Source organism: Bradyrhizobium sp. UNPF46 (assembly GCF_006658625.1).
GTDB lineage: Bacteria > Pseudomonadota > Alphaproteobacteria > Rhizobiales > Xanthobacteraceae > Bradyrhizobium > Bradyrhizobium nitroreducens.
The window spans coordinates 57,672-140,507 of the sequence record NZ_LFJB01000031.1 but is presented as its reverse complement, the minus strand read 5'-3'; the positions used below and the strand labels follow the sequence as shown (position 1 = coordinate 140,507).

The window sequence follows — 82,836 nt, the reverse complement described above, 5'->3', positions numbered from 1 at the left end:
GAGAGGCGGGCGAAAGGCCCGCCTCTCTTTGCTTGTCCGGATGGCTGTGCCGGCGCCGCGTTCGGCGTCGCACAACAACTGCCGCAAAATAGCACTTGGCTACCGGTGCCTCTTCACGCGATTCTCAAAAGAAAAATTGGACGGGAATTGATTCGCGGGGACGTGGGACATGCTGGATGCCATCCAGATCAGCTTGGCGCTTTGGGCTATGATTGTTTGTGGGGGGATCAAGATGGGGCAGGTGATGCACTGCCTGCTTTAGCTCACGATCCCGGCGGCAAGCCTTGCTCGGGAAAGCGCCTTGCTCGTGACCAGGCCAGTTGCCTTGCGTCAAGCCACGAGCCAGTTGAAGAACGCCAGCGCGCCCCAGACCAGGCCGGTAAGCCAGGCCAGCATCACGATGCCGATGGTCCCGAGATAGGCAATTCCCAGCAGATCGATTCTCAGAATGATCCTTGGCCGTCGCGTCGGGACGTTTGCTGAGGCTGCTGCTTGTTGTGCCATGACGGAAACCAACCATCGATGCGATCGCGCTCCCTGACGCGTCGAGACATGGTCTAACCGAGATGCCAGGCCAACACTGTGACGCCATTCACAGATTGGCTGAATGCGGCCAGCCTCACGGCTTCGTCATTGTTGCATGCTTGTAGTGAGGGTGGTGCCGCGGGGGGCAGGCGTCACCCCGCAATCATACGGACGAAATTGCCATTCCCTTGTCCAGATGGCGGGCTAGGGTCCGCCGCATGTGTACCAAGTACGATCCACAGCGTGAGGCCGAGGCCGCAATGAAGCAGGCCGCGGCATCGGAAGGCGCCGACCGGCAGCGCCTGATCCAGCTCGCTTTGGCCTGGCACGAACTGGCTCGCGACCGGCGCAATGAGCAGACGGACTGAAAACCTTCTCCAAGACAATTGGCGGCACGGCTTAGCCCGGCCTGCATGAGAAGAAAGCCCCGTGCTCGGGGGACAAGCACGGGGCCTTTCAAAGCCGATCGGGGCTGGCTGATCGGCACCACTCGATTTCATGCCAACAACGCACCGGTCGCGATCCCGTTCCGCTCGGATGAGCGGGCGTTGCGCGGGGCGGCGCGCTTCGATCGCGCTGACATAGGAACCTCCGTTCCCTTCGGGGCGTTGGTCGGCCATGACCGACCCCGAGTTACGCGCACAGTCTTTCGAGATTGCCTGGAAATATCTCGACCGCTCGGGTCTGCTGACGGGCGAGCCCAGGGAGTCAGCCCGCTTCATCCTGAACAGGATAGATCGCATGATGCTGCGAGGAGAGCGGCGCAGACTGCTGCTGTCGAACGCTGCGATCGACGCGTACCGGTTACGGCCGGTGCTCGTGACGGTCAGCGCCTGAACAAATTGGATGGATGAAACGCGACATTAAGAAAAGCGTCGTGCTGATTTCTCCGGTTGCGATTCGTGCTGTGCGAACGAAGCGGAGTCGGACCGTGAACAAACGAAAGGCCCCCAAGGGGCCTCGCTTGTCAGATAGCCCGGAAGGACGACTTGATCAGTCGACCGCCAGGCAATGCTCCACAACGGGCTTTTCGTGGGTTTCGTTGTTGGCGTGGCTGGGACGCGCCCACTCCTGAACGGCGAAGGCAAGATGATGCTGGCCCATGGCCGCACCGACGATGGAGGCTTGAGCCACCTTGATCGGCTTGGTGACCACACTGGTGTTCACCACGCCCGCGTCGATTGCCAGATACGACATCGCACCGATCGCCACCACGGAGGCGATCGCCATTCTCGTCAATTCGGATTGCTGCATCAAGAAACCTGTCGGGCGCAATTCGCCCGCCGCATAGATAGGGCTGATCGGCGCCGGTCAAAGGCCGGCGTATGGTTACCCACGCGTTCGTGAAGGCGGTTGATCGGCGAATGCGACTGGCGATCCCGGCAGGAATCGAACCTGCAACCCTCAGAGTAGAAATCTGATGCTCTATCCAGTTGAGCTACGGGACCGTCTTTTGCCGCCCGGTTTGGGGGCCGGCTGGTCATCTATCATGCCAATAGGAAAAATATCGTCTTTCGCCAAGCCTGAACCGAACCGTTTTGCTTAATGCAGCGACAAAGCGAGACGGTGGCATGTCAGGGTGCCGGGTTGAGCGGCAGCGGACTGGACGATGGATCACATCGCCGGGAACGCTGGCCAGCTTCCGGGATGTGGCCGCCGGTCGACGGGTCGGGTATTGCTGCGCCATCAGGACGGCGTGCGCGGCGGTATCTTGATCGGTCTCCTCTGGGCTTGCCTTTCCATGGCGAATGCGACGATTTGCACCTTTGGTTCCATCGCCTTGAGTCCGTCACCTTTCCGCGCATTTCATGCTGCCTGCGGGCGGCTGTCCGCGATTTCCGGGAGTCCATCATGATCGGTCTTGTTCGCGCCGTCACAATCTGCGCCGCGCTGGCGCTCGGCCTCAGCTCAGCGCAAGCTGCCGACAAGGCGTTCAAGCGCGACGATCTCGCCGATTCCGCGATCAAGCTGGAAGCGCAGATCAAGAGCGAGGCGGGGCCGGTCGCCAAGACCAACGCGACCCTGAAGACGGACGCCGACGCCGCGTTCCGGCGCAATGATTTCCGCACCGGCCTGTCGGTGCTCGGCCAGATCGCGGCGACCACGCCGGAGGATACCGGCAACTGGCTGCGGCTGGCGAAGGTCATCTTCCAGATCTCGCCGAAGAGCTCGAGCGAGCAAACCTTCCTGCTGGAGCGCGCCTCGACCGCGGCCTACATCGCCTACCAGCGTGCCGGCAATCCGGGCGAGGAGGCCGAGGCGCTCGCCGTGCTCGGCAAGTCGCTGGCCGAACGCAAGCTGTGGCGGCCGGCGCTGGATGCGCTGCGGCTGTCGCTCGACATGCGCGAGGTCGCCGACGTCCGCGGCCAATACGAGAAGATGCGCGATGAGCACGGCTTCCGGCTGCTCGATTACACCGTGGACTCGGATTCGGCGAGCCCGCGGGCCTGCTTCCAGTTCTCGGAGGAATTGGCCAAACGCACCGACTTTGCGCCATTCCTGGCGCTGGCGGGCCAGGACAAGCCGGCGCTCTCGGCCGAGGGCAAGCAGCTCTGCGTCGACGGGCTGAAGCATGGCGAGCGCTACAACATCAATTTGCGCGCCGGCCTGCCGTCCACAGTAAAGGAGGGGCTGCCGAAATCGGCCGAGTTCAACATCTATGTGCGCGACCGCAAGCCGTTCGTGCGCTTCACCAGCCGCGCCTATGTGCTGCCCCGGACCGGCCAGCGCGGCATTCCCGTGGTCAGCGTCAACACGCCCGCGGTCAACATCAACGTGTTCCGGATCGGCGACCGCAACCTGATCAACACGGTGGTCGACAGCGACTTCCAGAAGACGCTGTCGAAATACCAGCTCAGCGATCTCGGCGACGAGCGCGGCGTCAAGGTCTGGACCGGCGAGCTCGCCACCGCGATGACGCTGAATCAGGACGTCACCACGGCATTCCCGGTCGACCAGGCGCTCGGCGAGCTTCAGCCCGGCGTCTACGTGATGACGGCTGCCGCCAAGGGCCCGGGCTCGGACGACGAGTACCAGCTCGCGACGCAATGGTTCATCGTCTCCGATCTCGGCGTCACCGCCTATTCCGGCAATGACGGCATCCACGTGTTCGTCAATTCGCTGGCCTCGACCGATCCGGTCGGCAAGGCCGAGGTGCGGCTGGTTGCCCGCAACAACGAGATTCTGGCAACCCGCAAGACCGATGATTCCGGCCATGTGCTGTTCGAGGCGGGCCTTGCGCGCGGCGAGGGCGGCCTGTCGCCGGCGATGCTGACGGTCACCGGCGAGAAGGCCGATTATGCCTTCCTCAGCCTGAAGACCTCCGCCTTCGACCTGTCCGACCGCGGCGTCTCCGGCCGCGCAGTGCCTGCGGGCGCCGATGCCTTCGTCTATGCCGAGCGCGGCGTCTATCGCTCCAGCGAGACCGTCTACCTCACCGCCCTCCTGCGCGACGGGCAGGGCAACGCCGTGACCGGCGGCCCGATGACCCTGGTGATCGAGCGCCCCGACGGCGTCGAATTCCGCCGCGCCGTGCTGTCCGACCAGGGCGCCGGCGGTCGCACGCTGGCCGTGCCGCTCAATTCGGCCGTGCCGACGGGGACGTGGCGGGTACGTGCCTTCACCGACCCGAAGGGCGCTTCGGTCGGCGAGACCACCTTCATGGTCGAGGATTACGTCCCTGACAGGATCGAATTCGACTTGTCCGCCAAGGACAAGCTGATCAAAGCTAACGCTCCTGTGGAGCTTAAGGCGGACGGCCATTTCCTCTATGGCGCGCCGGCCTCGGGTCTTGCACTCGAAGGCGACATGCTGATCGCGCCCGCGACTGAGCGTCCCGGCTTTGCCGGCTACCAGTTCGGCGTCGCCGACGAGGAGACCAACTCGAACGAGCGCACGCCGCTGGAAAACTTGCCCGAGGCCGACGCCAATGGCGTCGCGACCTTCCCGGTGACGCTGGACAAGCAGCCGACCTCGACCCGTCCGCAGGAGGCGCAGATCTTCGTCCGCATGGTCGAGACCGGCGGCCGCGCCGTCGAGCGCAAGATCGTGCTGCCGGTCGCGCCCAGCGTGGCGCAGATCGGCATCAAGCCGCTGTTCGGCGACAAGAACGTCGCCGAGGGCGACAAGGCCGAGTTCGACGTCGTGTTCGTCTCGCCCGAGGGCGAGAAGCTGCGCCGCGACGGCCTGCGCTACGAGCTCCTGAAGATGGAGTCGCGCTATCAATGGTATCGTCAGAACAATTACTGGGAGTACGAGCCGGTCAAGTCGACCTCGCGCGTCGCCGACGGTGACGTGACCATTGCCGCCGACAAGCCGGCGCGGATTTCGCTGAGCCCCCAACCCGGCCGCTACCGGCTCGATGTGAAGTCGAACGACGCCGATGGCCCCGTGACCTCGGTGCAGTTCGACGTCGGCTGGTATTCCGACGGCAGCGCCGACACGCCGGACCTGCTGGAGACCTCGATCGACAAGCCGCAATATGCTTCCGGCGACACCATGACGGTGTCGGTCAACGTCCGCAGTGCCGGCAAGCTCACCATCAACGTGCTCGGCGACCGCTTGCTGACGACGCAGACCATCGACGTCAAGGAAGGCACCGCGCAGGTGAAGCTCCCGGTCGGCAAGGACTGGGGCACCGGCGCTTACGTGGTGGCGACGCTGCGCCGGCCGCTCGATGCGGCGGCCCAGCGCATGCCGGGCCGCGCGATCGGCCTGAAATGGTTCGGCATCGACAAGCAGACCCGCACCTTGCAGGTGAAGCTGTCCCCGCCGCCGCTGGTCCGTCCGAATTCGACGCTGAAGATCCCGGTCAAGCTCGAAGGGCTCAATCCGGGCGAGGACGCCAAGATCGTCATTGCCGCGGTCGACGTCGGCATTCTCAATCTCACCAACTACAAGCCGCCGGCGCCGGACGATTATTATCTTGGCCAGCGCCGCCTGAGCGCGGAGATCCGCGACCTCTATGGGCAATTGATCGACGGCATGTCCGGCACGCGCGGCCAGATCAAGTCCGGCGGCGACGCCGGGGCCGCCGAGCTGCAGGGCTCGCCGCCCACGCAAAAGCCGCTCGCGCTCTACTCGGGCATCGTCACGGTCGGCGCCGACGGCACAGCCGAGGTGGACTTCGACATGCCGGAGTTCGCCGGCACGGCGCGGGTGATGGCGGTGGCGTGGACCGCGACCAAGCTCGGCCGCGCCAACACGGATGTCGTGATCCGCGACCCCGTGGTGCTGACCACGACCCTGCCGCGCTTCCTGCTCAATGGCGACCACGGCACGGTCAACCTCGAGATCGACAATGTCGAAGGCCAGGCCGGCGATTACGTCATCAACGTGAAGACGGGCGGGCCGGTGAAGATGACCGGCAACCCCGCGACCACGGTCAAGCTCGCCGCCAAGCAGCGCAACTCGTTCTCGCTTGCGGTCGATGCGACCGCAGCGGGGCAGGCGACGCTCGACGTCGACATCAAGGGGCCGAACGGCCTGACGCTGGCGCGGCACTACGCGTTCGACGTCAAGGCGGCGACGCAGGTGCTGGCGCGGCGCTCGATCCGGACGCTGGCGAAGGGCGAGAGCCTGACGCTGACCTCGGACATGTTCTCCGACCTCGTAGCGGGCACCGGCAGCGTTTCGGTCTCGGCGAGCCTGTCGACTGCGCTCGATGCCGCGACCATCCTCAAAGCGCTCGACCGCTACCCCTATGGCTGCTCTGAGCAGATCACGAGCCGCGCGATGCCGCTGCTCTATGTCAACGAGCTCGCGGCGGGCGCGCATCTGGCCATGGACACCGAGGTCGACCAGCGCATCCGCGACGCGATCGAGCGGCTCCTGGCGCGTCAGGGCTCGAACGGGTCGTTCGGCCTGTGGTCGGCGGGCGGCGACGACGCCTGGCTCGATGCCTATGTGACGGACTTCCTCACCCGCGCCCGCGAAAAGGGCTTTGCGGTGCCGGACGTGCTGTTCAAGAACGCACTCGACCGCGTCAGAAACTCCGTCGTCAACGGCAACGAGCCGGAGAAGGACGGCGGGCGCGATCTCGCCTACGGCCTCTACGTGCTCGCCCGCAACGGCGCGGCGCCGATCGGCGATCTCCGCTATCTCGCCGACACCAAGCTGAACAACCTCGCGACCCCGATCGCGAAGTCGCAGCTTGCCGCGGCGCTCGCTCTGGTCGGCGACCGCAACCGTGCCGAGCGGGTCTACGGCGCCGCGCTCGACAGCCTCGCGCCAAAGCCGATGCTGGAGTTCGGCCGCACCGACTACGGCTCGCAGCTCCGCGATGCCGCGGCTCTGGTCTCGCTCGCCAGCGAGGGCAACGCGCCGAAGGCGACGCTGACGCAAGCGGTGAGCCGGGTCGAGACCGCGCGTGGGCTCACCCCCTACACCTCCACGCAGGAGAATGCGTGGCTGGTGCTGGCGGCGCGGGCGCTGGCCAAGGAGAACCTCTCCATGGAAGTGGACGGCCAACCGGTCAAGACTGCGCTCTATCGCAGCTACAAGGCCGCGACGCTGGATGGCAAGCCGCTGAAGATCACCAACACCGGCGATGCGCCGGTGCAGGCGGTGGTCTCGGTGTCGGGCTCGCCGGTGACGCCGGAGCCGGCGGCATCGAACGGCTTCAAGATCGAGCGCAACTACTTCACGCTCGACGGCAAGCCCGCCGACATCAGCAAGGTCAAGCAGAACCAGCGCTTTGCGGTGGTGCTGAAGATCACCGAGGCCAAGCCCGAGTACGGCCACATCATGGTGTCCGACTATCTGCCGGCCGGCCTCGAGATCGACAACCCGAAGCTGGTTTCGTCCGGCGACAGCGGCACGCTGGACTGGATCGAGGATGGCGAGGAGCCTGAAAACACCGAGTTCCGCGACGACCGCTTCACCGCGGCCGTCGACCGCGCCTCGGATTCCAAGGCGGTCTTCACCGTCGCCTATGTCGTGCGCGTGGTCTCGCCCGGCAAATACGTGCTGCCGCAGGCCTATGTCGAGGACATGTACAATCCCTCGCGGTACGGACGGACGGGTACGGGAACGATCGAGGTGCGGGCGGCGAAGTGAGTGACATGAGCGAGATCGCGCCCCAAACTCCGTCGTCATGCCCGGGCTCGTCCCGGGCATCCACGGACTTTGCTGCCGCGACGAAGAACGTCGATGGCCGGGACGAGCCCGGCCATGACGGAGCAAGGGGTGGGGGCCTTCGCGTCCTCTCAGCCGCCGCCTTCATCCTCATCCTCGCCATCATCGGCTTCGTCGGCTGGGTCTACTCGCTCGGTCCGCTCCCGCTCGACGAAGCCCGCCAGGTCTCCACCACCATCGTCGACCGCAACGGCAAGCTGCTGCGGGCCTATGCGATGGCCGACGGCCGTTGGCGGCTGCCGGTCGACGCCAAAGCCAACGTCGACCCGACCTATCTGAAGCTGCTGCTCGCTTATGAAGACCAGCGCTTCTATGCCCATGACGGCATCGACCCGCTGGCGCTGGGGCGGGCCGCCTTGCAGCTCGCAACGCGCGGCCACATCGTGTCGGGCGGCTCGACCATCAGCATGCAGCTCGCGCGGTTGATGGAGCCGCGGCGGCAGCGCTCGCTGTACGCAAAACTGCGGCAGATGGTGCGCGCCATCGAGATCGAGCGGACCCTGAGCAAGGAGCAGATCCTCGATCTCTATCTCGCGCTGGCGCCTTACGGCGGCAATCTCGAAGGCATCCGCTCCGCCTCGATCGGCTACCTCGGCAAGGAACCGAAGCGCCTGTCGTTGGCCGAAGCCGCGCTCCTGGTGGCGCTGCCGCAATCGCCGGAGACGCGCCGGCTCGACCGCCATCCCGAGGCCGCGCGCAAGGCGCGCGACCGCGTGCTCGACCGCATGGTCGAGGAGCAAGTGGTCAGCGCAGACGACGCAAAGCTGGCCAAGGCCGTGCCCGTGCCAAAGCTGCGCAAGCCGATGCCGATCCTGGCGCCACATGCGTCCGACACCGCGCTGTCGACGGTGAAGGATAAGCCGGTCATCAAGCTCACGCTCGATGCGAATTTGCAGAAGGTGCTGGAGCCGCTGGCGCGCGACCGCGCCATTGCGCTCGGACCCAACATTTCGGTCGGCATCATCGTGGTCGATAACGAGAGCGGGGATGTGCTCGCCCGCGTCGGTTCAGCCGATTATTTCGACGAGAGCCGGGCAGGGCAGGTCGACATGACCCGCGCGATCCGCTCGCCGGGCTCGACGCTGAAACCTTTCATCTACGGGCTCGCCTTCGAGGACGGCTTTGTTCATCCGGAAAGCCTGATCGACGATCGTCCCGTTCGCTTCGGCTCCTACGCGCCGGAAAATTTCGACATGACCTTCCAGGGCACGGTGCCGGTGAGGAAGGCGCTGCAATTATCCTTGAACGTGCCGGCGATCGTGCTGCTCGACCGCGTCGGCTCGAGCCGGCTGGCCTCGCGGCTGCGCCAGGCCGGCGGCAATCTGGTTCTGCCCAAGGACGAAGCGCCGGGGCTCGCCATGGGTCTCGGCGGCGTCGGCGTGACGCTGCAGGATCTCGCCCAGCTCTACACCGGCTTCGCCCGCCTCGGCACCACCAAGCCTTTGCGCGAGGTCATGGCGGACAAGGACGACCGCGAGCCGCTTCGGCTGCTGGATCAGGTTGCGGCCTGGCAGGTCGGCAACGTGCTTTTGGGCACGCCGCCGCCGGAGAACGCCGCTCACAACCGCATCGCCTTCAAGACCGGCACCTCCTACGGCTATCGTGACGCTTGGTCGGTCGGGTTCGACGGCCGGATGACGATCGGCGTCTGGGTCGGCCGGCCCGACGGCGCGCCGGTTCCCGGCCTGATCGGGCGCGTCGCCGCCGCACCGATCCTGTTCGATGCCTTCGCCCGCACCGGCAAGACGCTGGCTCCCTTGCCGAAGCCGCCGAGGGGAACCCTGGTCGCCAGCAACGCCAAGCTGCCGTTGCCGCTGAAGCGGTTCCGCCCCGTCGGGGAGCTGGTGCGGACCGGCCGCGAGCAGGCGCTGCATATCCAGTTTCCGCTGAACGGCTCGCGGATCGATGTCGATCGCTCCGGGGGGCAGGAGAGTGCAGCGATGCCGGTCAAGGTCGCCGGCGGCGTGCTGCCCATGACCGTCATGGTTAACGGCATCGCGCTTGGCGAGATCGACGGCCGCCGCCAGCGCCTGATCGATCCACCTGGTCCCGGCTTTGCGCGGCTCACCGTGATCGACGCTACGGGCGCCGCGGACACAGTCGTCATTCGAATTCAATGACCTCAGCCTTAACCGGTTGTCGGAATGGCGGTTTCAGCGTAAGCGGAACCGATGGCCGAGACCTATCCCAGCCCCCGTTTTGGAGCGCCCCGCGAGCCGAAATCGCCCGTAAATCCGGGCAGCCGGCTCGTGACCATGCTCGACATCGCCACGGCCAGCCATGCCCGCGCCGTTGCCTTCCTGCTGCTGTGCGCGCTGCTGTTGTTCCTGCCGGGCTTCTTCACGATCCCGCCTGTTGATCGCGACGAGGCGCGGTTCGCCCAGGCCACCAAGCAGATGGTCGAGAGCGGCGACTATGTCGATATCCGCTTCCAGGAGGACGTCCGCTACAAGAAGCCTGTCGGCATCTACTGGTTGCAATCGGTTGCGGTTGAAGCTGCCTCGGCGCTGAAGCTGCCGAAGGCTGAATTGCGCATCTGGGTTTACCGGCTGCCGTCGCTGATCGGGGCGATCGGCGCGGTGCTCATGACCTATTGGGCCGCGCTCGGCTTCGTCACGCGGCGCGCCGCGGTGCTGTCCGCACTCCTGATGTGCGCCTCCGTGCTGCTCGGCGTCGAGGCGCGGCTCGCCAAGACCGACGCCATGCTGCTGTTCTGCGTGACAGCCGCCATGGGCGCGATGGCGCGGGCTTACCTCTCCTGGCAGCGCGCCGAGGACGAGACGCATCCGCCCTGGAGCTGGCCCGCGATCTTCTGGACGGCGCTTGCGGTCGGCATCCTGATCAAGGGGCCGCTGATCCTGATGTTCGCAGGGCTGACCATCGTTGCGCTCGCGATCCAGGACCGCGATGCCTCCTGGCTGTGGAAGCTGCGCCCGGTCTGGGGCCTGATGTGGATGCTGGTGCTGGTGCTGCCCTGGTTCGTCGCGATCTTCTGGCGCGCGGGCGATGCCTTCTTTGCGGACTCCGTCGGCGGCGACATGCTGAGCAAGTTAGGCGCCCAGGAATCCCACGGCGCGCCGCCCGGCATGTATCTGGCGCTGTTCTGGATCACGTTCTGGCCGGGCGCGCCGCTCGCGGCGATGGCGGCGCCCGCGGTGTGGCGGGCGCGGCGCGAGCCCGGTGCACAGTTCCTGCTCGCCTGGCTGATCCCGTCATGGATCGTGTTCGAGGCGGTGCTGACCAAGCTGCCGCATTACGTGCTGCCGCTCTATCCGGCCATCGCCATTCTCACCGCCGGCGCGGTGGAGCGGCGCGTGCTGTCGCGCTCCTGGCTGATGCGCGGTTCGGCCTGGTGGTTCGCAATTCCGGCGGCCGCCTCGATCATCGCGGTGGTCGGCGCGGTGATGTTGACGCGGCAGCCGGCCTTCGTGGCCTGGCCGTTCATCGCGGCCTCGCTGATCTTCGGCCTGTTCGCGTGGTGGCTCTACGACAACAACCGCGCCGAGCGCTCGCTGCTCAACGCGCTGGTCGCCGCGCTGATGCTGGCGGTGACGGTGTACGGCATCGTGCTGCCGTCGCTGACGCCGCTATTCCCAAGCATCGAGGTCGCACGCGCGCTTCGCAACGTCACCTGCGTCGGGCCGAAGGCGGCTGCTGCCGGCTATCACGAGCCGAGCCTCGTGTTCCTGACGGGCACGCAGACGCTGCTCACCGACGGCTCGGGCGCGGCGGATTTCCTGCGGCAGGGAAGCTGCCGCTTCGCACTGGTCGAGCAGCGCTCGGAGCGCAGCTTCGTGCAGCGCGCCGAGGCGATCGGGCTGCGCTACAAGGTCGGCACCCGCATCGAGGGCTACAATTTCTCGCAGGGACGCGCGATCTCGATCTCGATCTTCCGGTCGGAAGGCACCGAGTAGAATGTCGGCCTTGAGCAGACCCGCCCCGCGTCCGGGCTATCCTGCGCAATTGCTCGCCGTGTCGCGCCGCGCGCTGGCGCAGCTGCTTCGCACGCCCTCGCATTCGCGCCGCGCCGAGGCCGCCCGAAAGCTGGCGCGGCATTCACTGTGGCTCAGCGCGGCGGGTGCGGCCCTCGTCATCGTGCTGATGGTCGCCTTCGACCAGACCGAGATCCAGCTGATGCCGGCGCGCGGCACGCCGAGCCTGTGGCCGATCCGCATCCTCACCGATTTCGGCAAGGACGAGTATCTGCTCATCGCGCTGGGAGCTGCGCTTGTGGTGCTGGCGCTCGTTGCGGCAGGGCTGCACGGCACACGGCGCGCGCTGCTGCTCGGGCTCGGCACGCGGCTGCAGTTCGTGTTTCTGTCGATTGCCGTATCGGCATTCGTTGCCGAGATCTTGAAATATGTCATCGGCCGCGGACGTCCGTTCGTCGGTGGCAAGCCCAATCCGTTCAACTTCGTACCGTTCGAGGGATCCGGGGCCTATGCCAGTCTGCCGTCGGGCCATGCCGTGGCAGCGTTCGCCCTGGCGTTTGCGGTATCGGCATTGTGGCCGCGCCTGCGCGTGTTCATGTTCACTTACGCAATCGTGATCTTGCTGACGCGGCTGGTGCTGGTTGCGCATCACCCGAGCGACGTCGTGGCCGGCGCCCTGGTCGGCATGGTCGGCGCCATGGCGGTCCGCTACTGGTTCGCGGCTAGGCGGCTCGGCTTTGCCATCCGTGCCGACGGCACCATCGTGCCGCTTCCGGGCGCGGTCTCGGGCCGCCTCAAAAGGGTTGCCCACGGGGCATCCGCCCCATAAAAGCGGCTGCCTGCCGGGGCCCTTGGTTCCCCAGGGGCAGGCCAATGCCAACCACGAGCCTTGATTTGTCGACGTCCCAGCCGGTTTCCCCGCCTTCGGTTTCCATCGTCGTTCCCGTGCGCAACGAAGCCGACAACATCGCGCCGCTGATCGCGGAGATCGACGCGGCACTCGATGGGCGCTGGGCTTATGAGATCATCTACGTCAACGACGGCTCGACCGATGCAACCGGCGAACGGCTTGCGGCCATCATGGCGCAGCGGAGCAATCTGCGTCAGCTCCGCCATGCCCGATCGGGCGGCCAATCCGCGGCCGTGCGCAGCGGCGTGCGCGCCGCGCGCGGGGTGATCGTGGCGACCCTCGACGGCGACGGCCAGAACAATCCGGCCTTTCTGCCCGACCTGATCTCCGCGGTCGAGAAGGGAGCAGGGCGCGTCGGCCTCGCAGCGGGGCAGCGTGTGGGACGCAAGGACACCGGCTTCAAGAAATTCCAGTCGCGCGTGGCGAACGGCGTCCGTAACGCCATCCTGAAGGACGGCACGCGGGATACCGGCTGCGGGCTGAAGGCATTCCGGCGCGAGGTCTTCCTGATGATGCCCTATTTCGACGGGCTGCATCGCTTCCTGCCGGCGCTGGTCCGCCGCGAAGGCTACGACATCGCCTATGTCGACGTGATCGACCGGCCGCGCCATTCCGGCGTCTCGAACTACGGCTTCTTCGACCGGCTGTGGATCGGAATCATGGATCTTGTCGGCGTGTGGTGGCTGATCCGCCGCAAGAAGCCGACGCCAGAAGTGACCGAGGTGAACGCATGATCATCCAATACGGTCAGGCGCTGAGCAACTATCTCTACGACGTCTTCGTCGCCAAGTTCGATTTCTGGCTGGCATTCGGCCTCGTCGCGCAGCTGTTCTTCACGGCGCGCTTCCTGGTGCAGTGGATCGCGAGCGAGCGCGCCGGCAACAGCGTGGTGCCGATGGCTTTCTGGTTCTGCTCGATGGGCGGCGGCCTGATGACGCTGGTCTACGGCGTCGTGAAGCGCGAGCCGGTCATCATCCTCGGACAATCGCTGGCGACGGTGATCTACATCCGCAACATCATGCTGATCCTCAAGAACCGCGGCAAGGCCTCGAAGACGCTGGATCGTTGAGCCGCGGTAGCAAAACGCAGGCCTCCCAAGATCCTCTCGAACCTGCTCCAAGAATGATGCTTGCCATTTAAAGACCGATCGGTTCATATATAGGCATGCACCAGCAATCCCGAGTGCAATTGCCCCGCGGGCGGCCCCGAGCTTTCGACGTGGAGGCTGCGGTCGAGCGTGCGATGGATGTGTTCTGGTCGCGCGGCTATCACGGCACGGCGCTGCCGGACCTGCTTCGGGCGACGAAACTCTCGCGCGGCAGCCTTTATGCGGCATTCGGCGACAAGCATTCGCTCTTCCTGCGTGCGCTTGATCGCTACATTGCCGATGCCCTGGCGCGGATTGACTTCGAGTTCGACCCGCGCAAAGACCCGGTCGACGGCCTCAGGACTCATCTTGCCGGCTATGTCGAGCGTACCAGCGGGGCCAATGGCCGGCGCGGCTGCCTGTTGGTGGCCACCGCCATGGAACTGGCCGGCAAGGATGCGGAAGTCTGCCGTCGCGTCGCGAGCTTCTTCAAGGCGATGGAGGGCAGGGTGGCGGATGCGCTCTCCCGCGCGAAGGCAGCGGGGAAGCTGGCCGATGGTGTCGAGCCCGCGAGCGCCGCGCGCATTCTCGTTTGCTTCGTCGAAGGGCTGCGAGTGACCGGCAAGACGGCGCCGGCACGGGCCGCGTCGCAAGCGACTGCCGATGCGCTTCTCGATTGCTTCATCAGATGAGCAATTTCATGGACGCGTCCGTTCCTTGGCGCGTCTATATCTGGACTGTTTGGTCTTGAAGGGAGCTGAAAGCGATGTCTGCCATCCAGATCGTCTGCGCCGTCGCCGTTCCCTTGCTCTGGGGCTACCAGTTCGTCGCGATCAAGGTCGGCGTGAGCGAGTTTCCGCCGCTGTTCTTTCTCGCGCTGCGCTTCCTGGTCATCGCCCTGCTGCTGGTACCGTTCGTCGCAAGGCCCACGCGTCAGCAGCTTGGGCCGATCACGGCGATTTCGCTGTTCCTGGGCGGGCTGAACTTCGGACTGTTCTATGTCGGTCTTGGGCTCGGCTCGGGCAGCATGTCGGCCGTTGCCTATCAACTCGCCACGCCCTTCACCGTGCTGCTGGCCTGGCCGCTGCTCGCGGAGAGGCCGTCTCTCGTCACGTCGGGCGGCGTGGTGCTGGCCTTCGTCGGCGTCGTCGTGCTGGCGGCAGGGCCCGGGCTTTCGGGAGATGCGTTGCCGTTGCTGCTCGTGGTCGGGGCAGCATTCGCGTTCGCGGTGTCCAATGTCCTGACGAAGCGTTATGGGCCGTTCGATCCCCTGATGTTGATGGGCTGGTCGTCGTTACTCACCGTCCCGCAAGTCTTGGTGATGTCGTTGCTGCTCGAATACGGGCAGATGGCGAGCCTCGTCACCGCAGACGGACGTGGCTGGCTGGCGCTCGCCTACACGATCTTCATCGGCGGTATCGTCGGGTTCAGCCTGTGGTTCTGGCTGATCGCTCGCTGCTCGATGGGGCGCGTCGCCCCCTTCGGCCTGCTGCTCCCGGTGTTTGCGCTGATGTCGAGCGTGTTGTTCCTGGGCGAGCGCATGACGCCGAAGCTGATCGTCGGCGGGCTGCTTGCGATCTCCGGTGTCGCGCTCACGCAGATCAAGCCGCGCACGCGGCCGGCTTGATTGCCTCAGCGCGGCATTGCCGAGGCCGTGCCAGATGCGGGCACGGCGGCCGTCTCCGCCTCGGTCCGGCGATAAGGCACGCCGGCCGCATCCAGCACGGGGTAGGCGACCGAGCAGATGTGCGAATGGATGCGCCTGAGGTCACGCAGCACGTCGAGATGCAGTGAGGTGGTTTCGATGGTTTCGGGACGGCCCTCGCGCAGGCGATCGAGATGCCGCTCCACCGCGGCGAGCTCGGTGTTGCGCAGCGCCGTCTTCTCCACCAGCAGCTTGCGCGCCTCGTTGGCATCGCCCGACATGAACACGCCGAACGCGATCCGCAGCGAGTCCATCGTGCGCTTGTGGAAGGCAGCGAGCTCGTCGGCCCCTTCCGCCGAGAACTGGAAGCGCCGCTTGATCTTCTTGGTGGCGAGCTCGCTCAGGCTCTTGTCGATGATGTCGCCGATATGCTCGAGGTTGATGGCGAAGGAGATGATCTCCATCGCGCGCCGTCCTTCGCTCTCGTCGAGGCTGCCCCGCATCAGCTGGGTCACGTAAAGCTTGATGGCCTCGTCGAGACCGTCGACGAGATTGTCCATCTTCGAGACCTGGTCGACCAGCGCACGGTCGCCCGTCATCATCGCGGCCATCACCTTGCGCAGCATGACCTCGACGAGATCGCCCATGCGCAGCGTCTCGCGGGCGGCGTCGGCGAGCGCCAGCGACGGTGTTTCCAGCGCGGTCTCGTCGAGATAGCGCGGCCGGGCCGGGTCGGCCTCCTGCACGATCCGGCAAGAGGCGGGTGAGCAGGCGCGACATGGTGTCGAGCAGGCCGATGAAGACGACGGCGGTGCCGACATTGAAGGCGATGTGGAAAGCTGCCGTCATCCTGGCGAGATCGGGCTGCCAGGCATGCATGTGCTCGGCGATGGTGCTCAGGAAGGGCAGGACGAGCGCAATCCCGACGACGCGGTTGACGAGATTGCCGACCGGCAGGCGATAGCTCGCGGGATCGTCGCGCTTGGCGCCCTCGAACACCGGATTGATGGCGCTGCCGAGATTGGCCCCGAGCACCAGCGCCAGCGCCGCGTAGGGCGTGATGAACTGCGAATAGGCCAGCGACATGATCAAGAGCACGCTGGCGACGCTCGAATGCACGGCCCAGGTGACGAGGGCGGCGATGACGATGCACAGGACCGGATCGCCCGTGATGGCCGACATCACGACGCGCACGCCAGGCGCGTTCTCGGCCGGCGCCAGCGTGTCGAGCAGGATGTGCAGCGAGAGCAGCATCAGGCCGAGGCCGATGCAGACGCGGCCGATGTCCTTGATCCGCGAGCGCGGGCCGGAGCGGAACGCGACGAGGCCGAGCACGAAGAGGACCGGCGCAACGGCCGCGATGTTGAACGACAGCACCTGCACGATCAGCGTCGTGCCGACATTGGCCCCGAGCATGATGGCGAGCGCGGCGGCGAGGCTGACAAGACCCTCTGCCGCGAACGAGCTGGTGATCAGGGCGGTCGCCGTGCTGCTCTGGAGCAGGGCGGTGAGCCCGAGGCCGGCGGCGAAGGCGCTGACGCGGTTGCTCAGCGCCTTGCCGAGCAGCCGCCTGAGGTCGGGACCGAAGGCGCGCAGAATCCCGCTGTGGACCATGTGCAGGCCCCACAGCAACAGCGCCACGCCGCCCATCAGATCGAGCAGTACCAACGTTCCCATGCTCCGTGTCCGGACGAGAGTCGATTGGTGAGGCTAGCGCCAAATGCTTGAGGATCAAACCTTTTGTTGGCGCGTCGGCGTTAACGTCTACAGGTGGCTCACGTTCCCCCGGCGCACACGCGCGTCCCCGGGCGCGCGGTGGCGCGTGCGCAGGCGCAATGCCCTGTGAGCAGGCTCACATTGCCGCTTTGAGGGCAGCAAAGCCGCGATCGAGGTCGGCCTTGAGGTCGTCGGTGCTCTCGAGCCCGATGTGCAGGCGCAGGGTCGGGCCACCCGGCGACCACTTGGTCGCCGTGCGATAGGCGTCGCAATCGAAGGGAATCGCAAGGCTCTCGAAGCCGCCCCAGGAGAAGCCCATGCCGAACAGCTTGAGCGTGTTGAGCATGGTGTCGACGGCCTTCTGCGGCGCCGGCTTCAGCACGATGCTGAACAGGCCGGATGCGCCGGTGAAGTCGCGCTTCCAGATGGCGTGACCGGGATCGGTCTCCAGGCCCGGATGCAGCACGCGTGCGACCTCGGGTCTAGCAGCGAGCCAGCGCGCCATGTCGAGGCCGGAGCGATGATGCTGCGCCAGCCGTACCGACAGCGTGCGCAGGCCGCGGAGCGCGAGAAAGACGTCGTCGGGACCGGCGCAGACGCCGAGCAGACGGATGCCTTCGGCGACTGTCGGCCAGGTCTTGGCATTGGCGGAGATGGTGCCGAACATGATGTCGGAATGGCCGCCGATATATTTAGTGGCGGCCTGCATGCTGATGTCGACGCCCTGTTCAAGCGAGCGGTGATAGAGCGGCGTCGCCCAGGTGTTGTCGTCGATGACGAGCGCGCCGCGCGCATGCGCGACGGCGGCGATGGCGCGAATGTCCGGCATCTCGAATGACTGTGAGCCCGGCGCCTCCACCAGCACCGCGCGGGTGTTCGGTTTGAACAGCTTGTCGATGCCGGCGCCGATCAGCGGGTCGAAATAGGTGGTCTCGACGCCGTAGCGGGCGAGCATGCCGTTGCAGAAATTGCGCGAGGGCCGGTAGATGTTGTCGACGACCAGAATGTGGTCGCCCGTCTTCAGGACGGAGAGCAGGGTGGTGGAGATGGCCGACAGCCCCGAGGGGACGATGCCGACGCCGGCGCATTGCGGCCCCTCCAGCGCCATCAGCGTCTCCTGGAACGCCTTGGTGGTGGGGGAACCGTGGCGGCCGTAGGTGAACTCGCCGCGATGGGCGTGCAGGTCCTCGGCGGTCGGATAGAGTACGGTCGAGCCATGGAACACCGGCGGATTGACGAACCCCTTCTGCGCCTTGGTGTCGCGGCCCGAGGTGACCAGGCGGGTTTCGGCGTGCTGCTCTTGGGGGTGCGAGGAATCCATGCGTCTGCTTTCAAAACCGCGTTTGCGCCGGACGCGGAAGGCGCCCTGCAGGCCGGCCGATGGCCGTTGTCGTTAATAACAGAACACAGAAGAGTCCCGTCAACCCCTTGACCCGGCACGCCAGTCGTTCTGTGATGCGCAGGTGCTATTCAGTCGCCGCATGTTGAGGGGCCTGCCGCGACCTTCGATCCATCGTCTGACCGAACCTTGCGCCACAGCCAAAACAAGAGGGCGGGCGCCAGCGGCGGGGATTAAGGTATGGCCTCTCGGGATCGGCGAGTGTTCGGCAAGGTTTTTCAGCATGACTCTTGCAGGGCTGGCGCCCATACGCCTGGCCCGGCAGGGATGATCCTGAGACAACGTTCCTTGAGATGACTTTGAAAGGCCCAAAGCCCATGAAACGCGTAACCCTGGCTCTCACCCTTGCTATCGCCGCCGGCCTCTCCGCCCAAGCCGCCGATGCGCAAACGCTCAAGACCGTCAAGGACCGGGGCATGCTGTCCTGCGGCGTCAGCCAGGGCCTGCCGGGCTTCTCCTCGCCCGACGACAAGGGCAACTGGACCGGCCTCGACGTCGACGTCTGCAAGGCAATCGCCGGCGCGATCTTCAACGATCCGAGCAAGGTCAAGTACGTGCCGCTGTCCGCCAAGGACCGCTTCACCGCGCTGCAATCCGGCGAGATCGACGTGCTCTCGCGCAACACCACCTGGACCATCTCGCGCGATACCTCGCTCGGCGCCAACTTCACCGGCGTGACCTATTATGACGGGCAGGGCTTCATGGTGAAGAAGTCGCTCAAGGTGAATTCGGCGCTCGAGCTCAACAGCGCCTCGGTCTGCGTGCAGACCGGCACCACTACCGAGCAGAATCTCGCCGACTACTTCAAGGCCAACAACATGAAGTACGAGGTGATCGCGTTCGGCACCAACGACGAGACCGTCAAGGCCTATGAAGCCGGGCGCTGCGACGTCTTCACCACCGACCAGTCCGGCCTCTACGCCAACCGCCTGAAGCTCGCCAATCCCAACGACCACATGGTGCTGCCCGAGATCATCTCGAAGGAGCCGCTTGGCCCGATGGTGCGCCATGGCGACGACCAGTGGTTCGACATCGTGAAATGGACGCTGTTCGCGATGCTCACCGCCGAAGAGCTCGGCGTGACCTCGAAGAACGTCGACGAGAAGGCGAAGCTGGAAAATCCCGAATTGAAGCGCGTCCTCGGCACCGACGGCAATTTCGGCGAACAGCTCGGCCTGACCAAGGACTGGGTGGTGCGGATCGTGAAGGCGGTCGGCAATTACGGCGAAGTGTTCGATCGCAATGTCGGCGCGGGCTCGCCGCTCGGCATCAACCGCGGTCTCAACAATCTCTGGAACAAGGGCGGTCTCCAGTACGCGCCGCCGATCCGCTGATCGCCCTGATCCGCTGGCGGCGGCATGAGCACCGAGGCCCGAAAACCGCCGCCCCAGATCGCGCTGAAGATCAGGCGCATTCTGGGCGGCAAGGCAGGCTGGAACGGCGTCGCCGTCCAGCTTGCCTTCGCGGCGATCCTGGGCTGGATCGGCTATGAGATCGTCTCCAATGCCCGCGCCAACCTCGAAAACCAGCATATCGCGGCCGGCTTCGGCTTCCTCAGGAACAATGCCGGCTTCGACGTCAACCAGACCCTGATCTCCTATACCGGGTCGGACACGTTCCTGCGCGTGTTCGTGGTGGGGCTGCTGAACACGCTCGTGGTCTCGGTGGTGGGCATCGTCTTCGCCACGCTGATCGGCTTCATCGTCGCGCTGTGCCGGCTGTCGCCAAACTGGCTGTTGTCGCGTGTCGGCGAGATCTATGTCGAGATCATCCGTAACCTGCCGGTGCTGTTCCAGATCTTGTTCTGGTACCTCGCGGTTCTCGCGGCCTTGCCCAATCCGCGCCAGAGCATCTCACTGCTCGGGATCGCCTTCATCAGCAATCGCGGCCTCGTCATTCCAAGCCCGATCGGCGGCAGCGGCCTGGCGCCATTCCTGGTGGTGCTGGCGTTCGGCATCGTCGCTGCGCTGGTCCTGCGCTTTCATGCCCGGCGCGCGTTGTTTCAGCGGGGGCAGGTGATCCGGATCTGGCCCTATGTGCTGGGTCTGCTCGTTGGCCTGCCGCTCGCCACCATGCTGGTGTTCGGCTTGCCGTTCACCTTCGAGCTTCCCCAGCTCAAGGGTTTCAACTTCGCCGGCGGCTCCCGGATCATCCCGGAATTCGTGGCGCTGACGCTGGCGCTGTCGACCTATACCGCTGCCTTCATCGCCGAGATCGTGCGCGCCGGAATCCTGTCGGTCCACAAGGGGCAGATGGAGGCAGGGGCCTCGCTCGGTCTCAGCCGCGGTGCCACGCTCCGGCTGGTCGTCGTGCCGCAGGCCATGCGCGTCATCGTGCCGCCGTTGACCAACCAGTACCTCAATCTCACCAAGAACTCGTCGCTGGCGGTCGCGATCGGCTATCCCGACCTCGTCTCGGTGTTCGCCGGCACGTCGCTGAGCCAGACCGGGCAGGCGATCGAGATCATCGCCATGACGATGGGCATCTATCTCCTGATCTCGCTGCTCACCAGCGCGATCATGAGCGTCTACGGTTGGCGCGTCAGCCGGAGTCTGGGCGCATGAGCGATATCGCCTCGAGCAGCTTCGTCCGCCGGGACCTTCTCGCCGAGCGTCCCGCGCCGGTGAAGACCACGGGCTTCGTCGGGCTGATGCGCACGCGACTGTTCAACTCGCCGACCAACATCCTGCTCACCGTCCTGGGCGCCCTGCTGCTGTGGTTCACCATCGTTCCCTCGGTCAGGTTCCTGATGGTCGATGCGGTCTGGAGCGGCAAGGACCGCGCGGCATGCCTCACGGAGAATGCCGGCTTTGCGGTCGGCGCCTGCTGGCCCTACATCCAGGCCAAGCTGCCGCAATTGATCTACGGCTTCTATCCCGAGGCCGAGCGCTGGCGGGTCAACCTCACATTCGTCCTCGCGGTGGTCCTGCTGGTGCCGCTGCTCGTGCCGCGTCTGCCGGCGAAGGGACTGAACGCCAGCCTGTTCTTCGTCGCCTTTCCTGTGGTCGCGTTCTTCCTGCTGCACGGCGGCGGCATCAAGGGCTTTGGCCTCAGCTGGACGGCCGGTCTGCTGGAATTGTTCGACGACAGCATCATCGGTGCCGGGCAGGCCCTGCTCGATCTCAGCAAGACGTCGGCCGTCGGACCGCTGTTGTGGGTGGTCGGGAATTTCGTCGTGCTGATCGGCACGGCGATCCATTGGCTGATCCTGCCGCTGACCTGGCTGCGCGATCAGATCCAGGCAGCGGGTCAATCGGTCTGGGCCGATTTCGCCGTCACGGCCGTGATCGTCTCCCTGATCGCCTTCGGCCTCGGCGGCGGCTTGCGCACAGGTTGGCGCGCTCTTGCCTCCAGCATCGTTGCCTTCGTCGCCATCGCCGCCGTGATCAAGCTGATGGGGCTCGATAGCGGCGGCCTGCCGGTCGTGGCGACGAATTTGTGGGGCGGCCTGCTGGTGACGCTGGTGGTCTCCGTCACCGGCATCGTCACCTCGCTGCCGATCGGCATTGCGCTGGCGCTCGGCCGCCGCTCCACCATTCCCCTGATCCGGATCTTCTCGATCGCCTTCATCGAGTTCTGGCGCGGCGTGCCGCTGATCACCGTGCTGTTCTTCGCCACCTACATGCTGCCGCTGTTCCTGCCGGGCAATTTCACCGTCGACGGCCTCGTCCGCGCGCTGATCGGCATCGCGCTGTTCACGGGCGCCTACCAGGCCGAGAACGTCCGCGGCGGGCTTGCTGCGATCCAGCGCGGGCAGGGCGAGGCGGCGGCGGCCCTGGGGCTGTCCTGGTGGAAGACGACCTCGCTGATCGTGCTGCCGCAGGCCCTGCGCCACGTCATTCCGAATCTCGTCAACAGCTTCATCTCGCTGTTCAAGGACACGTCGCTGGTCTCGATCGTGGCGCTGTTCGATCTGCTGGGCTCGCTCAGGGCATCGTTCTCGGACCCGAAATGGTCGACGCCCTCGACCGCGTTCACCGGCTTCGCCTTTGCCGGGATTATCTACTTCATCTTCTGCTTTGGAATGTCGCGCTACTCGCTGTTCGTCGAGCACCGCCTCAACGCCCATCGTCGCAACTGATCGAGGTCCCCATGTCCGACCCCATCGTCAAGATTTCCGGACTCAACAAATGGTACGGCGACTTTCACGTGTTGCGCGACATCGACCTCGATGTCCGCAAGGGCGAGCGCATCGTCATCTGCGGGCCCTCCGGCTCCGGCAAGTCGACGCTGATCCGCTGCATCAACGCGCTCGAGGAATTCCAGGAGGGCGAGATCGTCGTCGACGGCATCGAGCTCGGGCCCAACCTCAAGCATGTCGACGCAGTCCGCCGCGAGGTCGGCATGGTGTTCCAGAGCTTCAACCTGTTTCCGCATCTCACCGTGCTCGACAATTGCACGCTGGCGCCGATCTGGGTGCGCAACATCCCGAAGAAGGATGCCGAGGCGGCGGCGATGAAATTCCTGGAGCGGGTCAAGATCCCGCACCAGGCCAACAAGTTTCCGGGGCAGATGTCCGGCGGCCAGCAGCAGCGCGTCGCGATCGCGCGGGCCCTGACGATGAACCCGAAGGTCATGCTGTTCGACGAGCCGACCTCGGCGCTCGATCCCGAGATGGTCAAGGAGGTGCTGGACACCATGGTGGACCTCGCCGAGGAGGGCATGACCATGCTGGTCGTCACCCACGAGATGGGCTTTGCCCGCGAGGTCGCCAACCGCGTCGTGTTCATGGACGCCGGCCAGATCATCGAGGCCAACACTCCGAACGAATTCTTTGCGGCGCCCCAGCATGCCCGCACGAAACTGTTCCTGAGCCAGATCCTGCGCTGAGCAGCTGCAATCCGGGGGCTACGCCGGCCTGACCGAGCCGCCAGCCTGGCACCAGCGAATCAGCTTTGCCTCTTTTCGGGCGATTCCCCGGAGAGAGACCTTGCAGAGCAGTGTCGGCGCGCGCGCGTACCAGAATGCGCGATTGCAGAAGAAGTTGAGGAAGCAGGCGGACGCCGTCATGTCCTTCGCGATCGAGGCGCTCGGGCAGGGCAGAGTTGCCGAGGCCGAGACGCTCTGCCGCGAGATCCTGAAGGAGGTTCCGGATCATTTCCACGCCACGCACCTGCTCGGCCTGCGCGCCTATGAGTGCGGGCGGCTGGAGGAGGCGCAGCAGCTGTTCGAACGCGCGATCGCGCTCGATCCGCGTTCGCCCGATGCCCATGGCAATCTCGGCGCCGTGTATTTCGATCTCCAGAAATTCCAGGACGCCCGCGCAAGCCAGGAGAAGGCCATTGCGCTGAAGCCGAATTGTCCGATCACCCTGACCAATCTCGGCAATACGCTGCTCAACATCGGCCTCGGCGAGCAGGCGATCGGAGTTCACGAACGCGCCATCCGGCTGCGGCCGGACTATGCCGATGCATTCTGCAACCGCGGCATGGCGGAGCTGATGATCGGCCGGCCCGAGCCAGCCAAGGAGAGTTTCGACCGCGCCCTCGCATTCCAGCCGCGGCACGCCGAGGCGCTCGCCGGCAAGGGCATGGTATGCATCGAGCTCCGGCACTACGAGGAGGCGGAAGCTGCCCTCGCAGCAGGGCTCGCGATCAAGCCGGGCTCTCCGCGGATTCTGGCGCAGCGCGGACGGCTCAACTTCGATCTCTACCGGCTGGAGCAGGCGGCGGCGGACTTCGACGCGGCGCTGGCGCAATCGCCGCGGCTCGAGCTCGCGCTCCGCGGGAAAGCGCAAGTCAACCTTCTGTTGGGCAACACGACGCAGGCGATCGCGGCCGTCACGACCCTGCTCGAGGACCATCCGCGATCCGACTACGCCATCGTGCTTCTCGGCGCCTGCTATGCCAACCAGGGAGATGTCGCGACGGCGCTCGAGCATCTCGACGCGGCGCTCGAGATCTCGCCGGATTATGCGGATGCCATCGCACGCAAGATCTTCATCCTGGATTATTGGCCGGAGGCTGATTTCGCGGTCCAGCAGGCGGCCCGAAAATCCTGGTGGGAGGCGATCGGCGCCAGACTGCCGCAACGGACATTGCCGCCCCGGCAGCTCGACCCGGACCGGCGGATCGTCGTCGGCTATGTCGCGTCGGAATTCAGGAACCATTCGGCAGCGTTCGCGCTGTTGCCGGTGCTGCGTCACCACGATCATTCGAGGTTCGAGATCGTCTGTTATTCCTGTTGGCCGTTGCAGGACGAGGTCACGGAGCGGTTCAAGCCTCTGGCGGACGTCTGGGTGGAGGCCGCACAGCTTTCGGACGACGAGCTGGCCGATCGCATCCAGGCCGACAGGATCGATATTCTGATCGACGTATCCGGGCATACAGCCGGCAACAGGCTTGGCGTATTCGCCCGCAAGCCGGCCCCGATCCAGGTCACGGGCTTCGGACATGCCACGGGCACGGGCCTTCAGACCATGGACTACGTGCTCGCAGATCCCATCTTCATTCCGCCTTCGGCGCGTCCCTTGCTGGCCGAGAAGGTCCATGATCTGCCGTGCCTGATCACGATCGATCCCATCCGGGATGTTCCGCCCTCGGAGCTCCCCATGCTCCGCAACGGTCACGTGACCTTCGGCGTCTTCAACCGCATCTACAAGATCTCCGATGAGGCGATCCGGGTGTGGTCGAAGGTGATGTGCGAGGTGGCTGGCTCGAAGATCATCATCAAGCACGGGCTGCTCGACGATCCCCTTCTGCGTGATGGCCTGATCGCGCGGTTTGTGGCCCATGGCGTCGCCGAAGATAATATCACCTGCCTGGGCTTGACCTCGCGCCATGACCATCTGTTGGCGTTTGCCAAGGTCGATATTTCCCTCGACCCGTTCCCGCAGAATGGCGGCATCAGCACCTGGGAATCCCTCTATGCGGGCGTTCCGGTCGTCGCCAAGCTCGGCCTCGGCGCCTCCTCGCGCGCCGGCGGCTCGATCGTGGCGGCGGTGGGCCTGGACGACTGGGTCGCCGAGGATGACGACGGCTATGCCGCGATCGCGAGCAGATACGCGGCGCAGCCCGCGCATCTGGCGAGGTTGCGCGCGGAGCTGCCGGCCCGGATCGCGGCCTCGCCCGCCGGCAATGTCGAACGGTACACCCGAGAGGTCGAGGCGGCCTATCGCCGGTTCTGGCACGACCATTGTGCCGACGCTTCGGGCATGGAGCCGTAGCCGGATGTTGCGCCGAGCCCCGGAAAACCCCGGGGCCGGTGGCGGTCGGCGAGGCTCGCGAATCAGTTAGACTCTTGCGAGGGCATCCTCCGGAGAGATCACCTTGCAGAAGAGCGGCGGCGGCGCGCGTGCATTCCAGAACGCGCGATTGCAGAAGAAATTGATGAAGCAGGCCGACGCCGTGATGGCCGCTGCGGCGAACGCCTATGGCCAGGGCCGATACACCGAGACCGAGGCGCTGTGCCGGGAGATCCTGAAAGCCCTTCCGGATCATGTCGACGCCCTGCACCTGCTTGGCATGTGCGCCCATGATGGCCGGCGCCTTGAGGAGGCGAAAGAGCTGATCGAGCGCGTGATTGCACTCGATCCGCGCCTGCACGATGCCCATAACAACCTCGCGACCGTGTACTTCGACCTCGGCAACTACGAAGAGGCACGGCGCTGCCAGGAGAGGGCGATCGCGCTGAAGCCGAATTTCGCCGTTGCGCTGACGAATCTCGGCAACACGCTGATGCATATGGGGCTGTACGAGCAGGCGCTCGAGATGCACGAACGTGCCATCAAGATCAAACCGGATTATGCCGACGCGCTCTGCAATCGGGGCATGGTCGAGATCGTGCTCGGGCAGATCACGCGCGCCAAGGAGAGTTTCGATCGCGCCTTGCTGTTTCAGCCGCGTCACGCCGAGGCCATCGTCGGCAGCGGCATGGTCAGCATGGAGCTGCGGCACCACGAGGAGGCCGCAGCCAAGTTCGCCCAGGCGCTCGCGATCAAGCCGGGCGCGCCGCGCATCCTGGCGCAGCGCGGGCGGCTCAGCTACGAGCTGCAGCGCCTGCACGAGGCCCTTGCGGATTTCGATGCGGCGCTTGCGATTTCGCCCAAGCTCGAACTGGCGCTGCGGGGCAAGGCGCAAGTCTGCCTCGTCATGGGAAAGACCGCGCAGGCGATGGCGGCCGCGACGACCTTGATCGAGCGCAACCCGCGCTCCGAGATCGGGTTGGCGCTGCTGGGCTTCGCTTATTCGAACCAGGGAGAGATGGAATCTGCGATCGAATATCTCGATCGTGCGCTGGCGCTCCGACCGGACTATGGCGACGCGATCAGAGGCAAGATCTTCCTGCTGGACTACCTTGCGGAGGCGGATTTCGCGGTCCAGCAGGCTGTACGAAAGTCCTGGTGGGATGCGATCGGCTCTAGGATTCCGCAAAGGACGCTGCCGAAGCGGCCGCTGGATCCGGAAAAGCAAATCGTGGTCGGATATGTCGCCGCGGAATTCCGGCAGCACTCGGCGGGACTCACCTTGCTGCCCGTGTTGCGCCATCATGATCACGCCAAGTTCAAGATCATCTGCTATTACTCTTGGCCGGGGGCGGACGAGTACACCGCCATGTTCAAGCAGATGGCGGACGTCTGGGTCGACGCTTGGCAGATGTCGGACGACGAACTCGCCGATCGTATTCAGGCCGACAATGTCGACATCCTGATCGACGTTTCCGGCCATACGACGGGCAACCGGCTGCAATGCTTCGCTCGGAAGCCGGCTCCGATCCAGGCCACCGGCTTCGGACACGCGACGGGCACGGGCATGCCGACCATGGATTACGTGCTCGCAGATCCCATCTTCATTCCGCCATCGGCGCGGCATTTGTTTCCGGAAAAGATCCACGATCTGCCGTGCCTGATCACGATGGAGCCGGTGACCAATCTGCAGCCTTCCGAGCTGCCGATGCTCCGCAACGGCTACGTCACCTTCGGCGTGTTCAACCGCATCTACAAGATCTCGGACGACGCGATCCGCGTGTGGTCGCGCATCATGGGGGAGGTGCCGGGATCGAAGATCGTCCTCAAGCATGGTTTGCTCGATGATCCCTTGCTGCGCGACAGCCTGGTCGCACGCCTCATCGCGCAGGGCATTGCGGAGGAGCGCATCACGTGCCTCGGCACCACCTCGCGCGAGGATCATCTGAAGGCCTTTGATCAGATCGACATTTCCCTCGACACGTTCCCGCAAAACGGGGGCATCAGCACCTGGGAGTCGCTCTACAAGGGCGTTCCCGTCGTTGCCAAGCTCGGCATTGGAGCCTCTTCGCGTGCCGGCGCCTCCATCGTGGGCGCCGTCGGTCTTGGCGACTGGGTCGCAGAGGATGACGACGGCTATGTCGAGATCGCCCGCAAATTTGCGTCGCAGCCCGAGTATCTGGCGAAATTGCGCGCGGGTTTGCCGGCCCAGATCGCAGCCTCGCCCGCCGGCAATGTCGAGATCTACACGCGCGAGCTCGAAGCGGGTTACCGCCAATTCTGGCGCGACTATTGTGCGGCGGCTTCGGAGCGCGGCGAAGCGACGTAATCCGGACCAGCCGGGCCGCGGATGCGAATTCGCGACCCGAGGGGACCCGTGACAATCACACGAACGGCGGCTTGATGTTGCTGCGTTTCTCCAGCCATTCCGGCACCGGCAGGTTCTTGGCGCGCATGAAGTCCGCGTTGAACAGTTTCGACTGATAGCGGCTGCCGGAATCGCACAGCACCGTGACGATCGTCTTGCCAGGCCCGAGTTGCTTGGCGAGACGCATCGCACCGACGATGTTGATGCCCGTCGAGCCGCCAAGGCAGAGACCTTCATGCTGGAGCAGCTCGTAGATCACGCTGACAGCTTCAGCGTCGGGAATGAGATAGGCGTCATCCACCTTCGCGGTCTCGACGATGGCGGTCGCACGGTTGAGGCCGATGCCTTCGGTGATCGAGCCGCCGGGCGTCGCCTTGGCATCGCCGGTCCTGAAATATTCGTACATGCCGGCGCCGTGCGGGTCGGCACAGGCGATCCGCACGTTCTTGTTCTTCTCCTTCAGGTAGCGGCTGGTACCGGCGAGCGTGCCGCCGCTGCCGACCGAGCAGACGAAGCCGTCGATCTTGCCGCCGGTCTGCTCCCAGATCTCCGGCCCCGTGGATTCGTAATGCGCCTTGGCATTGTCGAGGTTGTTCCACTGGTCGGCGAACAGCACGCCGTTCGGCTCGGTCTTGCGCAGCTCGTCCGCAAGACGGCGGCCGACATGCTGGTAGTTGTTGGGATTGGCGTAAGGAAGGGCCGGCACCTCGATCAGCTCGGCGCCACACAGCTTCAGGAAGTCCTTCTTCTCCTGGCTCTGCGTCTCCGGGATCACGATCAGGGTGCGGTAGCCGCGCGCGCTGGCGACGACGGCGAGGCCGATGCCGGTGTTGCCGGCGGTCGCTTCCACCACGAGGCCGCCCGGCTTGAGCTCGCCGCGCTTCTCGGCCTCCAGGATCATCCATTTGCCGGCGCGGTCCTTGACCGACTGGCCGGGGTTCATGAACTCGGCCTTGCCGAGAATGGTGCAGCCGGTCAGTTCCGAGGCGCGCTTGAGCTTGATCAGCGGGGTGTTGCCGATGGCTTCGACAACGTCGTTTCGAATGGTCATGTCGGGGAAATCGCTTACCAAGGGGGTTGATCCGGTTGGCCAGAACCTAGTGCTTGGGACGCTAAAGGGGAAGGCTTTTGCGCTGCGGCGAAACCGACTGAAGCGCCTGTCCGACCAGCGATATTCTTGGAAAGCGCGACCGGCGATGATGCGCTCGGCCGCGAGGCGGGGTATCAGTAGGAGGAAATGACTGAACTCCGTCGGAGCACGGAAGATGATGGTCGTCGCCAGCCACTTCGCGACCGCTTTTTTCCAAGGACCGGTCGAGACGAGATCCGGAACGTGGATGGCTTCCTTTCGGCCATTGACGGTTTTGTGAGACGGCTCGGCCATCGGGAGCCGAAGCCGCGCCGAGCGTAATGTGGCGGGATGGAAGGCCCAGGTGCCGGTGTGGCAGCAATATCACATGAAATCTTGGTAAGCTTGCTTACGTCTCCCGGCGTTTTCAGAATGAGAGAAATATCTGCGAGACAAGCACCTTTTGAATTCTCGACCAACCGTTTCAGGTTCGCTGGCTTGGCCATCTCGCAACTGCGGCACTGTCCGGCAGTTCGGCACCCGGCTAGTATCAATGTCGAAGTTCCGCAGAAAGCATCACCACGGTGAACGCGTTGTCCAAAGCCCCCCGATCGTCCCGCCGCGAATCGGTTAATCCGGCTGCGCGGCGGCGGCTGGATCTGCCCGGCGGGGGGTGGATGTGACACAGCATGTTCCGGCGATCGCCATGCGGCGGTCTGTGGGGTCTGCATCCCGGACGCTGCGCGCGGCGCGCTGGCTTGCGGTGTTGTGCCTCGCCGCCGGGTCGGGTGCCTGCGTGCTGACCCAGGATCTTCCCGATCCCGCGCTCGACGTTCCCACGCAGTACAAATACGCCGGCAAGGGCGATGCGCCGCCGTCGCTGGATTGGTGGCGCGGCTTCCGGTCCAGGGAGCTGACGCAGCTGATGGAAGAGGCCCAGACCGTCAACCTCGACATCGCCGCCGCCGTCGCGCGCATCGTCCAGGCCGACGCGCAGGCGCGGCAGGCGGGCGCGGCGCTGCTGCCGACCTTGTCCGGCACCGGGCAGGAGACCTATTCGCGCACCTCCGGCTCCTCCGCTTCAGGGCTCACCAATGGTGGCCGCGAGGTCGTCAACTACCAGGCATCGCTGAGCGCGAGCTACCAGCTCGACTTCTGGGGTCAGAACCGCGATGCGCTGCAGACGGCCGAGGAGACTGCGAACGCCAACCGCTTCGATCGCGACACCGTCGCGCTGACGACGCTCGCCAGCGTCGCCAACGCCTATTTCCAGGTGCTGGCCGCGCAGGACCGCATCCGGACCTCACAGCGCAACATCGCGAGCGCGCAGCGCATCCTCGATGCCGTGAGGGAACGCCGCAAGGCCGGCACCGGCACCGATCTCGACGTTGCCCAGCAGGAGAGCGTGCTTGCCAATCAGAAGGCCCTGGTGCCGCCGCTGCGCCAGACGCTCGACCAGAACAGGAATGCGCTCGCCGTGCTGGTGTCGCGGCCGCCGGAAAGCGTGCGCATCGACGGCGGCTCGCTGAACAACGTGGCCATCCCGCGCGTCACGCCCGGCCTGCCGTCGGAGATCCTGACACAGCGGCCCGACATCCGCCGGCAGGAAGCGCAGCTCGCCTCGGCGACCGCGAACATCGGCAATGCCCGCGCACAGTTCTTTCCGACCATTCAGCTCACCGGCAACGGCGGCTACCAGAGTTCGGCGCTGGTGTCGCTGTTCCAGCCGCATGCTGCGTTCTTCCAACTCGTCGGCAGCGCGACGCAGCCGATCTTCGACGGCGGCAAGATCCTCGGCAATTTCGAGTTCGCCAAGGCGCGGCAGGACGAGTTGCTCCAGACCTACCGCAAGACCATCGTCCAGGCGTTCACCGACGTCGACAATGCGCTGTTCTCGATCAGGCAGACCACGATCAAGCTGCAATTGCAGCACGATGTGCTCAACGCCTCGAGGCGCGCCTTCGATCTGTCCGAGCAGCAATTGCGGGCCGGCACCGCCGACATCGTGACCGTGCTTAACACCCAGCTCACCCTGTTCACGGCGGAAGATGCGCTGTCGCAGGCCCAACTCGCACGGCTTCTCGCCATCGTCAGCCTGTATCAGGCGCTCGGCGGCGGCTGGGAGCCGCGTATGGAGAAACCGGTCAATGCTCTTTAAGCCGGATAGCAAGCAAGGCGTGACGGAGGGGACGGCGAGAAAGTCGCGCGGCCGCGGCTTCATCATGACCGTGATCACGCTGGCGATCCTCGGCGGCCTGTTCTATCTCGGCTGGACAGTCACGCATCAGCAGCAGGCAATCAACCGCAACAACCAGCGGCTCGATCTGCCGGTGCCCGTGCTGGCGGCAAGCCCGCGGGTGCAGGACGTTCCGGTCTATCTCGACGGCGTCGGCGCGATCCGCGCGCTCAATACCGTGACCGTCCGCTCGCAGGTCGACGGCAAGCTGATCGCCGTGAACTTCACGGAAGGCCAGGACGTCAAGAAGGGCGACGTGCTCGGCGAGATCGATCCGGCACTCTACCAAGCCACTTATGATCAGGCCGTCGCCAAGAAGGCGCAGGATCAGGCCCAGCTCGCCAACCAGCGCATCGACCTGACGCGCTACGAGCAGCTCGCTGCCTCCAACGCCGGCTCCAAGCAGCAGGCCGATACCCAGCGCGCGCTGGTCGCGCAGACCGAGGCGCTGGTCAAGGCCGATCAGGCTGCCATCGACAACGCGGCGGCGACGCTGAGCTACACCAAGATCGTTGCGCCGATCTCGGGGCGCGCCGGCCTGCGCCAGGTCGACCAGGGCAACATCATCCACGCCTCCGACACCACGGGGCTCGTGGTGATCACGCAATTGCAGCCGATCGCGGTGTGGTTCAGCCTGCCGCAGCAGCAGATCATGCGGGTCAATGCCGCCGCGGCGAAGGGTGCGCTCGCGGTCGACGTGTTCGGCAATGACGGCCTCACCGTGATCGACACCGGCAAGCTCACCGGCATCGACAATCAGGTCGACCAGACCACCGGCACGCTCAAGCTCAAGGCCGAATTCCCCAACGCCAATTACCAGCTCTGGCCGGGCCAGTTCGTCAATGTCCGCCTCAAGGTCGAGACCCTGACGCAGGCGCTGGTGGTGCCGACATCGGCCGTGCAGCGCGGTCCGATCGGGACCTTCAGCTATGTCATCGGCGAGGACAATATCGTCTCGGCCAAGCCCGTGACGGTGACCCAGCAGAACGAGCATGACGCCGTCATCGCCAGCGGCCTGTCGGCGAGCGACAGGGTCGTCACCACGGGCTTTGCCAATCTGTCCGACGGCTCCAAGGTCATCATCGGCCGCGACGACCAGACCCCGTCGGCCGATCTTGCCCCGCGCAAGCGCTCCCGCGGGCCGGACGCCCAGAAGAAGGATGGCGCCAAGGACGGTCAGAAGGACGGCCAGAAAGACGGGCAGGGCGGGGCTGGCGAGTTCCGCGCCAAGCGGAGCGGCAGCGAGGGCGACCAGAAGGGACAGACCGGGCCGGCTCCGGGACCTTCCCCAGCACCGGCCGCGGGCAGTGGAGCCAAGCAGCCATGATCCCGACAACAGCCGCTTGATGCGGCAGGCATAACCCATGGGTGTCTCCGAACCCTTCATCCGCCGCCCGATCGCGACCTCGCTGCTCGGGATCGCGCTTCTGATCGGCGGCCTGCTGGGCTATTTCGCGCTGCCGGTCTCGGCGCTGCCGCAGGTCGATTTCCCGACCGTGCAGGTGACGACGCAGCTTCCGGGCGCGAGCCCCGACGTGATCGCTTCGCTGATCACCGCGCCCCTGGAGCGGCAGCTCGGCCAGATCCCGTCGCTGTCGGCCATGAACTCGACGAGCTCGTTCGGCGTCAGCCAGATATCGCTGCAGTTCGATCTCAACCGCGACATCGACGGCGCGACGCAGGACGTGCAAGCCGCGATCAATGCCGCGGCGGGCGTGCTGCCCAAGACGCTGCCTTATCCGCCGACCTACGCCAAGGTGAACCCGGCCGATGCGCCGGTCATGACGCTGGCGCTGCGCTCCGACACCATCTCGCTGCGGGTGATGAGCGACATCGCAGACACCATCCTGGCGCAACGCCTCAGCCAGATTTCCGGCGTCGGGCGCGTCGCGGTGCTCGGCGGCCTGAAGCCGGCCGTACGCATCCAGGCCGATCTGGCGCGGCTCGCCGCCTACGGCATCGCCATGGAGGATTTGCGCACCGCGATCGCCAACGCCAACGTCTCGGGTCCGAAGGGCTCGCTCGATGGCGCGCAGCAATCCTACATCATCGCGGCCAACGACCAGATCGCTGCGGCCGAGGCCTACAAGCCCGTCATCATCGCCTATCGCAACGGCTCGCCCGTCACTATCGCCGACGTCGCCCAGATCGTCGATGGCCTGGAGAACGACCGCACCGGCGGCTGGTACCAGGGCACGCCGGCCGTCATCATCGACATCCAGCGCCAGCCCGGCGCCAATGTGATCGACGTCGTCAGTCAGATCCGTACCGAAATCCCCAAGCTGCAGCGCGCGATTCCGGCCGGCGTGAACCTCACCATCGTCTCCGACCGCACCGTGACGATCCGTGCCTCGGTTCACGACGTGCAGTTCACGCTGGTCCTTGCCGTCGTGCTGGTCACTCTCGTAGTGCTGCTTTTCCTGCGCTCGATCCGCGCCACCATAATCGCGGGCGTGGCGCTGCCGCTGTCGCTGATCACCAGCTTCGGCATCATGTATTTCGCCGGCTTCAGCCTCGACAATCTGTCGCTGATGGCGCTGACGATCGGCACCGGCTTCGTCGTCGACGACGCCATCGTCATGATCGAGAACATCGTGCGCCATATGGAGAACGGCGACGGCCCGATGGAAGCTTCGCTGAAGGGCGCCAGCGAGATCGGCTTCACCGTGATCTCGCTCACGGTGTCGCTGATCGCGGTCTTCATCCCGCTGCTGTTCATGTCGGGACTCGTGGGGCGCATGTTCCGCGAGTTCGCGCTCACACTGACGATTGCGGTCGTGACCTCGGCCGTGGTCTCGCTGACGCTGACGCCGATGATGTGCTCGCGCCTGCTCAAGCACGCCCATGAGGAGCTGGCGGTGCCGGGACTGGCTGCGATCAGCCGCTTCATCGACCGCACTGTCGAAGCGTACCACCGCACGCTGCTGGTGGTTTTGCAGCACCAGCGCACCACGCTGGTCGTGACCTTCGCGACGCTGATCGCGACGCTCGTTCTCTACGTCGTCGCGCCAAAGGGCTTCCTGCCGCTGCAGGACACCGCCTCGATCACGGCGGTGACGGAGGCGGGGCCGGACGTGTCGTTCGCGGAGATGCAGAAACGACAGGCCGAGGCGGCGGGCGCCATCAAGGCCGATCCCGACGTGGTCGGCGTGGTCTCGGTGATCGGTGCAGGCTCGGTCAATCCGACCACCAATGTCGGCCGGCTCGTCATGACCTTGAAACCGCGCGGCGAGCGGCGTGACGATGTCGCGGCCGTCATTGTCAGGCTGAAGGAGCGGGTCTCGGGCATCCCCGGCATGACCGTCTATTTCCAGCCGGTGCAGGACGTGCAGATCTCGACCCAGTCGAGCCGCTCGCAATACCAGTACACGCTGACCGGCACCGATGCGGCGCTGGTGTCGGAGTGGGCCCGCAAGCTGGTTGCGGAGATGCGACGCGATCCCCTGTTCCGCGACGTCTCCTCGGAGGCGCAGGAGGGCGGATTGCGGGCGCAGCTCGACGTCGACCGCACCCGCGCCGGCCAGCTCGGTGTGAGCCTGCAAGCCATCACCGACACGCTCAACGACGCCTTTGCGCAGCGCCAGATTTCGACCATCTACGGCCAGGCCAACCAGTACCGCGTGGTGCTGGAGGCGCTGCCGATGTATCAGCGCGATCCCTCGATCCTGTCGAAGCTGTATTTGCCGGGGGCGGCGAGCGCGACCGCCGGCGCACCCAACGCACAGGTGCCATTGTCGGCCGTGGCGACGCTCAAGCGCACCACGGCGCCGCTCGCGATCTCGCACCAGGCGCAATTCCCGTCGGTGTCGCTCAGCTTCAATCTCGCGCCGGGCGCCGCGCTCGGCGATGCCGTCGACGCCGTGAAGACGATCGAGACGCGGATCGGCATGCCCAACAACATCGTCGGCGTCTATGCTGGCGACGCCGCCGAATTCGCCAAGGCGTTGGCCGGCCAGCCCTGGCTTCTGCTCGCAGCCGTGATCACGATCTACATCGTGCTCGGGGTGCTCTACGAGAGCTACATCCACCCGATCACCATCCTGTCGACGCTGCCCTCGGCCGGCGTCGGCGCCATCCTGGCGCTGGTGCTGTGCGGGCAGGACCTCTCGGTCATCGGCCTGATCGGCATCATCCTGCTCATGGGCATCGTCAAGAAGAACGCGATCATGATGATCGACTTCGCGCTGGAGGCCGAGCGCCGGCAGGGCATGTCGCCCAACGATGCCATCGTACAGGCCTGCCTGCTGCGCTTCCGCCCGATCATGATGACGACGCTGGCGGCGCTGTTCGGCGCGCTGCCGCTCGCGATCGAGAGCGGCACCGGCGCCGAGCTGCGCTTTCCGCTCGGCATCTCCATCATCGGCGGCCTGCTGCTGAGTCAGCTGCTGACGCTCTACACCACGCCTGTGATCTATCTCGCGCTCGACCGCATCAACCGCCGGCTCGAGCAGGCGCTGCCGCCGGCCGTATCCGGTGGCCCGCCGGTCGCCGGCGCGACCGAGGGGATGCAGTGATGGCATCGATCTCGGAGCCCTTCATCCGCCGCCCGGTCGCAACCACGCTGCTGTCGATCGGGTTGTTCCTGCTGGGTGTGGTCGCCTACGAGTTCCTGCCCGTCGCTTCGGTCCCGAACGTCGACTTCCCCGCCATCTTCGTCTCGGCCAGCCGGCCCGGCGCCGACCCCTCGGTGATGGCGGCGACGGTGGCGTCCCCGCTGGAGCGGCGTCTCGGCGAGATATCAGGCATCAACCAGATCACCTCGACCTCGACGCTCGGCAACACCAGCATCCAGCTCCAGTTCGACATCGGTCGCAACATCGACAAGGCCGCGCGCGACGTGCAGGCGGCGATCAATGCCGCGATGGTCGACCTGCCGAGCGACCTGCCGACGCTGCCGCGCTTCCGCAAGGCCAATACGGCCGGCGCGCCGATCTACGTGCTGGCGTTGACCTCCAAGACGATCTCTTCGGCCGCGATCTACGACGTCGCCGACAGCGTGCTGGCGCAACGCATCTCGCAGGTGCCGGGGGTCGGCAACGTGGCGATCTCCGGCGCCGACCAGCCGGCCGTGCGGGTCCAGCTCAATCCCGTCGCGCTGTCCAATGCCGGTATCGCCACCGACGACGTGCGGACCGCCATCATCAACGCCAATCCGCTCGGCCCGGTCGGCATCTTCAATGGCGAGCGCCAGAGCGAGACGCTGTCGCTGAACAAGCAGATGCGCAGCGCGAAAGAGTTCCGCGACATCGTCATCAAGAGCTCGAACGGCAATTTCGTGCGGCTGTCGGACGTCGCCGAGATCGAGGATTCCGTCCGCAACGCCCGGTCGATCGCCTGGTTCAACAAGCAGCCTGCCGTGCTGATCCAGATCACCAAGCAGGGCGATGCCAACGTCATCGACGTCGTCGACCGGGTGAAGGCGCTGATCCCCGAGCTGAAGCAGTGGATTCCGGCCGGCGTCGAGATCTCGACCCTGGTCGACCGCACCGGCACGATCCGCGCCAGCGTGCTCGACATGCAATGGACATTGCTGGCGACCGCGGTCCTGGTGATGGTCGTGGTGTTCGTGTTCCTGCGCAGGCTGACGCCGACGATCGCGGCCGGCATCTCGGTGCCGCTGGCGCTCGCCGGCACCTGCGCCGGCATGTGGGTCGCGGGCTTTTCCATCGACAATCTGTCGCTGATGGCGCTTGCGATCTCCGTCGGCTTCGTGGTCGACGACGCCATCGTCATGATCGAGAACATGTACCGCAATCTCGAGCATGGCATGCGGCCGTTCCAGGCGGCGCTGGAGGGTGCGAAGCAGATCGGCTTCACCGTGGTCTCGATCAGCCTGTCGCTGATCGCAGCCTTCACGCCACTGATCTTCATGGACGGAATCGTCGGCCGTCTCTTGCGCGAATTCTCGCTGACGCTGACCTTCGCCATCCTGGTCTCGACGCTGGTGTCGCTCACGGTCACACCGATGATCTGCGCGCACTATATCCACCAGGCCACGTCCGGCACGGCGACGCTGTTCGATCGCATCGTCGAGGGTTCGCTGTCGCGCATCGTCTCCTTCTACGCGAGAACCTTGCGCACCGTGCTGGACTACCCGCTGGCGACGCTGCTGGTGTTCTTCGCCACCATCGGCCTCACCGTGACGCTCTACATCAAGGTTCCCAAGGGCTATTTCCCCACCGACGATTCCGGCTTCGTGATCGGGGCGACGCGCGCCTCGGCCGACATCTCGTTCCAGTCGATGCTCGGTCTCCAGCAACGGCTCGCCGACATCGTGATGAAGGATCCGGCGGTGGCCGGCATCGGCTCGACCGTCGGCGCTGGAGGCGGGCCGGGGGGAGCGACCTCGAACCGCGGCATCATGTATATCAGCCTGAAGCCACCGGAGGAGCGCGACCACGTCTCGACCGAGGTCGTGATCGATCGTCTGCGGCGCGCGCTGTATCCGGTGGCCGGCATCCGCCTCTTCATGTTCGCCGCCCAGGACGTCCGTGCCGGCGGCCGGCAGAGCGATTCAGACTACCAGTACACGCTGACCAGCACCGACCTCAGTCTGCTGCAAAAATGGGCGCCGATCGTCGCCAAGCGCATGGAGAGCGTCGAGGGCATCACCGACATCTCCAGCGACCGCGACCCCGGCGGGCTTCAGCTCACCCTGAACATCGATCGCCAGAAGGCGTCGGCACTCGGCGTCCGGGTTCAGGACATCGACAATGCGCTGAACAACGCCTTCTCGCAGCGGCAGATCTCGATCATCTACACCCAGCGCAACCAGTACATGACCGTGCTGGAGATCGACCCGAAATTCCAGGTCGATCCCTCAAACCTCGATCGCATCTATGTCGCGGGCGCGGGCGACGCGCAGGTGCCGCTGTCGGCCGTGGTGCATGCGAGCCGCGGACTCGCCGCGCTTGCGGTCTATCACTCGCAATCGTTCCCCTCGACCACAGTGTCGTTCAACCTCATGCCGAACGTGCAGCTTCAGGCGGCGACGCAGAACATCCAGCGGGCAGTCGAGGAACTGCACATGCCCGAAGGCATCCGCGGCAGCTTCGACGGCAATGCCGGCGACTTCGCCAAGACCAGCGGCCGCCAGCCGCTGCTGATTCTCGGCGCGCTGGTGGCGATGTATATCGTGCTGGGCGTGCTCTATGAGAGCCTCGCCCATCCGCTCACGATCATCTCGACACTGCCCTCGGCCGGATTAGGCGCGCTGCTCGCCTTGCAGCTCACCAACACGCCGCTGACGGTGATCGCCTTCGTCGGCATCATCCTCCTGATCGGCATCGTCAAGAAGAACGGCATCATGATGGTGGATTTCGCGCTCGAGGCCGAACGCCAGCGCGGCCTGTCGTCGGCAGAGGCGATCTTCGAGGCCTGCCAGGCGCGCTTCCGCCCGATCCTGATGACGACCATGGCGGCGCTGTTCGCCGGCATTCCGCTGGTGGTGGCAACCGGCCCCGGCACGGAGCTGCGGCGTCCGCTCGGCATCACCATCATCGGCGGCCTGTTCGTCTCGCAGATCCTGACCCTCTACACCACGCCGGTCATCTACCTCCTGATCGACCGCCTGCGGCGGCGGTCCGCGTCGCGTCCGGTGCCGGCACCGGCGGAATAGGTTGTTGAAGCCGCGCTTCGAGCGTATAGCGGCGCCCATGTCGAACCCGCCAGAAACCGCCGCCGTCGCCGATCCGATCCCGGAGTGCCCGCACTGCCAGAAGCCGATGCCGTTGTGCATCTGCGACAGCGTCACGCCGATCGAAAACCGGCTGTCGCTGCTGATCCTGCAGCACCCGCAGGAGCAGGACAGGGCGCTCGGCACCGCGCGCCTGCTCGCCCGGCATTTCGCCGACGCCACCGTGCGGGTCGGCCTGTCCTGGCCGAGCCTGTCCAAGGCGCTGGGACGCCCGGTCGAAGATGCCGCGCGCTGGGCCGTGCTCTATCTCGGCTCGGCACGCGCCGCCGACCTCGAGGCGGAAGCCGAGATCATCGCGCTCAACCGCAAGGGCGAGATCGCGGAGAACCAGCGCGCGATCCTCGGCAAGCTCGAAGGCGTCGTGCTGCTCGACGGCACCTGGAGCCAGGCCAAGGCGCTGTGGTGGCGCAATCCCTGGATGCTCAAATGCCAGCGCGTCATCCTCAACCCCGCGCACCCTTCGCGCTATGGGCGTCTGCGCAAGGAGCCGCGCCGCGACGGGCTCTCGACCATCGAGGCCGCGGCAACTGTCCTGGCCGGCCTCGAGCGGCGTCCCGATATCGCCGAGACGCTGCATGCGAGTTTTGAACGGCTGTTAACACGCTATCGCGAGGTTCAGGCCGAGATGCCGGAACTCGCGCCGAAGCCTGCCCCAAAGGGCCGGCGCGACTTCCGACGACGCAAACGAGCCTGACTTCGGCCCAACTCGTCCGTACGGTCGATTGCGCCGCAAGGCGCGGGCGTCTAGAGACCATCGGCCGGTCCGTGGCCGATCTGCTGTCCTGGTGCGGCATCGGCGCGTGGCAACCGAAGGGGCAGTCGAATTCAGCTCGCAGTGAAGGAAATTCTGACGCAGGCGGCGCGGCCCGATCGTTGGGGCACGCTCGCGCTGATGGACATTTCGCTGCGTTATCGGCGGACCGTGATCGGCCCGCTCTGGATCACGCTGACGCTCGCCGCCACGATCGCAAGCGTCGGCACGGTCTATGCCGCATTGTTCAAGCAGGACATCGCGGCCTTCCTGCCGTCCTTCGCGGTCGGCCTGATCGTCTGGACCCTGATCGCTACGACGCTCCAGGAGGGGTCGAACATCTTCGTGGCATCCGGTCATCTCATCAAGGCGGTGCCGGCACCACTGATCGTTCACGTCCTGCAGATGATCACGCGCAACGTCCTCATCTTCGCGCATCATTTGGTGATTGTCGCGCTGCTTTACGTCGTGATGCCCTGGCCGCTGCACTGGAGCATGCTGGTCGTGGTGCCCGGCTTTGCGATCTTGTTTCTCGCGCTGCTCGGTGGCGCGGTCGTGCTCGGCATGCTGTGCGCGCGTTTTCGCGACATCGGTTCGGCGATCGTCAGCGGGCTGCAATTCGTCTTCTTCCTCACCCCGATCATTTGGACCGAGGACAGCGTGCGCGGCACCTCGTTTCACTGGCTGACATCGGTCAATCCGTTCGCGACGCTGCTTGATCTCGTACGCCGTCCGCTGCTGTCGCAGCCGACCGATGCGCAGCAATGGCTGCTCGGCATGACTTACGCGATCGCCGTGGTCGCCATCGGCCTCAGCTGCTATGCGAAGTACCGCCATCGCCTGGCGTATTGGCTGTGATGCGCGCATGACGGCCACGGCCCACATCGTACTTCGCGACGTCTCGGTCACGTTCCCGGTGCTGACGTTCCGCGACCGATCGCTGCGCAGCCGGTTCGTCAGTGCCGTGACGCTGCGCCGGAAGCCGGCGGTCTCGCACATCGTCACGGCGCTGAACGGGATCAGTCTCGATATCCGCGCCGGCGATCGCCTCGCCATCATTGGCGCCAACGGCGCCGGCAAGACCACGCTGCTGCGGGTTCTCGCCGGCATCTACCACCCGACGGCCGGGAGCATCGACGTGCTCGGCCGCTGCCTGTCGCTGTTCGACCTGTCGGCCGGGTTCGATGAGGAAGCGACCGGCTACGAGAACATCATGCGGCGGGGCCTCGTGATCGGCGCGCGGCGTGCCGAGATCGACGCGCGGCGCGCCGAGATCGCCGAATTCACCGAGCTCGGCGACCGGCTCGACCTGCCGCTGCGCACCTATTCCAGCGGGATGATGTTGCGCCTGATCTTCGCGGTCGCAACCGCGGTCGAAGGCGAGATCGTGCTGCTCGACGAATGGATCGGCGTCGGCGACCAGCGATTCCGCAAGAAGGCGCGGCAGCGGCTGGACGAGATCGTCGCCCGCGCCGGCATCCTGGTGCTTGCCTCACATGACATTGAGCTGATCCAGAGCACCTGCAACCGGGCGATCCTGCTGGAGCAGGGCAGGATCATCGCGGCCGGCGCAACCGATGCGATTCTCGCGCAATATCTCGCGGGGTCGGGCGCGAAGAAGGCGTAGCGGTTCGAAGGATCCCCCGGACCGGGCAGGCTCCAGCCAAAATCGGCGAAGGCGGTTGCCTAACCCGTTGATCCCCTATATTGGTCCGCCCTTACGGGGCCACGTGGCGGAGTGGTTACGCGCCGGTCTGCAAAACCGTTTACTCGGGTTCGAGTCCCGACGTGGCCTCCATCATAAATATCTGATTTTTCAACGAAATTAGATTCCGGGCGTCTTCCGATGGGCGCGCCGGCGAGGCTCGCCGCGTGGTGCCCCCCGGGTTTGCCCGGGGCTGGCTGGAAACCCCCGATTCACGCCCGTTGGCATACACTTCGCATCTGCGAAGTGATGCGACTGACATCAACAAGCGCTGGAGCACCCGTGGGCGACATCGTCCGATTTGTCCCGAAGTCCGAGCTGGAGCGGGCTCGCCTCATCCGCGAGGCCCGTGCGATCTATGACAGCATCTTTCCATCGGCCGTACCCGACCGGGTGCCGCAGGATGGCGAGGAACGCGCCAAGACCTGATTGTCGCGGCGCCGGGTTTCACACAGCGCCTACGGCAAAACGCCGGAGAGGCGGGCGCTACGGCTCACCGTGAAAGCGGCCTCAGCTGGCCGCGTACCAGCCATCGGGGAACGGCAGGAGGGGCCAGGCGCCCTCGTTGTCATTGGCGGCCTTGGGCGTCGCGTCAAAACTCCACGAGCGGGGCACGAATTCCTCCTCCGGCGCGGGAGCCAAGTCTTCAATGACCATGGCGTCCCGGACGGCATCCAGCAGCAGATTGAATTCGGCTTCGCTTCTCATCGCACCCTCGCAGAACGCAGACGGCGCAATGTCGCAAGGCCGGTTTGTTACCCGGTTGAGCCGATCGTTCGCATTTTAGCGATCCGGCGATCGGGTCCCGATTGGTTAGCGATTTCTAAAGAAGTCCCGTCGGGAACCTACATTCGGGGCGAGCATCCCGAGTGTGAAAGAGATCACATCCTCGGCGGTTTATTTCTCTTAACTCCTTCGCACACCGGCCCAATGCAGGCCGGAGCGGGCAGGGCGGAACGGGAGACTGGTCATGAAGACGAGGTTCTTGCGGTTTGCGGGAGTGAAGAGCCGGGCGCGCCGCGCCTCCACGGTCGGGCTGTTCCTGACGCTGTTTGCCTCCGCCGCCCACGGGCAGGGGACAGCCGAACAGCGCCGGGCCTGCACGCCCGACGTCTACCGGCTCTGCGCCGGCGAAATCCCCAATGTCCGCGCCATCACGGCTTGCCTGCGCCGTAACCGGTCGAGCTTGAGCGAGGCTTGCCGTAGTGTGTTCGATCAGGCCGGCGGCTGACATACCGGCTCTGTGCATTTGTGCGCAGCAAGTGCCTCGTGAGGCCAAGCGAATCCGGCATAGTCGGCCTGTGGATATGCTGCGGACAGGCTGTGGATATCGCGGCGTCGGCGGGTAGATGCGTCCACCGCCCGTCAATTCTTCGTCAAGCGGCCTCACTGAGTGAGGCTTTGATCGTGCAGATATCTCTCCCAATCGAAACCATTTGATTCCTCCGAATTCGCCAATTGCGTATCTCGCCAATTCGCGCCCGAGCAGTTTTTGGGCAGCCGCCTGCCCAAATCGCAGGCCCCCTCCATCCAATTTTTTGTACGTCCGCGGACAAGCTTTCCCGTCGGCTCTCCCCCTAGGCTCGCTTCCGAGATCTGGAACATGGCCTTTGCCATGACAATTCGAAGGAGCGGGACATGGAGAGACGGGTATTGCCCCAGGCGCGGCGGGGAACGGCGCGCGCAACGCCTTGGCGCAAGCTCGCGCTCGGCGCCAGCATCGCCCTGGGCCTGGTTGCCGCAGCACCGCTGAGCGCACAGGCCGCGGCGCCCTCCGCCTGTGCCGCGCTGCAGGAGAAATATCCGGACTGGAAGGGCAAGACGCTCGTCAACGCGATCAACCCGCACACGCCGGGCTACGAGACCATCGATCCCAAGGATCCCAGCAAATACATCGGCTTCGACATCGATCTCGGCGAAGCCATCGGTGAATGCCTCGGCTTCAAGCTGACCTACAAGCCGGTGACGTTCGCGGCGCTGCTGACCACACTGGCCGCGGGCCAGGCCGACATCGTCATCTCCGACATCTACGCCACCAAGGAGCGTGCCAAGGCGGCCGACTTCATCACCTATTCGAAGGTGTTCGACGGCGTGCTGGTCGCGAAGGGCAATCCGAAGGGCATCAACGGCATCAATATGTCGATGTGCGGCGCGGCTGCCGCGGAAAACACCGGCTATGTCGAGGTGCCCCTGATCCAGGCCCTGATCCCCGAGTGCAAGAAGGCGGGCAAGCCCGAGCCGACCATCCAGCTCTACGACAACAACGCCAACTGCATCCAGGCGATCCTCGCCGGTCGCGCCGACACCTATATCAACGACGTCAACACGGTCGACAGCGCGGTGAAGGCCTATCCGGACAAGCTCGAAAAGGCGATCGCGGTGACGATCCCGTATTCCGTCGGCATCGCTGTGCCCAAGGACAAGCCGAAATTCCGCGACGCCGTGCTGGCTGCGCTGATCGAGGTGCAGAAGGCCGGTACGCATATGGAGCTTCTGAAGAAGCATGGGCTCGACGTGAACAACTTCAAGGAGCCGGACATCCTGACCGCCGACTGAGTGCGGCTTACTTCTCCCGACGAGGACAGGTTGGCGCGAAGCGACGGGTGAGGGGGCACTGCGAACTCCGGAGCAAGCGTAACCCCTCACCCGGATCGCGTCGGACGATGCGATCCGACCTGTCCCCAAGTCCCCAAGGGAGAGGTGATCAGCCCATCCACCGCCTTCGACCAAATTTGATCCCGCTCTCATGACGGCTGGCTGATGTCGCTGTTCCTTCACTATCTGAGCATGCCGTATCTGCTCGAGGGCATCGAGCTCACCCTCGAGGTGACCGCCCTCGGGCTCGGCGGCGGATTGATCCTCGGATTGATCCTCGCAGGGATGCAGCTCTCGCGCTTCTGGCTCCTTGCGGCAATCGCCAGGGCGTATACCGTGATCTTCCGCGGCACGCCGCTGATCCTGCAGATGGTGTTCGCCTACGACGCGCTGCCGCATATCGGCATCAAGCTGCCGGCGGTGCTGGCAGCCGGCCTCGCGCTCGCCTGCAACGAGGCGCCGTTCATAGCCGAGATGCTGCGCGCCGGCGTGCTCGGCGTGGATCGCGGCCAGCTGACGGCTGGCCAGGCGCTCGGCATGACACCGTCCGTCCTGATGCGCCGGGTGATCGCGCCGCAGGCCATCCGCACCATGATCCCGGCCTTCGGCAACGAGGCCGTCAGCGCCCTGAAGAATTCATCGCTCGCCTCCGTCGTCGCGGTGCAGGAGCTGACCCTGCGCTCGACGCAGCTGGCGTCCTCGACCTTCGATTTCTTCTCGATCTTCTTCGCGTCGGGTCTGCTCTATCTCGTGCTGACCGCGACCATCAGTGTGATCCAGCTCTTCGTCGAATGGCTGCTCGATCTCGACCGTACCACGCGCCGCGAGCGCAAGCTCGCCGACTATCTGCCCTGGCGCCGCGTCGATCTCGCCACCAAGCTCGAACTTGCCGATGCGACCGTCGCCGATCCAGATCCCGCAGAGCTTGCTGACACCCCGCCGCTGGCCCTGACGCGGGAGGAGCGTGCCCGCCGGGCCACGACCATCGCGCGCAACAATATCGCGGTGGAAGCAAAGGACCTCACCAAAAGCTACGGCCCGCAAAAGGTCCTGGACGGTCTCGACCTCACGGTGCGCGTCGGCGAGGTCGTTGCGCTGCTCGGTCCCAGCGGCTCCGGCAAGAGCACGCTGCTTCGCTGTATCAACCATCTCGAAAACTGGGACGCCGGCACACTGCGCGTCGGCGGACGCCGCCTCGGCTTCGACGAGAACGGCAAGCGGCTGTCGCCGCGCGCCATTGCCAACGAGCGCGCCAGCGTCGGCGTCGGCATGGTGTTCCAGCAGTTCAATCTGTTCGCGCATCTGTCGGCGAAGGAGAACGTCGCCGGCCCCCTGCGCTGGGTGCACGGCATGACCCGCATCGATGCCGACCGCCGTGCCACCGAATTGCTCGACCGCGTCGGTCTCTCGCATCGCGCCGACGCGCTGCCGCGGCATCTCTCCGGCGGCCAGCAGCAGCGCGTCGCCATCGCGCGCGCGCTGGCACCGAACCCGAGCGTGCTGTTGCTCGACGAGCCGACCTCCGCGCTCGATCCCGAGCTCGTCAACGAAGTGCTGGAGGTGATCCGCCGCCTTGCCATCGACGACGGCCTCACCATGATCATCTCGACGCACCAGATCCGCTTCGCCGACGAGGTCGCCGACCGCGTCGCGTTCCTGAGCGGGGGCGCGATCATCGAGGAGGGACCGGCGCACGAGGTGCTCACCAATCCCCGCAATCCGCTGACGGCGCGCTTCCTCAGTGTGATGGAAGCCGACAAGACGCCGGAGGCGGTGCGATGAGCGCCGTCGCCGCAGGATTCGAGACTCCCGAAGAGCCAGGTCAGAAGAGTTGAAGTCATGAAGCATGTCACGCTGCCGGTTTCGCCGAAGACCGTTCACTGGGGCTATTTCTCCAAGGCGGTCGCACCGGCCCTGACGCTGCGTTCCGGAGATCGCGCCACGATCGAGACGCTCACGCATCATGCGAATGACGATTACGAGCGCATGATCCAGGGCGATCCCGGCGCCGAGAGCGTGTTCCAGTGGACCCGGGAGCACAAGGCGGTGGCGCGCCGCGGCTCCGGCCCCGTCGAGGGCCCGTTCATCCGCGGCGCAGGCGAGGGGATCGGCGTGCATCTCCTCACCGGTCCGGTCGCAATCGAAGGCGCCGAGCCCGGTGACATTCTCGAAGTGCGCATTCTCGACGTCCGGCCGCGGCCGAGCTGCAGCGCCTGCCATGCCGGCCGCTGCTTCGGCTCCAACGTCGCGGCGAACTGGGGCTTCCACTACCACGATCTCATCGAGGAGCCGAAGCCGCGCGAGGTCGTCACCATCTTCGAGCTCGATACCTCCGGCGAGCCCTACGCGAAGGCCGTCTATAATTACGTCTGGACGCCGCAGACCGACCCCGACGGCATCGTGCATCCGACCATCGACTATCCCGGCGTGCGCGTCGATCACGCCACCATCAGGAAGCGCGAGAACATCCTCTCCAGCGTAAAGGTGCCTGCACGATTGCACTTCGGCACCATGGGCCTCGCGCCATCGGAAGCCGATTTCGTCAGCTCGATCCCGCCGAGCTATACCGGCGGCAATATCGACGACTGGCGCATCGGCAAGGGCGCGCGAATGTTCTATCCGGTCGCCGTATCAGGCGCCTATTTCTCGGTCGGCGATCCCCATGCCGCGCAAGGCGACAGCGAGCTCGGCGGCACCGCGATCGAGACCTCGCTGACCGGCGATTTCGAATTCATCCTGCACAAGAAGGCCGATCTGGCCGGCACCAATCTCGAAGGCCTCGACCACCCCATGCTCGAAACCGATCATGCCTGGTCGTTCTACGGCTTTACCTATCCGAACTACCTGGCCGCGCTCGGTGCAGATGCGCAAACCGAGATTGCCAATCACTCGAGTCTCGACCGTGCGATGCGCGATGCGTTCAGAAAACTCCGCCGGTTTCTGATGACAGTGCACGGTCTCAGCGAGGACGAGGCGATCTCGCTGCTGTCGGTCGGCGCCGATTTCGGCGTCACCCAGGTGGTCGACGCCAATTGGGGCGTCCATGGCACGATCCGCAAGAACATTTTTCGGTGCGACTAATGCGTTGAAGCGCATTCGCTATTCGGGATGAACGCGTGAAGGAGAACCCGCATTTGCGGCCCGTCGCTGCGACGGATGACCGCGCGCGTCTGGCACAGAGGTTGCTTCGATCCACTGCAATCTGGGTCGATCCGATGAGCTTCCGTCCGTTCACGAGCGAGTCCTACGCGCAAGACGACCGCCCTGAGGCCTGGCGGGACGTGCTGGCTGCGGTTGGCCTGCAGCCGGCGGGTGGTCACGGCCTCTTCGACGGACACGCGACCGCCTCGCACCGGCACGCCGCAGGCGTCGCGTTGACGCGCATGGCTGCGGGCGCGCAGAGCGTCGGTCCGCTCTCGCGAGCGAACGAGGAGCTGCCCATCGCTCTGATGCCGGTCGAGGACGGCATGGTGCTGAAGAGCGCCGGCAGTCATCGTATCGTTCCCGTCGGCCACCTCGTGCTGCTGCCGCGCAGCGGCGATTGGAGCATCGTGTTCCAGCGCGACATGCGGGCCATCGTGCTGTCGGTGACCTCGGAAGCGCTGCACGGGCGCCTTTCGGGCAAGCCGCGGCTCGGCGAGCCCCGGGTCGTGCCGACCACCGGCTTTGCCGACGTGTTCTCGCGCCTGCTGGATGCGGCCGCGCGCACGCTCGACACGTTGAGTGACGCCGAATGGAATTCGCTCGCGCAGTCGCTCGTCGATCTTCTCCTGACGCTCGCGCATCAGCTGGCGGCGTCGACCTCCGATGCCGGATCCAGTGCGGCGCAGGCCGCGCTGCTGCACCGGATCTGCCAGACCATCGAGCGTCGCCTCGACGATCCCGACCTGGTGCCGGCCCGCGTGGCGCAAGCCGAGGGCATTTCCGAACGCTATCTGCAAAAACTGTTCGAGACGGTCGGCGACAATTTCACTCACTACGTTCGCGAGCGACGGCTTCAGCGTGCCTGGGCCGACCTGTCCAATCCGACCGAGGCGCATCGTTCGATCTCGGAGATCGCCTACGCCTATGGCTTTGGCGATTCCGCGCATTTCAGCCGCGCCTTCCGCCACCGCTTCGGCCTGCCGCCGCGCGAGTTTCGCCAGCAGGAGGCCGAGCGCGCGACGTTGCAGCACGGAACCATCGGTCAGCGCGGCTGGCCGCAGGACGCGCTGGCACAGCTCCGCGCGCATCAGACCGGTACGGAGGCGCGCAGCAATGTCTGCCTCGCCGACTTCGATGAGCCGAGAGTTGAGGGTCGCAAGCACCATCATCTCCCGATCGAAGCCAACCGTGTTCACTGGGGCTATTTCAGCCGTACGCTGCAGCCACAGCTCGAGATCGCCTCGGGCGATACCATCACCATCGAGACGCTGACCCAGCATGCATCCGACGACCCCGAGCTGATGATCGCGGGCGATGCCGCCGCTGAAAGCGTGTTCGGCTGGACCAAGGCCAGGAAGAACGTGGATCGTCGCGGCGCGGGTCCGATGGATGCCAGCGTGTTCGGGCGCGGTGCCGGCGAAGGCTTTGGCGTGCACATCTGCACGGGTCCCGTGGCGGTGGAGGACGCCCAGCCCGGCGACGTGCTGGAGGTGCGGATCCTCGACATCGTGCCGCGCGCAAGCCGTCATCCAGAACATTCAGGCCGCGTGTTCGGCTCCTCCGTCGCAGCCTGGTGGGGCTATCACTACAACGAGTTTCTCGCGGGTCCGAAGCCACGCGAGGTCGTGACGATCTACGAGATCTTCGACGACACCGACGCGCCGCACGCCCGCGCGCTCTATTCCTACCGCTGGGAGCCGCAAACCGATCCGTTCGGGGTGGTGCACGCGGCCTATGATTATCCCGGAGTTCCAGTGGCGCCCGGCACGGTCAAGCGCCGGCATGCCGTGCTCGACGGCATCAAGATTCCCTTGCGGCCGCATTTCGGCGTGATCGCGGTGGCGCCGCGCGAGGTCGATTTCATCGACTCGGTGCCGCCGTCCTATTTCGGCGGCAATCTCGACAATTGGCGGCTGGGGAAGGGGTCAACGGTCTATCTCCCTGTTTCGGTCCCCGGCGCGCTGTTGTCGGTCGGCGATCCCCATGCCACGCAAGGCGACGGCGAGTTGAGCGGCACCGCGATCGAATGCTCGATGACCGGCACCTTCGAGGTGATCCTGCACAAGAAGGCCGATCTTGCCGGCCAGCCCTTCGCCGATCTCTCTTATCCCCTGATCGAGACTGCGACCGATTGGGTGCTGACCGGCTTCAGCCATCCGAACTACCTCGCGGAGTTCGGCGCCAAGGGGCAGAGCGAGGTCTACGCAAAGTCGTCGCTCGATCTCGCCATGAAGGACGCGTTCCGCAAGATGCGGCGCTTCCTGATGAACGTCAAAGGCCTCAGCGAGGACGAGGCGATCGCGCTGATGTCGGCCGCCGTCGATTTCGGCGTCACGCAAGTCGTCGACGGCAATTGGGGCGTGCACGCCATCCTCAGCAAGCGCCTGTTCCAGGACGCACCTTAACAAGGACATTCTCGGTGAAATTCCACATGATTAGCGGCGGCCCGAAGCCGGTCGCACCCTTCAGCCACGCCGTGGAGACCGACGGCTTCGTCTTCGTCACCGGCCAGATGCCGGACACGCCGCAAGCGCCGGGCGTACTGCCCGACGGCATCGTCGCGCAGACCCGCGCGGTGATGGAGAACTTGAAGATTGTTTTGGCGGGGCTCGATCTCGGCTTCGATCACGTCGTGATGACACGGATCTATCTGACGCGCTTCAAGGAAGATTATGCGGCGATGAACGAGACCTATCGCACGTACTTTCCGACGGACCGCCTTCCAGCCCGCACCTGCGTTGGTGTCACTGGCTTGGCGTACGACGCCTTGATCGAGATCGATCTGGTCTGCCGGCGGCCGTAAGAGCAGCGTAGGGCGTTAGCGAAGCTTAATCCGCGCCATCCTCGCCGCGGAGGTGAATGCTGCGGATGACTCTTCGGCCAATCCGCCCTACGTCCTCCTACGGCGCCTGCGTTCCAACTTCGCGCGAACTTTCCCTAAAATTGCAACCCGCGCGTGCAGGAAGTCTTGATCGGCGGTGATCTAGAGGTGATGGCCCGCATTTGAACGCGGCCCCGGGCGACAGCGACCAATCCCTGGAGTGCACAAGGATCAGTGGAACGTGATCGTACCCTCTCTTCCTAAAGCACTAAAATGGTGCTTTGGTGCTTTCCATGAGCCAGTCGCCCCGAAACGCGCCGTCTGCGCTGCGTTACAGGCTTGCCCCTGACCCGGCCGCCAAGGCCGCCTTGGAGGCGACGTTTGAGGCCTATGACCGCATGATGGAGATCCTCGATGAGGTCGCGCGGAGCCACAATGTCGGCTCTAACGTCGTGCTGCTCCATGCCCACGCCTATGAGCCGATCCGCAAGGCAACGGCGCTGCCGTCGCGCCTGGTGACGCTGGGCCTGCGCGACCGCGCCGAATACCGCGCGGCGCAGGGCCGTCGTCTACCGCTCGACGACAAGCTCGCCAAGATCAAGGGCCCGGCCACCATTTCGATTGCGACCGTGCAAGGGCGCTTCAGCGTGCCCTTCGATTACGCCGGCTACGCCGAGGGCTGGGGGCAAAGCGTGCCCGCACGCCTCATCCGCACCGACGATGGCTTCGAAGTTCACTACGGCGTCACGCCGAACACTCTGCCAGAGGAGGAGAACGCTATGGATACCATCGCTGCCGCCCCCGACAATTTCCTGTCCCGGGTCGGACGTCTGATCGCCGGCATCGCCTATGACGCGATCGAGCAGGCGGAGGGCAAGAACAAGCTGAAAGTGGTCGGCCAGGCCATCCGCGAGATCGAGCACGCCGAGAGCGAGGCGCGTGATGCGCTCGCCGCTGCGCGTGCCGAGGAATACCGCCTCAACGCGCGCCGCACCGAGATCGAGCGCGAGATGGCCGATCTCGCGACCAAGATCGAAGGGGCGATCACCGACGGGCGCGATGACCTCGCCCGCGCCGGCATCGCGCGGCAGATGGATCTGGAGGCGCAATTCGAGGTGCTCTCCCGTGCCATCGACGAGAACAACGAGAAGATCGAGCAATGCGTCACCTCGCTGCGTGCGGTGCTGTCAGCGCTCCAGGATGCCGAGCAACGCCGCGCCGATCTCGAAAAGAGCGAGGCTGCCGCAAGCCATCAGGCCTCGACGTCGTCCCGCAAGCGGGGCGGCAGCTCCGCGGCCGCGAAGGCGCTGCGCGCGGGCAGGGCCGTGGCGCGGGCCACCGGGGTGCCACCCGGAATCCCATATTCGAGCGACATCGACGAGCTCAGCGCGCTTCATCGCGACAAGGAAATTGCGGCGAGGCTGGCGCGGCTGAAGTCGCGCTCCTGAGTGCCGTGTCATGAGCGCCCTGCTCGAACACGTCATGATGCCGGAGGTGCGGCCGTTCGCAATCGCGGCGGCCATGATCCTCATCGTCGGCTCGATCGAGGTGGTCTCGATGCTGGTCGGGGCCTCCTTGAGCGAGATGCTCGGCACCAACATCGATTTCGGTCATCCCAGCGACAATGGCGTCATCAACGCCATCTCATGGATCAATGTCGGCGGCGTGCCGCTCCTGATCTTCCTGCTGCTGTTGCTCGGCGCCTTCTCGATCAGCGGCTTCCTGATCCAGGACGTCGCGCGGATGGTGGCGGGGCCCTTGCCAGCGACGGCCGCCTCGATCGGGGCCTTGGTGGTGTCGGTTCCCCTGGTCCGCGCCGCCAGCCGGGCCATCGCGCGGGTCATCCCGAAGGACGAAAGCTACGCCGTCGGCCTTGGGGATCTCGTTGGCCGCATCGGCGAGGTCGTCATCGGACCGCTCGACCAGGGGCCGCCCGGCAAGGTCAGCGTCGCCGACATCCACGGCAACCGCCATTTCGTCTGGGCGGTCGCCGCTCCGTCATCTTCGCCCCTGCCGCAGGGAACCATGGTCCTGCTGGTCGATCGCGACGGCACCCGCTTCGTCGCGGTGAAGGCCGACGATGAACTCAAACCGTCCAAGCCCACTCTAAGCAGCTAGCAAGCCATTATCGGAGAAAGTCATGTTCGACATCGCAGTCCCGGCCATGATCGGCGTCGCGCTGATCGTCGTTCTCGGGATCGTCTTCACCATCCTCTACAAGCGCGCCACGCGAGACGAGGCCTTCGTGCGCACCGGCCTCGGCGGCAAGAAGGTCGTGCTCGACGGCGGCGCCATGATCCTGCCGATCTTCCACTCCTATGCCAGCGTCAATCTGAAGACCTTGCGCCTCACCGTCGAGCGCAAGGAGCGGGAATCCCTGATCACCAAGGACCGCCTGCGCGTCGACATCGTCGCCGAGTTCTACGTCCGCGTCCGCCCGGACGAGGAAAGCATTGCGCTGGCCAGCCAGACGCTGGGCGCGCTGACCAACGACGCCGAGGCGCTGCGCAACCAGGTCGAAGCAAAGTTCGTCGACGGCCTGCGCTCCGTCGCTGCGACCATGACCATCCTCGAGCTTCAGGAGAAACGTTCGGACTTCGTCAAGCACGTCCAGTCCACGGTCGAGTCCGACGTGAAATCGAACGGCCTCGAGCTGGAGTCGGTGTCGCTCACCAAGCTCGACCAGACCGACGTCAAATTCTTCAATCCGGAAAACTTCTTCGACGCCGAAGGTCTCACCCAACTGAAGACGGTCACTGAGACCCGCCGCCGCGACCGCAACTCGATCGTGCGCGACAATGAAGTGGCGATAGCGCAAAAGGATCTCGAGGCGCGGCAGCAGACGCTGACCATCGAACGCACCAAGAAGGAAGCTGAGCTGTCGCAGGAGCGCGACATCGCCAACAAGACCGCGAGCACGCGGGCCGAGGTCGCGACCGCCACGCAAACAGCGCGCCTGACCGAGGAGAACGCCCGTATCGATACCGACCGGGCCGTCGCCGAGAAGGAGGCGGGCGCCAAGCAAGTGAAGGAAACGGCCGTCATCGAGTCCGATCTGGCGATCAACAAGCGCAAGACCGACGCGCAGCGCGAGATCCAGATCGCCACGCAGGAGAACGAGATCCAGATCGCCTCCAAGAGCAAGCAGACCTCGGAGGCCGTTGCCGAAGCCAAGGCGGCCGAAGCGCTCGCCGTTTCCGCGGAGGAAAAGGTCGTCACCGCGCGCGCCGTCGAGGTCGCCGACCGTGCCCGTCTCACGCAGGTGCTGGCCGCGCGCACCGAGGCCGAACGCAAATCGACCGAAGTGATCGTGGCGGCCGAAGCCGAGAAGAAGGCAGCGCTCGATCGCGCCGAGGCCACCAAGACGCTGGCGACGGCGGAAGCCGAGTCCAACAAGATCAAGGCGGTCGGCGTCAGGAACATCGGCGAGGCCGAGGCCGCCATCATCACGCTCAAGAACGAGGCGCAGAACAAGCTCGGCGCCAACGTGATCGACTTCGAGCTCGCCAAGAAGCGGATCGAGACGATGCCGTCGGCGCTGGCCGAGATGGTCAAGCCGATCGCCAACCTCAAGGACGTCCGTATCCTGCACACCGGCGGTGCGTTCGGCGGCAACGGCGCCGGTGGAGGCAATGTCGGCTTCGGCGAAGGGCTCGCCGGCGAGCTGCTCAAGGTGCACGCGCTGCGTCCGATGATCGACGAGATCCTGCGCCAGAGCGGCTTTGCGCCGGGCGATGATCCCGTGAAGGCGCTGGTCGGCGCCGTGACCGGCAAGAGCAACGGCGCCGCGGTGCCGGCGCCTGCGGAGAAGACAAACTCTGCCGACCTATGAATGCCGGTTCATTGCTGCGGAGAATTCGAAACGATAAAAAGGCTGGGCGCGTCTCGCGTCGCGCAAGCGTCCTGGAGTGCCGGTCGATCGTGTCCTGAACCCATCGATCGCGCTCCGGACGTGTCTTGAGGCAACGCTTTTCGTTGCCGTGGCGCCTGCGCCGGTCGACGCGGGGCGCCGAGGCCTGTTTCGATCGGAGGATTTTCACATGAAATATTTTCTGTCCGGATTGATCGCGGTCGGTCTTTCGATCGCCGCCATGCCATCGTTCGCAGCCGACGCACGCAACGTCACGGTCGTCAACGAGACCGGCTATGCCATCAAATTCCTCGGCTTCAACGCACCGGACGATGGCCTGGACGAATGGGATAACGAGCTCGACAAGGTCTTGCAGAACCAGACCAGCACCTATGTCGAGTTCGACGAGGACGACGAGGGATGTGTCTGGAACATCCGCGTCGACTGGCAGAACTACGACGAGTCCGTGCTGTGGAAGAACGTCAACCTGTGCAAGATGACCGCGCTTCGGCTGCGCTACGATCCCGGCACCAAGACGACCTCGTTCCTCGCGGAATAGCGGCCGGCCAATATTGCCCGGAGACGATGGCCCGGAGGAGGGGCCGCTCAGGCCCTTCCTCAAGTACGTTCGGATGGTGACGAATTCGTCCTTTGCAAGCGCAAGCGGCTTTGTTATACGCAGCCCCGCGCGAACGAATGGTTCGCCTTTTCCTCGGTAGCTCAGCGGTAGAGCATCCGACTGTTAATCGGATGGTCGCTGGTTCGAATCCAGCCCGGGGAGCCAAATCTTGCCGCAAATTCAATGATTTATGGTCGCACCCTCATGTGGCGCGAGACGTCGTTGCATTGCTTTCTGAGCAGCGCCTTTACGAAGGCCGCCCGGAATCATCTTCAAGAGGATGTGTGCACGGGCGCCGTCGGGCCATGAGGGCGGCGCCAAATCGACTCAATTGAAATCGAGGCTTGGGGTTGCCGGATCTTTACGGAGCTGATTCCCATGCGAGACATCCAGGTCGACCGTTCGCACATGGCCCCTTCGATTCTCCCGGCTGACGTTCCCGCACTGAGCGACGACGAATGCCTCGCCTGTCTGGCCCGTGCGGTCGAGACGCCCGATTCGGCAAGGCTGGATGAGGTCGCCGCTCTGATCGGCCGCCTCGCGGTGGCGATCGAATAATCCTTCCGGTCCCTGAAGCGGTAAGATGCGGAAGCCTTAGCCCGCAGGCGAACGGCCGTGTTGCGTTTTGGCCGTGCATGCTCCAAAGATGCCGCGAATTTCGTCCGCGGCTTCGTCCGCATTGCAGGGTCCGCAAATGTCCGGTTTCTCGACCGCGCGCCTCAAAATGGTCGATGGCCAGGTGCGCACCAATGACGTCACCGACCGTCGTGTTCTCGATGCCATGCTCACGGTTCCGCGCGAGGCCTTCGTGCCGGCCGGCAGGCAGGCGCTGGCTTATCTGGACCTCGACCTCGACGTGAGCGAGGGCACCGCCAAGCGCTTCCTGATCAAGCCGCAACTGACCGGCAAGCTGTTGCAGGCCGCCGAAATCGGCGAGGGCGACAACGTGCTGGTGGTCGGCTGCGCCACGGGATACCTCGCCGCGCTGGCAGCCAGGCTGGCGCGCCAGGTCACCGCAACGGAATGCGATTCGGCTCTGGTCGCGAAGGCCAGGGATGCCTTCGCGTCCCTGGGGCTTGCCAACGTCACCTGCAAGGCTGCTGCCTGCACCGAGGGCGATCCTGCCGGCGCTCCCTATGACGTGATCATCCTCAATGGCGCTGCCGAGGTGAAGCCGGAGGCGTTGCTCGAGCAGCTGAAAGAGGGCGGGCGTCTGGTGGGGGTCTCAGCCGAATCCAAGCCGCCGCGGGCCATGATCATGACCCGTACCCACGGTGAGTTCGGCCATCGAACCTTGTTCGATGCCGCAGCCCCGGTCCTTCCCGGGCTCGAACGAGCGGCCGCCTTCGTCTTCTGATGGCCCAATTCCCGTTAAAATCCCGTTCTGAATCAGAAGTGTGGCCGGGATGCTGCACGTGAAGAGTTTCCACCGAGAACTACGCTGAGGTAGTTCCGTCGCGCCAATCCGCATCCTATGTTGCGGCGGGGCAACGACTCCACTCGGTAGACGGTAACCCAACTCGCGGGCACGAGTTGGGCGTTAGAATGAACGGAATTTTTGGGATGCATGGGGTGAAGCTCTTCACCGGAGCTGCGGTTTCGGTCCTGCTGCTCGCGCTTGCCGGGCCGACGCCTGCCTTGGCGGACACGATCGAGGCGGCACTGGTGCGCGCCTATCAGAACAATCCGCAACTCAACGCACAGCGTGCCCAGGTGCGATCGACCGACGAGAACGTGCCTCAGGCCTTGTCGGGTTATCGCCCCAAGGTCAATCTGACCGTCACCAGCGGCAATAGTTATCAGGATATCCAAACGCAGCAGAAGGGTGCGATTGTCACGACTGACCTTCAGCCCAACAGCGCCAGCCTGACCGTCAACCAGACGCTCTACAACGGCAATCAGACCGCCAACAGGACACGGACGGCGGAGAGCCAGGTATCTGGCTCGCGCGAAGCGCTGCGCAGCCTGGATCAGAGCGTCCTGCTGAGTGCCGCCACGACCTACATGGACTACCTGCGCGACGCGGCAACCCTCGAAGTCCAGCGCAGTAACGTGCGGGTGCTGGAGCAAACGCTGAAGCAGACCCGCGACCGCTTCAATGTCGGCGAAGTGACGCGCACTGACGTTGCGCAATCGGAAGCGCAGCTGGCTGCCGGCAAGACTCAGGCCCTGACTGCCGAAGCGAATCTCAACACGACCCGTGCCGCCTTCCGTCGCGTCATCGGCAACGAGCCGTCGAACCTCGCTCCAGGCTCGCCGGTCGACCGATTCCTTCCCGCGACGCTCGCCGCGGCAGTCGAGCTCGGCTTGGTCGAGCATCCCGACGTCACGTCCACGATGTACGGCGTCGATGTCAATTTCCTGCAGGTCAAGGTCGCCGAGGGCGCGCTGCTGCCGACGGTCTCGGTCCAGGCGACCGTCAGCACGGCCTACCAGCAGACCTTTAGTGTCTTCCGGACAAACACCGCGTCCGCCATAGCGACTGCCTCCGTGCCGATCTTCCAAGGCGGCGCAGAATATTCACTGATCCGCCAGTCCAAGGAAAACCTCGCGCAGCAGCGCCTCAACCTCGAAAAGATCCGCGATCAGGTTCGGGCGAACGTCGTGCAGTTCTGGGGTTCGTTGCAGGCCGGCAAGGCGCAGGTGCAGTCGGCGCAGGCACAGGTGACGGCATCCGAGATCGCGCTGAACGGCGTGCGTGAGGAGGCCAAGGCCGGTCAGCGCACCACGCTCGACGTGCTCAATGCGCAACAGGCGCTGGTCAATGCGCGCGTTGCGCTGGTGACCGCACAGCACGACCGCGTCGTCGCATCCTACAACGTTCTCGCCGCGGTCGGCCGTCTGGCGCCGCAGGTGCTCGGCCTTGCGACCACGGTTTACGATCCCAGCGTTCACTACCATCAGGTCCGCGACAGCTGGATCGGCGTGCGCACGCCCGACGGGCGCTGATTCCCGTAGGTACCCGGTTGGCCTCGCGAATAGCCGAGGCCGACCGGTGCTTTGCTTGCAATCGTCAAAATCCCTGACATAGCCTTGCCAAGATGATGCGAGTCGATTCGCCTCGCATTGATGCCGTGTGCGTAAAGCTTGAGTGCCGGGGGCAGGGGCGCACCGCCGCACGTTGAGCCGTGATCTGGGGACAAGTCGGGCTGCCGCGACGAAAATGTCGGGCCACTCGTTGCGGAACCGGCCAATCCCGCCCTGCTTGGTGTAAAACAACGCATGCGAGGGCGTTGATGATGTGGAGTCGGAGATGACGCAGCCTGCAAAGGTCACAGAACCCTCGATGGAGGAGATTCTGGCCTCGATCCGGCGCATCATTGCCGACGATGAGGCCAAGCCGCCGCCGGCCGAAGCCGCCAAGCCCGAGAAAGCTGCAGCCCCCGCCGCGCCACCAAAGCCGCAGGCGATGACCGATATTCCGCCATCCAAGGTCGCACCGGCCAAGCCGGCCGCCGAGAAGCCCGCGCCGGCCCCGGCCGCCAAGCCGGCTCCGCCGCCCGCACCTGCGGCGGATGCATCGCCGAACAGCCAGGACGACATCGACGCGCTGCTGGCGGGGCTCGATGCGGCCACGCCTGCGCCCGAGGTCCGCGCGCCTGAGCCCGAGCCCGAGCCGGAGCCTGAACCCGACGTGCTCGAATTGACCGACGACATGGCGATGGATCCCACGCCGCCTCCGCCGCCGCCGAGCTTCCGCAAGGTCGAGCCGCGCGACGATCTCGAATTCGCCGAAGCCCCGCCGCCGCGTCCGACGCCGCCACCGTCTTACGCGCCGGTCGATTTCGATGCCCCGCCGCTGCCGCCGCAGCAGCCGATGCTGGCGCAATCGACGGTCTCGGCCGTCGAATCCGCGTTCAACTCCCTGGCCCATACGGTGCTCAGCAGCAACGCTCGGACGCTGGAGGATCTGGTCAAGGAGATGCTGCGTCCGATGCTGAAATCCTGGCTCGACGACAATTTGCCGGCCATGGTGGAGCGCATCGTGAAGGCCGAAATCGAGCGGGTTTCGCGCGGCGGCCGCTGACCCGCCCCTGCGGCCCCGATAAAGCCCTGCTCCTGCGGCATATTCGGCCTGCGGACCGGGCCGGAAAGCCGTTGCCGCTGAGCTTCCCGTTGACTTGACCCGCACACGCGGCTTTCTAGCGCCCATGATCGAGAAAAATTACCAGCCCGCCGATATCGAAGCCCGCATGTCCGTGGTGTGGGAGGACAGCCTTGCCTTCAAGGCCGGCCGTCCCGACCGCCGCGACGCCGTGCCCTTTACCATCGTGATCCCGCCGCCGAACGTGACGGGCTCGCTGCATATGGGGCACGCCCTCAACAACACGCTCCAGGACATCCTGTGCCGGTTCGAGCGCATGCGCGGCCGCGACGTGCTGTGGCAGCCCGGCACCGACCATGCCGGCATCGCCACCCAGATGGTGGTCGAGCGGCAGCTGATGGAACGCCAGCAGCCCGGCCGCCGCGAGATGGGCCGTGAGAAATTCCTGGAGCGGGTCTGGCAGTGGAAGGCCGAGAGCGGCGACACCATCATCAACCAGCTCAAGCGCCTCGGCGCCTCCTGCGACTGGTCGCGCGAGCGCTTCACCATGGACGAGGGCCTGTCGAAGGCCGTCGTCAAGGTGTTCGTCGAGCTGCATCGCGATGGGCTGATCTACAAGGACAAGCGGCTGGTGAACTGGGACACCAAGCTGCTCACCGCGATCTCCGATCTCGAGGTGCAACAGACCGAGGTGAAGGGTCACCTCTGGTATCTGCGCTATCCGATCGAGGGCAAGATTTTCAGCCCCGAGGATCCCTCGAGCTTCATCGTCGTCGCCACCACGCGCCCCGAGACCATGCTCGGCGATACCGGCGTTGCCGTGCATCCGGAGGACGAGCGCTATCAGAAGCTCGTCGGCAAAAACGTGATCCTGCCGCTGGTCGGCCGCAAGATCAAAATCGTCGCCGACGACTATTCCGATCCTGAGAAGGGATCGGGCGCGGTGAAGGTGACGCCGGCGCACGACTTCAACGATTTCGAGGTCGGCAACCGCCACGGCCTCGCCCGCATCAGCGTGATCGACAGGGAAGGTTGTCTCGATCTCGTCGACAACGAGGACTATCTGCGCGACCTGCCTGAGGGCGCCGCGCAATTCGCCGAGGAATTCCACAAGGTCGACCGCTTTGTCGCGCGCAAGCGCATCGTCGAGCGGCTGGAATCGTTCGGCTTCGTCGAGCGGATCGAGCCGCACACCCACATGGTGCCGCATGGCGACCGCTCCGGTACGGTGATCGAGCCCTACCTGACCGACCAATGGTACGTCGACGCCAAGACGCTGGCAAAACCAGCGATCGCGGCGGTGCGTTCGGGCGAGACGTCGTTCGTGCCGAAAAACTGGGAAAAGACCTATTTCGACTGGATGGAGAACATCCAGCCCTGGTGCATCTCGCGCCAGCTGTGGTGGGGCCACCAGATCCCGGCCTGGTACGGGCCGGACGGCAAGGCGTTCGTCGCCGAGACCGAGGAGGAGGCGATCAGCCACGCGCTCGGCTATTACGTCGAGCAGGAGGTCATCACGGCCGAGCAGGGCCGCGAGATGGCGCTCGACCGCAACAAGCGCGAAGGCTTCATCACGCGCGACGAGGACGTGCTCGACACCTGGTTCTCCTCGGCGCTGTGGCCATTCTCGACGCTCGGCTGGCCCGACGACACGCCGGAGGTGCAGCGCTATTATCCGACCAACGCGCTGGTGACCGGCTTCGACATCATCTTCTTCTGGGTCGCCCGCATGATGATGATGGGCCTGCACTTCATGAAGGAGGTGCCGTTCTCGACCGTCTACATCCACGCCCTCGTCCGCGACGAGAAGGGCGCCAAGATGTCGAAGTCGAAGGGCAACGTCATCGATCCGCTCAACCTGATCGACGAATATGGCGCGGACGCGCTGCGCTTCACGCTGGCCGCGATGGCCGCGCAGGGCCGCGACATCAAGCTCGCCACCAGCCGCGTCGAGGGCTACCGCAATTTCGCGACCAAGCTCTGGAACGCCTCCCGCTTCGCCGAGATGAACAACTGCGCCGTGCCCGACGGTTTCGAGCCGGCGAAGGCGACGGGAACGCTGAACCGCTGGATCGCGCATGAATGTGCGCACACCACGCGCGAGGTGACCGAGGCGATCGAGGCCTATCGCTTCAACGATGCGGCGGGCAGCATCTACCGCTTCGTCTGGAACGTCTATTGCGACTGGTATGTCGAGCTCGCCAAGCCCGTGCTGCTCGGCCCGGACAGCCCGGCCAAGGACGAGACCCGCGCCATGGTCGCCTGGGCGCGCGACGAGATCCTCAAGCTGCTGCACCCCTTCATGCCCTTCATCACCGAAGAGCTTTGGGAGGTGACAGCCAAGCGCGACGGGCTCCTTGCGCTGGCTCCGTGGCCGCTGAAGCCGGCCGAGCCGACGCCGGAACAGCTGGCGATGCTCGCCGCGGCGGCCGGGCCGACCGATCCGCTGGTGTCTCCGATGCTGGTCATGCCGATCTTCGACCACGCGGACTTCAGCGATCCCAAGGCGGAGGCCGAGATCGGCTGGGTGATCGACCTCGTCACGCAGATCCGCTCGGTGCGCGCCGAGATGAACATCCCGCCGGCGACGCTCACGGCGCTGGTGCTTGCGGGCGCCTCGGCCGAGACCCGCGAGCGCGCGCCGCGCTGGACCGACGTCATCAAGCGCATGGCCCGCCTGTCCGACATCTCCTTCGCCGACAGCGCGCCCGACGGCGCGGTGCAGTTGCTGGTGCGCGGCGAGGTGGCCGCACTGCCGCTCAAGGGCGTGATCGACGTCGCCGCCGAGCGGTCGCGTCTCGACAAGGAAATCGGCAAGGCCGATGCCGACATCAAGCGCGCCGAATCGAAGCTGGCGAACGAGAAATTCGTCGCCAACGCGGCGGAAGAGGTCGTCGAGGAGGAGCGCGAGAAGCGCGAGGCCGCGCTCGCGCGCAAGGCCAAGCTGCTGGAGGCACTGGAGCGTCTGAAGCAGGCGTCCTAGCCTCGGTGTCATTCCGGGGCGGCTCAGAGAGCCGAACCCGGAATCTCGAGATTCCGGGTTCGATGCTGCGCATCGCCCCGGAGTGACAGTCATTTCGGAAACGGCTTGCTCAAAAACTTCGAGCCCCTGACGCCATAGCGCCAGGGCAGCTCGACGGCCTTGGTGATGCCGATCCGGATGCCGGTTGCGACCTCGACGTCCCCGGTCCGCGCATGCAGTGCGAACGGCGGCCGGTCGAGCGGCAGGGTGTTGTGCGCGATGGTGATGCCGAGCGCCTCGGTCAACTTGCCCGGACCCGAGCACAGCGCGTGCAGATCCTGGAGATGACGGCGGCGGCGCATCGTGGCCAGGCCATGGGTCGGTTCCAGCGCGCGGATCAGTACGGCGCTGGCCGAGCCTGCCTCCTCGCAGACGAAGTTCACGCACCAGTGGATGCCGTAGGAGCGGTAGACATAGGCATAGCCGGGCGGGCCGAACATCACCTGGTTCCGCGGCGTCGGACCGTTGTAGGAGTGCGCCGCCGGCTCGGTATGATGATAGGCCTCGACCTCCACGATGATCCCGCCGACGCCGTCGACCAGCAGGGTCGCCCCGATCAGGTCGTGGGCGACCTCGCGGACGTCGCGCGCGAAAAAGCCACGCTTCAGGGCCTTGCCAAGCCGGGGTGTGGAAGGTTTCGAGACTGGAGCCATTCGAGGTGAGAATCGCCTGAGAACAGAGCAGGATATTGCCCATATCTGCCATGTTCCCTGAAGCCGTGCGAGCCGGGTTGCGATGCCGGGCCAGACCGACTAGGTAGGACCTGAACAGACCGGACGGACCATGGTCGTTATTGTCGATACCATCTCGAACCCGCTGCGCCCGCGCCACCCCGAAAAGGTGAATCGCCCTGACTCCGCTTCGCCGCCGAAGCCGGACTGGATTCGCGTGCGCGCGCCCAACACCCGCGGCTATGCCGACACCCGCAACATCGTGCGGTCGAACGGCCTGCATACGGTGTGCGAGGAGGCGGGCTGTCCGAATATCGGCGAGTGCTGGGACAAGAAGCACGCCACCTTCATGATCATGGGTGACACCTGCACCCGGGCCTGCGCCTTCTGCAACGTCAAGACCGGCCTGCCCAACGCGCTGGATGCGGCCGAGCCTGCGAATGTCGCCGAGGCCGTAGCCAAGCTCGGCCTTGCCCACGTCGTCATCACCTCGGTCGACCGCGACGATCTCACCGACGGCGGCGCCGAGCATTTTGCAAAGACCATCCGCGCCATCCGGGCCGCGTGTCCCTCGACCACGATCGAGATCCTGACGCCGGACTTCCTGCGCAAGGAGGGGGCGCTCGAGGTCGTCGTTGCCGCCAAGCCCGACGTGTTCAACCACAATCTCGAGACCGTGCCGTCGCGCTATCTGACAGTGCGGCCCGGCGCGCGCTACTTCCACTCGATCCGGCTGCTGCAGCGGGTCAAGGAGCTCGATCCCACCATCTTCACCAAGTCCGGCATCATGGTCGGCCTCGGCGAGGAGCGCCACGAGGTGCAGCAGGTGATGGACGATCTGCGCTCCGCCGACGTCGATTTCCTGACCATCGGGCAATATCTGCAGCCGACCCGCAAGCACCACGCGGTGATGCGCTACGTGCCGCCGGACGAGTTTTCGTCCTACGAGAAGATTGCCTACACCAAGGGCTTCCTGATGGTGTCGGCGAGCCCGTTGACCCGCTCGTCGCATCATGCCGGCGAGGATTTTGCGAGACTGAAGGCCGCGCGGGCAGCTAGCGCCCGCTGAATCGCCATGCCCAAATTTTCGAGCAAGCGCCGTGTCAATCACAGCGCCTCCGAGATGTTCGATCTGGTCGCCGACGTCGAGCGCTACCCGGAATTCGTGCCGCTCTGCAGCGCGCTCAAGGTGCGGCAGCGGATGGCGAAGCCCGACGGAACCGAGGTGCTGGTCGCCGACATGACGGTGTCGTTCAAGCTGGTCAGGGAATCCTTCACCAGCCGCGTGACGCTCGACCGCGCCAATCTGAAGATCTTGGTCGAATATCTGCAAGGCCCGTTCAGCAACCTCGAAAACCGCTGGACGTTCGAGCCCAAAGGTGAGGGCGTCTGCGACGTCGGTTTCTTCCTCGCCTATGAATTCAAGAGCCGCATGCTGGCGATGCTGATGGGCTCGATGTTCGATGCCGCATTCGCGCGGTTCTCGGCCGCGTTCGAGAAGCGGGCGGATGTGATCTACGGCCGGCCGAAGCTGGCGCAGACGTAGGTAACTCTCGTGTCCCGGACGCGCTGCAACGCCCTTCGCGTTGCTGCGCAGAGCCGGGACCCACGCCGCACGAGCGTCTCGGAGAGATGGGCCCCGGCTCTGCAGCGCACCGCTGAAGCAGCGCTGCGCTTCGTCCGGGGCACGGGACCTTCCTCAATCCACCGCCTTCACCACGTCCGGAGGCTGCGAGGCGTAATACGCCGCGGCCGCCTCGATCTCCTGCGCCGTCATCGCGCGCGCGATGTTGCGCATCTGCTGGCTGATGTCGTTGCGGCGCTCACTGGTCGCGAAGGCCTGGAGCTGCGCCTTCATGTAGGCTTCCGACTGTCCTTCCAGCCACGGGCTGCCGGTCTTGTTGTCGAGGCTGCCATGGCAGGCGCCGCAGGGCGCGATGCCGCGCATCGGCGCGCCGTAGATGACGATGTTGGGTTTCGGCAGTCGTGGCGTCGGGTGATAGGCGGGCAGCCGCGGCAGGTAGGCGTAATAGTTGGAGAGATCGGCGATCTCCTGGTCGGTCAGGTTGACCGCGAACGGCGACATCACGGCATTGCTGCGCGCGCCCGAGCGGAAATCGTGAAGCTGCTTGTAGATCACGGCGGCATACTGACCGGCGAGATTGGGCGAGTCCGCGCGGCTGACGCCGGTCGGGCCGTGGCAGATCGCGCAGCGCTGCGCCAGCGTGGCGCCGCGGCCGATCGCCTCCTGGCTCGGGCGCGACAGCGTGTTCGAGGTCAGCACGACCTCGGACAAGCGCTTTGCCTGTTGGGGCGCCGTGACATCAGGCGCGCGCTGCGTCACGCCGGCGGCAGAGCAGATCGCGTCCCAGACATTGGCGAACTGAACCCAGGGCTGCGCGAAGGGCAGCACGATGAAGCCGGCAATCGCCGTCACGATCAGGATCGCGGCGGTGATGCCGACGCCAGTCCTGAAATGAGTGTTGCGGAGGGTGAACAGGTCGCGCGTGCTCATCACTGCGCTCCCACATAGACGGCCGGCACCGAGGTGCCCGAGCTCAGCGCCAGGTTCAGGATCGGATAGCCGTAATTGGTCAGCGTGAGGCCGATCATCAGCGCCACCCACAGCGCATGGGTGTTGAGCGCGACGGGCACCGTCTTCGGCTGATGCACGGCCAGCGCGAAGCGATAGGGCCCGGCGTCAATTTGAGGTGCGCGCATGCCACGCGCCAGGATGACAATGAACATGATGCCCGACGCCAGCAGGATGAAGCCGCCGATCGCAGACAGGATGACGGAGAGCGCCTGCGGCGCGATGGCGGGATCGCCGAAATCGAAATAGGCCATGCGGCGCGGCATGCCCAAGATGCCGACCCAGTGCCACGGGAAGGTGGTGACGATCATGCCGACGAACCACAGCCAGAGCTGGGTGCGGATCAGCCTGACATCGATCAGCTCGCGTCCCGTCAGGTGCGGCCACAGATCGTAGGCGATCGCGAAATACATGATCACGATGGCGCCGCCGAAGATCAGGTGGAAATGGCCGGTGATCCACTGCGTGTTGTGGATGGAGGCATCGAGCTGGTAGCTCATGTTGATGAGGCCGCCGGCGCCGCCGAAGCCGAGCATGACGAACGAGAACGCCAGCGCCAGCATCATCGGATTGTCCCAGGGCAGGGCCCTGATCCAGCCGAACATGCCGCGGCCGCCGCGCAGGCGCGCCGCGATCTCGACCGAGGCGCAGATCGTGAACACGGTCAGCAGCGTCGGCAGCGCCACCAGCGCCGTGAAGGCCGAATGGATGAACTTGAAGCCGGCCCCTACTTGCGGATCGGCAAAGGTGTGGTGCATGCCGATCGGCATCGCCACCACCAGGAACAGGATGAAGGAAATCCGCGCCATGCTGTCGGAATAGATCCGGCCGCCGATCGCGCGCGGCACGATGGTGTAATAGGCGATGTAGGTCGGCATCAGCCAGAAATAGACGATGGCGTGCAGCGTCCACGAGAAGAACACCCGGGCGAGGCCCGCATCGATGGTGTTTTTCAGGCCTGCGGCGACCGGGATGATCTGGAGCAGCAGCTCGAGCGCGGCACCGACCGCGGTCCAGGCCCACAAATAGGAGCCCGCGACATTGGCGAACATCGCCAGCGGCACCGGCGCCCCGGGATTGGCCTTGCGCCAGACGCGCAAGTTCACCGACATCAGCGCGACCCAGATCCACGAGCCGACCACGACCAGCACGACGCCGAGATAGTAGAAGACGTTGCCGATCAGCGGCGGGTAAAACGTGTAGAGCACCGAGGCGCGGCCGAGCGCGATCGGGATCACCGCCATGATGCTGCCCGCGACGATCAGCCAGAATCCGGCCCAGGCCCAGCGCACGCCGACCAGGCGTTGCTGCAGCGCGGATTCGCTGATGGCATAGCCAAAACCCATCGCGACCAGCGTCGGGAACACGTAGCCCATCACCGTGCCGTGCGCGGTCAGGGAGCGGTAATAGAGCTCGGGATTGGACAGCCAGGTGCCGATCGGACTGCGGATGAACATCTGCCAGGCGCCGAGCGTCAGCGCGACGCCGAACACGGCGAAGGCCAGCCAGAAATGGGCGAGGATGAGCTTCCTATTGACCAACACAGCTCAGCCTCCCGCCGCCCTTCGCGCGGTTTGCAAACTCGGTCTTGTCGATCACCTTGACCTTGCCCCACATGCCCTCGTGACCGAAGGAGCAGAACTCCTGGCAAGGCATCAGATAGTCGCCCGTTTTCGTAAAGCGCATCAGCTGCTCGGAGATGTAGCCGGGCACCAGCATGGTGTTGACGTTGGTGGCCTGGATCAGGATGCCATGCACGACGTCGGCGCTGGTGGCCCGCAGCGTGATCGGCGTGTCCGCGGGCACCAGGATGCAGGCCGGTGTAAAGGAATATTGCTGGCCGATTGCGCGCACGGTGACGGTGCCGTTGGCCTCGAGCACGCTGCCGAGATTGCTCTCGACGAACTCGCCCGAGAGATGAATGCGCGACGGGTCGATGGTCTCGACGCGCGGCTGCGGCATGGTCGCGCGATGGATGCCGGCGAAGGCCGCGAGCCCCGCCATCATCACGACGATGATCACGGCGATGGTAGCCCAGCGCCGCTCGACCCGGGCCGCGACCTCGGCGCTGGCGTGATGCGTTTCCTCCGCGCTCATTGCAGCGATCCGCGCGGCAGGAACACGAACAGATAGAAGGCGAACCACATCGCGACCACGCAGGCGGTGGCGATGCCGGCGAGCACGATCGCGCCGGACGGGCCCTGCGCGACGACCTCCTCGACGGCCTGGTCGGCGGCGGCTGGGCTGGTCGGCGGATCGGAGTTGAACATGCGGCCTCTCAGTTCAGCGGTGCGGAGCGCAGCTCGTTGGCCTCGCGCGCCGAGACCGGTGTGCCGCGATTGCCCCATGCGGTGCGGATGTAGGAGACGACGGCGGCGATCTCGTTGTCGGAGAGCAGACCGGCGAACGGCGGCATGCCGTAGGGCATCGGATTGCCCTTGGTGCCCGGCGGATAGCCGCCATTGAGCACCATGCGGATCGGATTGACCGCGGACTGCATCTCGATCGACTGGTTGTTGGCGAGCGGCGGCCAGTGCGGCGGCTTGCCTTCGCCCTGCGTGCCGTGACAGCTCGCGCAATGCTTGTCGTAGACGGTCTTGCCGAGACTGATCAGCAGGCTGCTTTCGGTGGTCGGCAGGGCCGTAGCTGCCGGTGGCGGCGACGAGCCCTCGGCGATACCCTTGAGGTACACCGCCATGGCGCGCGTATCCTCGTCATTGAGATATTGCAGGCTGTTGTGCACCACCTCGGCCATCGGGCCGTAGACCACGCCGCGCATGGAGACGCCGGTCTGGAGCAGATCGGTGATGTCCTTGATGCTCCAGTCGCCGAGGCCGGCTTCGCGGTTGGAGGTGAGGGAGGGTGCGTACCAGTTCTGCATCGGAATCAGGCCGCCCTTGAAGGCGTCCGATTGCGAGGTGCCGCCGAGCGCGTTGATCGGCGAATGGCACATGCCGCAATGGCCGAGGCCTTCGACCAGATAGGCGCCACGATTCCATTCCGCCGACTTCTTCGGATCGGGCTTGAACTCGCCCTCGCTGAAGAACAGCGTGCGCCAGCCGAGAATAAGCTGGCGGTTGTCATAGGGAAAGCGCAGCTCGTGCGGCTTGTTCTTCTGGCTTACCGGCGCAATCGCGCGCAAATACGCGTAGATCGCGTCGCTGTCGGCGCGCGTCACCTTGGTATAGGACGCGAACGGCATCGCCGGATAGATCAGCCCGCCGTCCGGGAAACGGCCGCTGTGCATGGTCTTGTAGAAATCGTCGGCGCTCCACTTGCCGATTCCCGTGTCGGGATCCGGCGTGATGTTGGAGGTGTAGAGCGTGCCGAACGGCGTCGGCATGGCGCGGCCGCCGGCGAACAGGCGGCCCTCCGGCGCGGTGTGGCACGCCGTGCAATCGCCGGCACGGGCGAGATATTCGCCGCGCGCGATGATGTCATTGGTATTGCTCTGGCTCTTGTCCTGCGCCTGCGCGGCCGTCGTGAGCGCGGCGAGGGCGAGCAGAGTGATCGACAGTTTCGAGCCCATCACCGCCTCGTCAGTTCGGCTGGCTGCCGCAGCCGAAGGGCAGCGCGTAGGTGCCCTTCGGGACAGGAGCAGGATTGGCGGGAGCCGGGCGTGTCGCAAGCCAGGCTGCGACTGCGGTGACGTCCGCCTCGGTCAGATGGCCGGCGACAACTTGCATGCAGTCGGGCGACTTCGCGGTGCGGGTGCCGTAGCGCCAGGCGCCGAGCTGGGCGCTGATATAGGCGGCGCGCAAGCCGAGCAGGCCGGGGATGCCGGGCTGCATGCCGGCCAAAGCCGGGCCGTGGCAGCTCACGCAGGCCGGAATGTTGCGGCTGGCATCACCGCTCGTGGCGAGCAGCTCGCCCTGCGCGAGGACCTCCTTGCTGACCTCGCTGGGCGCCGGCGGCGGCAGCGGCGGATGCTCGCCGGCAAAATATTCCGCCATCGCTTCCAGATACGGATCGGGCAGAAACTCCAGCAGATAGTTCATCGGCGGATATTTGCGCCGGCCGCTGCGGAAGGCGAGGAGCTGGTTGTAGAGATAGCCGGCAGGCTTGCCGGCGAGGCGCGGGAAATAGACGTCGCTGGTGCCTTCGCCCTTGTTGCCGTGACAGGGCGTGCAGGCCTCGACCCGCGCCGCCATCGTATCCGGCGGCTGATTGGCCGTCTGCGCGGCCGCACCATCAAAGACGGCCAAGGTGAAGATCACAGCGACTGAAGCCGCGGTGCGAGCGAACAATTTCGTCGCCCTCCATAAGGCTGGCCCGGTTGATTCCGGATCACAACGTAGAGCAGCATTATTGCGGCAATATTTTTCCGCGCAAGCTCCGAAGCGCGTGATGACGTTTGGTCGCGCCGTCTGCGTTCGCGATTTCGATCGAATTCGACAAATTTACGTGCTTTGTGAAAACCCGACATAACGCAGCAGCCTCGCGGCAGTTCCTGCCCGAGTTTTGCCTGGTCACATCGCCTCCTTTGTCAGGGGGCGCAGGGAAGACCGGGTGCCTGCCGGCACCCGCGGTCCACTGTGCGAATCCTGCGTGACAAGAAGCTGCACAGCGGCATACAGGTGTAGCCAGGACAACCCGGCCTTCCCTGCGCAGTGGTTTGACGGCTTATGCCGAGCTCTCCCCGGGGAGCGATGCACTATTGCCCCCGTCGCCTTGCAGATGACTGATGCGCGTGTCCGGTTGGACCGCCACATCACCACAAGACTTGACGCACAGACCCCGGGCGTCAGGACGACACGGTTTTGCCGTACGCCAATCACACCGGTCGTATGCGCGACGGTTTTCGCTCACGGTTGCCCGCCCTGCGAACCTTTCGCGCCGATGTGACGAACGTCCACCGCAGCTCACCCCACGTTCGTGACGATCGCGATACGCCCCTCTGACAAGGGATGAGGTGCGCGGAGAATGCGACAAAACAGAAATTCTGTAAAGGCGAATATTTTTGTTGCCGGTGGTTGACCGGCCGCTTGTGTGTTTTGCCTGTCGGGCAGCGCAAGATCTCGTAGGTTGATTAGCGGCGACGACGTCGAGGTCGCCGGCAAGGCGGGCAAGGTGCAGCCGTTGTCGTTGTCCATGACCGAGCTGGTCACGGCCGACAACACGCAGATCCTCCTGCCGAACGGCCGGGTGTGGGGCGCGGCCAATACGCGCGCGGATCGCATCCTGAGGGAGCTTGCGCAACGACTCCCGCATCGATGCTCAGGTGCAACCTACCGTCTCCGTCACGAAGGTCCTCGATGTCGGCAATCCACGGCACCGATCCTGGAATTGACGGTCAGCGCGAAGGCGAAACCCTCGGAGGCCGGTGCTGTCAAGCAGTGTGTACTCGACCACGCGAGTGCGCTGCTTGCGGCGGCGTGAGCCACTTCAGCCCCGCGGCGACCGCGGCGTCCGGCGTTTGGCCGCATGCCGGCGCGGCGAGCGCGTCACGCGGGGGCGCAGGCGGGTGACCGCGGCGGCCCGTTTCGGCTTGGCCGCGACTTGCGGGCCGCGCGCCAGGTCCATCAGCATGCGCAGCGCCTCGACCACCGAGCGCTGACGCACGGCGCTGCGGCCGATCGCGCCGAAGCGGTGCTCGCGGTGGACGATCCGGCCGTCGCGCGCGGCGGCAGCAAAATGCACGAGGCCGACCGGCTTGCCGGGCGTCGCGCCGCCGGGACCTGCAATGCCGGTAATGGCGACGGCGAGATCGACATCGGCCCGCTCCAGCGCGCCGATTGCCATGGCGGTTGCGGTCTCCTTGCTGACCGCGCCGAAATTGGCGAGCGTGCCCGCCTCGACCCCGAGCATCGCGCGCTTGGCATCGTTGGAATAGGTGACGAAGCCGCGATCGATGACGTCAGACGAGCCCGGGATGTCGGTCAGCGCAGCCGCGACGAGGCCGCCGGTGCAGGACTCCGCCGTCGCGATCGTCAGCTTGCGCATCCGGCACAGATCGAGCAGCGAGCGGGAGAGGGCGCGTGCGTCGCTGCCGCCCATGGCTTACACGCTCCAGGGAAGACGAATGGTGGCACTCGCGGTGGCCGCGATGCCTTCCTCACGGCCGGTGAAGCCGAGCCGCTCGCTGGTGGTCGCCTTCACCGCGACGCGCGAGATGTCGACGCCGGAGATCTCGGCGATGCTCGCGCGCATGGTGTCGCGCAGAGGTCCGATCTTCGGCCGCTCGCAGATCATGGTGACCTCGAGATTGGCAACGCGGCCGCCGCGCGCCGTGACGCGCTCGATGGCGTATTTCAGGAACTGATCGGACGATGCGCCCTTCCACTTCGCATCGCTCGGCGGGAAGTGCGAGCCGATGTCGCCGTCGGCGAGCGCGCCGAGAATGGCATCGACCAGCGCATGCAGGCCGACATCGCCGTCGGAATGGGCGAGAAAACCCCTGGTGTGCGGCACGCGCACACCGCAGAGCATGACGTGGTCGCCTTCGCCGAAGGCGTGCACGTCGTAGCCCGTGCCGGTCCTGATGTCGCCGAGCTGGGCCGCCAGGCGCGCTTCCTCGCGCACGAAATCTTCGGGAGTGGTGAGCTTCATGTTGGCAACATCGCCCTCAAAGGTTGCAACCGTCAATCCCGCCCATTCGGCAATGGCGGCATCGTCGGTGAAATCCGAGCGTCCGTCCCTGGCCGCGCGACGATGCGCCTCGAGGATGACGTCGAAACGAAAGGATTGCGGCGTCTGCGCGATTCGCAAGGAGGCGCGATCCGGCGTGCCCTCGACGTTGCCGCTTTCGCCGGTGACCTTGATCGTGTCGGTGACGGGAACGACGGGGATCGCGGCACCGGTGCGGGTTGCGGCCTCGATCGCGCGCGAGATGACGCCGGCCGAGACGAAGGGCCGGGCAGCGTCGTGGATCAGCACGATATCGGGCTTGTGCTTGGCGAGCGCCTCGAGGCCGGCAAGCACCGAAGCCTGCCGCGTCGCGCCGCCGTTGGCCGGCGGCTCGTGCTCGAGCCCGGCGACTGCAGCCGTGAACATGGCGCTATCGTCGGGATTCACCACGGGCTGCACCGCAAGCACGTCGGCGTGGCGGCTGAAGGCTTCCATGGCGCGGTAGATCACGGGCACGCCGCCGATCTCGCGATATTGCTTCGGCCCGCCGGCGCCTGCACGCAGTCCACGCCCGGCTGCGACGAGGACGACCGCGGTGCGCTGTGATTTCGCCATAGGACTCGATTACTCAATTGGTGATGGAGAGTCGGGGAGTGGGGTGATTGCCGCATGCCTCTAGCACGGCAGGCCCGCAAAAAAAGGGGGTTTCCCCGGATTGTTCGAAACAGCATTTTGCTGCACTGCACTTGAAAGATTTACGGACTTGTCTAAACTGTAGGCATGACGCTTGACTGCACAAGAATTGTGCGCAAGATAGGTCATGGCAGGCGCGATGAAGCCCTGTCCAGGCAACGAGACCCCCGTGACCGGTTCGGCAACATTCGGCTCTAAGCCGTTGAAAATTGGCGATATTGGCGTCGCCACCCCGGTCTTCCTGGCGCCGATGTCGGGGGTGACGGACTCGCCCGTTCGCCGGCTGGCGGCCGAGCTTGGGGCCGGTCTCGTCGTGTCCGAAATGACCGCCAGCGATGAGCTCGCCAACGGCCACCGGATGTCCCGGTTGCGCTGCGAAGCCACAGGAGTTGGCCCGCACGTGGTCCAGCTCGCCGGCTGCGAGGCCCATTGGATGGCCGAGGGCGCCCGGATCGCCGAGGCCGAGGGCGCCGATATCATCGACATCAACATGGGCTGTCCGGCCCGGCACGTCACCGGCGGTCAGTCCGGCTCGGCCTTGATGCGCGACCTCGACCATGCCGTCAGCCTGATCGACGCGACCATCGCGGCGGTGAAGGTGCCGGTGACGCTGAAGATGCGGCTCGGCTGGGACGATCGCACGCGCAATGCCCCGGAGCTGGCGCACCGCGCCGAAGCGGCCGGCGTCAAGCTCGTCACGGTCCATGGCCGCACCCGCAGCCAGTTCTACAAGGGCGAGGCCGATTGGGATGCGATCCGCGCCGTGCGCGAGGCGATCTCGATTCCGCTCGTCGTCAATGGCGACATCACCTCCTACGAGAAGGCGCTCGCGGCGCTCGAGGCCTCCGGCGCCGATGCCGTGATGATCGGCCGCGGCGCGCAGGGCCAGCCCTGGCTGCCCGGCCAGATCGGCCGCCGCCTCAAGGGCGGGGCTGAGGAGGCGGTGCCCTCGCTGGAAACGCAGCTGCATTATGTCCGCACGCTCTATGAGGGCGTCTGCGCGCTCTATGGTCTCCGCATCGGCCTCAGGCATGCCCGCAAGCATCTGGGCTGGGCCCTCGATGTCGCAGCGCAGGCGAGCCGGGCGCCGGCCGAGAAGCTGAGATCCTGGCGCCAGGCCATCCTCACCTCGGAGGATCCGGGCCGCGTCCACCAATCACTGCAAGACGCCTTCGACGACTTCGCATGGAGCGCTGCTGCATGAGCTCAGCTGCTGAACATCGTCGCCCGCTTCCGTCCGACAGCGACGCGATTCTGGACGCCTTGCCCAATCCGGTGCTGCTGATCGGGCCGGACGGCAAGATCGTCGGCGCCAACATCGCGACCGAGGCCTTCTTCGATATCTCGACGCAGTTCCTGAAGCGGCAGTCGCTGAAGGAGCTGGTGCCGTTCGGCAGCCCGTTGCTGGCGCTGATCGACCAGGTGCGCTCGTCGAACGCGCCGGTCAACGAATACAAGGTCGATCTCGGCACGCCGCGCATGGGCGGCGATCGCCAAGTCGATCTTCACGTCGCGCCGCTGACCGAGCGGCCCGGCCATATCGTGGTGATGCTGCAGGAGCGCTCCATTGCCGACAAGATGGACCGGCAGCTCACCCACCGCAGCGCGGCGCGCTCGGTGATCGCGCTGGCCGCGATGCTGGCGCACGAGATCAAGAATCCGCTCTCCGGCATCCGCGGCGCGGCGCAGCTTCTCGAGCAGCAGGCCTCGTCCGAGGACCGCATGCTGACGCGGCTGATCTGCGACGAGGCCGACCGTATCGTGACGCTGGTCGATCGCATGGAGGTGTTCGGCGACGAGCGCCCCGTGGTGCGCGGCCCCGTCAACATCCATTCCGTGCTCGACCACGTGAAGCGGCTGGCGCAGTCCGGCTTTGCCCGCAACATCCGCTTCATCGAGGATTACGACCCGTCGCTGCCGCCGGTGCTGGCGAACCAGGACCAGCTGATCCAGGTATTCCTCAATCTCGTGAAGAACGCCGCGGAGGCCCTGATCGACGTCCCCGACGCCGAGATCCAGCTCACCACCGCGTTCCGCCCCGGCGTGCGCCTGTCAGTCCCCGGTCAAAAATCCCGGGTATCTCTGCCGCTCGAGTTCTGCGTGAAAGACAACGGACCAGGGGTGCCGGACGATCTTCTGCCCAATTTGTTCGACCCCTTCGTGACCACCAAGCAGACCGGCTCGGGGCTCGGTCTGGCGCTGGTCGCCAAGATCGTCGGCGATCACGGGGGCATCATCGAATGCGAATCTCAGCCGCGCAAAACCACCTTCCGCGTGCTGATGCCGATGTATTCCACATCGGCGAAACATGCCGATCAAAGCAGTCGCGCCGACTCTGCCGGGAAGCCGTCGTCTGCATCACAGGGGGCAAAATGAGGATTAACAATGCCCGCAGGTAGCATTCTCGTTGCAGATGACGATACCGCCATCCGCACCGTTCTCAATCAGGCTCTATCCCGCGCCGGCTACGAAGTCAGGCTCACCGGCAATGCCGCAACGCTATGGCGCTGGGTCAGCCAGGGCGAGGGCGATCTCGTCATCACCGACGTGGTGATGCCCGACGAGAACGCGTTCGACCTGTTGCCGCGGATCAAGAAGATGCGGCCGAATCTGCCCGTCATCGTCATGAGCGCGCAAAACACCTTCATGACCGCGATCCGCGCCTCCGAGCGCGGGGCGTATGAATATCTGCCAAAGCCCTTCGACCTGAAGGAGCTGATCGCCATCGTCGGGCGCGCGCTGGCCGAGCCGAAGGAGCGGGTCTCGACGCCGGACGAGGACGCCGAGATGGAGGCGATCCCGCTGGTCGGCCGCTCGCCGGCGATGCAGGAAATTTACCGCGTGCTGGCGCGCCTGATGCAGACCGACCTCACCGTGATGATCACGGGCGAGTCCGGCACCGGCAAGGAGCTGGTGGCGCGCGCGCTGCACGATTACGGCAAGCGCCGCAACGGCCCGTTCGTCGCGGTCAACATGGCGGCGATTCCGCGGGACCTCATCGAGTCCGAGTTGTTCGGCCATGAGCGCGGCGCCTTCACCGGCGCCAACACCCGCGCCTCCGGCCGGTTCGAGCAGGCCGAGGGCGGCACGCTGTTCCTGGACGAGATCGGCGACATGCCGATGGAGGCACAGACCCGTCTGCTGCGCGTCCTGCAGCAGGGCGAATACACCACGGTCGGCGGCCGCACCCCGATCAAGACCGACGTGCGAATCGTCGCGGCCTCCAACAAGGATCTGCGCGTGCTGATCCAGCAGGGCCTGTTCCGCGAAGACCTGTTCTTCCGCCTCAACGTCGTGCCGCTGCGGCTGCCCCCGTTGCGCGAGCGCATCGAGGATCTGCCCGATCTCATCCGGCACTTCTTCGCGCTGGCCGAGAAGGACGGCTTGCCGCCGAAGAAGCTCGACGCGCTGGCGCTGGAGCGGCTGAAGCAGCACCGCTGGCCCGGCAACGTGCGCGAGTTGGAGAACCTCGCCCGGCGTCTTGCCGCACTCTATCCGCAGGACGTGATCACGGCCTCCGTCATCGACGGCGAGCTGGCGCCGCCCTCGGTCAGCCCGGGCGCCGCGGTTCAGCAGGGTGTCGACAATCTCGGCGGGGCAGTGGAGGCCTATCTGTCCTCGCACTTCCAGGGCTTCCCGAACGGCGTGCCGCCGCCCGGCCTCTATCACCGCATCCTCAAGGAGATCGAGGTGCCGCTGCTGACGGCCGCGCTCGCCGCCACCCGCGGCAACCAGATCCGCGCCGCAGATTTGCTCGGCCTCAACCGCAACACGCTGCGCAAGAAGATCCGGGATCTCGACATCCAGGTCTATCGAAGCGGGGGCTAGCTAGCTCTCGCGACAAACGCCAGGCGCATTTGCGCGCGCGACAAACGCTGAAGTGCGTTTGCGCGGAGGTGGCTCAGCTCCCCCTACCAAGGCAGAGCTGAGCCTGTCCGGATCGCGCTGGCCGTTGTGGCTGACGCGGTGAGCAGAAGTCGGTGTGGGCCCGAAATGTTCCGCCGGCCCATCCAAATTGGGCATACGGCCGCAGCGCGCGGCGTCGCTTCTATCGGACCAGGTGGCCTGATGCCGGCATGAGGCTGGCGACATTCGCCGGCGACTCCTGCCGAACCGGGCCATTGACCAGCAGGTCGGAGGCCACGATCAGCACCAGCACGGCCGAAGCCATTATCGCGAGAAAGATCCTGTCCATGCCGGGTCAAGCCGGAACAGCCGGATTCCGTTCCCGCTGATCCGCCATTGCCCTGTGGATGCGCCGCTCCGCCGCGCCGGGGGCGCCGCGGAATTGTCGCAATTCGGCAACAATGTGGTACGAATACATCAGTATCCGCCCCCGTCGCGGAACCGTTTTCAGCAACACCATTGCCGGAATGACCAGCGCAGAGACCTCGGCCGCACACTTTGACACGGCCCCAGCAGAAGAGCCCCGGCGTTGGTCGGCACGGCGCTGGCTGGCGCCCTTTGCCGTGGCACTGGCGCTGGGGTCGGCGCTCCTGACTTTCCTGGTCCTGACCGGCCTCACCACGATCGAGCCGACGCCCGAGGTGGTCCGCTCGTTCTACCTGATCAACGCGACCACGATCCTGCTGCTGGTCGTGATCATCGTCCGCGAGCTCTGGCAGCTGATCCTGGCGCGGCGGCGGGGCAGGGCGGCGGCGCGCCTCCATGTCCAGATCGTCAGCCTGTTCTCGATCGTGGCGGTGCTGCCGGCGGTGCTGGTCGCGGTCGTCGCCAACGTCACCATCGAGCGCGGCCTCGACCGGTTGTTCTCCGGACCGACCAAGGAGGTGATCCAGAATTCGCTGACGATCGCGCGCGCCTATATGCAGGACCATGCGCAGCTGATCCGCGGCGACATTCTCGGCATGGCCAACGACATCGCGCACGCCCGGCCGCTCTACGACCAGGATCGCCGTTCGTTCCGCGAGATGCTGACCGCCAGCGCCGGCTCGCGCAATCTGCCGGGCGCGATGATCATCGACAAGAACACCAACATCCTGGAGTCCGCCGATACCGGCATGCGGCTCGCTTATTCGCCGCCGGCGCCCGACTTCCTCAGCAACGTCAACGAGAGCGAGCCCGAGATCGCGGTGCTGCCGGACGCGAGCTTCGTCGCCGCGGTGATCCGCCTGCGCGCCTTCAGCGACACCTTCCTCTACGTCGCGCGCCCCCTTGATCCGAATGTCGTTGCCCAGCTCAAGCAGACCGAGGTCAGCGTCGCCGAGTACGCCCAGATCGAGTCGCGCCGGCTCGGCATTCAGGTCGCCTTCGCGCTGATGTTCGCCGTGATCGCGCTGACCATCCTGATGGCCTCGGTGCTGCTCGGCCTCAACTTCGCCAATTCGCTGGTGTCGCCGATCCGGCGGCTGATGAACGCGGCCCACACCGTTTCGACCGGCGACCTCCACGTCCAGGTGCCCGTGCACCAGTCGGAAGGCGATCTCGCCCAGCTCGGCGAGACCTTCAACAAGATGACGCAGGAATTGCGCAGTCAGCGCGACGAGCTCGTCAACGCCAGCGACCTCATCGACAGCCGCCGCCGCTTCATCGAGGCGGTGCTGTCCTCGGCGAGCGCCGGCATCATCGGCGTCGATGCCTCCGGCAGCGTCGGCATCTTGAACCGCTCCGCCGAGAAGCTGATCGGGCACGCCGAATCCGAGACGCTCGGCCATCCGCTCTCCGACGTGCTGCCCGAGCTCGACGAGATGATGAAGGCGGCGCGGGAAGGGACCCAGCGTCTGGTGCAGGGCCAGATCACGATCACCCGCGACGGCACCGAGCGCAACCTCTCGGTCCGCGTCAGCGCCGAGAAGAACCAGCCGCACGACAGCTACATTATCACGCTCGACGATATCACCGAGCTGGTCTCGGCGCAGCGCACCTCGGCCTGGGGCGATGTTGCGCGCCGCATCGCCCACGAGATCAAGAACCCCCTGACGCCGATCCAGCTGTCGGCCGAGCGCATCCGCCGCAAGTTCGGCAAGGACATCACCGAGGCCAAGGACAAGCAGATCTTCGAGCAGTGCACCGACACCATCGTGCGCCAGGTCGACGATATCCGCCGCATGGTCGACGAGTTCTCGCGCTTTGCCCGGATGCCCAAGCCCGTGATGGAAGGCGAGGACGTCGCCGACACGGTGCGGCAGGCCGTGTTCCTGATGAAGGTCGCCCATCCCGAGATCGACATCGAGGCCGAGTTCAAGCAGGACCCGCTGCGGGCCCAGTTCGACCGGCGGCTGATCTCCCAGGCCGTCACCAACATCGTCAAGAACGCCACCGAGGCGATCGAGCAGGTGCCGCCGGAGGAGCTCGGCAAAGGCCGCATCGACGTCGTCGTGTCGCGCGAAGGCGAGGACGTGCTGATCGACGTGATCGACAACGGCATCGGCCTGCCCAAGGTCGCGCGTTCGCGGCTGCTCGAACCCTATGTGACGACGCGGGCCAAGGGCACCGGCCTCGGCCTTGCGATCGTCGGCCGCGTGCTGGAAGACCATGGCGGGCGGATCGAGCTGAAGGACGCCTCCGACTTCCGCGAGGGCCAGCGCGGTGCCTGGATGCGGATGCGCTTTGCGATCTCCGGGCAACCCGCGAAAGCCGAGGGAGCCGAGCTGGCGCCGATCGCCAAGGACACCACGAAGGAAGCTGTGACGGAGCCTGCGAAGGACGCGGCGCCGGAAACAAAAGAGCCTGCGGCCGAAACCAAAGAGGCCGCTGAAAAGACCTATGATTCAACGAAGATCGAAGCCTCGACAGGCATCTGACAAGACAGGCGCAACCCATGGCTAGTGAAATTCTGATTGTCGATGACGAGGCCGATATTCGGGATCTCGTCGCAGGCATTCTCGAGGACGAGGGTTTTGTCACGCGCACCGCGCGCGACAGCGACTCCGCGCTGGCTGAAATCGCCAACCGGCGGCCGCATCTGGTGTTCCTCGACATCTGGCTGCAGGGCTCCAAGCTCGACGGTTTGCAGCTGCTGGAGCAGGTCAAGAAGGACAATGCCGACCTGCCGGTGGTGATGATCTCCGGCCACGGCAACATCGAGACCGCGGTCGCCGCAATCAAGCGCGGCGCCTATGACTTCATCGAGAAGCCGTTCAAGGCCGATCGCCTGATCCTGGTCGCGACCAGGGCCTTGGAGAACTCGCGGCTCAAGCGCGAGGTCAAGGAGCTGAAGCAACTCGCACCCAGCGCAAGCTCGCTCGTTGGCCGCTCGCCCAGCATGAACCAGCTGCGCCAGACCATCGAGCGCGCGGCCAAGGCCAACAGCCGCATCCTGATCGTCGGCCCCGCCGGCGCCGGCAAGGAATTGACCGCGCGCACGCTGCACGCGGCCTCGGGCCGCGCCGACGGTCCCTTCGTCGTCATCAACGCTGCCGCGATCACGCCCGAGCGCATGGAGCACGAGCTGTTCGGCGTCGAACAGTCCAACGGCGAGCAGCCGCGCAAGTCCGGCGCGCTCGAGGAAGCCCATGGCGGCACGCTGTTCATCGACGAGATCGCGGATATGCCGCGCGAGACCCAGAACAAGATCCTGCGCGTGCTGGTGGAGCAGTCGTTCCAGCGCGTCGGCGGCACCGCCAAGGTGCAGGTCGACGTGCGCATCATCTCCTCGACCGCGCGCAATCTCGAAGAGGAGATCGCGGCGGGCCATTTCCGCGAGGATCTCTATCATCGGCTCTCGGTGGTGCCGATCCGCGTGCCCGCGCTTTCGGAACGGCGCGAGGACATCCCGGAACTGATCGACTATTTCATGGAGCAGATCTCGGCCGGCAGCGGCCTGCCCAAGCGGCAGATTGGGCAGGACGCGATGGCGGTGCTGCAATCGCATGTCTGGCCGGGCAACGTGCGCCAGCTCCGCAACAATGTTGAAAGAGTCATGATTCTCGCGGCGGGCGGCCCGGAGGTGATCATCACTGCAGACATGTTGCCGCAGGACGTCGGCTCGATGGTACCGGCGATGCCGACAAGCAACAATGGCGAGCACATCATGGGCCTGCCGCTGCGTGAGGCGCGCGAAGTGTTCGAGCGCGACTATTTGATTGCACAGATCAGCCGTTTTTCAGGAAATATTTCTCGTACGGCCGAGTTCGTTGGCATGGAACGGTCGGCGTTGCACCGAAAGCTGAAGGCGCTCGGTGTCGGCTAGCGCCTTTGCGCGCGAAAAGGACCCGGTGTCGCGTCAAGAAAGAGACGTTAAAACAAGACTCTAACGCCACGTCGGCGCAGCGCGATCTCGTGGGCAGAGCGAGAATAATGCTCGATTTCCGTAGTTTTTCGGGGCATTACCGCCGGGGCTGCCGCGTGAAGCGGCTTGCCTAATAAGTCCACCTGTCCTCTAATCGCACAGCTGTTCCTTCCGAGGGGGATCTCATGAAGGAGCGGCAACCGGGAGAGGCCCCGAACCACACAAAGAGGGCCGCAACCGGCGCAATAAAAAGAAACTCAAAGCGAGAAAAAAACAATGGCGGCAGACCGCGCACAAAACCTACAGGACACCTTCCTTAATCACGTTCGCAAAACCAAGACGCCACTGACGATCTTTCTGGTCAACGGAGTGAAGCTCCAGGGCATCGTGACCTGGTTCGACAATTTCTGTTTGCTGCTTCGGCGCGACGGTCATTCGCAGCTGGTCTACAAGCATGCGATCTCGACCATCATGCCGGGCGCTCCGATCCAGCTGTTCGAAGGCGGCGAGGATCAGCCGGCTTGAGAGTGATCTGATTGGAACCCCGGAATTTCGACGGGGACGCCGACCGTCCGCGGCCGGCAGGGGCAAAGCAAACGGGGCGGGTGCTTGTCGTCGGCCCCTATTTGCGGGTGCGCGCCGGCAGTGCCGACGCGCAATCGGAGAGCCATGCCCTTCCCAATCATGTTCAGCGTGACGCCGAGGCCCGGCTCGACGAAGCCGCGGGCCTCGCGCGCGCGATCGATCTCGTCGTTGCCGGCGCCATCATCGCACCGATCAGCCAGATCAGGCCCGCGACCTACATCGGCAAGGGCAAGGTCGAGGAGATCGCCGCGCTGGCCAAGAGCCTCGACGTCGAGCTCGTGGTGATGGATTGCGCGCTGGCGCCGATCCAGCAGCGCAATCTCGAAAAGGAATTGCAGGCCAAGGTGCTCGATCGCACCGGCCTCATCCTGGAAATCTTCGGCCGACGCGCCAAGACCAAGGAGGGCGCGCTCCAGGTCGAGCTCGCGCATCTCAACTACCAGCGCTCGCGCCTCGTGCGCTCATGGACCCATCTGGAGCGCCAGCGCGGCGGTTTCGGCTTCATGGGCGGTCCCGGCGAGACCCAGATCGAGGCCGACCGCCGCCTCATCCAGGAGCGCATCACCAAGCTCGAGAGCGAGCTGAAGAAGGTCCAGGCGACGCGGCGGCTGCATCGCGCCGGCCGCCAGCGCGTGCCGTATCGGGTCGTGGCGCTGGTCGGTTACACCAATGCCGGCAAGTCGACGCTGTTCAACCGCCTGACCCGCGCCGACGTGCAAGCGGCGGATATGCTTTTCGCGACACTCGATCCGACCTTGCGCGCCCTCAACCTGCCGCATGGCGGCAAGGCGATGCTATCGGACACCGTCGGGTTCATCTCCAACCTGCCGACCCAGCTCGTCGCCGCCTTCCGCGCCACGCTGGAGGAAGTGCTGGAAGCGGACGTCATCCTGCATGTGCGCGACATCTCTCATGAGGACGCCGAGGCGCAGCAGAGCGACGTCGACGCGGTGCTGCGCCAACTCGGCATCAACCCCGATGATTCAGGCCGCATCATCGAGGTCTGGAACAAGATCGACCGTTACGATTCCGAACAGCGCGAAGAGCTGTTGAACATCGCGGCGCGCCGGCCGGAGGATCATCCGGCGATGCTGGTGTCCGCCGTGACAGGCGAGGGGGTCGATGCGCTGCTTGCGGCGATCGAGGAGCGCTTGGCTGCCAAGCGCACCACGCTCGATCTCTCCATCGACGCCGCCGACGGCGCCGGCATCTCGTGGCTGCATCGCAATTCCGAGGTGCTGGCGAAGGAATTGCACGACGGCCGCTTCGACATGACGGTGCGGGTGGATGAGACCAAGCGGGATATCGTGGTGTCGAGGTTCGACGCCGTGCCGCATCTGTCTGCGTGACGACCTCGCGTAGGCGATGAGTCGCGCCAGACGCCGCCCCAAGCAATACTGTCGTCCCGGACAAGCGTAAGCGCAGATCCGGGACCCGTAATCACAGGACGTCGTTTGGTGAAGACTCGTGGCTATCAGATCGCCGCTACAACTTCTCCCTGGGAGTATGGGTCCCGGATCTGTGCGCGCTTGAGGCGCGCTTGTCCGGGACGACAGCGGGGTTAGCGGCGCGCTTCCTTGTGTCCTTGTGAGGTCGGCGTCTCTTCGCCCTTGGCCGCATTCCACAGCGCGTCCATCTCCGCCAGCGAAGCCTGCTCCAGCGTGCGGCCCTGCGCCTCCAGCGCCCGCTCGATATAGCCGAAACGTCGCTCGAACTTTGCATTCGTCGCACGCAACGCGGCCTCCGGATCTGCGTCGACATGGCGGGCAAGGTTGACGAGGGCGAACATCAGGTCACCGGTTTCTTCGGCAATCTCCTGCTTGTCGTTACGATCCAGCGCCGCCTCGATCTCGTCGGTTTCCTCGCGGATCTTTTGCAAGACGGCGCGCGGGTCGTTCCAGTCGAAGCCGACGGTCGAGGCCTTGCGCTGCAGCTCCATCGCACGCGTCAGCGCGGGCTGGCCGGCCTTCACGCCCGACAGCAGCGATTGATGCGGCGGCGTCGTCTCAGGCGGCCGGCGCGCGGCGCGTTCGGCCTTCTCCTCGGCCTTGATGCGGTCCCAGACTTCCTTGACATGAGAGGAG

63 protein-coding genes, 3 tRNA genes and 2 pseudogenes (1 of these 68 cut by a window edge) are annotated in these 82,836 nt (G+C 65.4%); 50 read left to right on the top strand and 18 right to left on the bottom strand.

Features of this window, described 5'->3' with window-relative positions; genetic code table 11:
- Positions 1-330: 330 nt before the first annotated feature.
- Positions 331-504, bottom strand: a complete 174-nt coding sequence (locus UNPF46_RS37490) for a hypothetical protein (protein WP_100177507.1) — start codon at positions 502-504, stop codon at positions 331-333.
- 639 nt (positions 505-1,143) lie between these two features.
- Here UNPF46_RS37490 and UNPF46_RS14225 point away from each other — a divergent pair.
- Positions 1,144-1,362, top strand: coding sequence for a hypothetical protein (locus tag UNPF46_RS14225; RefSeq protein ID WP_100177506.1), 219 nt, complete (start codon positions 1,144-1,146; stop codon positions 1,360-1,362).
- A gap of 156 nt (positions 1,363-1,518) precedes the next feature.
- Here the strand turns inward: UNPF46_RS14225 and UNPF46_RS14220 are convergent, their stop codons facing one another.
- Entirely contained in the window at positions 1,519-1,755 is a 237-nt protein-coding gene (locus UNPF46_RS14220; RefSeq protein ID WP_246668650.1) for a hypothetical protein, read from the bottom strand.
- A gap of 141 nt (positions 1,756-1,896) precedes the next feature.
- Positions 1,897-1,973, bottom strand: a tRNA-Arg gene (locus UNPF46_RS14215).
- Between the two features lie 403 nt (positions 1,974-2,376).
- Between UNPF46_RS14215 and UNPF46_RS14210 the strand changes: the two genes are divergently transcribed.
- The 8 genes from UNPF46_RS14210 to UNPF46_RS14175 all read left to right on the top strand — a co-directional run bounded on the left by UNPF46_RS14210 (position 2,377) and on the right by UNPF46_RS14175 (position 15,215).
- Entirely contained in the window at positions 2,377-7,581 is a 5,205-nt protein-coding gene (locus UNPF46_RS14210; RefSeq protein ID WP_142250418.1) for an alpha-2-macroglobulin family protein, read from the top strand.
- A gap of 5 nt (positions 7,582-7,586) precedes the next feature.
- On the top strand, positions 7,587-9,779 hold the full coding sequence (gene pbpC / locus UNPF46_RS14205) for a penicillin-binding protein 1C (protein ID WP_142250417.1): 2,193 nt from the start codon (positions 7,587-7,589) through the stop codon (positions 9,777-9,779).
- A gap of 51 nt (positions 9,780-9,830) precedes the next feature.
- Positions 9,831-11,573 (top strand): ArnT family glycosyltransferase, encoded by a 1,743-nt coding sequence (locus UNPF46_RS14200; RefSeq protein WP_142250416.1) that lies wholly within the window; start codon positions 9,831-9,833, stop codon positions 11,571-11,573.
- A 1-nt stretch (position 11,574) separates the two neighbouring features.
- A complete protein-coding gene (locus UNPF46_RS14195) occupies positions 11,575-12,420 on the top strand; it encodes a phosphatase PAP2 family protein (RefSeq protein ID WP_142250415.1) in 846 nt (281 codons plus the stop codon).
- A 44-nt stretch (positions 12,421-12,464) separates the two neighbouring features.
- Positions 12,465-13,235 carry a glycosyltransferase family 2 protein gene (locus UNPF46_RS14190; protein ID WP_174718955.1) on the top strand — a complete coding sequence of 257 codons (771 nt, stop codon included), beginning with the start codon at positions 12,465-12,467 and terminating at the stop codon, positions 13,233-13,235.
- Positions 13,232-13,570 (top strand): lipid-A-disaccharide synthase N-terminal domain-containing protein, encoded by a 339-nt coding sequence (locus UNPF46_RS14185; protein ID WP_100177500.1) that lies wholly within the window; start codon positions 13,232-13,234, stop codon positions 13,568-13,570. Before UNPF46_RS14190 ends, UNPF46_RS14185 begins: the two co-directional genes overlap by 4 nt.
- 149 nt (positions 13,571-13,719) lie before the next feature.
- Positions 13,720-14,280, top strand: coding sequence for a TetR/AcrR family transcriptional regulator (locus UNPF46_RS14180; RefSeq protein ID WP_488226045.1), 561 nt, complete (start codon positions 13,720-13,722; stop codon positions 14,278-14,280).
- A gap of 74 nt (positions 14,281-14,354) precedes the next feature.
- A complete protein-coding gene (locus UNPF46_RS14175) occupies positions 14,355-15,215 on the top strand; it encodes a DMT family transporter (protein ID WP_100177499.1) in 861 nt (286 codons plus the stop codon).
- Positions 15,216-15,220: 5 nt separating this feature from the next.
- Here UNPF46_RS14175 and UNPF46_RS14170 read toward each other — a convergent pair.
- Both UNPF46_RS14170 and metC read right to left on the bottom strand, forming a co-directional pair.
- Positions 15,221-16,910, bottom strand: a pseudogene (locus tag UNPF46_RS14170) (Na/Pi cotransporter family protein).
- 175 nt (positions 16,911-17,085) lie between these two features.
- Positions 17,086-18,270 (bottom strand): cystathionine beta-lyase, encoded by a 1,185-nt coding sequence (gene metC / locus UNPF46_RS14165; RefSeq protein WP_142250414.1) that lies wholly within the window; start codon positions 18,268-18,270, stop codon positions 17,086-17,088.
- Between the two features lie 395 nt (positions 18,271-18,665).
- Between metC and UNPF46_RS14160 the strand changes: the two genes are divergently transcribed.
- From UNPF46_RS14160 to UNPF46_RS14135, 6 genes are all read left to right on the top strand, one after another.
- Positions 18,666-19,682: an amino acid ABC transporter substrate-binding protein gene (locus UNPF46_RS14160; protein ID WP_100177496.1), complete on the top strand. Its 1,017-nt coding sequence runs from the start codon at positions 18,666-18,668 to the stop codon at positions 19,680-19,682.
- 24 nt (positions 19,683-19,706) lie between these two features.
- The gene (locus tag UNPF46_RS14155) at positions 19,707-20,912 is read left to right on the top strand and encodes an amino acid ABC transporter permease (RefSeq protein ID WP_142250413.1); all 1,206 of its coding nucleotides are present in this window, start codon (positions 19,707-19,709) and stop codon (positions 20,910-20,912) included.
- Positions 20,909-22,429, top strand: a complete 1,521-nt coding sequence (locus UNPF46_RS14150) for an amino acid ABC transporter permease (RefSeq protein ID WP_142250412.1) — start codon at positions 20,909-20,911, stop codon at positions 22,427-22,429. The genes UNPF46_RS14155 and UNPF46_RS14150 overlap by 4 nt, the downstream gene beginning before the upstream one ends.
- Before the next feature lie 11 nt (positions 22,430-22,440).
- A complete protein-coding gene (locus tag UNPF46_RS14145) occupies positions 22,441-23,178 on the top strand; it encodes an amino acid ABC transporter ATP-binding protein (RefSeq protein ID WP_100177493.1) in 738 nt (245 codons plus the stop codon).
- A 100-nt stretch (positions 23,179-23,278) separates the two neighbouring features.
- On the top strand, positions 23,279-25,513 hold the full coding sequence (locus UNPF46_RS14140; protein WP_181769929.1) for an O-linked N-acetylglucosamine transferase, SPINDLY family protein: 2,235 nt from the start codon (positions 23,279-23,281) through the stop codon (positions 25,511-25,513).
- 103 nt (positions 25,514-25,616) lie between these two features.
- Positions 25,617-27,860, top strand: a complete 2,244-nt coding sequence (locus tag UNPF46_RS14135) for an O-linked N-acetylglucosamine transferase family protein (protein WP_181769928.1) — start codon at positions 25,617-25,619, stop codon at positions 27,858-27,860.
- 55 nt (positions 27,861-27,915) lie between these two features.
- Here the strand turns inward: UNPF46_RS14135 and UNPF46_RS14130 are convergent, their stop codons facing one another.
- The gene (locus UNPF46_RS14130) at positions 27,916-28,950 is read right to left on the bottom strand and encodes a cysteine synthase A (protein ID WP_142250411.1); all 1,035 of its coding nucleotides are present in this window, start codon (positions 28,948-28,950) and stop codon (positions 27,916-27,918) included.
- A gap of 724 nt (positions 28,951-29,674) precedes the next feature.
- On the opposite strand from UNPF46_RS14130, the gene UNPF46_RS14125 reads away from it, so the two are divergent.
- From UNPF46_RS14125 to UNPF46_RS37485, 9 genes and pseudogenes are all read left to right on the top strand, one after another.
- Complete coding sequence (locus UNPF46_RS14125) at positions 29,675-31,126, top strand: efflux transporter outer membrane subunit (protein WP_246668649.1); 1,452 nt, start codon at positions 29,675-29,677, stop codon at positions 31,124-31,126.
- The gene (locus UNPF46_RS14120) at positions 31,116-32,531 is read left to right on the top strand and encodes an efflux RND transporter periplasmic adaptor subunit (protein ID WP_142250409.1); all 1,416 of its coding nucleotides are present in this window, start codon (positions 31,116-31,118) and stop codon (positions 32,529-32,531) included. The genes UNPF46_RS14125 and UNPF46_RS14120 overlap by 11 nt, the downstream gene beginning before the upstream one ends.
- A gap of 37 nt (positions 32,532-32,568) precedes the next feature.
- Complete coding sequence (locus tag UNPF46_RS14115; RefSeq protein WP_142250408.1) at positions 32,569-35,718, top strand: efflux RND transporter permease subunit; 3,150 nt, start codon at positions 32,569-32,571, stop codon at positions 35,716-35,718.
- Positions 35,718-38,822 carry an efflux RND transporter permease subunit gene (locus UNPF46_RS14110; protein ID WP_142250407.1) on the top strand — a complete coding sequence of 1,035 codons (3,105 nt, stop codon included), beginning with the start codon at positions 35,718-35,720 and terminating at the stop codon, positions 38,820-38,822. The genes UNPF46_RS14115 and UNPF46_RS14110 overlap by 1 nt, the downstream gene beginning before the upstream one ends.
- A 37-nt stretch (positions 38,823-38,859) precedes the next feature.
- Positions 38,860-39,594, top strand: a complete 735-nt coding sequence (locus UNPF46_RS14105; RefSeq protein ID WP_142250406.1) for a tRNA-uridine aminocarboxypropyltransferase — start codon at positions 38,860-38,862, stop codon at positions 39,592-39,594.
- A gap of 141 nt (positions 39,595-39,735) precedes the next feature.
- Complete coding sequence (locus tag UNPF46_RS14100) at positions 39,736-40,509, top strand: ABC transporter permease (protein WP_246668648.1); 774 nt, start codon at positions 39,736-39,738, stop codon at positions 40,507-40,509.
- Positions 40,510-40,672: 163 nt separating this feature from the next.
- A pseudogene (locus UNPF46_RS14095) lies at positions 40,673-41,278 on the top strand (ABC transporter ATP-binding protein); the annotation flags it as partial.
- Positions 41,279-41,375: 97 nt separating this feature from the next.
- Positions 41,376-41,449 (top strand) — tRNA-Cys (locus tag UNPF46_RS14090).
- Positions 41,450-41,638: 189 nt separating this feature from the next.
- The gene (locus UNPF46_RS37485) at positions 41,639-41,785 is read left to right on the top strand and encodes a hypothetical protein (RefSeq protein ID WP_174718951.1); all 147 of its coding nucleotides are present in this window, start codon (positions 41,639-41,641) and stop codon (positions 41,783-41,785) included.
- Positions 41,786-41,866: 81 nt separating this feature from the next.
- On the opposite strand, the gene UNPF46_RS14085 is transcribed toward UNPF46_RS37485, so the two are convergent.
- On the bottom strand, positions 41,867-42,064 hold the full coding sequence (locus UNPF46_RS14085; RefSeq protein ID WP_100177484.1) for a hypothetical protein: 198 nt from the start codon (positions 42,062-42,064) through the stop codon (positions 41,867-41,869).
- A gap of 262 nt (positions 42,065-42,326) precedes the next feature.
- On the opposite strand from UNPF46_RS14085, the gene UNPF46_RS14080 reads away from it, so the two are divergent.
- From UNPF46_RS14080 to UNPF46_RS14005, 16 genes are all read left to right on the top strand, one after another.
- On the top strand, positions 42,327-42,587 hold the full coding sequence (locus UNPF46_RS14080; protein ID WP_100177483.1) for a hypothetical protein: 261 nt from the start codon (positions 42,327-42,329) through the stop codon (positions 42,585-42,587).
- Between the two features lie 407 nt (positions 42,588-42,994).
- Positions 42,995-43,912, top strand: coding sequence for an ABC transporter substrate-binding protein (locus tag UNPF46_RS14075; protein ID WP_142250404.1), 918 nt, complete (start codon positions 42,995-42,997; stop codon positions 43,910-43,912).
- Between the two features lie 204 nt (positions 43,913-44,116).
- Positions 44,117-45,733, top strand: coding sequence for an amino acid ABC transporter permease/ATP-binding protein (locus UNPF46_RS14070; RefSeq protein ID WP_100177481.1), 1,617 nt, complete (start codon positions 44,117-44,119; stop codon positions 45,731-45,733).
- A 57-nt stretch (positions 45,734-45,790) separates the two neighbouring features.
- Positions 45,791-47,032: an acetamidase/formamidase family protein gene (locus tag UNPF46_RS14065; RefSeq protein WP_100177480.1), complete on the top strand. Its 1,242-nt coding sequence runs from the start codon at positions 45,791-45,793 to the stop codon at positions 47,030-47,032.
- Between the two features lie 134 nt (positions 47,033-47,166).
- Entirely contained in the window at positions 47,167-49,500 is a 2,334-nt protein-coding gene (locus tag UNPF46_RS14060; protein WP_181769927.1) for an acetamidase/formamidase family protein, read from the top strand.
- 14 nt (positions 49,501-49,514) lie between these two features.
- A complete protein-coding gene (locus tag UNPF46_RS14055) occupies positions 49,515-49,898 on the top strand; it encodes a RidA family protein (RefSeq protein ID WP_100177478.1) in 384 nt (127 codons plus the stop codon).
- A gap of 302 nt (positions 49,899-50,200) precedes the next feature.
- Positions 50,201-51,364, top strand: a complete 1,164-nt coding sequence (locus UNPF46_RS14050; protein ID WP_142250402.1) for a PspA/IM30 family protein — start codon at positions 50,201-50,203, stop codon at positions 51,362-51,364.
- Positions 51,365-51,374: 10 nt separating this feature from the next.
- Complete coding sequence (locus UNPF46_RS14045; protein ID WP_142250401.1) at positions 51,375-52,034, top strand: OB-fold-containig protein; 660 nt, start codon at positions 51,375-51,377, stop codon at positions 52,032-52,034.
- Positions 52,035-52,056: 22 nt separating this feature from the next.
- The gene (locus UNPF46_RS14040) at positions 52,057-53,748 is read left to right on the top strand and encodes a flotillin family protein (RefSeq protein WP_100177475.1); all 1,692 of its coding nucleotides are present in this window, start codon (positions 52,057-52,059) and stop codon (positions 53,746-53,748) included.
- Positions 53,749-53,956: 208 nt separating this feature from the next.
- Positions 53,957-54,325 carry a hypothetical protein gene (locus tag UNPF46_RS14035; RefSeq protein WP_100177474.1) on the top strand — a complete coding sequence of 123 codons (369 nt, stop codon included), beginning with the start codon at positions 53,957-53,959 and terminating at the stop codon, positions 54,323-54,325.
- Between the two features lie 150 nt (positions 54,326-54,475).
- Positions 54,476-54,550, top strand: a tRNA-Asn gene (locus UNPF46_RS14030).
- Between the two features lie 213 nt (positions 54,551-54,763).
- Complete coding sequence (locus UNPF46_RS14025; protein WP_100177473.1) at positions 54,764-54,943, top strand: hypothetical protein; 180 nt, start codon at positions 54,764-54,766, stop codon at positions 54,941-54,943.
- Between the two features lie 136 nt (positions 54,944-55,079).
- Positions 55,080-55,742 (top strand): protein-L-isoaspartate O-methyltransferase family protein, encoded by a 663-nt coding sequence (locus UNPF46_RS14020; protein WP_142250400.1) that lies wholly within the window; start codon positions 55,080-55,082, stop codon positions 55,740-55,742.
- A gap of 206 nt (positions 55,743-55,948) precedes the next feature.
- On the top strand, positions 55,949-57,334 hold the full coding sequence (locus UNPF46_RS14015) for a TolC family outer membrane protein (RefSeq protein ID WP_142250399.1): 1,386 nt from the start codon (positions 55,949-55,951) through the stop codon (positions 57,332-57,334).
- Positions 57,335-57,638: 304 nt separating this feature from the next.
- Positions 57,639-58,412, top strand: a complete 774-nt coding sequence (locus tag UNPF46_RS14010; RefSeq protein WP_181769926.1) for a PopZ family protein — start codon at positions 57,639-57,641, stop codon at positions 58,410-58,412.
- A 124-nt stretch (positions 58,413-58,536) separates the two neighbouring features.
- Positions 58,537-61,413: a valine--tRNA ligase gene (locus tag UNPF46_RS14005; protein WP_142250397.1), complete on the top strand. Its 2,877-nt coding sequence runs from the start codon at positions 58,537-58,539 to the stop codon at positions 61,411-61,413.
- 89 nt (positions 61,414-61,502) lie between these two features.
- Here UNPF46_RS14005 and UNPF46_RS14000 read toward each other — a convergent pair whose 3' ends face one another.
- Positions 61,503-62,105: a DNA-3-methyladenine glycosylase gene (locus tag UNPF46_RS14000; RefSeq protein ID WP_142250396.1), complete on the bottom strand. Its 603-nt coding sequence runs from the start codon at positions 62,103-62,105 to the stop codon at positions 61,503-61,505.
- 130 nt (positions 62,106-62,235) lie between these two features.
- Here UNPF46_RS14000 and lipA point away from each other — a divergent pair, with 130 nt between their 5' ends.
- Positions 62,236-63,192 carry a lipoyl synthase gene (gene lipA, locus UNPF46_RS13995; RefSeq protein WP_100177467.1) on the top strand — a complete coding sequence of 319 codons (957 nt, stop codon included), beginning with the start codon at positions 62,236-62,238 and terminating at the stop codon, positions 63,190-63,192.
- Between the two features lie 6 nt (positions 63,193-63,198).
- On the top strand, positions 63,199-63,669 hold the full coding sequence (locus tag UNPF46_RS13990; RefSeq protein WP_100177466.1) for a type II toxin-antitoxin system RatA family toxin: 471 nt from the start codon (positions 63,199-63,201) through the stop codon (positions 63,667-63,669).
- 153 nt (positions 63,670-63,822) lie between these two features.
- Here the strand turns inward: UNPF46_RS13990 and UNPF46_RS13985 are convergent, their stop codons facing one another.
- Genes UNPF46_RS13985 through UNPF46_RS13965 form a run of 6 tightly spaced genes read right to left on the bottom strand, consistent with a single transcriptional unit; the run spans position 63,823 to position 68,963 of the window.
- Positions 63,823-64,638, bottom strand: a complete 816-nt coding sequence (locus tag UNPF46_RS13985) for a c-type cytochrome (RefSeq protein WP_181769925.1) — start codon at positions 64,636-64,638, stop codon at positions 63,823-63,825.
- A complete protein-coding gene (locus UNPF46_RS13980) occupies positions 64,638-66,260 on the bottom strand; it encodes a b(o/a)3-type cytochrome-c oxidase subunit 1 (RefSeq protein WP_142250394.1) in 1,623 nt (540 codons plus the stop codon). The genes UNPF46_RS13985 and UNPF46_RS13980 overlap by 1 nt, the downstream gene beginning before the upstream one ends.
- Positions 66,247-66,813: a cupredoxin domain-containing protein gene (locus UNPF46_RS13975; RefSeq protein WP_142250393.1), complete on the bottom strand. Its 567-nt coding sequence runs from the start codon at positions 66,811-66,813 to the stop codon at positions 66,247-66,249. The genes UNPF46_RS13980 and UNPF46_RS13975 overlap by 14 nt, the downstream gene beginning before the upstream one ends.
- Positions 66,810-66,986 carry a hypothetical protein gene (locus UNPF46_RS37480; protein ID WP_181769924.1) on the bottom strand — a complete coding sequence of 59 codons (177 nt, stop codon included), beginning with the start codon at positions 66,984-66,986 and terminating at the stop codon, positions 66,810-66,812. The genes UNPF46_RS13975 and UNPF46_RS37480 overlap by 4 nt, the downstream gene beginning before the upstream one ends.
- Positions 66,987-66,994: 8 nt before the next feature.
- On the bottom strand, positions 66,995-68,245 hold the full coding sequence (locus tag UNPF46_RS13970; protein ID WP_181769923.1) for a c-type cytochrome: 1,251 nt from the start codon (positions 68,243-68,245) through the stop codon (positions 66,995-66,997).
- 10 nt (positions 68,246-68,255) lie between these two features.
- Positions 68,256-68,963, bottom strand: a complete 708-nt coding sequence (locus UNPF46_RS13965) for a c-type cytochrome (RefSeq protein WP_142250391.1) — start codon at positions 68,961-68,963, stop codon at positions 68,256-68,258.
- Between the two features lie 778 nt (positions 68,964-69,741).
- Between UNPF46_RS13965 and UNPF46_RS13955 the strand changes: the two genes are divergently transcribed.
- Positions 69,742-70,095 (top strand): mechanosensitive ion channel domain-containing protein, encoded by a 354-nt coding sequence (locus UNPF46_RS13955; RefSeq protein WP_142250390.1) that lies wholly within the window; start codon positions 69,742-69,744, stop codon positions 70,093-70,095.
- 6 nt (positions 70,096-70,101) lie between these two features.
- On the opposite strand, the gene UNPF46_RS13950 is transcribed toward UNPF46_RS13955, so the two are convergent.
- Together UNPF46_RS13950 and UNPF46_RS13945 are read right to left on the bottom strand one after the other, a co-directional pair.
- Entirely contained in the window at positions 70,102-70,713 is a 612-nt protein-coding gene (locus UNPF46_RS13950) for a CinA family protein (protein ID WP_142250389.1), read from the bottom strand.
- A 3-nt stretch (positions 70,714-70,716) separates the two neighbouring features.
- A complete protein-coding gene (locus tag UNPF46_RS13945; protein ID WP_142250388.1) occupies positions 70,717-71,898 on the bottom strand; it encodes a bifunctional 2-C-methyl-D-erythritol 4-phosphate cytidylyltransferase/2-C-methyl-D-erythritol 2,4-cyclodiphosphate synthase in 1,182 nt (393 codons plus the stop codon).
- 280 nt (positions 71,899-72,178) lie between these two features.
- Between UNPF46_RS13945 and dusB the strand changes: the two genes are divergently transcribed.
- The 3 genes from dusB to ntrC are packed head-to-tail and all read left to right on the top strand — an operon-like array spanning position 72,179 to position 75,804.
- Positions 72,179-73,180 (top strand): tRNA dihydrouridine synthase DusB, encoded by a 1,002-nt coding sequence (gene dusB / locus UNPF46_RS13940; RefSeq protein ID WP_181769930.1) that lies wholly within the window; start codon positions 72,179-72,181, stop codon positions 73,178-73,180.
- Positions 73,177-74,352 (top strand): two-component system sensor histidine kinase NtrB, encoded by a 1,176-nt coding sequence (locus UNPF46_RS13935; protein WP_100181184.1) that lies wholly within the window; start codon positions 73,177-73,179, stop codon positions 74,350-74,352. Before dusB ends, UNPF46_RS13935 begins: the two co-directional genes overlap by 4 nt.
- 9 nt (positions 74,353-74,361) lie before the next feature.
- Positions 74,362-75,804 (top strand): nitrogen regulation protein NR(I), encoded by a 1,443-nt coding sequence (gene ntrC / locus UNPF46_RS13930; RefSeq protein WP_097662565.1) that lies wholly within the window; start codon positions 74,362-74,364, stop codon positions 75,802-75,804.
- Between the two features lie 220 nt (positions 75,805-76,024).
- Here the strand turns inward: ntrC and UNPF46_RS38255 are convergent, their stop codons facing one another.
- On the bottom strand, positions 76,025-76,171 hold the full coding sequence (locus UNPF46_RS38255) for a hypothetical protein (protein ID WP_246668647.1): 147 nt from the start codon (positions 76,169-76,171) through the stop codon (positions 76,025-76,027).
- Between the two features lie 178 nt (positions 76,172-76,349).
- On the opposite strand from UNPF46_RS38255, the gene UNPF46_RS13920 reads away from it, so the two are divergent.
- The 4 genes from UNPF46_RS13920 (at position 76,350) to hflX (ending at position 82,101) form a co-directional block, all read left to right on the top strand.
- A complete protein-coding gene (locus UNPF46_RS13920) occupies positions 76,350-78,740 on the top strand; it encodes a sensor histidine kinase (RefSeq protein WP_181769922.1) in 2,391 nt (796 codons plus the stop codon).
- 17 nt (positions 78,741-78,757) lie between these two features.
- Positions 78,758-80,128 (top strand): nitrogen assimilation response regulator NtrX, encoded by a 1,371-nt coding sequence (gene ntrX, locus UNPF46_RS13915; RefSeq protein ID WP_100177457.1) that lies wholly within the window; start codon positions 78,758-78,760, stop codon positions 80,126-80,128.
- A 315-nt stretch (positions 80,129-80,443) separates the two neighbouring features.
- Positions 80,444-80,692: an RNA chaperone Hfq gene (gene hfq, locus UNPF46_RS13910; protein ID WP_007591126.1), complete on the top strand. Its 249-nt coding sequence runs from the start codon at positions 80,444-80,446 to the stop codon at positions 80,690-80,692.
- Positions 80,693-80,703: 11 nt separating this feature from the next.
- Complete coding sequence (gene hflX / locus UNPF46_RS13905) at positions 80,704-82,101, top strand: GTPase HflX (RefSeq protein WP_181769921.1); 1,398 nt, start codon at positions 80,704-80,706, stop codon at positions 82,099-82,101.
- Between the two features lie 212 nt (positions 82,102-82,313).
- Here the strand turns inward: hflX and mazG are convergent, their stop codons facing one another.
- Positions 82,314-82,836: the 3' portion of a nucleoside triphosphate pyrophosphohydrolase gene (gene mazG, locus UNPF46_RS13900; protein WP_100177455.1), read on the bottom strand. 332 nt of this gene lie beyond the right edge of the window; 523 of the gene's 855 nt are visible here — the last part of the coding sequence; the start codon falls outside the window, past its right edge — the gene reads right to left on this strand; it ends in the stop codon at positions 82,314-82,316.

Excerpts from the sequence above, each read along its gene's own strand:
- UNPF46_RS37490 (WP_100177507.1), bottom strand. The coding sequence starts at position 504 with ATGGCACAACAAGCAGCAGCCTCAGCAAACGTCCCGACGCGACGGCCA.
- UNPF46_RS14225 (WP_100177506.1), top strand. The coding sequence starts at position 1,144 with ATGACCGACCCCGAGTTACGCGCACAGTCTTTCGAGATTGCCTGGAAA.
- UNPF46_RS14220 (WP_246668650.1), bottom strand. The coding sequence starts at position 1,755 with ATGGCGATCGCCTCCGTGGTGGCGATCGGTGCGATGTCGTATCTGGCA.
- UNPF46_RS14210 (WP_142250418.1), top strand. The coding sequence starts at position 2,377 with ATGATCGGTCTTGTTCGCGCCGTCACAATCTGCGCCGCGCTGGCGCTC.
- pbpC (WP_142250417.1), top strand. The coding sequence starts at position 7,587 with ATGAGCGAGATCGCGCCCCAAACTCCGTCGTCATGCCCGGGCTCGTCC.
- UNPF46_RS14200 (WP_142250416.1), top strand. The coding sequence starts at position 9,831 with ATGGCCGAGACCTATCCCAGCCCCCGTTTTGGAGCGCCCCGCGAGCCG.
- UNPF46_RS14195 (WP_142250415.1), top strand. The coding sequence starts at position 11,575 with ATGTCGGCCTTGAGCAGACCCGCCCCGCGTCCGGGCTATCCTGCGCAA.
- UNPF46_RS14190 (WP_174718955.1), top strand. The coding sequence starts at position 12,465 with ATGCCAACCACGAGCCTTGATTTGTCGACGTCCCAGCCGGTTTCCCCG.
- UNPF46_RS14185 (WP_100177500.1), top strand. The coding sequence starts at position 13,232 with ATGATCATCCAATACGGTCAGGCGCTGAGCAACTATCTCTACGACGTC.
- UNPF46_RS14175 (WP_100177499.1), top strand. The coding sequence starts at position 14,355 with ATGTCTGCCATCCAGATCGTCTGCGCCGTCGCCGTTCCCTTGCTCTGG.
- metC (WP_142250414.1), bottom strand. The coding sequence starts at position 18,270 with ATGGATTCCTCGCACCCCCAAGAGCAGCACGCCGAAACCCGCCTGGTC.
- UNPF46_RS14160 (WP_100177496.1), top strand. The coding sequence starts at position 18,666 with ATGAAACGCGTAACCCTGGCTCTCACCCTTGCTATCGCCGCCGGCCTC.
- UNPF46_RS14155 (WP_142250413.1), top strand. The coding sequence starts at position 19,707 with ATGAGCACCGAGGCCCGAAAACCGCCGCCCCAGATCGCGCTGAAGATC.
- UNPF46_RS14150 (WP_142250412.1), top strand. The coding sequence starts at position 20,909 with ATGAGCGATATCGCCTCGAGCAGCTTCGTCCGCCGGGACCTTCTCGCC.
- UNPF46_RS14145 (WP_100177493.1), top strand. The coding sequence starts at position 22,441 with ATGTCCGACCCCATCGTCAAGATTTCCGGACTCAACAAATGGTACGGC.
- UNPF46_RS14130 (WP_142250411.1), bottom strand. The coding sequence starts at position 28,950 with ATGACCATTCGAAACGACGTTGTCGAAGCCATCGGCAACACCCCGCTG.
- UNPF46_RS14125 (WP_246668649.1), top strand. The coding sequence starts at position 29,675 with ATGCGGCGGTCTGTGGGGTCTGCATCCCGGACGCTGCGCGCGGCGCGC.
- UNPF46_RS14120 (WP_142250409.1), top strand. The coding sequence starts at position 31,116 with ATGCTCTTTAAGCCGGATAGCAAGCAAGGCGTGACGGAGGGGACGGCG.
- UNPF46_RS14115 (WP_142250408.1), top strand. The coding sequence starts at position 32,569 with ATGGGTGTCTCCGAACCCTTCATCCGCCGCCCGATCGCGACCTCGCTG.
- UNPF46_RS14110 (WP_142250407.1), top strand. The coding sequence starts at position 35,718 with ATGGCATCGATCTCGGAGCCCTTCATCCGCCGCCCGGTCGCAACCACG.
- UNPF46_RS14105 (WP_142250406.1), top strand. The coding sequence starts at position 38,860 with ATGTCGAACCCGCCAGAAACCGCCGCCGTCGCCGATCCGATCCCGGAG.
- UNPF46_RS14085 (WP_100177484.1), bottom strand. The coding sequence starts at position 42,064 with ATGAGAAGCGAAGCCGAATTCAATCTGCTGCTGGATGCCGTCCGGGAC.
- UNPF46_RS14080 (WP_100177483.1), top strand. The coding sequence starts at position 42,327 with ATGAAGACGAGGTTCTTGCGGTTTGCGGGAGTGAAGAGCCGGGCGCGC.
- UNPF46_RS14075 (WP_142250404.1), top strand. The coding sequence starts at position 42,995 with ATGGAGAGACGGGTATTGCCCCAGGCGCGGCGGGGAACGGCGCGCGCA.
- UNPF46_RS14070 (WP_100177481.1), top strand. The coding sequence starts at position 44,117 with ATGTCGCTGTTCCTTCACTATCTGAGCATGCCGTATCTGCTCGAGGGC.
- UNPF46_RS14065 (WP_100177480.1), top strand. The coding sequence starts at position 45,791 with ATGAAGCATGTCACGCTGCCGGTTTCGCCGAAGACCGTTCACTGGGGC.
- UNPF46_RS14060 (WP_181769927.1), top strand. The coding sequence starts at position 47,167 with ATGAGCTTCCGTCCGTTCACGAGCGAGTCCTACGCGCAAGACGACCGC.
- UNPF46_RS14045 (WP_142250401.1), top strand. The coding sequence starts at position 51,375 with ATGAGCGCCCTGCTCGAACACGTCATGATGCCGGAGGTGCGGCCGTTC.
- UNPF46_RS14040 (WP_100177475.1), top strand. The coding sequence starts at position 52,057 with ATGTTCGACATCGCAGTCCCGGCCATGATCGGCGTCGCGCTGATCGTC.
- UNPF46_RS14035 (WP_100177474.1), top strand. The coding sequence starts at position 53,957 with ATGAAATATTTTCTGTCCGGATTGATCGCGGTCGGTCTTTCGATCGCC.
- UNPF46_RS14025 (WP_100177473.1), top strand. The coding sequence starts at position 54,764 with ATGCGAGACATCCAGGTCGACCGTTCGCACATGGCCCCTTCGATTCTC.
- UNPF46_RS14020 (WP_142250400.1), top strand. The coding sequence starts at position 55,080 with ATGTCCGGTTTCTCGACCGCGCGCCTCAAAATGGTCGATGGCCAGGTG.
- UNPF46_RS14015 (WP_142250399.1), top strand. The coding sequence starts at position 55,949 with ATGCATGGGGTGAAGCTCTTCACCGGAGCTGCGGTTTCGGTCCTGCTG.
- UNPF46_RS14010 (WP_181769926.1), top strand. The coding sequence starts at position 57,639 with ATGACGCAGCCTGCAAAGGTCACAGAACCCTCGATGGAGGAGATTCTG.
- UNPF46_RS14005 (WP_142250397.1), top strand. The coding sequence starts at position 58,537 with ATGATCGAGAAAAATTACCAGCCCGCCGATATCGAAGCCCGCATGTCC.
- UNPF46_RS14000 (WP_142250396.1), bottom strand. The coding sequence starts at position 62,105 with ATGGCTCCAGTCTCGAAACCTTCCACACCCCGGCTTGGCAAGGCCCTG.
- lipA (WP_100177467.1), top strand. The coding sequence starts at position 62,236 with ATGGTCGTTATTGTCGATACCATCTCGAACCCGCTGCGCCCGCGCCAC.
- UNPF46_RS13990 (WP_100177466.1), top strand. The coding sequence starts at position 63,199 with ATGCCCAAATTTTCGAGCAAGCGCCGTGTCAATCACAGCGCCTCCGAG.
- UNPF46_RS13985 (WP_181769925.1), bottom strand. The coding sequence starts at position 64,638 with ATGAGCACGCGCGACCTGTTCACCCTCCGCAACACTCATTTCAGGACT.
- UNPF46_RS13975 (WP_142250393.1), bottom strand. The coding sequence starts at position 66,813 with ATGAGCGCGGAGGAAACGCATCACGCCAGCGCCGAGGTCGCGGCCCGG.
- UNPF46_RS37480 (WP_181769924.1), bottom strand. The coding sequence starts at position 66,986 with ATGTTCAACTCCGATCCGCCGACCAGCCCAGCCGCCGCCGACCAGGCC.
- UNPF46_RS13970 (WP_181769923.1), bottom strand. The coding sequence starts at position 68,245 with ATGGGCTCGAAACTGTCGATCACTCTGCTCGCCCTCGCCGCGCTCACG.
- UNPF46_RS13950 (WP_142250389.1), bottom strand. The coding sequence starts at position 70,713 with ATGGGCGGCAGCGACGCACGCGCCCTCTCCCGCTCGCTGCTCGATCTG.
- UNPF46_RS13945 (WP_142250388.1), bottom strand. The coding sequence starts at position 71,898 with ATGGCGAAATCACAGCGCACCGCGGTCGTCCTCGTCGCAGCCGGGCGT.
- UNPF46_RS13935 (WP_100181184.1), top strand. The coding sequence starts at position 73,177 with ATGAGCTCAGCTGCTGAACATCGTCGCCCGCTTCCGTCCGACAGCGAC.
- ntrC (WP_097662565.1), top strand. The coding sequence starts at position 74,362 with ATGCCCGCAGGTAGCATTCTCGTTGCAGATGACGATACCGCCATCCGC.
- UNPF46_RS38255 (WP_246668647.1), bottom strand. The coding sequence starts at position 76,171 with ATGGACAGGATCTTTCTCGCGATAATGGCTTCGGCCGTGCTGGTGCTG.
- UNPF46_RS13920 (WP_181769922.1), top strand. The coding sequence starts at position 76,350 with ATGACCAGCGCAGAGACCTCGGCCGCACACTTTGACACGGCCCCAGCA.
- ntrX (WP_100177457.1), top strand. The coding sequence starts at position 78,758 with ATGGCTAGTGAAATTCTGATTGTCGATGACGAGGCCGATATTCGGGAT.
- hfq (WP_007591126.1), top strand. The coding sequence starts at position 80,444 with ATGGCGGCAGACCGCGCACAAAACCTACAGGACACCTTCCTTAATCAC.